The sequence below is a fragment of the Erwinia sp. S43 genome (assembly GCF_016624745.1).
Classification (GTDB): Bacteria; Pseudomonadota; Gammaproteobacteria; order Enterobacterales; family Enterobacteriaceae; genus Erwinia; species Erwinia coffeiphila.
Genome location: NZ_JACVTX010000022.1, coordinates 1 through 89,903, shown reverse-complemented (window position 1 = coordinate 89,903; position 89,903 = coordinate 1). Strand labels below are relative to the sequence as shown.

Below are 89,903 nucleotides of genomic sequence, written 5' to 3'. Positions count from 1 at the left end.
TCGTTCGTCAGCCTCACGGACCACCGCAGACGCGCGTCCTGCGCGGCTGCGCCTTTTGCCCACGTCCGTGTGGGCAAATCCGGGCTTCCTCTCTACGTTCAGCGCTGCGGATAGCCCGTTCGGGATCCCTACCCGTCTGCTTTGACAGTTTTGTGTGGCCTGAAATGTAGGTTTTTAGATCTACAGCGACTCAGTAGTACCGAGGGGACCCGCCTCTGCGGCTGACGGGCAATCCGCAGCGCTGAGGTGAAGGCAGCACGGCCGGAGATGGCAGCAGGGATGCTGACATCAGGCGTGGCGCGGGCAGGACGCCCGCTCCGCGCCGATCCGAAAGGCGTGATGCCGTAACCGAAGGCACCGCATAGCGGCGTGAGGACCGCCCGCCAGCCGCAGAGGCGGGTCCCGACACTCCAGCCACCACAGCCACAAACACAAACACAAACACAGCCATACCCGAAATACGTCGCTCCGAAAGGCACGATGCCGTAACCGAAGGCACCGCATAGCGGCGCGAGGACCGCCCGCCAGCCGCAGAGGCGGGTCCCGACACATCGACCACACCAGCCACAGCTATTGCTATTCCATAATCACCGCCCCCCAAACCAGTCGGCGAACATTAACACTTTTCTTTTTTGCTAAACCAGTTTAGCTTACTGGCAGATTTTTACTTCAGGACAATCACAATGACGCAACGAATCTGGGTATTGGGTGATGCAGTAATCGATTTGCTACCGGAACAGGAGGATCGCCTGTTGAAATGCCCCGGCGGCGCACCGGCTAACGTCGCGGTTGGCATCGCGCGGCTTGGTGGTAATAGCGCCTTTATCGGCTGCGTGGGCGATGACCCGTTCGGCGAATTCCTGCAGCACACACTACGCGACGAAGGCGTTGATATCAGCAATATGCATCGCGAAAAAGGCCATCGCACCTCTACCGTGCTGGTCAGCCTGGACCAGCACGGCGAGCGACAGTTTACCTTTATGGTGCGCCCCGCCGCTGACCTGTTCCTCAGCAGCGAGCGCCTGCCGCGCTTCGCCGCCGGTGAAGGGCTGCACCTCTGCTCGATTGCCCTCAGCGCCGAGCCCAGCCGCAGCGCAGCGCTGGAGGCAATGCATGCCATCAAACAGGCAGGTGGCTGGGTAAGCTTCGATCCCAATCTGCGCGAAGATCTGTGGCCTGACCACCAGCTGCTGACATCCCTGCTGGATACCGCCTTCCAGCTGGCCGATATTATCAAACTGTCTGAAGACGAGTTAGCGACCCTCAGTGACGCCAGCGATCTTGCCGCGCGTATTGCCGATTTCGGCAGCCGCTATCAGCCCGCACTGCTGCTGGTGACCTGCGGTGCCGAAGGCGTCTGGCTGTGGCAGAACGGCACGCAGCGACACTTCCCGGCTCCAACCGTGAACGTCGTCGATACCACCGGCGCGGGCGATGCCTTCGTTGCCGGGCTGCTGGCGGCACTGGCGCAGGAAGACAGCCCGCTGGCACCGCACAAGCTGGAATCAGCCATTCAGCAGGCGCAGCGCAGTGGCGCGGCGGCCACCACCGCTAAAGGCGCAATGACCGCTCTGCCCTACGCCGCAGATCTCGCCGAAATCCACTAATTAAATGGATAAAATGCTAACCCGATCACACTTCCTAAACCGGGTTAGCAATTCAGATTGATCATTTCGTGCCACCTGGCATAACCTCGCGATCGAACCGGTTTAGCAAAATCATAAAACACACACTCTGGAAAACCGAGAAGATGATCAAACCATCAATTCTGACCCTTGCCATCGGTCTGGCGCTTGCAACACCCACACTCAGTTTCGCCGCCCCGACTCTCAGCAGCCTTGAAGCGCGATTAGCCGCGATGGAAGCACGCCTGCAACAGGCTGAAAATCGTGCTGCCAACGCGGAAACCCGCGCCAGCCGGGCAGAGAAAGATGTCGCCAGACTTCAGGCACAGACGGCCCGTCAAAATGAAGCGGCTACGCTTTCAGCCCGATCGGCAGCGGCAGATTCTCCGGCATCTTCATATTCTGCATCCGGTAGCGCCCAGCCGGGCTCAGCGTCTGTAGCCGCTTCTGCCGTCGCGGGCTCTGCCACTGCGGCGAACGCCCAGCCAGCGCAAACGGCCAGCGCCGCCCCGGTGGAAAGCAAACCCTCGTTCGCTGACGGATTTGAATTCCACGGCTATGCCCGTTCCGGCCTGATCATGAACGACTCGGCTGCAGGCACACAGAGCGGTCCTTATCTAACTCCAGCCGGGGAAACCGGCGGTGCGGTGGGTCGACTGGGCAATGAAAACAACACCTACGTTGAACTGAATTTCGAACACAAACAGCAGCTGGCTAACGGCGCCACTACCCGCTTCAAGGCGATGCTGGCCGACGGGCAGAAGGACTATAACGACTGGACCGGCAGCACCAGCGAACTGAATATTCGCCAGGCGTTTGTTGAGCTGGGCAATCTACCGGATTTCAGCGGTCCGTTTAGCCACAGTACCCTGTGGGCCGGTAAGCGCTTTGACCGCGATAACTTTGACATCCACTGGCTGGATTCCGACGTGGTGTTCCTCGCCGGGACCGGCGGCGGTATCTACGACGTACAGTGGAACGAAGGGCTGAAGAGCAGCTTCTCGCTGTATGGCCGTAACTTTGGTGATATCGAAGCGATTGATAACACCATTCAAAACTACATTGTCACCACCAATAACTTTGCCGGTCCGTTCCAGCTGATGCTCAGCGGCCTGCGGGCGAAGGATAACGACGAGCGGGTGAATACCGCCCGCCAGAACGATAACGCGGGCGACACCGGCCTGCACGCCATGCTGGCCCTGCACAACGACAGCTTCTGGGGGCTGCGTGAGGGTCAGGCGAAAACCGCCGTGCTTTACGGGCGCGGGCTGGGTGCCGAAGTTAAAGGCATCGGCTCCGACGGCAACCTGACCCAGCAGGCTGAAACCTGGCGCCTGGCCAGCTACGGCGTCACTCCACTCAGCGATCGCTGGAGCTTTGCCCCGGCGGTGCTGGCACAGAGCAGCAGCGACCGCTATGCAGCGGGCGACCACTACCGCTGGGCGACATTAAATGCGCGTCTGATCCAGGAAATCAACCCGAGTTTTGCGCTGGCTTATGAAGGCAGCTATCAATACATGGATCTCGATCCGCAAGGCTATAAAGATCGGCAGGCGGTCTCCGGCAGTTTCTGGAAGCTGACCTTTGCGCCGACGTTTAAAGTTGCCGATATCGGTGACTTCTTCACGCGCCCTGAAATTCGTCTCTTCGCCACCTGGATGGACTGGAACAACTCACTGGATCGCTACGCCAGCGATGATTCGTTCGGCAGCAGCGGCTTCAGTGCCGGTGGTGAATGGAACTTTGGCGTACAGATGGAAACCTGGTTCTGATAACCGGCCTGAAACATTAAATCACCGACTGAGGGAATGATGGATTTTGACAAAATAGCCCGTGAACTACTGCCGCTGCTGGGCGGCCGGGAAAATATCGCCAGCGCGGCGCACTGTGCCACCCGTCTGCGGCTGGTGATGGTCGATGATGATAAAGTGCAGAAAGAGGCCATTGAAGCGATCGAAGGCGTGAAAGGCTGTTTTCGTAATGCGGGCCAGATGCAGATTATCTTTGGCAGCGGCATCGTCAATAAAGTCCACGCCGCGTTTATTAAAGCAGCGGGTATTAATGAATCCAGCAAAAGTGAAGCGGCTGATATCGCAGCGAAAAAGCTGAATCCGCTACAGCGCATCGCGCGCACGCTGTCGAATATCTTCGTACCGATTATTCCGGCAATTGTCGCCTCCGGCCTGCTGATGGGCCTGCTGGGTATGGTGAAAACCTATGGCTGGGTCGATGCCAGCAGCGCACTGTTTATCATGCTGGATATGTGCAGCTCTGCGGCCTTTATCATCCTGCCGATCCTGATTGGTTTTACCGCCGCGCGCGAGTTTGGCGGCAATCCGTATCTGGGCGCGACGCTGGGCGGCATTCTCACCCATCCGGCGTTAACCAACGCATGGGGCGTTGCCAGCGGTTTCCACACCATGAACTTCTTTGGTCTGGAGATTGCGATGATCGGCTATCAGGGCACGGTGTTCCCGGTACTTCTGGCCGTCTGGTTTATGAGCCACTGCGAAAAAACCTTACGCAAATTTATCCCTAACGCGCTGGATATTATCCTTACGCCGTTCCTGACGGTGGTGATCTCCGGCTTCGTTGCCCTGCTGATTATCGGCCCCGCCGGTCGTGGGCTGGGAGAAGGGATTTCCCTGGTGCTCAGCACGCTGATTGCCCATGCAGGCTGGCTGGCCGGGTTAATTTTCGGTGGTCTGTACTCGGTGATTGTGATTACCGGCGTGCATCACAGCTTCCACGCCATTGAGGCGGGTTTATTGGGTAATCCGTCAATCGGCGTTAACTTCCTGCTGCCGATCTGGTCAATGGCCAACGTCGCCCAGGGCGGTGCCTGTCTGGCCGTGTGGTTCAAAACCCGTGACGTGCGCACCCGCAGTATCGTTCTGCCCTCGGCGTTCTCGGCGATGCTTGGGATTACTGAAGCAGCCATTTTCGGTATCAACCTGCGCTTTATTAAGCCATTTATCGCCGGTCTGATCGGCGGCGCGGTTGGCGGTGCATGGGTGGTAGCTATGCACGTAAATATGGTCGCCGTCGGCCTGACCGCCCTGCCGGGGCTGGCGATCGTGCAGAGCAGCTCAATGATCAACTATCTGATCGGCATGGTGATTGCTTTTGTTACCGCCTTTGTGCTGTCGTTACTGCTGAAAATCAAAGTTGAGGTAAAAGCATGAGTGACGCCCATCTGGTGAAACAGGCGCTGCGTGCGGTACTTAGCGGCCAGCAGCGCGCGGCCGCCGATCGTCATCGCCCGGCCTGGCATCTGGCTCCGCCCGTCGGGCTGATGAACGATCCGAACGGATTTATTCAGTTTAACGGCCGCTACACCCTGTGCTATCAGTGGAACCCGCTGGCCTGTGCGCACGGCGCCAAATTCTGGGGGCAGTGGAGTTCGGCGGACCTGGTGCAGTGGCGGCACGAACCGCTGGCGCTGGCGCCGTCCGAGAGCTATGAAAGCCACGGCTGCTACTCCGGCAGCGCGGTGGATAACCACGGCGAGCTGACGCTAATCTACACCGGTAATGTGAAGTTTGATGGCGGACGCACCGCATGGCAGTGCCTGGCGGTACAGGACGAACATGGCGAGTTTCGCAAGCTGGGCCCGGTACTGCCGCTGCCGGAAGGCTATACCGGCCACGTGCGCGATCCCAAGGTCTGGCAGCATAACGGCAGCTGGTACATGGTGCTGGCGGCGCAGAACCTGCAGCTACAGGGTAAAATTTTGCTGCTGATTTCCCCCGATCTGCACAGCTGGACGCTGCTGGGCGAGATGGCCGGCAGCGGCCTGAACGGGCTGGGTGAATTCGGCTATATGTGGGAATGCCCGGATCTGTTCCGCCTGGACGATCGTGAAATTCTGCTCACCTGTCCGCAGGGTCTGGAGGCCGACGGCTGGCGCTATCGCAACACCTTCCAGAGCGGTTATTTCTGCGGCACCCTGGATTACGACACGGCGCAGTTCAGCCACGGTGAGTTTCATGAGCTCGATCTCGGCTTTGAATTTTATGCGCCACAGAGCTGCCTGAGCGACGATGGCCGACGTCTGCTGATCGGCTGGATGGGACTGCCGGATGCGGATGAGTTTTATCAGCCAACGCTGAGCCATGGCTGGATACACACCATGACCTGCCCCCGCGAACTGACCCTGAGCGGCGATCGCGTAATTCAGCGCCCGGCGCGCGAACTTCAGCAACTTCGTCAGCATGAGACTCAGCTTAAAGGTATTGCCGGTAACCTGCCGGCACTGGATGTGGACAGTGCTGAGCTGCACGTGTCGATTGATGGCAGCTTCAGCGCCAGTTTTGCCGATGCACTCAATCTTCATGTCGATCGTCATGGCCTGACGTTGGGACGTAAAAATCTGCGTACCGGCGAACAGGAAGAGCGCCACTGGGGCGGTGAGGTGCGCACGCTGCAAATCCTCTGCGATCGCTCCAGCGTGGAGATCTTTATTAACGATGGTGAGGCAGTGCTGTCTTCGCGCTATTTCCCGGACGCTCAGCCGCATCTGAGATTTAGCGGCAGCGCGCAGATTAGCCTCAGTCACTGGAGGTTGCGGCAATGCGTGATAGAATGATCGCCTGTTCATTCACGCCTAAGCCACTGTGACTAAAAACAAACGTATCACCATTAACGATATCGCCCGACTGGCCGGTGTATCCAAATCCACCGCCAGTCTGGTGCTTAATGGTCGCGGTAAAGAGCTGCGCGTGGCGGAAGCTACCCGCAGTCGGGTAATGGAAATCGCCCGCCAGCATCACTACCAGCCCAGCATCCACGCCCGTGCGTTAAATTCCAGCCGCAGTAATACTCTTGGCCTGGTGGTGCCGGAAATGACCAACCACGGTTTTGCCCGCTTCTCTCATGAACTTGAGATGCTGTGCCGCGATGCGGGGCTACAGCTGCTGATCGCCTGCACCGCTGAAAATGCCAGCCAGGAAACGCTGGCGGTCGGTAACCTGATCCAGCGTCAGATCGACGGCCTGATTGTTGCCTCCAGCATGCTGAATGACACCGAATATCAGAAGATTAACCAGCAGCTGCCGGTAGTGCTGTTTGACCGCCATCTGGGTGAGTCATCGCTGCCGCTGGTGATCACCGACGCGACAGCCCCGACGGCGACCCTGCTGGAAGCGGTGGCGCGAGAAGGCTATGACGAAATTTACTTCTTCGGCGGGCAGCCGCGTATCTCCCCCACCCGCGATCGTCTGGCCGGTTATCAACAGGGGCTGGAACGTGCTGGCGTGACGGTGCGCCCGGAGTGGATCATGCACGGCCATTACCACTCCAGTTCCGGTTATGAGATGTTTGCCGATCTTTATGCCCGTCTGGGCCGAGTACCGCAGGCGCTGTTCTGCGCCGCCTGTGGGCTACAGGAAGGCGTGCTGCGCTACCTCAGCCAGCACGGACTGCTGGATACCCCGATGCATCTCTGTAGCTTTGACGATCACTATCTGTATGACGCTCTGTCGGTGCGTATTGATACCGTCGAGCAGGACGAACGCCTGCTGGCGTGGAACTGCTTCGAGATGATCACTCAGCTGATTGATGAACAGCCCCCGGAAACGACTCAGCGCTGGCTACCTGCAAGGCTGAAATGGCGTCGGGCGAAGAATCCAGAAATTTAACCGGGTAATACGCCCTTTCGGGCGTAATGCCGTGTCCGCTTGAAAAACAAAAGCTCAACTTGTCCGGGTAAGCGACATTATTCTGGCATCAGCAAAACCTCACTTCGCCTTCGGTAAGCGGGTTGCATTTTGACATCAGCGCGTCTTGTGCCACTTATCATCGTCGCCTTTATGGTACTGGTGCTTCACTGCGGCCCAGGCCACTTTGTGGGCAACCTCCTCGCGTGAATCATCTCCACGGCGATCGTCGCTCTTTTTATACTGTTCCCAGGCGCTGTTAAATGCTTCTTTATAGATCTCCTGGGCATGTGCAGGCAGTACGTGTTTAACGGCATCAGGCAGCGCCTGGCGGGAATCGTAGGGCATTGTTGACCTCCTGAATGGGCATAAATCAATCACCGTTAAGCCTGGCGCACAGCCGTTTTTTTGCCACCGTATTTTTTTACAGGCCTGGATTGAATTTCTCATTACCGGGCACATTATCCGACTACAAAACTCACTACAAGCGGTTAATACCATCCAATCATTAGATTATAAAAAATAAACACCCTGATATTTCATTAGGATAAAAAGTTAATTATTAAAAATAAAGACTTCAGCATTAATTAACCCCAAGTCCGTAAAATCGCGTAAATTTTTGCCGCCGGGTTAAAAAAAAAGATTACACTTTCGCCACTTGTCACTGATACTTCAGTCACGACTTTAAGAGGCCCCCCGATTTCGTCGGTTTTGGGTCAGCGGATTTCGATAAGGAGCGTTAGCCTATGAGTGCCCACGAGAGCAGTAAAACCCGCCACACCGAGTACTCCCTGATCTTCCCCCTGGCCGCACTGCTGGTACTGTGGTTCTGGGGAAATACCACTTCGCTACCTGTCGTTGTCGGCATCAATATACTGGCGCTGGTGGCTATTCTCAGCAGTGCCTTTAGCGTAGTGCGTCATGCCGACGTTCTGGCACACCGTCTGGGTGAACCCTACGGTTCACTTATTCTCAGTCTCTCAGTCGTTATTCTTGAGGTCAGCCTGATCTCCGCACTGATGGCCACCGGCGATGCCGCCCCGGCACTGATGCGCGACACGCTGTTCTCGATCATTATGATCGTTACCTGTGGCCTGGTCGGCTTTGCCCTGCTGCTCGGCGGCCGCAAATTCGCCACTCAGTACGTTAATCTCGTGGGTGTAAAACAGTATCTGATCGCCATCTTCCCGCTGGCAATTATCGTTCTGGTGCTTCCCGTGGCGCTTCCGGGCGGTAATTTCAGCGTTGCACAGGCGCTGCTGGTTTCAGCCATTTCAGCCGCCATGTACTGGGTGTTCCTGTTGATCCAGACCAAAACCCATCAGAACCTGTTTGTTTACGAACATGAAGACGATGACGGCGATCCGCACCACGGCAAGCCTTCCGTACACAGCAGTGCCTGGCATACCGCGTGGCTGATTGTGCATCTGATTGCGGTCATTGCCGTCACGAAAATGAATGCAAATCCGCTGGGTGAGTTGCTGACGGCGATGAATGCCCCGGAACAGTTTACCGGCTTCCTGGTGGCGCTGCTGATCCTGTCGCCGGAAGGACTGGGCGCGATTAAAGCGGTGCTGGCCAACCAGGTACAGCGCGCGATGAACCTGTTCTTTGGTTCGGTGCTGGCGACGATCTCTCTGACCGTGCCTGCGGTAACGATTATTGCCTCGCTGACCGGGCAGGAGCTGATTTTCGGCCTGGAGTCACCGCAGATGGTGGTGATGATCTCCGCTCTGATACTGTGCCAGATATCCTTCTCTACCGGCCGCACCAACGTGCTGAACGGCGCGGCGCATCTGGCGCTGTTTGCCGCCTATTTGATGACGGTTATGCTGTAACGTAAAAAAGGCCGGGTTCACCGGCCTTTTTTTATTCTTTACTGCTCAATTCTTTTCTGCGTTCTGCTCACCCCGATACACCAGCGTATGTCCAGCCCCATTCAACGTCAGAGTTTGCTGCTGTATTGTCACGCTGGCCCCCGCCGTCAGCACCTGACCCAGCAGTTGTTCCCACTGGTTAAGTTCACCATCGTGACACCGCATCCGGGTCGTTGCCAGCTGCGGAACCGTCAGTCGGCCCTGTTCGAGTTGCCCCTGTCCGAAGAAGCGGTTGCACATGACACCGCTGACTCTCAGACCCGGTGCAAAGCTAATGCCCGGACGTATCCCGGCACGTTGCTCAACGGGTTTGCTATCAACCGCACTCAGCACGAAGTACTGATTCAGCAGCTGCTGCTCATTTAAACGGTTGCCGTCACTACTACAGCCGCTGGCGACGAGCGTTGCCAGCATCAGCAGAATAGATTTCTTCATCATGGCTCCTTGAGTCAAACTTTCGGCCCACACTCCGGCGGGTAACGAGAAGAGCAGGAAAGAAAACGGGCCTGAAAATCAGGCCCGGAGAGATTACGCTGTCTTAGTTGCTGGTATCCAGCTCAGGGAAACTTTTGACCAGGTCGTCAATCGCCTTCATCTGCACCAGGAAAGGCTCCAGCTTGTCCAGCGGCAGCGCCGACGGGCCATCGCATTTGGCATTGGCAGGATCCGGGTGTGCTTCAATAAACAGACCGGCAATCCCCACCGCCATACCGGCACGAGCCAGTTCGCTCACCTGCGCGCGACGACCGCTGGAGGCTGCACCCATTGGGTCACGGCACTGCAGGGCATGGGTCACGTCGAAGATCACCGGGCTGCCGTTGGAAACCTGTTTCATCACGTTGAAGCCCAGCATGTCGACCACCAGGTTGTCGTAGCCGAAGTTAGCACCGCGATCGCACAGAATAACTTTATCGTTGCCGCCTTCCGCGAATTTATCCACGATGTTGCCCATCTGGCCCGGGCTGACGAACTGCGGTTTCTTCACGTTGATTACCGCGCCGGTTTTCGCCATCGCTTCCACCAGATCGGTCTGACGGGCAAGGAAGGCCGGAAGCTGGATAACGTCAACCACGTCCGCCACCGGCTGAGCCTGGCTGGCTTCGTGCACATCGGTGATGATTTTCACGCCGAAGGTTTGCTTCAGCTCCTGGAAGATTTTCATCCCTTCTTCCAGTCCCGGACCACGATAGGAGTGAATAGAAGAACGATTGGCCTTATCAAATGACGCTTTGAACACATAAGGAATACCCAGCTTCTGGGTTACGGTGACGTAATGTTCACAAATACGCATGGCCAGATCGCGGGATTCAAGCACGTTCATGCCACCAAACAGGACGAATGGCAGATCGTTTGCTACCGGGATATCACCAATGCTAACCACTTTTTGTTTCATGTCTTCGCCTTATGTCTTAGAGGTATTCACCGCGCACAGTGCATCAGTGCAGGGTTATCTGTTTCTGTTCAATGGAGTGGATCTGCAGCTTAATCATTTCACTCACCGGATCTTCCGGGCAGTGTTCCACAAAGTAAGCCAGATCGCTCAACGCCACGTGTTCGCATTCCAGCTGGGCGAAAATCAGCCCGCGATCGCGAATTTCATAGGGGTCTTCAGGGTCCATCTGTACCAGAACCTGGCTCACCTGTAGCGCCGTTTCCATCTGTTTTTCTTCCATCAGCGCGGCCTTCAACGTATCGAGCATTTTGCGCAGCACGGCCAGCGGCTCGGCTTCCTGCAAATCGTCATCGTACAATTCGGCAATCGGGCCGATATTGCCTTTCAGCCACACCTCAAGGGTATGTTCATCCAGCGTGTCACCGTTAAAGGGATTGATTAACCAGATATCTTCATCAATCCACTCGGCGCGCAGGATCAGCTGCGTGGGGAAAATAACCGGGCACAGCGGCAGCTCAAGCTGGCGGGCAATATGCAGGAATACAATCCCCAGCGACACCGCCGTTCCCTGACGGGTACGCAGTACATTATCCAGCCACAGAGAATCAGAGAGGCGATAGATACCGCCCGCACCGCCGAATCCCCACTGGTGCCAGAAAAGCTCAATCAGCTTCTCCAGCTGTAAATCGGCTTCAAGCTGCGGCGAAATAGTCGCACGCGCTTCGGCTACCAGCGCCGACAACTGCTCTCTGACGTTTTCAGCCGGAAAGTCGCTGCGAATGGCCAGCGATGCCGCGATAACCGCTTCACTCAGCGGGGCGGCAGTAAAATCAAAATCAGCTAAGGACGTCATACAAACCCCAACAGTGGCATTTTAGTTGTGGCTAACCGGACAATCGCATAAACCGCGACCAGGGCCACAATGAACGCTATCCAGCGCACTTTCTGCGCACGCGGACGTCGTCCGAGGGCAATAAAGCCCAGTGCAATATAGATAATAACGCCAAACAGCTTCTCAGTCAGCCAGCTGCCCTGTGGCGAGAACGGGTAAAAGTGGGTAATCGTGACCAGCAGCACACCGGACAGCAGCAGTAGCGTGTCATTGATGTGCGGCACAATACGAACCCAGCGACGCTGCAGCATGGCAGACTGGCGCTGTAACCACCAGAAACGTAAAACAAACATCAGCACGGTAATGCAAACCGTCAGCAGATGGAAATGTTTTAGCGGAAGATACCATGTAGCCATATTGACTCCTTACTCAGCCAGTTTCTGTCCAAAGGTCACGCGATCGTTACCGCCGTAATCCTGACAGGTTTCTACTGCGGTAAAGTTGTTATCGCGCAATATCTGGCGAACCTCCCCCGCCTGCTGCCAGCCATGTTCCAGCAGCAGCCAGCCTTCGGGGTACAGATGCTGCCCGGCGGCGGCAGCAATCAGTTTGATATCGGCCAGACCGCGATCGCCCGCAACCAGCGCGCTGGCCGGTTCGAAACGTACGTCGCCCTGGTTAAGGTGGCCGTCCGCGGCATCAATATAAGGAGGATTACTGACGATGATGGCGAACTGCTGCCCGTCCAGTGCCGAGAACCAGTTGCTTTGCAGGAAACTGGCATTATTCAGCGACAGCTTTGTGGCGTTATACCGGGCGAGTTCGACGGCATCGGCAATGCGATCGACGCCGGTGACCTGACAGTCGGGCCGTTCACTGGCAATCGCCAGCGCAATCGCCCCGGTCCCGGTCCCGAGATCCAGCACCGCACAGGCGCTCTGCGGCAAGCGCGCCAGCGCCTGCTCAACCAGCACTTCACTGTCCGGACGCGGGATCAGCGTATGGGGAGAGACGCGCAGCGGCAGCGACCAGAATTCACGCTCGCCGATGAGATAGGCCACCGGTTCGCCTGCCGCGCGACGCGTCAGCAGGGCATCGAGCTGCGCCAGCTGGTCGGCATCCAGTTCGCTATCGTCGAAGGCGATCAGCCAGCTGCGCGATTTTCCCGTTACCCAGCCGAGCAGAATTTCCGCATCACGCTTTGGGCTGTCGCCGCCTGCCAGGCGGATGATGGCCTCACGCAGCCAGGCTCGGATCTGCATCAGTCCTGCCCGGCGAGGGCTGCCAGCTGATCGGCCTGATATTCCTGCACGATAGGCTCGATCAGCGAATCCAGTTTACCTTCCATCGCCTCATCCAGGCGGTAGATAGTCAGGTTGATTCGATGATCGGTAACGCGCCCCTGCGGGAAGTTATAGGTGCGGTTACGGTCGGAACGATCGCCGCTGCCCAACAGGTTGCGACGCGTGGAGGACTCTTCCTGCTGACGGCGGGCCATTTCAGCGGCGCGGATACGCGAACCCAGCACGCCCAGCGCTTTGGCTTTGTTTTTATGCTGCGAACGTTCGTCCTGGCACTCCACCACAATACCGGTTGGCAGGTGGGTAATACGGATGGCGGAGTCGGTGGTGTTAACGTGCTGGCCGCCCGCGCCGGAAGAACGGAAGGTATCGATTTTCAAGTCTGACGGGTTGATATCCGGCAGTTCGGCTTCCGGCAGCTCCGGCATCACCGCCACGGTGCAGGCGGAGGTATGAATACGGCCCTGGGATTCGGTTTCCGGCACGCGCTGTACGCGATGGCCGCCGGATTCAAACTTCAGGCGACCGTAGGCACCCTCACCGACCACTTTGGCGATCACTTCTTTAAAGCCGCCGTGCTCGCCTTCGTTGGCGCTCATGATTTCTACTTTCCAGCGACGCGCTTCAGCATAGCGGCTGTACATACGGAACAGATCGCCCGCGAAGATCGCCGCTTCGTCACCGCCGGTTCCGGCGCGCACTTCCAGATAGCAGTTGCGCTCATCGTCAGGATCTTTCGGCAGCAGCAGCACCTGCAGCTGCTGTTCCAGCTCCTCGCTGGCTTCGCGCGCTTCTTTTAATTCTTCCTGCGCCATATCGCGCATTTCCGCATCGTCGAGCATCATCTCGGCGGTTTCAATATCTTCCTGGGTCTGCTGCCACCGGCGGAAACACTGACTGACGTCGGTCAGCTGAGCATATTCACGTGACAGCGCACGGAAACGTTCCTGATCGGCAATCACACCGGCATCACCCAGCATCGCCTCGACTTCTTCGTGACGTTCCTGTAATGCTTCCAGTTTGGCAACAATAGAAGGCTTCATTCGTGTAGTTTTACCTTGTTAATAGAGGCTTGAAACGCTATTCCAGCCCGAGGCTGTCGCGTAAAATTTGCAGACGTTCGCCATCGCCATCGCGTGCGGCCTGCTGAAGAGATTTGGTTGGGGCATGGATCAGACGGTTGGTCAGCTTATGTGCGAGGTCGCGAATGACCTCTTCCGCATTCCCGCCGTTTTGCAGCGCGGCCAGCGCGCGCGCCTCCAGCTCACTGCGGACCTGGTCGGCCTGAGAACGATATTCGCGAATGGTTTCCACCGCGCCCTGTGCGCGCAGCCATGACATAAATTCGCTGCTTTCCTGCACCACGATCGTTTCGGCCTGCACCGCCGCCGCTTTGCGCTGTGCGAGGTTGCTTTCGATGATTGCCTGCAGATCGTCCACGCTGTACAGATAGGCGTTAGGTAATTTACCCACTTCCGGCTCAACGTCGCGCGGTACGGCAATATCCACCAGCAGCATCGGCTGGTTACGGCGCTGCTTTAGCGCCCTCTCAACCATGCCTTTACCAATAATCGGCAGCGGGCTGGCGGTGGAGCTGATAATGATGTCGGCTTCGGCCAGGCGAGAATCAATGTCCGGCAGGCTAATCACTTCAGCACCCACCTCATCGGCCAGCACCTGAGCGCGTTCGCGGGTACGGTTGGCAATCATCAGTTTACTGACCTTGTGTTCACGCAGATGGCGGGCCGCCAGTTCAATGGTTTCGCCCGCGCCAACCAGCAGTACGGTGACCGTGGAAAGTGATTCGAAAATCTGCCGCGCCAGGCTACAGGCCGCGAACGCCACTGAAACGGCGCTGGCACCGATTTCGGTTTCGGTACGCACGCGTTTGGCCACCGAAAACGACTTCTGGAACATCCGCTCCAGTTCGCTGGAAAGAGAATGGCCGCGCTGGGAGTCGGCAAAGGCTTTTTTGACCTGCCCGAGGATTTGCGGTTCGCCGAGCACCAGAGAATCCAGCCCGCTGGCCACGCGCATCAGGTGGCTGACTGCGCCATCGTCATGATGCCAGTAGAGGCTTTTATGCAGGTCTTCCGGACTTAACTGGTGGTAATCGCACAGCCATTTGGTCAGCTGCTCTTGCAAATTCTCCTGCTGTTCTACACTGAGATAGATTTCAGTGCGGTTGCAGGTGGAGAGCACCACGCCACCCTGCACCAGCGGCTGCGCCAGCAGGCTGTTTAAAGCCTGGTCAAGCGTATCCGGCGCGAACGTAACACGTTCACGCAGCGCAACAGGAGCGGTTTTGTGATTAATGCCAAGAGCCAGTAACGTCATGGTGCCAGATTGGGTATATCCCACAGTTGATAGGGTTTTCTGAAGCGCATTCTACAAGATGCGCGGGATCAATAAAAGTCATGCGTGGCCTATCCCTGCAACAAGATTTACCTGTTGTAGCGCAAATCAGACAATTTGAGCGTTGACGCCGCCCGGCAAGCTGGTTAGCGTGAGCGGTTGATTGCGGCAAGTATGCCAGAATTACGTCCGAGGAGTTGACCTGATAATGTTATTGTCGAATCGCCGCCTGATGCGGCTTATTCCCCTTGCCAGCGTGCTGCTGGCGGCCTGTAGCATCACGCCAGAGCCACAGACTCCCGGCCAGAGCCCGACCTCACCGCAGTGGCGCGACCATCAGCAGGCGGTGGAAAAAATTACTCAGTACCAAACTCGCGGTGCCTTTGCTTTCCTTTCCGACCAGCAGAAAGTTTATGCCCGCTTTAACTGGCAGCAAACCGCCCCGGACCGCTATCGCCTGCTGCTGACCAATCCGCTGGGCAGTACCGAGCTACAGCTCGACCAGCAGGGCCAGGTGGCGCAAATCGTGGATAACAAAGGTAAGCGCTACGTCAGCCGCGATGCCGCGCAGATGATCTCACAGCTGACCGGCATGACCATTCCGCTGGATAATTTACGTCAGTGGATTCTTGGCCTGCCGGGAGATGCCACCGACTACTCGCTTGACGACCAGTATCGCCTGCGCGAGCTGAACTACAGCCAGGACGGCAAAACATGGCACGTGACCTATCAAGGCTACGACAGCAAACAGAACCCCACGCTGCCGTCAAACCTGGAACTGCAGGAAGGCAGCCAGCGCATCAAGTTGAAAATGGATAGCTGGACCGTTAAATGATCGAACAGTGGCCCTCACCGGCAAAACTAAATTTATTTCTCTATATCACCGGCCGTCGTGAAGACGGCTATCATAATCTGCAAACGCTGTTCCAGTTTCTGGACTATGGTGACACGCTGACCATTACCGCCGACAGCAGCGGTGAGCTAAAACTGTTAACGCCGGTTGTCGGCGTGCCGGATGAACAGAACCTGATTGTTCGCGCCGCCCGGCTGCTGCGCGAGAAGGCAGCAGCGCGCGGCACCCTGCCCGCCAATGCCGGAGCCAGCCTGGCGGTAGATAAACGCCTGCCAATGGGCGGCGGCCTGGGCGGTGGTTCGTCTAACGCGGCTACGGTGCTGGTTGCGCTAAATTATCAGTGGCAGACTGGTTTCAGTTTTGAAGAGCTGGCGGCGCTGGGCCTGAGCCTCGGTGCCGACGTACCGGTGTTCGTACAGGGTTTTGCGGCCTATGCGGAAGACGTGGGTGAAAAGCTCACGCCCGTCTCCCCGGCGGAAAAATGGTATCTGGTCATGCACCCCGGCGTCAGCGTGGCGACCCCGGTAGTGTTCAACGATCCGTTATTGACCAGAGATACACCATATCGGCAAATCAATGAGCTGTTGGAGGCCGATTTCCGCAATGATTGTGAGGCCGTCGTCAGAAAACGTTTCCGCGAGGTTGAACAGCTCGTTTCCTGGCTGCTAGAATATGCGCCGTCGCGCCTGACTGGAACGGGTGCTTGTGTGTTTGCTGAATTTGACACCGAGTCCGCCGCACGCCAGGTGCTTGAGCTGGCCCCGAAAGAATTGCAGGGATTCGTAGCGCGAGGCGCAAACGTTTCGCCGCTTCACCGCATTCTTTCAGAGCATTCGAGCTGAAGTGACAGCGTCACCATGATCCGGACGCTGCACCAGGCTCATTTAACACCCGCATGAAATCGTCAGTGGTCTTGCGCCAACCCTGACTTAATTTCATTCTCTCGACGCAAAGCCTGAGGTTCTTCTCGTGCCTGATATGAAGCTTTTTGCTGGTAACGCCACCCCGGAACTAGCACAACGTATTGCCAACCGCCTTTACACCAGCCTGGGCGACGCCGCCGTCGGTCGTTTCAGCGATGGTGAAGTGAGCGTACAGATTAATGAAAATGTACGCGGTGGTGATATTTTCATCATCCAGTCCACCTGTGCCCCAACCAACGATAACCTGATGGAACTGGTTGTGATGGTTGACGCCCTGCGTCGTGCTTCCGCTGGTCGTATTACAGCGGTCATTCCGTATTTTGGCTATGCCCGTCAGGACCGCCGCGTGCGCTCTGCTCGTGTACCCATTACTGCTAAAGTGGTTGCTGATTTCCTGTCAAGCGTTGGCGTTGACCGCGTTCTGACCGTTGATCTGCACGCCGAACAGATTCAGGGCTTCTTCGACGTTCCGGTTGATAACGTTTTCGGTAGCCCGATTCTGCTGGAAGATATGATGCAGATTGGCCTGGAGAACCCGATTGTGGTTTCCCCGGACATTGGCGGCGTAGTTCGCGCCCGTGCCATTGCCAAGCTGCTGAACGATACCGATATGGCGATTATCGACAAGCGCCGCCCACGTGCCAACGTGTCTCAGGTGATGCATATCATCGGTGACGTTGCTGGCCGTGACTGCGTACTGGTTGACGATATGATCGATACCGGCGGCACCCTGTGCAAAGCGGCGGAAGCGCTGAAAGAGCGTGGCGCCAAGCGTGTATTCGCTTATGCCACTCATCCAATCTTCTCCGGCAACGCGGTTGAAAACCTGCGTCATTCGGTGATTGATGAGGTTGTGGTGTGCGATACGATTCCGCTGCCAGAAGAAATTAAAGCGCTGCCAAACGTGCGCACCCTGACGCTGTCAGGCATGCTGGCGGAAGCGATTCGTCGTATCAGCAACGAAGAATCCATTTCTGCGATGTTTGAGCATTAATTCACTGGCCGGGTTATTCCGGCCGGTTTGTTTTTAGCGTTCAGTTTTATATAGCCGCTGTCTTTCGGGACGGCGGTTTTTTTGTGTCTGGTCTGTCATAGCTGGAGCATGCGTGTTAATGAGCCAGTCTGTGCCACTGCCGGACAGTCATGGCTGCAGCTCACGGGCTTTTGGGCCAGTCTGTGCCACTGTCGGGCGGTCCTCACGCCGCTTCGCGGTTCCTTCGGTTACGGCATCTGGCCTGTCGGACCGGTGAAGATGGTGCATCCATGCACCAGCTTCACCTGACGCCAACGTCCTTGTTGGCGTCTCCTGGCCATCTGCCTCCACCTCAGCGCTGCGGATTACCCGGCAGTGGCACAGACCGGCCCTCTTGACTAAATGGCGTCGCTGTTGATGAGTAACGGATTAAAAACCTCTTGAATTCAACAAGTGTTGATAACTCATTTCGTATTTCGTAGCGCATTTCCATTGATTTTCATTCAATCAAATAGCGTCATTGAATCAATCCATCCCAGATCTTTCTCAATAGCGAAGCTTCGTAACCGAACTCATCCCGATGTTGCTCTGTTATGACAGGTAACATCATATTAAATAAGCAGACTCGTAGAACCTACCGTCAGCATACACACCGAATTTGGAATTTGATCATCAGGTCGGCCAGTCAGCGCAAACACCGAAGTTCGAATCCGAACACTGAATCAACCAGCCCTTATAAATTCCGTTATCTTTCACAATTAACACAGAGTTAAAAGTAAACTAATGAAACCGACCGTCTGCATAAAGACCATTGTTTTGTACAGCCAACACAGAATTTAAAAGCAGACTGGCGGGTCCATCGGCTGGGCAATCCACAGCGCTGAACGGAGTAAGGAAGCCAGAATTCACCCGCAGGACGCGGGGGAAAGTCAGAGCCGGGCCATGGACGGCACGTCTCTGACGGTCCGACCGGCTGACGCACGAAGTGAAGGTACAGCGAAGCGGCGCGAGGACCAGCACAACAGGTGGACCCACCAGTCAGCGCAAACACCGAAGTTCGAATCCGAACACTGAATCAACCAGCCCTTATAAACCCCGTTATCTTTCACAACTAACACAGCGTTAAAAGTAAACTAATGAAACCGACCGTCTGCATAAAGACCATTGTTTTGTACAGCCAACACAGAATTTAAAAGCAGACTGGCGGGTCCATCGGTTGGGCAATCCACAGCGCTGAACGGAGTAAGGAAGCCAGGATTCACCCGCAGGACGCGGGTGAAAGTCAGAGCCGGGCCATGGACGGCCCGTCTCTGACGGTCCGACCGGCTGACGCACGAAGTGAAGGCACCGCGAAGCGGCGCGAGGACCAGCCCAACCGATGGACCCGCCAGTCAGCGCAAACACCGAAGTTGCAGAAAACACCTAAGCAGCAAATCACCGATCCAACCCGATATGCTCCGCAAGATAATCAATAAACACCCGCAACTTCGGTAACAAATGCCGATTCCCCGGCCACAGCAGCGAAAACTGCCCTCCGGCACTGATACAATCATCCAGAGCACAAACCAACTCCCCGCTATCCAGATACTCCTGCACCGAAAAATCCGGCACGTAAATCAACCCAAGCCCACGCCGGGCGGCCGAAATCTGCGCTTCAAGATTATTGAACACCAGCGACCCCTGCAGCGTAAGCTGACGCGCATCAACGCCGTCAAACTGCCAGGGCTGAAGCTGACCGCTGCCGGAAAACCGGTACAGCAGGCATTCATGATCGCTCAGATCGGCAGGCTGCTGCGGCCGGCCACGACGGGAAAAATAATCGGCGGAGGCAACAAGGCAAAAACGAAAGCCCCCCAGCCGCCGCGCCTTCAACCGTGAATCGGCAAAGTCACCGCTGCGCAGCACCGCGTCATAACCCTCACCAATCACATCCACCAGACGATCGTTGAAATCAAGATCCAGCTCAATATCCGGGTACTGCGCGGTGAACCCGGGCAGCAGAGGCAGCAAAAGACGGTAGCCAATCGCCGGAAAACTCAGCCGCAAACGCCCGCGCGGGGCGGACATCAGCCGCGACAGCTCCTGCTCGGCCTCCTCCAGCTCCTGCACAATGCGCTGGCTGCGCTCATAAAACAGCGCCCCCTCTTCCGTCAGGCTCAGGCTGCGCGTACTACGGTTGAACAGGCTCACCCCGAGGCTGCTTTCCAGCCGCGCCACGCTTTTACCCACCGCCGATGCCGACACGCCAAGGCGCTCTGCCGCCGAAGCGAAACTCCCCGCCTGCGCCGCTTTCACAAAGGCCGTCAAACCACTCAGGCTTTCCACGCTGCTCATTCGATACTTTTTGTCCTTTATCTTCGGCCATGCGGCCTGTTTATCACCCACACATGCCAATCTATCCTGCTTTTTTGACTGATGAAAGCGGAGATAAAAAATGAGTTCCCTGACACTTGAAGCCCAAAGCAGCCGCTGGAGCGTGCTGGCCGTTTGCAGCGCGGCGCTGATGCTGCCGCTGAGTTTTTCTGCCGGGGTCATCGCCACGCCCGCCATTGCCGTTGATCCTGGCGGATCGCCGCTGGCACTGAGCTGGATCACCAACGCCTTCCTGCTCAGCTTCGGCAGTCTGTTAATGGCCGCCGGATCGCTCGCCGATCGCTACGGCCGCAAGCGCCTGTTTATCAGCGGCGTCGCGGTGTTTACCCTACTTTCGTTACTGACGCCGTGGCTGCCATCGGTCGTCTGGCTGGACGTTATTCGAGCACTACAGGGTGCCGCCGCTGCCGCCGCGCTGGCAGGGGGAGCCGCCGCGATGGCCAACAGTTTTGATGGCGAAGCCCGTGCAAGAGCCTTCAGCCTGCTGGGTACCAGTTTCGGCGTGGGACTGGCGGCGGGACCGGTGGTGGCGGGAATGTTGATGCAGGCGGCCGGCTGGCACAGCGTTTTCCTCTGCTGTGCCCTGTTTGGTACGGTGGCATTACTTTTTGGCACCCGCTATCTGGCCGAGTCACGCAACCCCGAGCCGCAGCCGCTGGACTGGGCCGGTATCATCACCTTCAGCACCGCGCTGACGCTGTTTACCTGGGGATTATTGCAAATGGCCGACGGTGGCAGTACGCCGCTCACCCGCATTCTGCTGCTGGCTTCCCTGCTAACGGGTGCGCTGTTTGTCTTTATTGAGCGGCGCACTGCCTTCCCGATGCTCGATCTCAGCCTGTTCCGCTACGGCCGCTTCGTTGGTGTACAACTGTTGCCGGTCGCGACCTGCTACTGCTTCGTGGTACTGCTGGTGCTGCTGCCGCTACGATTTATGGGCTTTTACGGCTATGACGCTTTAAGCACGGGTTTGCTGATGTTAGCCATCTCGCTGCCAATGCTGATTATTCCCTCGATCGCGGTCAGTCTGACCCGTCGCTACCATCCCGGCACGGTCAGCGCCGGCGGTCTGCTGCTGGCCGCTGCGGGTATCGGGCTGCTGAGTGTGGTAACGCCGCAAAGCTCGCTGTTGTTAACCCTGCTGGCGATGTTACTGATCGGAACAGGTAGCGGGCTGCCGTGGGGGCTGATGGACAACCTGTCGGTCAGCGTGGTGCCGCCGCAGCGTGCGGGTATGGCGACCGGAATTTTCAGTACAGTCCGCGTAGCCGGGGAAGGCGTGGCGCTGGCGAGCGTCAGCAGTCTGTTTACCTTTTTGCTGGCCCGCCTGGCGAATCTTCACCACGCCTCTGCAGAGTCGCTACCGACATTGAGTGCCGGATCGGCCATCGACTCCGCGCTGTTACCGATGGCAGAGCACGCCTTCCAGCAACTGCTGTGGGTGCTTTTGGTTGTTACCGTGATCTGTGCCGTCGCTATCTGGCTGTGCCTGGTTCCCCGGGGTAAGCAGATTAATTAAGCGGATAGTGATGCCGGACAGTTTTTTTTAGCAATTTGGCATAACCCCCCCTTTTGAGGACCATTTATTAATGCTACTTTGCTCGAATTGACTTAATCGGAATATTCTTATATGGCGCTAGACGTCGCAACCCTGTTCATCTGCGAGCTGTACGTACTGCTGTTTCTTATCGTCATCACCGCCTTCGCCTGGAGCGGTGCGCAGTACGATAAAGTGTTGGGATTTAACTGTATCTCGCTGATCGTCAGTGCTATTGCCGTCTGGTTAAGCAGCCTTCGTAGTGAAGGCCTGCTGTTCTGGTCAGTGGCGGTGGGCAATATCTGCGTGCTGCTGGCCTATGGTCTGTTACTCAGCGCCTTTCGCGCCTTTCGCGGCGCGCGGTGCGGCTACGACTGGACGCTGGGCATGGTGCTCTGGGGCGTGCTGTGCCTGTTCCCGTGGTTCTGGAACTCAATGCATAACCGGATTCTGGTTTCCTGCCTGATGTGTATCATCTACACCGCGGCGATGATCCGCGAACTGCACCGCGCGCGCGCGATGCTGCCGGTGACCTTCTGGCCCGCCCGACTTCTGCTGTGGATACATCTGCTGTTCAGCGTGGTGCGGGCGCTACTGGACGGCGGTATACCCAGCCCGCTCTACGGGGCAATCGGCGGCTCGACCTTCTCGGTTTATGTCATTCTGGAATCGATACTGATTGTGATCGGAATGAGTTTTACCCTGATGGCGATGGTCAATGAACGCACGCAGATCAAGTTCAAGCAGGCTTCACTGCTCGATCCACTGACCGGCGTCTGGAATCGCCGCGCGCTGTTCGAAAAAGCCGATCAGCTGGCAAACCCTGTCAGTACAGTCCGAGAGATCACCGTGATGTTATTCGATCTCGACCATTTTAAAAGCATCAACGACCGCTATGGTCACTATCATGGCGATCAGGTGCTGATCGATTTTTGCCACAAAGTGGTCACTGAGCTACCCTCGGACAGCTTTTTTGCCCGGCTTGGGGGCGAGGAATTTGCCGCCATTGTTTTATGCGATGAAAAAGTGGGGATGGAAACGGCAGAGCGAATTCGTCAGATAATAGAAGCTTCGAGACCGCAGCAGGTGCACTACAGCGTCAGCATTGGCGTTGCCAGCAGCTCTGATGGTCCCCTGCTCGTGGATTCGCTGATTGCTGCGGCGGATGATGCACTGTATCAGGCCAAAGCAGCCGGACGTAATCAGATAAAGGTGTATCGTCCGGACGAACAGCGGTTACAAACCCTGCCGGTAGCCGGTTAAACAATTGACGGATGAGTTTCACCGACTCAAGCTGATTGCTTAAACTACGCCTGATCAAGACATAATGCCCGCGAAGACGGGCATTAATGAATGTCAGCAAAGCTGAATGATTTAACCCTATTGTCCACTGCGGACTTAATTAGTGCTGGCGATTACCCTGACGGCAGCGTTTATCGCCGCAGTGACGCACCCAGTAGTAGCGGTCGGCAATTTTTTCCCGTCCGCTAACGCGGGCACCAACCAGCCACAGCAGCGCGCCGATGAAGATACTGAAAATCGCCCCATGCACCATAAATTGCGGTAACTGCAGCTGCGGCATCTGATTAAGCACCGAGTAACCCACCCCGAAAATCATCACCACTAAACCCAGCACCATCAGGGCATTGCCCATTACATGTGTATGTTTACGTTTCATTACGCACCTCCAGACGGTTTAACAGGGCAAACTCCGTTGCCAGATGTCCATAGTGTAGGAAATCGTCTGCGCGGTCGTTGCGGGCGCGATCACATTTATTGCTAAATCTTTGACAGTTCTTTACATCTAATCGACTGAATTTGTATAGAAAATGTATTATCACGCTGACTAACTATCTGCCATTCGCAGAGAGCGTCCGGTGGCCTTTGAGTTATCCCTTCCGCTTCAGTAAACTACCTGCCTTAATTCGTACGCTTCAGGAAAATACACCGTGAGCAGCATTAAACTGATTGTTGGCCTTGCCAATCCCGGCGCTGAATACGCCGCTACGCGCCATAATGCCGGCGCCTGGTATGTTGATTTGCTGGCTGAACGTCACAATCAGTCGCTAAAGGAAGAAAGTAAATTTTATGGTTACACCGCGCGATTGAATATCGGCGGTGAAGATGTGCGCCTGCTGGTGCCGACCACCTTTATGAACCTCAGCGGTAAAGCCGTGGCGGCGATGGCGACGTTTTATCGCATCGCGCCGGAAGAGATTCTGGTCGCGCACGACGAGTTGGACCTGCCACCGGGCGTGGCAAAATTCAAACAGGGCGGCGGCCACGGCGGGCATAACGGCCTGAAAGATATCATCAGCAAGCTGGGTAATAACCTGAACTTCCACCGCCTGCGCATCGGCATCGGTCATCCGGGCGATCGTAATAAAGTGGTGGGATTCGTTCTGGGTAAACCGATGGCCTCTGAACAGCCGCTGATTGATAACGCCATTGACGAAGCGGCGCGCTGCACCGAAGTGTGGCTGAAGGAAGATAAGCTGAAGGCGATGAACCGCCTGCACAGCTATAAAGCGGGTTAATAGCAGCAGGCCCGGATTCGGGCCTGCTTGCAACGTTCTACGTCAGGCGTCGTTGCTGGCGACCTTATAATCGGGGTCGTCCAGTTCATGCGTACAGTATGGCCCCGCCTTTTTCAGCAGACTGACGCAGTCCTCACTGAGATGGCGCAGGCGCAGGGTTTTTCCTGCTTCCAGATAGCGCGCGGTTAGCTTATCAATCGCCTCCACGCCGCTGGAATCCATCACACGGGTACGCGCAAAATCAATCACCACCCGATCGGGGTCCTGCTGCGGATCGAACAGCTCCTGGAAACTGGTTGTCGAACCAAAGAACAGCGGCCCCTCCAGACGATAGGTTTTCTGCCCTTCTTCACTCTCCTGCGCGACAATAGTGATGCGCGCATGCTGCCAGGCAAAGACCAGCGCGGAGATAATCACCCCGCAAATCACCGCCATCGCCAGATCGGTAAAGATCGTCACCAGCGTCACGGCAATCATGATCACCGCATCGGCTTTTGGCATCCGCTTCAGGCGCTTGATTGAACTCCACTCAAAGGTATTGATGCACACCACAAACATAATCCCGGCCAGCGCCGCCACCGGCAGCAGCGCGATGTACTGTGACAGGCTGACAACAAACAGAATCAGCAGCACGGCACCGACCAGGTTTGAGATGCGCCCGCGACCGCCGGAGGTGAAGTTAATAATCGACTGGCCGATCATCGCGCAGCCCGCAAAACTGCCGAAGAAGCCGCACAGTGTATTGCCGATGCCCTGTGCCACGCACTCCTGATTACCCGCGCCTTTTTTGCTGCCCATTTCATCCAGCACCGCCAGCGTCAGCAGCGACTCAATCAGTCCGACCAGCGCAATCACCACCGAATACGGCAACACGATTTTCAGCGTTTCCCAGCTCACCGGCACCTGCGGCAGGTGGAACATCGGCAGCGTGCCGGAGATATCCGCCAGATCGCCAACGCGTTTAGTATCCAGCCCAAAGCCAATGGCGATCGCGCTAATCACGATCAGCGCCGCCAGCGAACCGGGAATAATTTTGGTCACTTTCGGGAACAGCCAGACAATCAACATCGCCAGCGCGACCAGCGCGTACATCATCGGCCCCTGCCCTTTAATCATCGGGAACTGCGCCAGCATAATGACAATCGCCAGACCGTTAACAAAGCCGTAAATCGCCGGCTGCGGCACCAGACGGATAAACTTGCCCAGCTTGAGCACGCCAATCGCCAGCTGGATCAGCCCGGCGAGGATGCTGGCCACCAGCACATACTCGTAGCCGTGTTGGGTAATCAGGCTAATCAGCACCACCACGATCGACCCGGCCGCACCGGAGATCATCCCCGGCTTTCCGCCGAAGAAGGCGGTGATAATGCCGAGGATAAAGGCGGTATGCAGACCGATAGTCGGCGACAGCCCGGCCAGCAGGGAAAAGGCGGTCGCTTCCGGGATTAGAGCCACCGAAACGACAGCACCGGCCAGCACGTCGTTTTTGACGTCTCTCGCCCTGAAATTGCTCAGGTTAAACATGTTATTTCCAGTTATTTTTTACAGACAGAAGTTCTGCACCGCGCGATTCAGGCTATCAGCGGGTACAGCGGACTCGTTCAAGCGACGAGTGAAGGCAACGGATCTGTTGCGCAGAAGGGAGCATTCTCAGGGTGGCGTAAGCAGGAAGCAATGCATCTGCGCGGTTCTCCGATAAGGGTAAAGATATGTCAGTATGGGAAATTGTGAAGGCGATCTCAAGTTAAACCTGCCCGGGGCGCGACAAATCAACGCCATCGCAGCCGGTTTTACGTGTATAATGCGCGGAAACTTTTAAGACACTGTCTGTGACAACATTGAGGTATTTAACAATACCTTGATTATCAAGCTATTAAGGTGATTCAAACATGGGATTCAAATGCGGTATTGTGGGCCTGCCAAACGTCGGGAAATCCACCCTGTTCAATGCGTTAACCAAAGCGGGCATCGAAGCAGCTAACTTCCCGTTCTGCACCATTGAGCCGAATACCGGCGTAGTGCCAATGCCTGACTCACGTCTGGATCAGCTGGCCGAAATCGTTAAGCCTCAGCGCATTCTGCCAACCACCATGGAATTCGTGGATATCGCGGGCCTGGTTAAAGGCGCATCTAAAGGTGAAGGCCTGGGCAACCAGTTCCTGACCAACATCCGTGAAACCGAAGCGATTGGCCACGTGGTGCGCTGCTTTGAGAACGACAACATTATTCACGTGAATAACAAGGTCGATCCGGCGGACGATATCGAAACCATCAACACCGAGCTGGCGCTTTCCGACCTTGATACCTGCGAACGTGCCCTGCAGCGCGTGCAGAAGAAAGCCAAAGGCGGCGATAAAGACGCGAAAGCCGAACAGGCCGCGCTGGAAAAATGCCTGCCGCAGCTGGAAAAAGCTGGCATGCTGCGCGCGCTGGATCTGAGCGAAGAAGACAAAGCGGCCATCCGCTACCTGAGCTTCCTGACTCTGAAGCCAACCATGTACATCGCGAACGTCAACGAAGACGGCTTCGAGAACAACCCGTACCTGGATAAAGTGCGCGAAATCGCCGCCGCTGAAGGTTCCGTTGTGGTTCCGGTGTGCGCTGCCGTTGAGTCTGATATTGCCGAGCTGGAAGACGGCGATCGCGAAGAGTTTATGGCCGAGCTGGGTATTGAAGAGCCGGGCCTGAACCGTGTGATCCGCGCCGGTTATGCCCTGCTGAACCTGCAAACCTACTTCACCGCTGGCGTGAAGGAAGTGCGTGCCTGGACTATCCCTGTTGGTGCTACCGCGCCACAGGCCGCCGGTAAAATCCACACCGACTTCGAAAAAGGCTTTATCCGCGCGCAGACCATCGGTTTTGACGACTACATCGCCTGCAAGGGTGAGCAGGGTGCGAAAGAAGCCGGTAAAATGCGTTCAGAAGGTAAAGACTACATCGTGAAAGATGGCGATGTGATGAACTTCCTGTTTAACGTGTAACCGGATTCTGTTGTCTCATGCGCTCTCGAAGCATCGCATGAAGACTGACAAACCCTATAAAATCCACGCAACGGCGTGGATTTTTTATTGATGCCATTAAATTACCGAGTTTCTGCGTGACGCAACGCCTGTCAAAAACCTGACACCGCAGCAAACATCCCGCTAACTCAAGCATTCGCCGCTCTTTGAACCGCAAAATACTGCGCCGGCGTGCTGCCCATCGTTTTTCTGAACATGGTGATAAACGCGTTAACCGACTCATAGCCCAGATTCGCCGCCACGTTTTGTACCGATACGCCGCTTGCCAGCTCCCGGAGCGCAATAATCAGATGCAGCTGCTGGCGCCACCGCCCGAAGGTCAGACCGGTTTCACGCAGCATCAAACGGGCTAATGAACGCTCGCTGATTGCCAGCCGCTTTGCCCAGACTTTAAACGTGCTCCGGTCTTCCGGCTGGCTGACCAGCGCATCGGCCATGGCGCGAATTTTAGGGTGCGTCGAAACCGGCAGGCTTAATTTCTGCTGTGGCATGGTTACGAGTTCGTCGAGCGTCACTCTGGTCAGTCTGCCAGCATGACTCTCCGCCGCGTAATCAACGTCCTCATTCGTTAAACGCTCAACTAACTCTTTAATCAGCGGTGAAATCGCCAGCGTGCAGCATTTCTCCGGCAGATCGGCAGCGCCAGGTTCAATAAATAAGTAGTTGAGATGGGCATTCCAGGTAGCTTTGGCACTATGCGGGATGCCTCCTGGAATCCACATTGCGCAATCCGGCGGCACTATCCAGATATCATTTTCGGCACGGCAAATCACCGCGCCATACAGGGCGATGATCAACTGCCCTTTACGGTGCGTGTGAACCGGCACTTCTGCTGCGTAGTCCACGAAGTCGATTTGGCGTGCGACGGCCGGGACGGGCGTGCTGTCGGGATCGAACAGAGTATGGGCAAGTCTGGATGGCATAGCGTTGGCAACATTTAGGTATTTTTTGACAGAATAGAGTATTTAAGGACATGTGCAAACCGTGAATAATCCCGGGCATGAGCAAAATAAACCTTCATTACAGACATTCTCTGCACGCGATAAGTCGCTGGCCGTGGCGCATCACCTCTCCCACGCTGCTTGGCGATGCCCATGCCCTGCTCTATTCCGTCAGGAGTTTTGCGGCCGCGATGCTCGCGTATTATATCGCCCTGTCGATCGGTCTTGATCGCCCCTCCTGGGCCATCATCACCGTCTATGTCGTTTCGCAAACGTCAGTCGGTGCGTCACTGAGCAGGAGCCTTTATCGCCTGGCGGGCACCGTGGCAGGCGCGGCGGCAACGGTGTTGATCGTGCCGACATTTGTGAATATGCCCATCCTGTGCAGCGTGATGCTGACCGGCTGGATAACCTTTTGCCTCTGGTTATCGCTGCTTGAACGCACACCCCGCGCCTATGCCTTTGTGTTGGCCGGTTACACCGCAAGTCTGATTGGTTTTCCCGCCGTCTCCGATCCTGGCTCGGTGTTTACTATCGCTATCGTCCGCGTACAGGAGATAACGATCGGCATCCTTTGCGCGGCACTGATTCACCGATACATTTTGCCCACCCGCATATCCGGGTTGTTTAACAACAAATTAGCGCAAGTGATGCACACCGCGCGACGGCGGATTGCCGACACCCTGGCAGGCAGGTCCGATGCGGTGTCAGAACCGCTGCACCTCGCACTGGCCCTGCAGTTTCTACAGGGCATCAGCCACCACATCCCGTATGATTTTTCCCTTTCGGCTCCCGTCCGTCAGGCAAGGAAAGCACTTCATGACCGGCTGGCACGGTTAGTGATTGTGAACAGTGAATTACACGATCGCTTACGGACAATCGCGAATATGCCAGCCGATATACAGACGCTGCTGGGTGATATTCAGGCCTGGCTTACCAGCGACGATACCGGGAAACACAAAAGCGCGGCGGATGCGCTACAAAAACGCAGCGCGCAGTTGATGGCGTCGCACGCAGCACAGGCACTGACGTTTGAGGACGCGCTGCGGGCGAATTTCGTTGGCTATATCGCTGAGTTGATCGCCCTTATACAACAGTGTGAGCGCCTTTCGGATGCCATCCGTCACGCAAAACCCACCCTCACGCTGGAGGAAGGTAGCGCAGTGAAGGGGTATGTTTTCCATCGCGATCCTTTAAGTGCTGGCCGAACGGCACTGGGGGCGTTCGCTATCATCCTCGGTGGCTGTCTGCTCTGGATTTTCTCAGCCTGGCCAGAGGGCGGCACGGCCGTATCCATTCTTGGGGTTTGCTGCACGCTGTTTGGCAGTTTCGATACGCCAGCCCCGCATATCGTGAAATACATTATCGGCTCCGTGTGGGGCGTACTGATAAGCCTTGTCTACAGCTTCGCCCTGCTGCCACAGGTCAGCGATTTCCCCGTTCTGGTGGCCGTTTTCGCCCCCGCTTTTCTGTTTGCCGGGTCGCTCCAGGCGCGGCCGCCAACAACCTTTATGGCGATGGGGATAACGTTAACGTTGCCTGTGCTATGTGAACTGGGTGCGCACTACACCGGCGACTTCGCCAGTGCGGCCAACACGGCTGTCGCGTTATTTTTCGCGACCGGCTTCGCGGTTATCAGCATGAGCCTGCTGCAAACCGTACAGGCAGACGCAGCGATTAAACGCCTGCTGAAACTTTGCCAGCGCGATATTCGACGCAGCGTGAACGGCGTTTTTAAAGGCAATGAGACGCACTGGACCAATCTGATGATTGACCGGGCTGCCCTGCTATTGCCGCGTTTACAGCGCAGCGGGCCGTCCTCCGCACTGGCACTCGATCATCTGTTGCACTTTCTGCGCATTGGTCTTTGCGTCATGCGCCTGCGCCGCTGCGCCATCCCCGCGGGCTGCGAAATCAACGAGTTGCTGCATTGCCTCACCTGCACCACCCAGATCGACGCTTTACGCGAGCAAATTCGGGCAATGGCAGAATTTTGCCTGCCCGCCGCAGACGAACAATCGCGCCAGTTTGTCGACGGGCTTGTCGATCTGCATTGCGCATTAAGGATGCAGGATAAGGAACCCGCCAATGATAAATGACATCAATATCGGGGGCGTGTTTATCCCCGGCCTGCTGGTGACAGCGCTCGCCGCTCTGGTCTGCATGCTTTCACTTGTACCGCTTTTCTCTTTCAGCCGAGTTTATCGCCGCCTGCCCTTTCGCCCGCTGATAGATTTTTCGGCGTATGTCGTTACCTTTTTCCTGCTCTTACAGGGTCTGACCATTTTGGGGTTATTCGCATGAAATCTTTACTCTCTTTGCTGGCACGTTACGCACTGACATTCACGGCCGTGGCGGTGGCATCAGTTCTGGCATTTATTTTATGGAAGCACTATGCGCAAACACCCTGGACCCGGGATGGGCGAGTTCGCGCAGATGTGGTGCAAATTGCACCGGATGTTTCCGGGCCGGTGAGCAGTGTGGCTGTCCGCGATAATCAGTGGGTTAACCGTGGTGATGTACTTTATGCTGTCGATCCGCACTGGCTGAAGCTGGCCGTGCTCAGCGCACAGGCCGATGTTGAAGCAAAACGCCATGAGATGCTGATGCGCCAGGATGCCGCCAGGCGACGTGCGTTGATCAAAGGCGTCATTTCCGGCGAGGACATCCGGCAAACGGGAAGTGCGGCCAGCATCGCGGCGGCCAATTATCAGGGTGCACTGGCCGCGCTTGAGCTGGCGCAGCTGAATTTATCCCATGCCACCGTTCGCGCACCCGTTACGGGCTACGTCACCCACCTCCGGCTGCGCCCTGGCGACTATGCCACGGCGGGAGAAACAAAAGTTGCGATTATCGATGCAAAAAGTTTTTGGGTGGTGGGCTATTTTGAAGAGACGAAACTGCGTCATATCCGCGTTGGCAGCAGCGCGCAGATTTCGCTGATGGGGTTTGACCCGCTCATTTCGGGTCACGTCGAGAGTATCGGACGTGGGATCGGTGACAGCAACGACGAGACGGGCGCGCTTGGACTGCCGGATGTCAATCCGACGTTTAACTGGGTACGGCTCGCTCAGCGCGTCCCGGTGCGTATCCAGTTAGATACCTTGCCCGCCGGGATAGAGTTAGTGGCCGGACTGTCCGCCAGCATCCTTATTTTGCAATAGGTGAGTTTTGAACGATGCAGGATGCGGGTTGCGCCCGCTCTTTGGCAGGAGCGGGCATATCACACATCCAGTAACGCATCAGGCTAACTGCTGTTTTTCTTAAATCTGGAAACATGGTCATTCATACGAAGGAAACGTTCGGGATTCATCATCATGGATCAGAATGTCAGATAGAATTTGAGCGGAGCCTTGAATGCGTCTTTTCCATTTTAGCGATAATCCAGACATCACTATATTCAAACCCCGCCCGTTAAGGGTTCATGTTGATCGACCTGCGGGACAGGAGTGGCTGAATGGGTCACTGATATGGGCTACCGATGAAGTACACGAGCTGCTTTATCTTTTCCCGCGCGAGTGCCCACGGATTGTGTTCTGGTCATTACCTGAAACAAGCGATGATGATTTTGTAAAATGGTTAGGCAATGAACCTCATGCAACGGCCATCGCCTGCATCGAGCAGGCATGGGTGTCACGTTTTAATAGTGGAAAAATTTACAGATATGAGCTGCCTCTTAATGGTTTCGAACACACAGGAGAAGTAGGGATGTGGGTATCGCGAACTGATGTTATCCCAACCAGCTTGAGTGTGATTTCCAACCTGGCGGCTGAACTTGCATCAAGGAACATAATACTTCGCGTAATGGAGAGGCTTACGCCACTGAAAAGCATATGGCAGACATCACTTCATGCTAGTGGTATCAGATTACGTAACGCACAAGACTGGGGCAAACCAGGTTGGACGCACTCTAAGCCGGGCCGTCAGATTATTGTGAAATAACTATTCGATATATTTGTTACTATTCTTCCTTAACAAGGAAATTCCATGAGTTATGTTTCAGAAATTCGCAGCATTATTGGTCACAAGATGTTATTACTTGCAGGTGCAAATGTCATTCTGGCGCGAGATGATGGCTGTATATTGCTCCAGCAGCGAAAGGACGGGACCTGGGGGCTTCCTGGTGGATTGCTGGAACCCGGCGAATCTTTGGAGGAAACCGCTGTGCGAGAAGTTAAAGAAGAAACTAACCTTGATATTAATACCCTTAATTTTATCAAAGCATTCTCAGGTACAGAATACAGTTTCACTCTTGCCAACAAAGACGAGATCAATGTCATCACCGCTTTATATTTTTCAGACGACTGGTCAGGCGAGTTGCGTAACGACCACACTGAAGGTCTACAGTTGAAATTCTACCCCCCTAACCGATTACCTGTGCCAATGGATGAGGAATACTCAACTTACATCAGATATTACTTAAGTCACAAAAATCATAGTGATGAAGAGAATAGATGATTATGAGTCGTAGCTTCTCCATGGCAAGGCGCTACGATATCGCCATTAATATTAAGTAAAGTCGGGTTTTCTATATTTATCCTTCAGTGCCAAAACAATTGATTCAACGTTACTTTCTATACTCTCGGTTGAATCTAATTCAAGATCGTAAGTTTTATTTAAATGTATATGATGAAAATCTTTTAATGCGCTTCCTAACGGCCTGTCACCACGAGCCAGTTCTCTTTCTGTGAGTATGTCAGGAGGACAGTGGATACCTGTAAAAAAAATATTATGACCTGTCAGAATCTCTTTTAAATGTGTCCACCATTCATCTTTTTCCAGAATATGCTCAACAATAAGATTGTTACCGGCATCAGCGTATGCTTTAAGTGAAGCATGGAACCCTGCAAAAAACTTATCACGTTCATTCGCCCAGTCGAAGTCTCCGTTTCGAAAGCGTTCCATGGGCAGTACCCCACTATCCCGCAAATGGTCAATTGAGATATGCCAATATGGGATCCCCACTTTTGCTTGTAACTGTCTGGCAATCGATGTCTTGCCACTGCTTGATGCACCATGGAGGAAGATAATATGGGACATGTATCACCGCAGATTCGAGTAAATATAGAAATTGTTTTATTTTAACTGAGAAGTGTGACAGTTGTACTCAACTCAAGGAAGGGGAAGTCAAAGACTGAAATACACATTCTGAATGTCCGTTTCTCGCTCAAAACAAACATCCCGGAACACAATCTGCGGGCAGTAATAACCTGATACAGGCCAGCATCTTTCAGACGCTGGCCTGCGATACGAATTTCCCAGCCTTCACCCTCTCCAAAATCCCAACAAGCACACCGCAGCCAGATACATCCCGCAGCCGAAGACCGCATGCGTTGCCAGGCTGCGCAGGCGGTTTTTCATCGGTGTGGGCGTGCGCGACGCGGCAAATCCAGCGCCCATCGCGGGCTGCATAATAAACAGCGGAAATGCAACGGTTGCTACACCAACGGATAAGGCAGGCAATAAGGTCGGGTTCGCCAGCCAGCCGCTGCCGGTGAAAGCCACCAGCAGAGCCGCGAACAGCACGCCGGTGGCATAATGAATCATCCAGCCCATCCAGCGCTCCCCCGCAATCGGCGACGCGCGGCCGATCGCCTCGTGCGCAAACCGTCCGTGTAGCATGTGGCCGACCCAGCGACCGACCAGTGCATAATCCAGAGTGGGGTGCCCCAGCCGTTTCAGGATCGAAGACCAGATGTCCATCACCAGCGTTGCGCCTGTCCCCACCAGAATAATTTTTATCGCCTCATCAAAAATGCCCATCACAGCCTGTTCCTCTTTCTCATTTTAACGGTTGCAGGCATGATAGAAGTTAAAGTTAACTTCAAGTCAAGAGGCTCACGATGGATATCTCCGAGATTGCCCGGCGTTCAGGGGTGCCCGCCTCCACGCTGCGCTACTATCAGAAAATGGGCCTGATCCGCGCAATCAGTCCCGAAGGAGCACGGCGTCACTTTGCCGCAGACGTGCTGGACCAGCTGGCGCTGATTGCCCTGGGCCAGGCAGGGGGACTTTCGCTGGATGAGATCCGCAGCATGCTGTCTCCCGGCGGTGAACCGCAGGTTGACCGGGCGGTGTTACTGACCCGGGCCGATGAGATTGATGCCACCGTCCGTCGCCTGCAGGCAATGAGCAAGGGGCTGCGCCACGTGGCGGAATGCCCGGCCGCCAGCCATGCAGAGTGCCCGACCTTTCAGCGCTGGTTAAAGGCCGCCACCGCAGAGAAATTAAAGTCGCAGTGCTGAAGGCAGGGTCAGGATTCAACGACAGAGTCAGCCATAACCTTCTGGCACTATTCCCATGCGCAATTATTACCCAATGATTCAATTGACACTTTCGCCGGATTGTATTCAGGTATAGCCACAAAAAACCGCCGGAACCACGGCGGTTAACCTTACCGATTCAATCCTCCAGGGAGAACGCAGTGTCAGCCGAAAACCGTATTTTAACCACCCACGTGGGCAGCCTGGCCCGTCCGGTCCAACTGCTGGACGTGATGAAGGCCAACATCCAGGGCGCGGATAACCATGCCGAACTGGAAAGTCATATCCGCGATGCGGTGTTTGAGTCCGTTCAGCAGCAGGTCGCCGACGGTATTGATATCGTGGCCGACGGTGAAATGTCTAAAGTGGGCTTCTTTGCCTACGTTCGCGACCGAATGAGCGGGTTCGATCCGCGCCCGGGCCAGCGCTACACCGCCTTTGATGCCGAAGTGAATGCCTTCCCTGAGTACTATAAACAGTATTTTGGTGAAGCGATGCTCGGCGGTAATCTGGTGCCGTTTGTACCGGTCGCCTGCACCGGGCCGATTGCCTATCACGGCGTGGCACAGCTACAGCGCGACTTGACCAACCTGGCCGATGCAGCGAAATCTGCCGGTGCATTTGGCGCGTTTGTGCCGTCGGTCGCGCCGACCGGCGTGGGCAGTAACGAGTTTTATAAAACGGAAGGCGACTATCTGTCAGCGGTAGCGGAAGCGCTGCGCGTGGAGTACAAGGCGATTATCGACGCCGGTTTTGGCCTGCAAATTGACGACCCGTTCCTGCCGGATCTTTTTGCCGATCCGCAGCTGAACAACGCGCAGATTATCGCCAAAGCCAATGAATACGTGGAGATCCTTAACCACGCGCTGCGCGGCATCCCGGCGGAAAAAATCCGCTACCACACCTGCTACAGCATCAATGAAGGCCCGCGCATTCACGACGTGCCGTTTATTGAATTCGTGCGCTATATGCTGAATATCAACGTGGCGGATTACTCCTTTGAAGCGGGTAACGTGCGCCATGAACACGAATACCATATCTGGGAGCAGGTGAAGCTGCCGCAGGGCAAACGACTGATCCCGGGCGTGATCTGCCACGCCAGCAACACCGTTGAGCACCCGGAGCTGATCGCCGAGCGTCTGGTGCGCTTCGCCGAGCGCGTGGGCCGCGAGAATGTGATCGCCGGTGCCGACTGCGGCTTCTCCTCCCAGGCCACCTACAAACCCGAAGTGCATCCGACGGTGGTGCGCGAGAAATTCCGCGCGCTGCGCGCCGGGGCAGATATCGCCAGCAAAAAACTCTGGCAGCGCTAAGTTAACGTAAGGCACAAAAAAATGGCCCTTGCAAAAGGGCCAGATGAATAAGCTGAGCGATTACTGCGGCAGCGAGGCCTTCAGCCTTCTTGCCGCTTCGGCCAGGTTGGCTTCGGACACGGTCGAATAGGACAGGCGCAGCGTTGAGGTATCTGGGCGGTCACAGTAGAAGAACTCACCGGGAACGTAGACTACGCCGTTATTCAGGGTGGTTTTCAGCCACTCCGTGGTGTTAAACGCCTCGGTAAAGGTGGCCCACAGGAACATCCCGCCCTGCGGACGGTGGAAGCGAATGCGATCGCCCAGCTCGTTTTGCAGCGCCGACACCAGCGCATCACACTTCTGCTGATAGGCCTTGCTGATTAACGCAATCTGCGGACGCAGACGGCCGCTTTCCAGATAGTGGCGGGTCAGCGCCTGCGACAGCGAACTGGTGTGCAGATCGGTAGCCTGCTTGAGGATCACCGCCTGCTGTTTCAACCACGATGGCAGAGTGATCCAGCCCACGCGTGCGCCCGGGGCCAGGATCTTGGAAAACGTTGAGGTGTAGATCACCTGCTCGCCAACGCCAATCGCCTGCGCGTGGGACTTCAGCGTGCGGAACGTTTCGCCGGAGAAGTTGATTTCGCTGTACGGGTCGTCTTCGAAAATCAGGAAGTCATAGCGAGCGGCCAGTGCCACCAGCTGCTGACGACGGGCATCGGTCAGCGTCACGCCGCCCGGGTTGCCGAAGGTCGGCACGATGTAAACGGCTTTAATCGGGGTCTGTTTAACCAGCTCTTCCAGCTCGTCAACAATCATCCCTTCGCCGTCGGTGCCCACCGATTTCAACTCGGCTTCGGCCAGCTGAAACACCTGGAGCGCCGCCAGGTAGGTAGGACGCTCAACCACAATCACATCACCGGGATTGATGATTGCCCGCGCCACAATATCCAGCGACTGCTGCGAACCGGAGGTGATAACCACATCGTCCGGCGTGCACTGAATGCCGCGCTCCGCCGAAATCTGGCAGATCGCTTCACGTAATTTTGGGTCACCCTCGCTCAGACCGTACTGAAACGCATTGTGACCGTCTTCAGTCAGCACGCGGTCCATAGCGATTCTCAGGCCTTCCGTATCGAACAGATCCGGATTCGGTATTCCTCCGCCCAACGAGATCACACCTTCCATCTTGCTGTGCTTTAACAGCTCACGGATTGCCGATGACTGAAGGTCTTTAACTCTGTTGGCCAACTTCTGCGACGACATAACACTTACCTTTTCTTTATTTTAGTGTTGAATTTATACCATAAGTCGCCAAAGAAAATAGCAGGTAAGCGCCTCTCGCACCCACCTGCCGCAAATTATCTCAGCTCGTCCTGCAGTTCGCGCAGATACTGGCTGACCCGGGCCAGGCCTTTTTTCATCACCTCGCCGTTATTGGCAAAGCCGATACGCACATAGCCCTCCATATCCATCGCCTCGCCGGGGGTGAACATCACCCCGTAGCGCTCCAGCAGACCGATACAAAACTGGCGGGAACCCAGCGGCAAATGGTATTTCAGCAGCGCAGTAGTACCGGCCTGCGGCTTGATATAGTCGATCAGCGGCTCGCGGCTCACCCATTCATCCAGCAGCTGCAAATTATTGCGCAGCATCGTCTGGTTACGGCTGAGGATTTTATCGCGATTTTCCAGCGCGATGGTGGCGAAGTAGTCATCCAGCACGCCAACGCTGACCGTGGTGTAATCGCGGTGGATCTCTACCGCCTTCAGCAGCGATTCCGGGCCAGCCATCCAGCCGAGGCGCAGGCCCGCCAGCGAGTAAGTTTTTGACATGCTGGCGGTGCTGATGCCCTTCTCGTACAGATCGGCCACCGCCGCGCTATAGCCGTCGCCGACCTGATTGGTGCCGCGATACACTTCATCACACAGCAGCCAGGCCCCGGCCTCCCGCGCCACCGCCACAATATCCTTCAGCAGCGCTTCATCCATCAGCGCGCCGGTGGGGTTATTCGGGTTATTGATGGCGATCAACCGGGTTTTATCATCAATCAGCGACTTCAGCTCGGCGACATCCGGTAGAAAGCCGTTCTCCTCGCGCAGCGGCAGGATCTTTACTTCCGCGCCGAGGCTGGCGGGGATCGAGTAGTGCTGCTGGTAGGTCGGCAGCACGGAAATCACCGTATCGCCCGGCTCCACCAGCGCCTGATAAATCAGCGCGTTGGCACCGATAGCGCCGTGGGCAATCAGGATATTGTCCGCCGACTGCGCCCGGTACTGCATCGAAATCACCCGGCGCAGCCGCTCGGAGCCGGTGATAGCCCCGTAGGTCATTTTGATGTTCAGCATCTCATCCAGCACCGCAGCGGTATCGCCCGACATCGCCAGCAGCTGCCGCATGGTCAGCGACTCCACGCAGGTTTCCGCCAGGTTGTACTCGCAGTGGTTTTCCCACTCGTTCATCCACTGTTCAACGCCAAAAGGTCTGATTTTCATGTTATTTATCCTGTTGGTTAAGATAAGTCAGCATCGCATCGGCGATAGCGATATCTTCCAGCCCCAGCCCGAGGGAGCGGAAGTAAACGTGCCGTGAGTAATCGGGTTTAGCCGCGGCCTGAGTCACCAGTTCCGGCAGGTCGCCGCGAATATCCGCACTGTTCCAGCCGTGCTCCGCCTCCGCGATCGCCATTTCACCGGCGGAGCCCGGCGTGGTCTGGCGATAATCGCAGTACACGTCCATCGCATTCAGCGCCACCGGCGGGATCTCGTGCGCGCCCGGCGCGTTGGTGCTGATGGAAGTAATCAGGCACGGCCGCGTCAGCAGCGCCGTATCGACCACCGGCGTGGCGGAAGAGGTACACAGCATCAGTACATCGGTATTCTCCATCGCATCTTCCACACGGGTGAAGACTTTCAGCCGCCTATCCGCCATCCCCAGCTCCCGGTTGAGATCTTCCACGCTCGGTGCAGAATTCCTGTAGAAAACGCGAATTTCCTGCCAGTCGCGCAGCGCCAGCACGTGGCGCAGATGGGCGCGGCCAACCGCACCGCTGCCGATCAGCGTAAGGATCCGCGCCTCAGCCGGGGCCAGCAAATCCACCGCCAACGCGGTGGTGGCCGCCGTGCGTTCAACCGTCAGCAGCGAGGCATCGCACAGCAGCAGCGGCATGCCGGTTTCTGTCGACATCAGCAGCGTCCAGGCGGTAATCAGCGGTTTATCGGGCGTCACCAGATACGGGGAGATCTTCACCCCCAGCCGCTGCTGTGGCATATCCACGCCGAAATAATTAATAAAATCCCCTTTGCGATCGGGCAGCAGCACCACTTTCTGCGCAGGCTGTACCGCTTCACCGCGCGCAAGGTGAGTGAATACCCGGCGCAGCGCCGCCATCACATCAATATTTTTCAGCAGCGCGGCCGTCTGTTCAGCCGTCACAATCGGAATCGCCGTCGGTGTCATTTTGCTTCCTTCTTATCCCCTCGGCTCGATAATCGAGAATTAAAGTGAACTAAAAAGTACATCATGCACTTTTTGTTTACAATGAAAATCTGATTGCGTAAAACAGAACGGCAGAAGCGAACAGCGCGCGGCAGAAATCGGCTATGATTGGCGCCCGCAGAACTAAGAGGACAACACAGTGGCAAACGTAACGCTCAGCGAAAAAACGCCCTTCCCGCTGCTAAAATCAATGGCGGACGGCATCGCTGCGCTGTTCTTTCCCAGCGTTGAGGTGGTTATCCACGACGTGGCCGCAGGCAAAGTGGCCTATATCGCCAATAACCTGTCGCAGCGCAATATCGGCGATGATGCCGGGCTGGATGAGTTTGAAGGCCAGACGCTGGCCGCCGTCACCGGGCCTTACGAGAAGCTGAACTGGGACGGCAAAAAGATGCGTTCGGTGACCATCGCCACGGGGAATGAAACCGATCCCGGTTATCTGCTGTGCATTAACTTCAGCACCGCGCCCTTTGAAGAAGCGCGCAACGCCCTGGAGCTGTTTTTGTCCGTCACCCGCCTGCAGCCGCAGCCGGAAGCACTGTTCCGCGACGACTGGCAGGAGAAAATCAACACCTTCCTGCACGACTGGATTCGGCGTGAAAACACCTCGCTGAGCGCGCTGACCCGCGGACAGAAAAAGGATCTGGTGATGGATCTGCATAAGGAAGGGGCGTTCCGGGCAAAAAACTCGGCAGATTACATCGCCAGCGTGCTGTCGCTGGGGCGCACCACCGTTTATAAATATCTGCGCGAACTGAAAAGCTGAAGGTTGAAGGGCTAAGTGGGTGACGGAGCAATGACCTGGTAAAGTCGCCCGCGAGTCCCTGAGGATAAATACTCGCTCCACGCGCCAGTCCGGCGGCAATGACTGCCGCCGGACTGCCTGCTTCAGGCCCGGCGGAGCTTATTGCACCGGCAAAGCCAGAAACTCGCGCGCCTTCTTACAGGCATCTTCCGGGTCATCCGCCAGCGTTTTCGGGAACGGCATAATCTTCTTCAGTTTCGGGAACAGCGTGCTCAGGCTGGCGCGCACCTCCTCGTCGGTGGTCAGATAAACGTAGCCCGCACACCAGTGGCGCAGCTCGGTTTTATACTGTTTCATCCAGCGGGTGGACTGCTTCTCTTCTTCATGCGGCTCGCGCTCGTGTCCGTGCCGCGCGGGTATCCAGACAAACACCACACGCTGCTGCTGTAGCAGAAAGTCGGTCAGGCCGTTCAGCAGACGGTTGGTTCGGTCCGGCATACCCAGCTGCGGAAAGCGGATAAACACAATCGGCCAGTGGCTGATATCAAAAATTTCGGCATCCGGCTGTGCGCCGGTGTAAACGCTCTTGTCATGCATGTTCTGTTTCCTTTTCTTCTACGGAACGGCGCAGTAATGCCACTACGGTCAGCAGCGCCAGTGCGCCGCACAGGTAAAACAGCGGCCAGCTGATCAGCGCGACCATCTGCGCAAAAGCGATGGTGGCCAGCGTACTGACAAAGCGCCCGACGCCGTAAAACGTGGCGTAGTCGGTCGCGGGCTGTTCCCCGCGCGACCAGCCGAGGATGCGGGCGCTGAGCACAACATAAATTCCGCTGACCGCCGCGCCCATGGTGACCGCACCGGCTATCGCCAGCCACGGCAGCGCCAGCAGATAGCCTGCCGCCATTGCCGCCAGGGCGACGATCCCCAGAGCGGTAAACAGCCAGATCGCCCGCGACAAACCGAAACGGTGCATCAGCGGCGCGGCGATCCCGGCGGTCATCAGCATGGTGACCGGCCCCAGCGTGCCCACCACGCCGCCGATGACGTCCATCGATACCTGCATATCGATCAGCATTAAGCGGTTCAGTGCCGACAGCGGGAAGATCACGCAGCAGGTCAGCGTCAGCAGCACCAGCCGCCTGCGCTGGAACGAATTGCGCAGCAGTCGGCGGAAGCTGGCTTTCTGCTGCTGCGGTGCGACGGACGGCGTAGCCACCGGCGACTTTGCTCTGCTGACCAGCAGCATCGGCACAATCAGCAGCAGCAGACTGGCGGCATAGCACAGGAAGATGGTGGCCCAGCCGAAGCGCTGGAACAGGGCAACAAACGCCCCGCCGCCGATCATCGCGCCGATGGAAAGCGCCGCCAGCTTGCAGGCCGCCGCACGTGGTCGCCAGGTCGGATCAATGCGCTCCACCGCCAGCGCGTCCAGTGCAATATCCATCGTCGCCATCGCAAAGGCGACAAACAACCCCATCGCAAACAGCAGGCGCAGATCGGCCCCCTGCATCAGCGCCACGGCGGCCACCACCAGCGCGGAAGCCAGCTGCATTGGCACAATCCACGCCAGCTCCACCGCCAGAAACGGCGGCCGCCAGCGGTCGACCAGCGGCGACCACAGAAACGCCACGCCCAGCGGCAGGTACAGCGCATACAGCCAGCCTACCGCCCCCAGACTCATTCCCTGCGCCCGCATAATGGCCGGGAATCCGCCCTGGATCAGCCCCATGGTCATACCGAAGCCGATATACAGCGCGCTGATGGCCAGCAGCACCGCCAGCTGCCCGCTACCGGTGTGTGCCCGATGCGTATTTTGCTCCATTACGCTCATCGGCCTCACCAGCGATAGTTCACGGACACGTTCACCACACGTTCGTTACCGTAGTTACAGAAGTTGTTGGACAGACAGGTGACATAGCTTTTATCGAAAAGATTGTTGACGCTCACCCGGGTACTTAAGCCATCGAGGTTGCCAAACCGCTTGCCGAAGTCGTAGCCAATTGCCGAATCAAACACCGTATACCCCGGCGCATCCAGGCGAACGGCGCTGGCGCTGTACACATTCGGTGAATAGCCCCCCACCGTTTCCCCCACGTAGCGCCCGCCGCCGCCAACGGTCAACCCCTGCATCAGACCGCTGCGGAAGGTGTAATCGGCCCACAGCGAAGCGGTGTAATCCGGGATGCCGATTGGCCGCTGACCGGCATCAACCGCCAGGCTTTTGGTGACTTCGGCTTTGGTATAGGTGAAGGCACCGGTCACATTGATGCTGTCGGTTACCGCCATTTTGGTTTCAAACTCCACCCCGCGCGAACGCTGCTCCCCGGTCTGATAGGAGGTAAGCGCGTTGGCGTAGGTCACCACGTTTTTCTGGGTAATATCGAACCAGGCCAGGGTAAACAGCGCATCCAGTCCGGTCGGCTGGTACTTGACGCCAACCTCACGCTGCTGCGCAGTATTGGGTTTAAAGGCGTTGCCGTTGCTGCCGGTGCCGGTCACCGGCAGGAATGAGGTGGAATAGCTGGCATACGGCGCAATGCCGTTATCAAAGTTGTAAATCAGACCGATCTTGCCGCTGAACGCTTCATCATCCTGAACGCCGTGCGAGGCGCTGAGATAGTTATCGGTACGGGTACGCGCGGTGTCGTAGCGCCCGCCCGCCACCAGCGTCCAGTTATCCAGCTCAATTTGATCCTGCAAATAATACCCGGCCTGGGTGATGTGCTGTTTCTGATTGGTGATCGGTGCCAGCGCCAGGTTGGTCGCCACGCCGTAAACCGGGTTGAGATAGTCAATCGACGGTGCCGCGCCGTAGTCGCGGATCTGCCGCCATGAAGATTCCTGATAGTCGAACCCGGCCACGGTGGTATGCGAGAAGCGCCCGGTATCAAACTCCGCCTGCAGTTGCAGATCGGACGTTATCCCCCGCAGCGATTCATCGGTGCCCAAGGCATAGCGGGAAATGGTATGCCCGTCGGCGGCCAGCGCGGCGGTCCCGATGCTTTTGGTCACGGTAGTCAGATCGAGGTAGCGCAGATTGTGGCGCACTGTCCAGGTGTCGTTGAAACGGTGTTCGAACTGCCAGCCCACCGCCGTTTGCGTGCGGCTGAACTCGTCGTATGCCGGGTCGCCGTCGTTAAAATTACGCGCGATCGGCCCAGCCGGGCTGGACCACAGGCTGCCCACCGTCGGCAGAACGCCGTAGTAGCCCCCTTCCGGATCGCGCTGATAACTCATATTGAGGGTAAAGGAAGTATCGGCATCGGGTATCCAGGTCAGCGACGGCGCAACGAACAATCGTTCTTCTTTCGTGTTCACCACCTGAGTATTCGATTTACGACCAAGGGCAATGACCCGGTACAGCAGGGAGTTATCGTCGGCCAGCGGCCCGGTGGAATCCAGCCCCAGCTGCATACGCTTGTGGCTGCCGTACAGCATTTCCACCGAGTTCTGCGCTTCGCTGGAGGGCACTTTAGAGACTGCATTAATCAGTCCGCCGGGATTCACGCCACCGTACAGCGTCGATGAAGGCCCCTTGAGGAACTCAATGCGCTCAATGCCGAAGGTTTCAATCTGCGGGATCACATAGCCGCCGCCGCGCAGCAGGCGCAGACCGTCCAGATACTGGTTACCGTCGGTTGGCGATCCAAAGCCGCGGATATAGGGCAGATCGTAGCGTGATGCCGACCCGCGCACTTCCGCCGATACCCCCGCCGAATAGCGCAGCGCCTGTGTCAGGCTCTGTGCGCCCTGCACATCCACCTGATCGCGGGTAATCACGCTGACCGACTGCGGATTTTTCATCAGCGGGGTGTTGGTTTTGGTCCCGGCGGTGCTGTTGCTGGCGACATAGCCGGTCACCGGCCCGAGCCTGCCGTTATCCGAGGCTCTGACCACCATCGTACTGGCGTTAGCGGCCGTGTCCGGCGGCAACCGGTAAATCTGCACGGTGCTGTCGTTGCTGAAGCGGTAGCCCAGTCCCGTACCGTTCAGCAGAGTGGTCAGCGCCTGCTCGACGCTCATCCGGCCCTGTACCGGTCGGCCCGTCACCTCAATCGCCGTATCTTCACGGAATACCACGGAAAGACCGGCAATCCGGCCAATCTCATTGACGGCCTGGGTGACCGGTTTTGCCGGAATCGTAAAACTGAACTGTTGAACCTGAGGTTGCTGTACGGCGGCCACCGCCATACCCGTTGCGCCTGCGCCTGCCAGCAGTGCCGAGGCTAATGCATAGCCTGCGCGACGAACTTTCTTGTTGTTCATTAACGTGCCCCATATCTGATAAGACGATCGTAATTAAACGAAAATAACATTTATTATCATTTTCACTATCACTACGATCACGCATCAGCAGGCGCACCACTGAACCTGAAAAAGACACTTTTTTATAAAAAACTCATAACCAGCTGAAAATAAGACGCTTTTATTGCGTAATAATGACCAGATAATCAGTCACCTTGCGCATACGGAAGCCGACGCTGGCCTGTAACGAATCCAGCGCTTTGTCGGTGTCGGCCAGGGAGAAACTGCCGGTCACCCGCTGATCCGCCAGCGCAGAAGAAGGCATCAGCACGCGACCAGGCCGATAGCGTTCCACCTCGCGCATCACATCGCCCAGACGCGCGCGATAGAAAATATAGCGACCGCCGTGCCACGCCATCGCATCCTGAACGTTGACGCTGGCCGGGGCTGCCACCCCCTGCGGACTAAACGCAACCTGCTGACCGGGTTTAATCATCGTCGGCTGCGACTGCCCCTCGCTGCTGACCGCCACGCTGCCGCGCGCCAGCGTCACCACGCCGCCGCTCTCCTGCAGGCGCACGTCAAACTGCGTCCCCAGAACGCGGACGCTGCCCGCAGGAGTATCCACAATGAACGGCGTTTTTGAAGACACCACGTCGAAAAACGCGCCGCCGCGCAGCAGATGAATGCGGCGCACGTCCGGGGTGAAATCGACGCTGAAGGCGCTGTCGGCATCCAGCAGCACCTTCGAGCCGTCGGCCAGCAGCACCTCGCGCCGCTCGCCTTTTGCCGCCACCCGATCGGCAGACAAATTCTGCACCCACGACGGATTTTGCAGCCACAGACCGGCCAGCATCACCAGCGTGACGCACAGCGCAGCGGCAGAACCCGCGCGGCGATGCGTCGCCTTTCGCGCACGGTTTTTAGCCATCGCTGCCAGATAGCCGGACAGCACGTCGGCCTCTTTTTCCGCCAGCTGCTGGCTCGGTGCGGCGGTATCCTGCCAGACGGACTCAATCGCCAGCCAGGCTTCTTCGTGCGCCGGATGCGCCCGCCGCCACTTATCGCAGGCGGCCAGCTGACGGCGCGACGGGCCGTCTTGCATCGCCAGAAACCAGCGGCGAGCTTCGGCACGCACTGCTGCGTGTGATTCAGGTTTAATCGACATTGTTCACTCCCGTCGCGGATAGCTCTAAGGCGGCAACCGCGCGTGCCATATGCTTTGCCACCGCGCGCGATGATATCCCCATCACCCCGGCAATCTCAGAAAAACTGCGTCCGTGTACCCGGTTTAGCAGAAAAATATGGCGTGTTTTTTCCGGCAGCGAGGCCAGCACCTCATCGATATGGCGAATGTTCTGTTGGGCGGCCAGGATCTCGTGCGGCGACAGCGGCGGCTCGGAAAACGGCTCCGGCAGCTCGCCCTGCAAATACGCTTCGCGGGTTTTCTCAGCGCGCAGATGATCGATGGCGGCATTGCGCGCGCAGCGGCTCAGATAGGCAGCGGAATCGCCTTTCCACTCGACGGCCTTTTCCCACAGCCGCAGAAAAATATCCTGCACCAGATCGCTGGCCGTGCTGCGACAGCCCACTTTGCGGTCTATCTGGCGCTCCAGACGTTTACGTTCGGAAAGATACAGCGCTGCGAGATCCTTGCCTTTATCGGCCATAAGATCGAGTCCCGGAAGGTAAAGAAAAATACTGAAATACACAACGATCCTGTGCCATCAGTCTGCGCTGCTGGTCAGTTGGTCGGGGATTATTACGCAGGTTTTAGGATATTTCTAGTGCGGGGTTGAAAAGATCCTGCGTTAAAACATCCACATAAACGAGGTTGGTTTATTGGCAGACCAAAGGCGACATTGCAGGCCGCCAGCCGCAGCGAACTTTTCATTACCTGCCAAAAGCAACGATGTTTCGCGATAACTCTTTTATCAGCAAACTCATGCCATTTTGCCAATCGATGCAGATGCCTTGAGGGTAACTCAGCCCGGTGGGATGGGAATGATAATAAAAAGTACCGTAGTGTTACTACCAGCCATAACTGCGCTTTTATTCAGATTTGATGTCAACGCATGCACTGGACGAAACGGATGATTCATTTATTAATCAGAAGGCTTGATTAATTGTCGACCCTGAGCAAATCCCTTTATTTAATAAATCTGTAATATTATTTATCAAACAAAATTCAAACTTAGAACAAACGTCACCAATCAATTAGAAATTTCATTTTAGCACCCATTATCCCACTGAAAAATAATAGTAAATTTAAGATCTACGTCGCGTAACCCCCGTTGCCTTTCATCCTTTTCAGGTGTAGATTCCTGCCGTAAACCCCATCGAAAAGATGGTTAAAAATAATACGCCATCTGAGCGTAGACGATCTTGCGTTAATACACCGGATTTAATTAGCGCGATTTATCACTATCAGACTCTTCTTTTTATAAAAGACAAAAAGTCCAACTCCAACCAGGGTATTTATTATGGCAAAGATAACAGCAGCAATTTTACTCACCGTTATTCCCCTGCTCTCCACCGGCTGTATTTCGCTTAGCCCAAGCGAGAAACCGTCCGCTACGCCGCCACAGCTCCAGGCTTCAGGAAAAACACAGTTATGGAACGACGCCACGCTGTTCGGCAAAGTGCCATCAAATCTGCAGCATGAAGGCGATGTGAAATGTGCGGCACAGCATAAAGGCGCGGCGATTGGCTATCATCCGCATGCGAAAAAAGCGGACGGCAGCTATTTCCAGGGCAATGCCTATCTTTGCTCGATTATTTAAACCACCACTCGGCGATCATACGGTTCCGGGTTTATTAATCGGGGCCGTATTCAAACAATAGCGATACAGCAAGTCGATCAACCACGCAGTAACCTCCGGTCGCCAACTATACCGAAAATAAAATATTCGATAACGGCGCTTTCCCCAACCCAGAGCTTATCTGGTTCCACCTCTCTCTTTGTGTATCCACCGCGCTCATAATTTTTTTGCAAAAAGGTCAAGAAAATGTAAGATTTACTTACCAATAAAACCACAAACAAAATGGATTGCACGCATGACCACTGAGGTCTCTGGTACCGATAAACCCCAAAACAGCCATCGTATAGTCAGGTTTCTTTTAACAATAGCGGGTCAAACAGTTCGCGGCAGCGTTTTTTATATCGTCTTAAGTTTTTTACTTCAGCTGGGTATCAGGTTTAATAATGACGGGCTGATGAATAAAAAATTTTTCAGCGTATTCTTTGAGAACTTTGCGCCCGACACAATAATGATTCTAGCGACAGCTGGCGGAATGCTGACTGTGTTCAGAATGATGGCAACGGGTCCGAATGGCGGAATCCCCCTGATTAAAAATTGGTTCTTTCACTATGTTATCTTTCCTATCATTAATACAGGCAAGGTGTTTACGATTACAGGGCTGGGAATGTTGGTTGGCCTGTTCGCCGCCACCCTTACTCCCATTTTCCCTCCAGGCTACACCATCTGTACCGCCAAACTGATTGGCATCTTTATTTTCTGTCTTGCCGGCTTTGGCGTGATGGAATACTTTGGCAAATACGGTTACACGGCAATTATTAGTGAATGCGTTACGCAGTTTATACTGGCAGTCCTGCTGGTTATCATTCCCTGCCTTTATGTGTGGGCTAACTAATTATCGTTAACGATCCGGCACGTTATCATTGGACAACGCGCCGGATTGATTAAAACGACAGCTCGCGTATCAATACCGCATGTACCCGCTGCCACAGTTTGACCGCCAGACTTTGTGATTCCCCCTTCAGCGATACCGTGCCGCTCAGTACCTGTTGTGGTGCCGGGCTGTCGGCAGGCAGTTTCAGGACCACGCGATACACCGCCTGTTCCGGCATCAGCCTGCGCTGCGCGTCGCTCAGCGTCGCCACCGGGCCGCCGTAGACCGAAGCCAGTTCCGCCAGCGGCTTCATGTCCACCAGCGCCGCATGTTCTATATCCACCACGGTAATCTCACTGGCCGCGCGGGAGGCATCGCGTGGATAGAAGGTGCCGCTGTCGCCCACCTTCAGCCGCCGCCAGTCCTGTTCGGACACTAACGCTTCCACCACGCCGCCCTGAGGACCGATCAGCGTACCAAGCCATTCTCCCGCAGGCAGCCATTCGCCCGGCGTGAGCGGCAGCATCTGATCCACCATCACACCTTCGGCCGGGGCGCGCACGGTCAGCGCCTGCTGCTGCTGTTCCAGTACCTGGAGCCGCTGATTTGCGGCTTCACGCTCCTGCCGCACACGCTGATGGTTCTGCGCTGCACGGCGATTCATTAACTGATACTGCTGCTGCCAGTTGAGGGTGGCCACCTGCTTTTCCAGCTGCTGGCGCTGGTGCGACTCACCGTCGGCCTGCAGGATAAACAGCGGCTCCCCGATCTTCACCTGCTGTCCGGGTTTCACTAGGATCTCCCCAACCCGTCCGGCCAGCGGCATGTAAAAACTGTGCTGCTCGGCGGCACGCAGCAGCGCCGGAGCGGTAACGGTGCGCTGCCACGGCACGATCAGCGCCAGCAAAGCCAGTGTGACCCCCGCCAGGGTCACCCCAAGATGACGATTCATTCGATAATCCTTACGTCGTTTGGTCCATTCACGCAGCTCCTGCCAGATCGGCAGCAGGATAAACCAGCCAATTTCCACCGCGAACAGCGCCATGCCAAGCAGCTTAAACGCCATGTGATAAACCAGCAGCGCAATACCGGTAAACAGAAACAGGCGATACACCCAGGTGGCGAAGGCGTAGCTCAGCAGCGTGCGCCGCAGCCAGTCCGGCCACTGCTCGGGCGGGGCATCGCCGAGCCCGAACAGCCATTCGCGCAGCCGCCAGCGGGCCAGCGCAAAGCCGCGCGCCTGCAAATTCGGCACACCCAGCGCATCGGAGAGCAGGAAGTAGCCGTCAAAGCGCATCAGCGGGCTGAGGTTGATCAGCAGGGTCATTATCCAGGTGGTGGTCGCCAGCATAAACGCCGCGCTGCGCCACATGCCGTCCGGCAGGAAGCTCCACGCCAGCGTCGCCCAGGCCGCCAGCGCCAGCTCCACCAGCATGCCGGAAGCCCCTATCGCCAGCCGCTGGCGGCGCTTCGGCAGTTTCCACGACGCCGAAGTATCGGTGTACAGCACCGGCATCAGCACCAGCAGTGCCACCCCCAGCGTAGAGACGCGCGCGCCGTAGCGGGTGCAGGTAAAGGCATGCCCCAGCTCGTGCAGGCACTTGGTCGCCACCAGCGTCCCCCCGGCCAGCAGCGCCCCCTCGAGGGTGAAGAAGTGCAGGAAGGTATGCAGAAAGGTTTGCCACTGGCGGCTGGCGAACAGCAGCCCGCAGGCCCCGGCGGCCAGGGTCGCCAGCCAGAACGGTCGCCGATAGAACAGCTCTACGTGCGGCAGCAGCCGTTGCAGCATACGGTGCGGATGCAGTAACGGAATGCGCATAAACAGATAGTTATGCAGCAGCCAGCGCCACCAGACGCTGCGGCTCTGCTGCTGCTGATTGAGGAACTGCTTCAGCGCGGCTTCGCCCTCGGGCCGGGTCAGGGAATGAAACTGCAGGAAGCGGCTGAAGTTCTCCACGTCCTCGTCGCCGATCTCCAGCGGCAGCCGCTGATTCACTTCGGCAATCAGCCTCTGACGATCGCCCAGCGACCAGCGCGACAGCAGCGCCATCTCCAGCCAGCCGAGGCGGAAAAAGCGCCCGCGCTGCGGATCTTCCAGCGTCCAGCTGGGGGAACCGTCCCAGTTCGCCGGGCCGCGATGCAGAATTAACTCTTCGCGCAGCGGCGGTAAAGGTGCTGAATTCACGGCAGAACGTGCCGCCGAAGCCCCGCCGGAATGCAGCAGCGACTCAACGCCGGAAGCCGTCACGCCCCGGGCAGCCAGAGCAGCCTCAGAATCCTGGTGGGAACCCGGCGCAGTGCCGTTTACAGAAGCCCCCACGGTTATACTCCCAGCCAGACGCGCATCGCCGACCACGGCTTACGCAGCAGCCAGGCAATCAGTACCGTGCGTTCGCCGTAGATTTTCGCACTGCCCTTCAGCCCAACGCGCAGCAGCGGATCCGGTTGGCTGAATCCGGCGCGCAGCCGGTAGGCCATAATATTTTCCGCCGTCAGCGCCGCCCGGTAGCCGGTCTGCTGTAGCGTTGCGGCCACCGATTTATCCGGCGCGACGTTGAGGAACAGCCGCACGTCGGCACCCGGTGCCAGCGCGATGGCGTCGGCGGCGGGCAGCTGGATCTCCAGTTCGCTGTCCGCCGGATCGGCCACCAGCATTATTTTCTCACCGACCGCCACCGGACGGCCGGTAAGATCGCTGACATCATCAAAAATCGCCACGCCGTCGCGCGGGGCGACCAGCTCGGTACGCGCCAGCTGCGCCTGCAGGAAGGCCATTTCAGTGCGCCCCTGCTCGCGGCGGCTGGCCAGCACTGCCAGCTGTGCTTTAGCATCGGTATCGCTCAGTGCCTGCTGCTGGGCCTGGCGATATTCACCGTCGCTGGCGGCAAACTGCTGTCTGGCACTTTCCAGCTGATTTTGCAATTCGCGGGAGTCCAGCCGCACCAGCGCCTGGCCCTGCTTCACCGCCTGATTGGGCCGCACCAGGATCTCATCAATCACCCCGGCCAGCGGCGCACGCAGCAGCGCCGGGCGATGCGCCACTACCTCCGCCGGTGCAATCACCGACTGGCGCACCGGGATTAGCATCAGCGCCAGCAGCACGGCGCAGGCGGCAATCACTTTACCGCGCTTCGGCTTCTGCCGCTTAGCGCCGCGCCGGTTATTCAGGCCGTACCAGGCGTGACCAAAGGCACCGCCCAGCTCTTTCAGCAATAGCAAGTCGCCGTCCTGCCACGGCGTTTCACGCAGCAGCAGCAGCGCCAGTGCGGTTTCGCCCTGGGCGGCAGGCAGCGGCAGCCACAGCCCGTACGCGGGCAGGTACTCCTGCCACACCGCACGGTCGGCGGGGTCCAGCACGCTGGCATCCAGTCGCGACGGCTGACTGTAACTCTGCTGCCAGCGCGAACACAGCCGGGCCATCTCCTGGCTGAACGGCGCGTGGCCGTCCGGCGCAGCGATGCCGGAAACGGCACGCAGCCTGCCGCTGGCACCGTCCCACAGCAGCGCCTGGCGGTAGGGCGTCAGCCGATGGGTTTCATTGACCATAAAGAAGGCCAGTTCGTCACTGCTGGCCAGCTCACGCACCCGTCCCTGCAGGCGCAGCAGCTCGCTCAGCGCCCGCAGATGCCCTTCCGCTGCCGCAGCGGGGTTCATCTCACTCATTGCGCCGCCGTGTCGGAGGTGGCAGGCAGGCTGAACTGCGCCGCGCCGCTCATGCCGGGCAGCAGCAGACCGTCGCCCTTCTCTTCAATACGGCCAAACACCTTCACCGACTGGCTGACCGGATCGACCGCCGAGGAGAGGCGGACAATTTTCGCCGGATAGCTTTCCCCGGTTTCATCCAGCGCCACGGTAAACGGCGTGCCGGCTTTCAGCCAGCGCAGCCAGCGCGACGGCACAATCATTTCCAGCTCAAAGGCGCTGTCGTCATATAGCGTCAGCAGCGGCTTGCCTTCCGGCACCGTTTCCCAGTTGCGCACCAGCGTTTCGGTCACGCGGCCGGAGAACGGCGCTTTCAGCACGCAGCGGTCAAGCATCGCCCGGTTTACGCCGCTCTCCGCCTGCGCCATGCTCACCGCCGAACGCGCCTGCTCAACGTCCGAGACGCTAATCGAGTTCAGGCGATCCAGCCGGTTCGCCACCGCCAGCTTTTTCCGCGCCGCCTGTTCGTTGGCGCTGGCATAGTTCAGCTTCTCTTTCAGCATGGTGCAGTCGAAGCTCAGCAGGGTGGCACCCTGCTTCACCCGATCGCCCTCTTTCACCGTCAGCGTATTGATCCGCGCCGCAATGCCGCTGGAAAGCGTGGTCTGCTGTACCGCGCTGAGCTGGACGCGCACCGGCTCCGGCGGCGCGTCCTCCGCCAGCGCGCGGTCGGCACACACCATCATCAGCGCCAGCAGCAGCGGATACGCCCGTTTTTTGCTCATCACTGCGCACCGCCGGACAGGGAGCTGTAGCTGTCCCACATATTGCCTGAGCTCACCGCGTACGGCTGGCTGCTCACTGCCTGCTGTGCCGGCGTCGGGGCCGGTGCCGGACGGCTGGCGGCCAGCAGCGCGGCAGAAGGCGTGGCGGTGGTCACGTTACCGGTCGGTGCGCCCAGCGCAGGCACGGCAATCGCGCCGTTTTCAATCTGCTTGCTGGTGCTGTTAATGCTGCTGCTCAGCGCGGCCAGGCTGGTGTCGTTAACGCGGTCCGGCAGAATATCCAGACCGGCGGCCTGCCAGATGCTACCCAGCGCGTTCTGCATCACCGCAAAGCTGCGGTCGCGGGCGCGGGTAGTCAGAATGGTTTCGGTGCTGACGCGGATCTGCTCCATCTGGGTGGCGGCCTGGTTGCGGTAGCTAAGATCGGTCTGCTGGTAGATACCCTGCTGAACGCGCGCCAGTTCCTGATAACGGTTAAACATCTGCACGCTGCTCAGGTACTCCTGCCAGGAGACGTTAACCTGCGCCATGACCGCCATGCGCATCGCCTGGCGACGGGCTTCCGCCACCTGTTCGGCCGACTCACCCGCACGCTTCACCGACGACCACGCCAGCACGTTCAGCAGATTGCCGCTGACCTGCACCCCGGCAGAGGCCCAGCCGTGGTTCACCAGGTAGCTGTTGCTGTCGCCGTTCACTCCGGCAAACAGCGTCGCACCCGGCATCAGGCGCAGCAGCGAGCGGCGGGTTTCCAGCACCGCATTGCGCGCTTCGTAGCTCTCCTCGCGGATTTCCGGGCGGCGAACCATGGAAATATTTTCCAGATCGCCCAGCGTGTAGCTCATCTTCGGTGCGACCATGCTGCTTTCAGCAGGCACCACCAGACTGAAGTCGCTGGCCGGCGGCAGGTTCATCAGTGACGACAGGCGGGCTTTCGCCAGCGCCAGGTCGCTGTCCACCACTTCCAGCTGGCGTACCATTTCCAGCATATTTTTCTGGAACCGCAGGGATTCTACCGGCGGCAGCAGGCGCTCACGTTCGGTAGCGCGGGCGTACTCCAGCGAGCGTTTCGCCTCGCCCAGCGCACGGGTCACTTCCGGCTTCAGGCGCTGTGCGGTCGCCGCTTCCCACCAGGCGGTACGCACCTGACGGGTAATATCCGCCACGACTTTGCGGCGGCGCTCCTCGGCGGCGAGGGTTTTATTCGCCTGCATATGGGCGTTAACGTAGCTGATACCGAAGTCCAGCACGTTCCAGCTCATGGTCAGGTCGGCGGTGCGGGTGGTCTGATCCTGGCTGGTGGACGATTCCAGCGACTGCTGGCCGGTGGTCACCGACTGGCTACTGGAACCGGCTACGTTGTCGCGGGTTTGCAGCCCGGCACGGGCCGCCAGCTTCGGCAGCATATCCAGGCTGGCCACGCTGCGCAGATCGTCCTGCATCGCCTGCTCCATCAGCGCCACGCGCTGCTGCAGGTTGTACTTCAGCGCGCGGGCAATCGCTTCATCCAGGGTAATGTTGCCGCGCACCGGTTCCTGATCGCTGAACATCTGGGTGCGGTCGGTCATCGCCTGGGTCACCTGCTCGGCGGGGGTCATTGCCTCGGGGGTGACGGCGCATCCGGCCAGCAGAGAGCAGGCCAGCGCGACGGTCAGACTTAAACGACGCGGCGCGCTGAACGGCGCCTGTACTGGTGCAGAAACAGAGGTAAAGTGAGTCACTGAAAGCGTTCCCATCGTATTGAAATTATTCATTTATAAAGTTAAATCCCTGTTAGTCACGCGCCAGCGCATTCAGCGCCTGGAGCAAATCGTCGCCGTCGCCGCGCAGGGCATTCAGCGAGTGTGATACACCCTGATTAAAGGCCACATCCGGCTGCGTCTGAGCGCGTACCCCGGTAGTCGGTATCAGGAACCGTTCGCTGGTTTCCGCTGCCGCACGCGCAGACTCACTGCCGTGCAGCGTTAACAGCAGCGCCGGTGCGCCACCTGCCCGCTCAAGGCGCAGCTGAACCTGACCAACGCGGCCGGCATCGGCGGCGTTAATCTGCAGTTCGCTGCGTGCAGCGTCATAGCGTATCCACTCCGGCAGCGGGCGACCGTTGGCCAGCTGGACCGACACAATGCCGCCGCGCCCCGCCAGGCCAGGCGGCAGCGCATAGACCTGCTGACCGTTGCCGCCGTCGTGCCATTCACCGCGCCATGTTGTGGCGCGCGCCAGCGCCGGGTTATCCGCAGTGCGGGACGTGAAGTTAACTTTTTCCAGCGTCGGCATCAGCGCAGGCATCAGCGGATCGAGCTGCCACGGCGTGGCCTGGTAGTCCAGCTGGCCGCTGGCCAGCACCGGGGTATCGCTCAGCACCAGCGGATCGCGCGGTGCCTCGGCGCTGACCGGGATAAATTCCGGCTCGCGCTCCTGCCAGATAAAGCGTTCAGCATCGCCGTCCGCCTGCGGGAACAGCGTGACCGGGGTCATCACTACCGGTGAGACTCCCGCGCCCGCAGGCTGGATAGTCAGCGTAAAGGTGCGGCTGGCCACGCCGCCGTAAGGATCGGTGACGCTAACGGTAATCAGGTAGCTGCCGTCTGTGGCGGCGCGGCCGCTGAGGGTGCGGCTGTCGGCGTCAAAGCTCAGCCCGTCCGGCAGTCCGCTGACGCTCCAGGTGAGGTCATCGCCATCGGCATCGTTGAACAGATCCGCGGGCAGCGTCTGCTGCCAGTTGATGCCGGCAATCGGCTGGTCTGGGGTAAAGGTTGCGTCGGTGACCTGCGGCGCGCGGTTAGCCAGCAGCACCAGCGTGCGGCTGACGCTGGCACCCCAGGCATCGGTCGCAGTCAGCGTCAGGGTGTAGCGCCCGGACGGCAGCGTGCCGCTCAGCGTGTGGGTTTCGGCATCAAAGCTGAGTCCCGCAGGCAGGTTATCCGCCTGCCAGGTCAGTGCATCGCCGTCGGCGTCGGTAAACAGCGTATCGGCCAGCGCCACGCTAATGGCCGTACCGGACGAGACGCTGAAGCTGGTTTCGCCCGTGCCCAACTCCGGCGTGGTATTCACCCGCAGTTCAAGCTGGCGGGTCGCGCTGGCACCGTCGCCGTCGGTCACGGTGATGGTCAGGGAATAGACCCCTGCCGAGGTGGCGGTGCCGCTCAGCGTGCGGGTGGCCGCATCAAAGGTGATCCCGTCCGGCAGGCCGCTGATGCTCCAGCTCAACGTGTCGTTATCAGCATCGGTAAACATCCCCTGCGGCAGCGTGGCGGTGTACGCCGTACCAAGGGTGATCACCGCAGGCTGATAGCTGACGTCGGTGCTCTGCGGCGCGTGGTTAATGGTGACAGCCTGCTGCCAGGCACCGCTGGTCAGCTCACCGTCGCTGACAATAAGTGACAGTGTCACCGTGCGTCCAGTGCTGTTGTCCGCATTGCTGTAGGCCAGGCTGCTAATCACCCGCCCGGCGGTGGCGCTGCTGACGCCGTCGGCGAAGGTCACAACCAGCACGCCATCGTGCTGGCTGAAGCTGCCAATCACCGTACCGTTATCCACAACCTGGCCGTCGGCGTTCAGCGTCAGGCCGCTGTCAGCGGTGAAGGCAAAGCTGCCCAGCCCGCTGCTGTCTGTGACGGTCACGCTCGCCCCGCCGTAGTTGCCGCTGCCGTCGTTAAGCAGATCCAGCGCTTTATCCTTCAGCGTCACGTCGCTGCTGAAGTTCAGCTCCGCGCCGCTGCCGACGGTGTAGCGCACTTCTTCCACCACGGTAATCAGGCTGGCGAGCTGGCTGCCGCTGACGATCACCCCACCGTCGCGGGTGGTGATAATTTTGGTTGCGCCATTCAGCGCCGCGTACTCGCTGCTGCTCCAGCTGGAGGTCAGGGTCAGCTTGCCGCTGTTGCCGATGCTGTAAACCTGCAACGTGCCGTCGCTCAGGGTGACGTACAGGCTGTCGCTGCTGGTCGCCAGCGCGGTCACGCCGCTGATATCGCTCATCACGCCGGTCTGCACGATCTGGCCGCTCTTCTGGTTCAGGCTGAAGATTTGCAGGCCGCTGCTGGTGGCGACATAGATCAGGCTACCGTCTTCGCTGGCGGTAATCGCCGACGGTGAGTCGATGGACAGCTTGCTGCCGCTGGCGTCGGTGTCCTGATCGAAGACCGCGCCGAGCAGCGCCAGCGTACCATCCGCCTGACGCTGGTAGACGATAATGGCGTTGGGGAACTGGCTGGAAACCGGATCGGTGACGATAAACAGATAATCGCCGCTGATTGCCTGCGCCACCGGCTGCCACAGATGCGGCGGATCGAAGGCATTGGCTTCGACATCCCCGAGATTGGTCATCTTGCCGGTTTCGGCATCGATGGCGATTGCGCTGAGACCGCTCTGGTTATAAACGTAGATCGTCAGCCCGTCGTCGGAGACCAGCACCGAGCTGATATCCCACATTTCCATCCTGTCGTCCTGCGTCAGCGTGCCGTCCGCGCCGATGCTGAAGGTATTAATGCTGTAGTTATAGTCATCGTCAGATCCGCCCTCGGGCACACCGCTGGTGCTGATCACCAGCTTGCTGCCGTTATCAATCAGAGCGATTTTGTCAATTTTACCCAGCCCGCTGTCCATGTTGCCGAGCCAGGTCAGCGCACCGGTGGCGGTATCGCGGCTGAACAGCGCAATCTTGCCGCTGCCGTCGATAACGTACAGGCTGGTGCCGTCATCCGACAGCACGCTTTGGGTAATCGTGCCGAGGCCGCTGACTTCGCTGAGGCTTCCGGCCCAGCTGAGTTTATCGCTATCCGGTGAGCTGAGCTGCGGACCGGCGTCCTGCGCCTGTAGCGTAATCACCGAATGGATATCCAGATCGGTGCTGTCGCTGCCGCCGAGCGCGGTGCCGCCGTTGTCTTTGATGCCGGTCAGCACGATTTCGCGGCTACCGAGATAGGCATCCGGGTTGCCGTAGCTAAGGGTGTTGATTAGCGTCTGGGCCTTTTCGGCGCTGATGCCCGCGTCGCTGACGATAGTAACCGAGGCCACGCCGTCGGTGACGCTGACGGTGACCACGATATTGCTGTCGGTCAGCACGCGAACGCCGTCGGCCAGCAGGACATTTTTACCGTCAATCACCAGATAATCGCTCTCGCCGCTTACCAGTCCGCTGACGCTGAGGGTGATTTGTACGATGCTCTGGCCGTCTTCGATGGTATCCACCACCGTGTTGCTGAACACCAGCGTGCTGCCGCTGGTGTCGCGATAGGTCGGGTCGGTCGCCTGGCTGCTGGCTTCCGGCGCGTCGTTAATTTGGGTGATGTTGACCTTCACCGACTGGCTGGCGGTCGTCCAGGGATCGCTGATGCTGACCACCATCGTCAGGGTACTGCCCGGTGCTTTACTGGTGCTCTGCCAGCTGATTTGATGCAGAACCTGGTTGGCGACGGCGGTCGTGACGTCGGCAGTAAAGGTGACGGTCAGCGTACCTTCGCTGACGGTAAAACTGGCAATGGCGGTGCCGTTGAGCAGGATATTGCCGTTCTCCAGCGTCAGCCCGTTCCCCTCTTTCAGGCTATAGCTGTCGTCGGCGTTGGCCCAACCCTCGCGTTCCATCGTAATGGTGGCGCCGTTGTAGTTGCCCGCACCGCCGTTGGCCGCATCATAGTCGACGTCGCCGAGCACCAGCTGGCTGGCGATCTCGCTGCTGCCGCGTTCGGTCCACGCCACGGAGACCAGATCCGTTGAACTGTCGAATGAGCGCAGGCCGCTCTTGTAGTAGCGCGAACCGCCGTAAATCGATTTTCCGTCGGCGGAGACCGCCACCGCAATCATCGCCCCGTCGCCCTGAATGGTATTGCGGAAAGTCAGGCTGCCATCTTCACCGATGGTGTACACGGCCAGGCTGGCCGCATTGGTGCCAACGTACAGCGCCGTACCGTCGGTGGAAACCGTCACCGACATCGGGAAACCGCCGACCTCGGAGCTGACAGATTTTGACGAGATCAGGCTCATGCTGCCGTTCGCCGCATCGTAATGCAGCACGGTGAGATAGCCGTTAGTGCCGGTCACCACATAGACATAACCGTCATCGGAAACCGACATCTGGGTAAAGGTGCCGTTCAGTCCGCTGCTGGAGCCCAGCGTGCCCGCGCTGCTGGCGTTGCCGTCTTTATCGGTCCAGGTCAGCGCAGTGCCATCGCGGGTCAGCTTCCCGGCATAGCTCAATACGCCGCTGCTGTCGGTGCTATAGAGGCTCATGTTGCCGGTGCTGCTGATGACGTACAGCGTACCGTTGGCGTCCAGGCTCATGCTCAGTGCGCTACTCAGCCCGGTAAAACTTTCCTGTGCGGTCAGTTTGCCCTGGGCATCCACACTGTAGCGGTACAGCCCGCTGGCGCTCACCGCGTAAACGCTGCTGCCATCATCGGACACCACCAGCTTCACTGCCGTGGCACCGATTTCCGCGCCAGAAATCAGCGTCAGCGAACCGTCGTCGCCGAGAGTAAATGCCTGGAGCACCGCTTTGCCGCTGCTGTTAGTGCCGGACAGATACAGGGTGTTGCCATCGGCGGAGAAGGCCGACTGGGTGGTGCCCTGAATACCGTCGATTTCAATACCGTTGGCGTCGTTACCGTCATTGACGCTGCCCTGGGTATAGGTTTTTTGCAGTGTCAGCTCGCCGGTACTGGTATCGCGGCTGTACACACTAACGTAAATGGTGCCGCCCCAGTTGGTGCTGGTGCCGCCGATCACCACCAGGCTGGTGCCATCGTCGGAAAGATTGATCGCATCGACATAATAACCATAGCCCGACAGGCCGCCTTCGCTGGTGTAGATCAGCGAACTGGACTGCGGGCCGAGCGTCGGTGTGGTGTTGGCGGCTTCATCGGCGGTAATCACCCGCAGGGTCATATCGCGGCTGGCGCTGTCGCCGGACTTATCGGTGACGGTAATGGTCAGGTAGTTATCGCTAAGCGAGGTCGCCGTACCGCTAATGGTCAGGGTTTCTGCATCGAAGGTCAGCCCTTCCGGCAGGCCCTCCACCGTCCACGTCAGCGTATCGCCGTAAATGGCATCGGCATCGTTAAACAGCGTGGTGTCCAGCTTCAGGGTGAACGACTCGTTGACCACCGCCGAGCTGAGCTGGCTGCTGGCGTCCCAGTTGGTTTGCGGCGCGCGGTTATCAATCTGCGCGACCGCCAGCGACAGAGTCAGGCTGGCTGAGGCACCAGTGCTATCCTTCGCGCTGATGGTGATGCTGAACGTACCGACTGCCGTAGTGGAGCCGGAAATCGTGTGGGTCTCGGCATTAAAGGTCAGACCGTCCGGCAGGCCGGTGACGCTCCAGATCAGGTTTTCGCCGTCGGCATCGCTAAACAGCGCAGGCAGCTCCAGCCAGTAGTCCGTCTCGGTAGTGGCCTGCGGCAGGGTATAACCGGCGACAACCTCCTGGTTGAGCAGCGGACTGGTGTTGACACGCAGCAGCACGGTGCCGGTGTTACTGTTCAGCTGGCCGTCGTTAACCACCATACTGAGCGTCACCAGCGCGCTGCTGGTCCCGGTGGTCGCCCACATCACCTGCTGTAGCACCTGGTTGGCGGTGGCGGTGGTCACGTCGGCGGTGAAGGTAATTTTCACCGTATTACCGCTGGCAGCCACGGTGCCAATCACGCTGCCGTTCAGCAGCAGCTGGCTGCCCTGCCGGGTCAGGCCGCCGTCGCTGGCGAAGCTGTACTGGCTGTCGCTGCTGCCGGAGGCGGTCAGGGTGATCGAGGCGCCTTTATAGTTGCCCGCGCCGTTGTTCAGCACGTCGAAGTTGCTGTCGGAAACGTTCATGCCGGTGGTCACCGCCACCGGGCTGCCGCCGACGGTGTAGGTGATCAGCGAGGTATACACCTCCACGCTGCTGCCGCCGACCACCGCCAGCGAGGTGCCGTTGCTGGCCAGCGCGGTGCTGCCGCCGGTGGTCTGGCTGCTGACCAGGGTGAGCGCGCCGGTGCTGGCAATGGCATAGACCGACAACTCGCCGCTGCTGGTGCTAACGTACAGCAAAGTGTTGTCGCTGCTGATGACCACGTCTTTCGCCGAGGAAATGGTGCGGCTTTCAATCTGCGTCAAAACGCTGCCGTTGAAGCTCCAGGCAATCAGTTTGCCGTTGTTGGTATTCAGGGTATAAATCACGCTGCCGTCGCTGCTGGCGGTCACCTGATACTGATAGGTGAAATCACGCGTCGAGGTGACCGTGGTATTGGTCACTTCTTCCAGCGTATTCACGCCATCTTTGGTCACGCGTTTCAGCACGGTTAGCGTTTCAAACTCGCCGCCGGGGTTCATCACAAACACATAGTCGCCCACCGAGGTCAATCCCGCGTGGCGGTCAACGTTGGTGGTAAGACGAGAGGTAAAGGTCAGTGCGCCCTGGGCATTGATATCGTAGATATAAATCCCGTTCACATCCGAACTGATATACAGCTGTTTACCATCCTCGCTGATGGCCATATTGGTCGGCGTATCGCCGATGGCTTCTTTACTGGCGAAGGTCAGCGTACCGTCCGCGGCGCGGGTCAGGGTGATGATTGCGCTGGTCGAGCCGTATCCTCCTTCATTCGGCACAACGTTCAGCAGATAAACCGCCTTATCGCCCACCGCCATGCCGCTGGTCACGGTAAAATTCGCCGTGTCGCTAAAGGTTTGCAGTTTGGTCAGCACGCCGCTGTCGGAAACGCTGTAAACCACCACGCTGCCTTTGCTGCTGGCGACGTAGGCGAAGTCACCGTCCGGCGAATAGCTCACGGCATTCGCGCCGTCGGCGAGGTCGGACACGGTGAGATCGTCCAGCAGCGTCAGGTCGCCGGTGCTGTCCACTTCGGGCGCGAGGTTTTTATCGTTATCAATGGTCACCGTGCTGCTGATATCCAGATCGGTGGTATCGCCGTCAAAGTCGCTGAGGTTACCCAGCCGCACGGTGACGGTGCCGTTGCCCACGTCGCCGTCCAGCGCGCGATAGCTGATACCGTTAATCAGGCTCTCAACTGAAGCGGGCGTTACGGTATCGGCGTTGGTCAGGAACAGCGTTATCGTGGTGGTGTTATCGGCAATCGCCACGCTGTAGGAGTAGTGGCTGTTGGCCGTTTCACCAAAGCCGCTGGTGGTGGTCAGCGTAATCGCCGTACCGTCAATCACCAGTGCCTGGTTGCTGCCGCTGGTATTGACGCTGATGGTCAGCTTGCTGATTTCGTGGCCGGTGCTGTCCGCCGATACGCTGGCGTTGCTGAACAGGTGCACGTCGGCACCCGGCGTGCCGGAAGCGTCAATGCTAAACACCGCATCGCTGGCCGGCGTAGCGGTGGCGACCGGTGCGGTGGTGGCAACGGCGGTAGCGTCGGCCACGTCGGCGGCGGTGGTGACCGCAGCGGCATCAAACATCATGCGCGGCTCAAGCGCCAGTGTCAGGCTCCAGGCCGGGCGTGTGGATGATTTTTTCATGAGTTCACCTAATAATTAACGCGTTCTGCCGGATGAATTACTCGATCAGGCGTACGGAACTACTCTGTTTATCGATACTCGCCAGAATGTCATCCAGCTTGTTGCTGATTTGACCTTCTGCCCCGGAGAAGCTGGAACTGTCGGCAAACTCCACCGAACCGCCATTGTTATTGGTACACACCTGCAATCCGGGCAGCGCAATGCGGTCAAACAGCCCGCGTCCAAAATCTTCCGGATCGCCCGGCCGCACGCCGATGAAATAGAACTTGATATCGCGATTGCGGAAGCTTTCGCACAGCGAACGGAAGCGCGCGGTGGCGGCCGTGGTGGCCTGGCCGGTTTCTTCGCCGCCGTCGATCGCCTCGCCGACCCAGGCGTTGTAGGAGTCGGTGTCGAACCAGTCGCCGGTGGTGTTGGCCATCATCACAATCACTTTCAGGTTGCCGCTGCCACCGTCGTTAAAGTCCAGCGGGTATTCACTGTCGCCCCAGCCGTCACCGCCGCGGAATGCCGGGGACAGCGCCATTGCGCCCCAGCCCATGGCAATGGCGTAGTTAACGTTGAACTGCGATTCCATCTGGTCAAGGCGGTCGGAGATCTTGCCGAGATCGTCGGTCAGCGGCAGCAGCGCCGCCGTCGGGCAGCCCTTATCGCCGACGATAAAGCGCGTGTCGTTCACTCCGGTGGCCTGCCCGAAGTCCGGGTTCGGCCCCACCCACTGAATAAACGGCATCCAGGTGGCGTTAATCGGCAGATCGTGGCGATAATGTATCCAGAAACTTTTGGCCGGTGCCTCTTCCCAGAAGTAGTTATCCCCCTGATCCAGCCCGCGATAGAGGCACATCCGCTTCGACTGCAAATCGGGCATCATGCGGCTGGCCATGCTGGCAATACCGTAGTCGTTGTTCCGAAACAGCGACGTCAGTTCGACCGGCGTCAGCGCCTGAGTCAGCGACCAGCTGCGAATGCGGGTGCTCCAGTTATCGGCGTCCCAGACGCTGACGGACTGGCTGTAGGGCACCAGCGCCATCCGCCGATCGGGGAAGTCGGTGAGAAAATCATCGGCAAAGGTATTGGTCAGGCGGCGCAGCACAGCCAGGTCGCCAGCCTGCTCGCTGGAGGTGTTCGGCAGAATCATCGCCAGTTCTGCCGGGCGATAAATCACCTCGGCGGTGGAATAGATCTCCTGCTCCTGCGAGCCGACATCCAGCAGTTCGGGATCGCTGGCGTAGCTGACGCTAACGGTAAAGGTGCGATGGGCTTTATCCGTCCGCCCTTCGCTGACCGCAATATCGGAAATGCGCAGCTGTTCCGCCAGACGGTTGTTGAGGCCGAGGTTGGTCCGCACGTATTCCCAGGCCAGCTGCTGCTTTTCGCCGTCGCCAAAGCTGCTGTTATTTTTAATCAACGACTCGCGCCCTACCGCCAGCGCCGCCGCATCCGCCGCGCGCTTGATCTGCGCCGCGTCGCCTGTGGTCTGTACGCTGTCGAGGATAAAGGCCCCGCTGACCAGCAGCGCCATCATGCCCAGCACGTAAAAAGCGGTTCCTGCGCCTTTTTCCTGGCGGCAGAAACGGCGAACCGCGCGGTTCAGTACGCTGAGGGAGTTATTCATCGGCGTCTTCCTCCAGCCCGGCTTCCGCCGCCAGCGTGGCGTCCAGCGTCAGGGTATTGCGGGTAACACGGTTAATGGCTGAAACCTTCAGCTGGTTTTTCACCGTCAGGCCACCCAGCATGGTGATATCGCTGCCGTTGCGGCACAGTTCCACCACAATCATCGACACATTCTCTTTACCCGACTCTTCATTCACTTCCGGCAGTTCACCGGGCCAGGTGCTACCTGTCGGCACCACGTTATCGGTGCAGATACCGGTGTTATTGCCGCGCAACAGCTGCCAGTAGACCTGGCCGTTCTGCCGCACATTGGCGATATTCAGCTGGTAGCTGCCGGTGTTTTCATCGGGGATACTCGCGGCAAGCAGCCCGCTCAGACCCTGGCGGCTCAGTTCACTTTGCATCGCCAGCACTGAGGCAATCGCCCCGGCGCGCTGCTCCATATGCTCGCGCTCCAGCTCAACGGTAATCAGGTCGGTGAGTACCGCCCCTGCCGCCAGCACAATCGGCAGCGCCAGCGCGGTTTCCACCGCCAGCGAGCCGTGCTGTTGCCGCCACAGGCGACGCAGAAGGTTATTCATCGTTCAGTTCCGTGCCGAAAACGTGTTTGTACTGGTAGCGGAAGGTGTTCCCCAGCGACAGCACTTCCGGCAGCGGCGAGAGAAACTCCTTTTTGATCTGCACGGTTACCGACCAGACCGGCAGCGTCTGGCGGTTTTCGCCCTGCTCGTCGTCGGATACCGTCAGGCCTCCCAGCTCGCTCAGGCTGTCAAAGTGCAGCACGCTGACCGACAGATCGTCGGCGGAGATATAGCCGTAGCCCGCCTTAACCATGCGGCTACGCAGCGAATCGGCCATATCGCTGGCGCTTTCGCTTTCCAGCGTATCCAGGCGAAACGACTGCACGGCGTTATCCAGCGCCACGCTGCCGATGCCGATCACCAGACCGATGCGCGCCAGCTCAAACAGCATCATCACGCCTACCAGCACCACCGGCGCAAGGAACGCCAGCTCGGTGGCAATCACCCCGCGTTCGCAGCGGGCGGCGGCGGAGAGGCGGCGCAGTTTTCCGCCTGTCATTGGGCGTTTTCGCTTAGCGGCAGCATCTGGGTGCTGGCCAGCAGCAGCGGATTGCCGTTACCGCCTTTCTGTTTCAGCTCGTCGGCGCGGGTGCTCAGCGTGGCGATCAGCCCGTCGATGCGGTCGGACGCGGCCAGATGGGACAGCGTGTCGCGCGCGGCGGCCTCATCCCCTTTATAGAGATACGCCAGCGCCAGGTTCAGGCGCAGCGACGGGTTATTCATATCGGCGGTGCGCAGCTGGCCGATGGCGCGATCCGGCTGACCGCTGGAGAGCCAGGAGAGCGCGAGGTTGTTCATCACTGCAATGTTACCCGGCTCGCTTTGCAGCGCCTGCTCGAAGCGGCGGCGGGCCTCGTCGTGGCGGCCCTGCGCATCCAGCAGCACGCCCATGCCGTTGAGTGCGGTGGCGTTGCTGCCATCGAGACGCAGCGCACACTCGAAGTCTTTTCCGGCGGTGGTCATGCGGCCCAGCGCCAGCTCGGCGCGGCCCATGCCGAGGCACAGTGCCAGCGCTTCGGTATCGGCCATTTTGTCGATGTTGCCGCCCAGCGCGTTGCGGGCACGGCCATACAGCGCCAGCGCCTGTGCAGGCTGCTGCACCGGTGCGCTGACGGTGGCGTATTCCAGCATCTCGGCCCCGCTCAGCTTGCCGCGTGCGTCCAGGCGGGCATACACCTCGCTGGCTGCTTCCAGCCGACCCTGATCGCGCAGCAGGCGCGCCAGCTTCAGCCCTTCATCTTTGCTGCCCTTCAGGGCCAGGCCGGAACTGCACCCGGCCAGCATCAGGCCGCAGATCAGCGCCAGCAGCAGGCGCGGGGTAAACAGTGACGGAGCGTTTTTCATCAGCATTTCAGGATCTCTCGTTATTGGGCCAGCAGGCGGATCACACGCAGCAGCGCGGGAGCGGCCATAATGGCGATAATCGGCGGCAGAATAAGGGCCATCAGCGGTACGCTGAGCTGCGCGGGCAGCTTCCCGGCCTTCTCTTCCAGGGTCAGCAACAGGGTTTTACGGCTTTCATCGGCAATAGTGCGCAGCGCCTGAGACAGCGGCGTGCCGTAGCGCTCCGCCTGCAGCAGGGTGGCGACCATGCTTTCGATTTCCGCCACCCGGGTGCGCTCGGCCAGGTGATACAGCGCGGTGTTACGGTCGGCAAGAATTTGCAGTTCGGCGGCGGTATAGCGCAGCTCGTCGGCCATTTCCGGGGCGGACAGGCCCAGCTCTTTCGAGACCACCTGCAAAACGCGGCCAATCGGCAGGCCCGCTTCGGCGCAGACCACCATCAGATCCAGCGCATCGGGCACCGCACGGGCCAGCTTTTCACCGCGACCGGCGGCGCGCATCTTCAGCCAGAACTCCGGCAGCAGCCCGCCAACGAAGAAGCCAATCAGCATCGCCGCCAGCCCGGTCAGGCTGAAGCGATCCCCGGCGGGCAGTGCGCCGATGTTAAGCAGTAATCCCAGCGCCACGCCGAACGCCAGCTTGCCGCTCAGCAGCCAGCCAAGCGTTTCCACGCGGCGGAATCCGGCCAGGTCCAGCAGACGGCGCAGCTGCTGGCGATCGCGATCCGATCCCGCCATTCGCTCGCCGAAACTCGCCACCGGCAGCAGCACTTTCTCCAGCTGCGGCGACAGTGCGGCCCCCTGATTACGCAGAATGCTCAGTTCATCCGCCGTGCCGCCCTGCTCTGCGTCACCGCCACCGATATGCGGTGCCAGCCGCGCCTGCAGGCGCTGCAACGCGCCGCTGCGGCGGCTTCTCAGCAGCAGCCACAGGCCAGCAACAATCAGCAGCAGCGCCAGCCACAGCACAGAATCCGGGTTATGACTCATGGTTTACGGCTCCTTACGCGATGCGTTTAACCATCAGATGGGTGATCAACATGCCCAGCGTGATGCTGCACAGCGCGTAAATCAGAATGGTGCTGCCCACCGGATCGCTGAACAGGAAGGTGATATCCTCCGGCGATTTGAGGTACATGTAGCCCAGGCAGCAGGGGAACAGCGCGGCGACGATCTTGGCCGACGCGCGGGCCTCTGAGGTTTTCGACTGCACCTTCATTGCCAGCTCGCGGCGCTGGCGTAGCGTGGTGGCAAGCCGCTCCAGGGTTTCCCCCAGACGACCACCCGCTTCCTGGTTGATAATCAGGATCACCGCGAAGAAGCGGTATTCGGCCATCGGCACTCGTCCGGCGGAGGTCTGAATCACCTGGCGCAGTGGAATACCGAGCTTCAGCCAGTGATCGATGGTGCGGAACTCGGTCGCCAGCGGGCCGCTGAGGTGCGAGGCGACCTGACCAAAGGTATTGGCAACCGGCACCCCGGCGCGCACGCTGCGGGTGATGGCATCAATGGCATCCGGCAGCCCTTCGCGCAGCTGATGCAGGTGTTTTTGCAGGCTGCTGCGGAACAGCAGCACGGCGACCGCCAGCGTGACCAACACGGAGAACAGCAGGCCAAAGGTCAGCGGCATCGGCGTGCGCTGGCCGAGGGTCATGCCGACCAGCAGCCCGACGGCGGAAAGGATCAGCAGGCGCTTGCGCAGGGTTGGCTGCCAGCCGATAAACGCCAGCTGCTGCCACAGTTTCGCCAGCATCGGCCCGAGCAGCGGCACCGAGGCCAGCGGCGTCTGCGCCTGGCTGCGCAGAATCGACACATCCTCTTCACCGGCGGCTTCCGCCCCCTCACCGAGAATTTGTGCGAAGCGCAGGCGGCGCTGTTCGTCCAGCTGGCGCTGACGCCGCCAGTGGCTGACGGCCAGCACCACAATCAGCACGCTGAGAAATACCAGCCCGGTGATCAGATTCAGCTTAAACGCGTTCATCAGGCTCCCTTAATGCGCATCGAACAGGTGCGCTTTGTCCGCGTAGAACTGCGGGCGCTGGATGGTCTGCACGTATTCGCCGGTGATGCGTCCCTGGCCATCTGAACCGGTGACGCGGAAGTTGAACAGGTCCTGCATTTGCAGCACCTCGTTTTCCATGCCGCACAGTTCGCTGACCGCCACCACGCGGCGCATACCGTCGCGCATACGCTCAATCTGTACGATCAGATGTACCGCGCTGGAGATCTGGCGGCGGATAGCCATCAGCGGCAGCTGCATGTTGGCCATCATCACCATGTTTTCCAGGCGCTGAACCGCATCGCGGGTGGTGTTAGCGTGCACGGTACACAGCGAACCGTCGTGGCCGGTGTTCATCGCCTGCAGCATGTCGAAGCACTCGCCGCCGCGCACCTCACCCAAAATAATGCGGTCCGGACGCATACGCAGGGCGTTACGCATCAGGTCACGCTGGTCGACTTTGCCGCTGCCCTCGGCGCTGACCGGGCGCGTTTCCAGGCGTACCACGTGCTCCTGCTGCAATTGCAGCTCGGCGGCATCTTCGATGGTGATAATGCGGTCGGTGCTGTCGATTTTCTGCGACAGCGCGTTCAGCAGCGTGGTTTTACCGGCACCGGTTCCGCCGGAAACAATCACGTTCAGCCGCGCCTGCATCGCTTTGTTCAGCACGTCCGCCATCGCCGGAGACATACAGCCCTGCGAGGCCAGGTGCTCCAGCGACAGGTTGCGTCGCATAAATTTACGGATCGAGATGGTGGTGCCGTCGATCGCCAGCGGATAGGTAATGACGTTGACGCGGCTGCCGTCCGGCAGACGGGCATCGACCATCGGGCTGGATTCATCAATGCGGCGACCCACACCGGCGGCAATGCGCTGGGCGGTGTTAAAGACGTGCTCTTCGTCGATAAAGGTGATCGGCGACAGCTCCAGCTTGCCGAAGCGCTCGACAAACACCTGTCCGGCACCGTTAACCAGAATGTCGTTGACCGTGTCGTCAGACAGCAGCGGCTGGATCGGACCGATACCGGTCATCTCGTCCAGCATTTCACCGGCAATCAGCTCTTCTTCCTGCCGCGACAGCTGCAGGCGCTGATCATCACACAGCTGGCGAATGGCCGACTGGATTTGCAGCAGCAGCTTGTCGCGGGACATCGCCGCTGCACGACCGGCATCGATCAGGTCGTAAAGCTGCGAACGGATCAGTCGACGGTTGCCGTTGCGGCTTTCCACCTGCGGGCGCGGCGCGGCAGAAACCTGGCGCGGCTCCGGCACTTCGGCAACGCTGGCCGCCTGCGGTGCGGCGTCCGGTTTTCTGACCGGCTCTTCGCGGCGCGGGGGCGCGGGTTTACGCATCAGCATGGGATTTTTCCTCACGTTAGTTCGCTCAGGCGCGCTTAAGCAGGCCGTTCAGCCAGTTCTTTTTCACCGGCTGCAGACGCTGCCCGCAGGCGAGATCCACCAGCTGGCGCATCGCCTGGCGGAATGGACCGCTGGCGGCCAGATCCAGCGCCCCCAGGCTCAGGCTCTGCCCGAGTCCAACACCGGCATGCGGCAGCACAAGGTCCAGCGGACGGCCAACCAGCGCTTCAAACTGCGCGCGGGTCAGCGGTGCGGCGGCGGCATAGTGGCTCTGGTTATGCACCAGCATCAGCCGCTGCCCTTCGCTCTCGTCGCCGATGGCCTGGATGATGCGCTTAACGTTGCGCGCGTCCTGCACCGTCAGTTCGGTGACGATAATGCGCAGGTCAGCACAGCAGATCACATCCAGCGCGCCGTTCGGGAACGAGCCGGGCAGATCCCACACCACCTGATTGAACATGCGGCACAGGCTGCCGCCGAGGTGCAGCACCGCGTCGGCATCCGGTTCGCTCAGCGGGCCTAAATCCGGTTTTTGCGCCAGCAGGTGCAGACGGGTGTCCACCTGCAACATCGCGCGCTGGAGAAGACGGGTATCCAGCTGGCTGCTTTCCAGCACCGCCGACAGGCCACCGCTCTCGCTTACGCCCTGTAGCAGCAGCTGATCGCCGTGGCGGCGGTCGAAGTCCACCAGCGCCACCGGCAGATGCCGTTCGCCGGACATCAGCTGTGCCAGCCCGGCAGCAACAGTGCTGGTGCCCACGCCGCCGCTGGCACCGACAACCGCCACGGTGCGCCCGGTGCGGGCATATTCCGGGCCGGACTGCTGGCCGTCGCATTTCGCCAGCGTGGCGGAGAGCAGATCGAGGGTGCAGGGTTTCACCAGATACTCGGTCACACCCAGCTGCAACAGCGCGCGGTACAGACCAATATCCTGCCCCTGTCCGAGCGCGATAATCCGCGTCTGCGGGCCGCACATCGCCATCAGGCTTTCCAGCGCTGGCAGCGGCCAGGCTTCGCCGTCCAGATCCACCAGCAGCACCTGCGGCGGCAGATTCACTTCGCACCACTGCGCGGCGGCGCTCAGGCCACCGGCCAGCACCTGCGCATCGCTGCGCTTCAGCCGCGCCAGATCTTCACGCAGCTGGCTCTGCGGCCCGCTGCCCTGGATAAACGCCACCAGTCCGGTGCCCCACTCTTCGCCTTCCTGCTGGGCGGAATTCGTTGCCTCGCTCATACGCTTAACCTTCCGTTAATCTTCGTCGAAGTTAATGTCGATGAGGTCTTTCACCTCGTTCTGCTGGTAGCGTTCGATGCTGTTGACGATCACCACGCCGTCGGCATCATCCAGGCTGCGCGCCTGGATCAGATCGCGCGGGTCCGCCACCATCTGCGCCAGGTTGCTCTGGTTGGCACAGCCGAGGTAGCCCACGGCCTCATACGGCTTGACCATCAGCAGGTTGGGATCGTTGATCTGACAGCGGGTGTTGGTCACCGCCAGCGCCTGCGACTGCAGTTGCAGATCGCCACCGCGCCCGGCGGACGGCACGCGGCCCATCACCCGTATGTGGCGCTTGTCGGCACCGGCATTCTGTAAGGCGTTCGCCAGACGATTCGCCAGCTGTTCGCCGCGTGGGGTCCACGGGGTCAGCGTCAGGGTCTGTTTTTCCAGCCTGCCCTGCTGTTTCAGCAGCTGATTAACCGCCGCCAGCGATTCCGGGGTCAGCCCCTGGCCGTTACGATCGACCTGAAGATTGACCGCCAGCGAGGACGGCTTCACCTTCACCGCCGCCAGATCCGGCTGATTGAAACGCTCCATGCGTTCGGCGCTGATATCGCGGTCGCTGCACGCGGCCAGCGTGGTCATCAGCAGCGCAATACCGCTCAGGCGCAGGGTAAATAAAGAATAATTTTTCATGTTTATCGCCTGTCAGTAGAGGTAGCCAGCGGCACCGAATTCAGGAGTTACGGCATCGATCATCTTCACGCCGCTGCCCGGGGTTTGCAGCTGACCGGCGCTTACCGGGGCAACCACGTAGGCGGTGGCGATGATCACCAGTTCGGTTTCTTCGCTGCTGGTTGACTCTTTCTCAAACATGCGGCCCACCACCGGAATAGATGACAGACCCGGCACGCCGTCTACCGTCTGGCTGTTGCTGCTGCGCAACATGCCTGCCAGGGCAAAACTCTGTCCGCTGGCCAGCTCGACGGTGGTGTCGGCACGGCGCACGGTCAGTGCAGGAATGGTGGACCCCCCTTCCAGCTGAACCGAACCGACCGAAGTCAGCTCGCTGACTTCCGGTGCAATATGCAGACTGATGCGGTTGCCCGACAGCAGGGTTGGCGTCATGCGCAGGATCACGCCGTAGGATTTGTAGTCGATGCTGATGCTGTTGCCGGTGACCAGAACAATCGGCACCTCACCACCGGCGGCAAACGCGGCGGTTTCACCGGACATCGCCGTCAGGTTCGGCTCGGCAAGCACCGAGGCCAGGCCCTGCGAGTTCATCGCCGAGAGCAGCGTGCTCAGCGAACCGTCGCTGCCGGTGCTGCTGTAGCCCAGCATGCCGCTGCCGCCTTCACGGGTGAAGGTGTTGCTGGTGGCGCTGAAGAAGTCGGTCAACGCACCGCTGCCGAAGCCGAAGCTGTTGCCGCCGCGATTCAGCGAGGCATCCCAGTTAAAGCCCAGTTCGTGGGTCAGCTTGCGGGAGACTTCCACCACGCGAACGCGAATGTTGATCTGTGAAGGGGTACGCACCTTCAGCTGGTTCACTACGTTGGGTGACGTGGTGCTGGAGCCAGGCTGAGCGTTGCCTGAACCGCCACCGCCGCCAGAACCACCACCGGCTCCGCCGCCTTGTCCGCCACCGCTACCGCCACCCGATCCACCCGCGCCGCCGGAAGAACCGATCCATGCCTGCACGCTGTCGATAACTTTCTTGGCATCCTGCGGAGTTTCCACGCTGCCGCGCACGATCACGCCGCTCGGCACCGAGGCTTCCAGCTGGATCTGTGCATCCGGGAACTCACGGCGCAGACGCTCTTTCAGCGCCGCCAGGTCGTGCTCGGCTACCAGGCGAATCGCGCTGATCACCTGGCCGTCGGCATCCATCGCATACAGCGTGGTGGTGCCGACGGTTTTGGCATAGACAAACACATTGCCCGGGGATGGCAGCTCAAAGCTGGCGATTTCCGGGTCGGCAACCAGCACGCTGTCCGGGACTTCATCCAGCTGCAGCATGCGCCCCTGGTGAACGTTCAGGTGGATCTCGCTGGTGGCGTCAATCTGGGTGACCGCAGCCGCTGGCAGTACCAGGGTGGCTAACACCCAGCTGACGGCCGTCAGCAATCGTTTGCCAGCCGGGCGGCGGCAAAAGTCGGTAGGTTTCATCTTCATTTAGGAATATCCGTGACTGGGATTATCTCATCCGTGCTGCCGCAACCTGCGGCAGCACGCTGTCATCTTGCCGGGAACTGCTGCACGTCCTGCTTATCGGCCCGGAACGTTTTCACCTTCACATTGCCCTGTGAACCGCCGTAAATGCTGGTGGTATCGGCCAGGCGAGTAACGGGCGTCAATCCTTCATCCGCATCATCCACGACCTCAACCGGACTGCGCAGCGCCAGCTGTAGCAAACCGACCTCTTTGGCTACGGCAAGCACCTCCGCCTGCTGCGGCGTGGCTTCCACGGTCACGGTTTGATAGACCGGATTGCGCGGGCGCGCCGGGGCATTTTTACCCGTCGCGTCGCCGTCAACGTCCTGGCGCGGACGCACGTCGGTGTCGGTCTGGCTGTTCATCGCCAGTACCCGCAGATTGCGCGCCACGGTCTGGGCGGCCAGCATGGGTACGACAACGGGTTTATCGGCGGTGGGAGCCAGTTCTGGCTGTTCGTCGCGGCGCAGGCTGAGGATCACATCCACGCGGTCACCGGCGGAAACCAGACCGGAGTTGCTGGCGACGGCGCTGGTCGGGATAGAGATGGCACGCATACCCGGATGCAGCACGGCGGCGACAAATCCAGGTTCGTTTGGACGAACCAGCATATTGCTGCTGAGGCGGGTGCCTGCCGGAATACGTTCGCGCAGCGTGGCGCCGAACAGTTTATTTTCTGAGTCTTTACCGCTGACGAAATAAAACGAGCGGGAAACGGACTCCGCCGTTTCTTCCCAGCGTAGGGCAGAGGGATCGATAAAATCACCCGGAGAGAGATCGCGCGCGGCGACTAATACTGCGGTTTTTTCCACTGGAGCCTTTGCCGCCTGTTTAGCAACCGGTGCAGAGAGCTGGCTGCGGACGACCAACGCGACCACACCGGCAGCAATTAGCGCCCCGGCTAATAATACCGTTGAATTAATTTTCATTTTTTTATATTTACCGGTTCAGATTCTTTTATTCAGAACTGAGGCCAAATAAGGATATAAGCCGCACCAAATGCAATGGCAATTCCGTAGGGAATACCCCGTGATAATTCATCGGGTAATACCGGCGGCGGTGTAATATTTATCCGTAAGTTGCTGTTCAACCGTTCAATAAACAACGCAATACCGGTGGTTAAGGTATTCAGCAGCGGCAGCGCCAGCGCCAGTACCCCACCTGCAATCGCGGTGATCATCACAAACCGGGTTTGATGCCCATAGCCAACCCAGAGGCAGAGCACGCTCATCAGTTTCACATCTCCGGCACCCAGACGGCCGGTCAAAAACATCGCGAAACCAATGACAAACACCAGACCGGCACCGGGTAACGCCTGAAGCAGGGTCCCGGAAATGCGCGGTAGCGGACCGGCTATTCCTTCAGCCGCCAGCGCGCAAAGCGCCAGAAAGCCCAGTAACAGCAGCAGCACGGCGCGGTTGGGAATGCGCCGCTGCAGCAGGTCGCTAAACACACACCACAGCAAACCAACAACCAGCAGGACATACCAGGCAATCTGTACGCCTGACTGTATCGCCATTATTTAGTGGTGGTGCCGGAGCCGGTGATCTGATCGGCAATCTGAGTAAACTTGTCGTTCAGCGCCTTCACAAAGATACCGTCATCGCCGAAGATGGCCGCAATCGCTGCCGCCATCGCCGCTGCCAGAATGCCGTATTCAATGGCTGTTACGCCGCTTTCGTCATGGAAAAAGGCACGCAGTTTTGCACTTAACTGTTTCATTATTCCGCTACTCTCTTTCAGGTTATTGCGTTGCCTTCCGCGCACGGCAGAAGCACAACCAGAGGCGTCAATAATGAGACTTATTCTCACGAACAACAAGATGCCGAAGATTAAGATACGTTAATTTTCGCTATTTTCTTGTCTGAATAACCGTAATTTTCGCGGTGAGAAACGTTGCTCGGAAAAATAAAACCGGACTACGTGAAGGGATTATATTTTGCAGGGGATTCGCGCAGGGAATAATTCCCTGCGCGTAGAGGGAGAATTAATAATTCTTAATGGTAAATAATATTACACAAAGAACAAATGGCATAAATATAGCCAGATTAATACTAAGACTTTCCTGGAGATATCCTTCACTAGCTGCGATTAAGACACAAATAGACCACCAGCCCAGGATCGGCAGATCCAAAATAGAGTTTACCATGATGTAATTCGGCAATCGCTTTTACCAGCGAAAGTCCGAGCCCAAAACCACTGTGCGTTCCGTCCTGCCCCAGTCGTTCAAAGCGCTCCGTCGCCCGCGGATACAGGTCCGGTGCAATACCCGGGCCCAGATCCGCCACCACCAGCGCCAGCCAGCCGCGATGCAGCTGTACGCTGAGAGTGATCCGTCCGCGTTCGGCGGCGTACTTCAGCGAGTTCTCAATCAGATTCGCCATCGCCTGGAACACCAGCGCCCGATCGCCAAACAGCGGCATCGAGGCTTTCAGTTCAACCGCCAGCAGGCACTGCTTCTCTTCTGCCAGCGGCTGATAATACTCGGCTAAATCGTTCAGCAGATCCTGCGCGCTGAACTGTTCAAACTGGTGCACGCAGCGGCCGCTTTCGATTTCACCAATACGCATCACGTTGCGGAACAGCGCCAGCACATCCTGCACTTCGGTGGTCGCCGCGTCGATCTCTCGCCGCACGCTGCCGCTGAGATCGTCGCGCTCGCCCAGGCTGAACAGACGATTCTGCAAATGCGTCAACGGCGTCCGCAGCTCGTGCGCCACATGCCCGGCGGTGCTACGCACCTGATTCATCAGCCGATCGATACGCTCCAGATTCTGGTTAATATCGGTGCACAGTCCGTCGAAATCGTTGCCCCACGGTGAGACAGGCATCCTCACGTGCTGCTCGCCGGTGCTGTAGCGGCGCAGCGCCTCGCGGATTTGCCGCACGCTGTTGAGGTTACGCTGACTGAAGCGGCTGCTGACCAGCAGGCAGCACATCAGCAGAATAAACACCCCGGCCCCCGCTACCAGCGGGATGGTCCTCAGCCGCTCCATCATCGGCACGATATTATACGCGCGGAAGAAGGTGGCACCATCGTCCAGTCTTACCGCCAGTGCGATAACCTGGTTGCTGCCCGCCACGCCGAGCAGACCTTTCAGACATTCAATATCCATGCCACAGTGGCCGCGCGCGGGCGTCACCGGGGCGTTGTGATAAATCAGCGCCCCGTCGGCGGCCAGAACCATTACCATCGGCAGCTCGCCGCTCTGCTCGTCGCGCTCCTGGCGCAAAAAATCCACCAGGCTTTCGCTGGTTTTCAAGCGTGATTTAGCGGAATAGCTGTAGATATCGTTGGTGATAATATCATGCACGTGGGTACGTAACAGTGATTCACTTAGCACACTCACACCAACGATACAGCCAAGCATCATCATCATAAACAGATAGGCGATGGTAATGGCCTGACGAAAGTTGGAGGTCGACAGAAACGCCGGATCGTAGTTGGCAAGAATGGCCTGCCACTGATGCAGCTTCATCAGCGCCCGGCGTCGGAAAAGACGCAGGCGCAGGCCGTGCTCGCGCAGATTGTTAACGGACGACACCCCTACCTCTTCTCAACTTCACCAAGGCAATACCCCACCGAACGCAGAGTACGGATCAGCGGCAGCGAGAAGCCCTTATCGATCTTGGCACGCAGCTTGGACAGGTGTACGTCAATCAGGTTGGTTTGCGGATCGAACTGATAGCCCCAGACCCGCTCAAGCAGCAGCGTGCGGCTGAGCACTTTGCCGGGATGCTCCATCAGCAGCATCAGCAGCTTGATCTCTTTATCGGTCAGTTCAATGCGCTTGCCGCCGCGCCAGGCCGATCGCTGCAGGCAGTCGACTTTCAGATCGGCAAACGTCAGCACCTGGCTGTGCTCGCTGCGGCGCTTGTCACGGCCAACGATAATATCCAGCCGCAGGCGCAGTTCGTTCATATTGAACGGCTTGCCCATATAATCTTCGGCCCCCAGTTCCAGGCCCATCACCCGATCGATATCGCGATCGAGCGCCGACAGCAGCATTACCGGCGGATGCTGGCGGCCCTGAAGCGCACGCAGGACGCTGAAGCCGTCCATTCCGGGCAGCATTCGGTCCAGCAGAACCACGTCATAGACTTCCTGTTCGATAGCTTCCAGCGCTAACGCGCCGTCGTGAACCAGACGACAGGAGTGTCCGTGGGCGTGTAATTTCTCACTCAGCCACTGGCAAAGCGTGGAATCATCATCAACCACTAAAACGCGCATAAAATTCCCCTGAACTGCACTTTCTTTCAGCCCGCCCGCTGAATGCAGGTACTTGTTATTAATATAAATCAGTTATTACTTTGCTACACAGGAAGGGAGGCGGCCGGTAACAACCGACTAAATACTCTAACAGATAATAACAATCATTATCATTTGATTACAAGATATTTGCAATGTTTGTGTAAGCGTTTGCACAAAGAAGGATTCAGGGTGTAAGCCCCGGCGGGCAAGGGTTACAGGCGAACGGCGTGATGAGGCACGCCGGAACCTTAACGAAATTTAATGCTGGCGCGTTGGAATTATGGCTGGCCCCCGGCAGCCGCTGCGCTGAGGGCAAAAGCGCGGTTCACCGTCGCCCGGCTTTAACTCACCGTGAGGGCGGCGCGTTCGCTCTGGTTTTCAGCGCAGGACTTATTCGCGCTGCCGCCGAGGGCGATATCGCCCCGGTACATTTTCACCACCTCGCCGACGATTAACAGTGCAGGCGTTTTAACCTTTTCACGGGCGATGATGTGCGCCAGGGAATCCAGCGTGGCGGTCAGTACCCGCTGTTCCGGCTGAGTGCCGCGTTCGATCACCGCCACCGGCGTACTCGCAGGCAGTCCGTGCGCCACCAGCTGCTGGCTGATGTGGTCGCTGTGGGTAATGCCCATGTAAAACACCAGCGTCTGCCGTGCCGAGGCCAGCGCCGCCCAGTCAACGTCCGGCTCGCCCTGCGCGCCGTGCCCGGTGACAAAGCGCACCGACTGCGCCAGATCGCGGTGGGTTAAGGGAATGCCGCTGGCGGCCGCGCAGCCCATCGCCGCCGTAATACCGGGCACGATATGGCACGGCACGCCGTGCCGCTGGCAGTGCGCCATTTCCTCGCCGCCGCGACCAAACACAAAGGGATCGCCGCCTTTCAGCCGCACCACGCGGTGACCTCTCAGCGCCAGATCAACCAGCAGCTGGTTAATCTCATCCTGGCCGAGAGTGTGATCGCGCATCGATTTACCGACGTCAATGCGCAGCGCTTCATCGGGGATCAGCGCCATCACCGGTGGGGAGACCAGCCGGTCAAACACCACCACGTCCGCCTGCTGGATCGCCCGCAGCGCCTTGAGAGTCAGCAGCTCAGCGTCGCCCGGCCCCGCGCCAACCAGCCAGACTTCGCCAGCGCGCACCGGCTGCTGCCGATCGCCCACCGCCAGAATCGTTGCCATCTGCTGCATCCGTAACGCCTGTTGAAGTGTGTTCATTTGACCTCTCCCGCCGTCAGCGTACTGAGCTGAGCGGCAATGATTTTTTTGAGTTCGGGAATGCAGGAGCCGCAGTTGGTGCCACATTTGAGTGCGTCACCCAGCTGCTGCACGCTGCGGCAGCCCTGGCGTACGGCATCCGCAATCGGGATTTCACCGACGGAAAAGCAGCTACAGATGATGGCACCGGTCGGCGCTTTATCGCCTCCGGCGCGCCCGGCCAGCAGCGCCAGCCGCTGCGGTGCGGTTTTCGGCGGTGCACTGAAGGCCGCCACTACCGCCTGACGGTCCACGGCCGGTGCCCTGCGGCGGGCGTAAAACGCCAGCTGTAGTTCCCCCTCGCACCAGGCCAGCAGGCTGAAACCGTCGTCGCCCAGATCGGCGGTCTGGTAAATCAGGCCAGCGGAGGGGTACTGCTCGTTCACCCACGCCAGCCAGTCCGTCGGCCGTGACGAATCCGCGAGGGTAAAGTGGCTAACCTCCGGCTGGGTAATCCGGCTCCAGTACGGCGTCAGCGGCGGCACGTTATTTTCGCCGCGTACAAACAGTTCCGCCTGCCACGCGGCGCGCCAGCGGCGCAGGCTGACCGGCATATGTTTGCTTTCCGGCTGCCCGGAGAGCGGATCGACGTGCGCCTCAATCAGCGCATCCACCCGCGCCTGCTGGCTGAAGTTACTGTTCCAGTGCATCGGCACAAATACGCTGCCGCGCGGTTGCAGCGGGTCCGGCTGCGCGCGCAGCAGCAGCCAGCCGTGCGACGAGGACACGCGCAGCAGATCGCCGGTGCGGATCTGCTGCGCATCATCGGGATGAAACTGGCAAAACGGTTCGCTGAGGTGCTGCATCAGCCGCGCCGACTTGCCGGTGCGGGTCATCGTATGCCACTGGTCGCGCACCCGTCCGGTATTCATCACCAGCGGATATGCTCCGCTCGGTGCGTTGAGCGGCAGGCGCGGCGTCACGGCGATCATTCGGGCTTTACCGTCGGGATGGTAAAAACGTTTGTCGGTAAACAGCCGCGCCGTGCCCTGCGGATTAGACGCGTTGACCGGCCACTGTATCGGCTGCAACCCGTCCCACTCCGCATTCGACAACTGCGCCAGGCCGCTGATATCAAACGCCCGCGAACCCTGATTCTCAAAGCCGGAGAGCGCCGCGTGTTCACGAAAGATCTCCGCCGGATGCTGATACGCGAAGGCGTCGGTAAACCCCAGCCGCTGCGCCACCTGACTGAGGATCCACCAGTCCGGTTTTGCCTCACCGGGAGCAGGCAAAAAAGCCCGCTGGCGCGAAATACAGCGCTCGGAGTTGGTCACCGTGCCGTTTTTTTCACCCCAGCCCAGCGCGGGCAGGCAGATATGGGCAGCGCGGGTGGTATCGGTGTCGCGCATAATATCGGAAACAATCACCAGCGGGCAGCGCGCCAGCCCGGCCCGCACCCGGTCTGCATCCGGCAGCGATACCAGCGGATTGGTGCCCATAATCCAGACCGCTTTGATCCGCCCTTCTTCCACCGCCCGGAACAGATCTACCGCGTTCAGTCCGGCGGATTGGCTGACGCTATCGCTGCCCCAGAAGCGCCCTACCCGGCTGATATCCTCCGGCGTAAACCCCATATGGCAGGCCAGCTGATTCGCCAGTCCGCCGACTTCGCGCCCGCCCATCGCATTTGGCTGACCGGTTATCGAAAACGGCCCGCAGCCCTCGCGCCCGATCTGCCCGGTGGCCAGATGCAGATTAATGATGGCGTTGCATTTGTCCACCCCGGAGCTGGACTGGTTGATGCCCATCGAATAGAGCGTCACCAGTCGTTCACTGCCGCCGATCAGCCGGTAAAAGGTCCGCAGCTGTTCCTCCGCCAGGCCGCAGAATTCTGCCGTGCGCGCCAGCGTCCATTCACTCGCCGCCCGCAGCGTTTCTGCTGCCCCCAGCGTGTGCAGCTGGAGAAAATCACTATCCAGCCTGCCGCACTCCGCCATTGCATTTAATACGCCGCAGAACAGCGCGGCGTCGCTGCCGGGGCGCAGCGCCAGATGCATATCGGCGATGTCACAGGTGGCGGTCTGGCGCGGATCGATCACGATAATCCGCATCTCCGGTCGATCTTTTTTGGCCTGCGCCAGCCGCTGGTAGACCACCGGATGCGCCCACGCGGTGTTCGAACCGGTTAACAGCACGCAGTCGGCCTGTTCCAGGTCCTGATAGCGGCACGGCACCGCATCGGCACCGAACGCACGCTTATAGCCCACCACGGCGGAGGCCATGCACAGCCGCGAATTGGTATCCATATTTCCCGCGCCGATAAAGCCCTTCATCAGCTCATTGGCAACGTAGTAATCCTCGGTCAGCAGCTGGCCGGAGCCGTAAAACGCTACCGACTGCGGACCGTATTCACTGATAATCGCCCGCAGCCGCTCCGCTACCGCGCCCAGCGCCTGCGCCCAGCTGACCGGCTGGCGATCGATCTCCGGCTGTAGCAGCCGCCCCTGCAAGCCCAGCGTTTCCCCCAGCGCGCTGCCCTTCACGCACAGCCGCCCGAGGTTGGCCGGATGGGTTTTTATCCCGCTGGCGCTGAACGCATCGCCCTGCGGCTGCATGCTGACGCCGCACCCAACGCCGCAGTAGGCGCAGGTGGTTAGCGTCGGTGCTGCTGGCGTCGATTTCATAAGCTGACCGTCGCTATGATTTCCGCCGTTTTCACCGCCGCCGCGACCGGCTGTTCCTGCACCCAGACGCGGCCGTTTTCCACCTTAACCGGCCAGACGCTGAGCGCCAGCTGGCCGTCATCCACGCTGCGACCGTCCTGCAGGCGGAAACGCTGCTTGTAGAGCGGTGAAATCACCACCGGCTCCCCTTTCACATCGCCCAGCAGCCCGCGCGACAGCACATTGGCATCGCTGTCCGGCTCGTGATTGCTCAGGGCAAAAACCTGCTGCGGATGCGTCGGCAGGTGGAACAGCGCAATCTGCCGGTTGGCCAGCCGCGCTGCCATCCCCGCATTGGCCGGGATCGCCTGCACATCGCAAAGATCCACCCAGCCCTGTACTGCACTCACCGTCGGAGCCACCACGCTTGCAGGATGCTCTGCGCGCTCCTGCGAGGTTGCCGGACGGATCTGCTGGCGTTCGGTAACCATCACCACCGCTTCATCCGGTTCGGCGCTGTTAACAAACGGACGGAACAGCGCCAGCCGATCCGGCTCGGCCAGCGTGGTTTGCCACTCGCACTGGTAGGTGCCGACCACCGCATCCATCTCGCTTTCCAGCTCTGCCCCGATGTGCAGGCTGTCTTCCAGCACCACCTGGCGCAGGTAGTCCAGACCGCCCTCCAGATTGTCCATCCAGGTGCTGGTGCGCTGCAGCCGGTCGGCGGTCCGCACGTAGAACATCAGGAAGCGATCCACGGTGCGGATCAGATCGTCAGTGCTCATATCCTGCGCCAGCAAATCGGCGTGACGCGGCTTCATGCCGCCGTTGCCGCAGACGTACAGGTTCCAGCCCTTTTCGGTGGCGATCACCCCGACATCCTTGCTCTGCGCTTCGGCACATTCGCGGGTGCAGCCGGAAACGGCCATTTTGATTTTGTGCGGTGAACGCAGCCCCTTGTAGCGGTTCTCCAGCCGCAGGGCCAGACCGGTAGAGTCCTGCACGCCGTAGCGGCACCAGTTGGAGCCCACGCAGGATTTCACCGTGCGCAGCGATTTGCCGTAGGCATGGCCGGTTTCAAACCCGGCGTCCACCAGCTGCTGCCAGATTTCCGGCAGCTGTTCCAGCCGCGCGCCGAACAGATCCAACCGCTGCCCGCCGGTGATTTTGGTGTAAAGGTTGTAGCGTTTAGCCACCTGACCGATGGCAATCAGCCCGTCCGGGGTGATTTCACCGGCCGGAATACGCGGCACCACCGAATAGGTGCCGTCCTTCTGGATGTTGGCAAAGTAGCGGTCGTTAGTGTCCTGCAATGGCAGATGCTGCGGCTTGAGCAGGTAGTCGTTCCAGCAGGAGGCGAGGATCGATCCGGCCAGCGGCTTGCAGATTTCGCAGCCGCTGCCCTGTCCGTGCTTGTGGATCAGCTCTTCAAAGCTGCGAATATTGCCCGCACGCACCAGGTGATAGATTTCCTGCCGCGAAAAAGCAAAGTGCTCGCAGATGTCCTTTTTCACCTCCACGCCCATTTCGGTCAGCGCAAACTCCATCACCTGTTTGGTCAGCGCCGCGCAGCCGCCGCAGCCGGTTGCCGCTTTGGTGCAGGCTTTAACCGCCGCCATATCACCGCAGCCGCCCTTCACCGCGTCACAGATATCCGATTTGCTGACGTTGTGGCAGGAACAGATTTGCGCACCGTCGGGCAGCGCCGCCACGCCCAGCGACTGCGGTGCCGCGCCGGAACTGGCAGGCAGAATCAGCATTTCCGGGCTGGCGGGCAGCGGCATGTCGTTGAGCATCATTTGCAGCAGCGTGCTGTATTCACTGCTGTCGCCGACCAGCACCGCGCCAAGCAGACGCTTTTTGTCCTCTGACACCACGATTTTTTTATACACTTCACCTGGGCCGTCTACCCAGCTGTAGCTCTGACTGCCCGGCGTGCGACCATGGGCGTCGCCCACCGAGGCCACTTCTACGCCCAGCAGCTTGAGTTTGGTACTCATATCCGCGCCCTTAAAGGCAACTTCACTCCCGGCCAGCGTATCGGCCAGGGTACGCGCCATCTGGTAGCCGGGTGCGACCAGGCCGAAAATCTGCCCGTTCCACAGCGCGCATTCGCCGATGGCAAAAATCGCCGGATCGGAGGTGCGACAGCTATCGTTAATCACAATCCCGCCGCGTGGCCCGACCTCCAGACCGCACTCTCTTGCCAGCTGATCCCGCGGGCGGATACCGGCGGAGAACAGCACCAGATCGGTATCCAGATGGCCGCCGTCGGCGAACTCCATGCGATAGCCACCGGTTTCCCCTGCGACGATGGCGCGGGTTTCTTTCCCGGTATGCACCTGCACGTCCAGCGCTTCAATTTTGCGCCGCAGCATCGCCGCCCCGCCTTCGTCCAGCTGCACGCCCATCAGCCGGGGCGCGAACTCTACCACGTGGGTTTGCAGGCCGAGGTGCTTCAGCGCATTGGCCGCTTCCAGCCCCAGCAGGCCGCCGCCGACCACCACGCCGGTTTTCCCCTTGGCGGCACAGGCCTGGATCGCTGCCAGATCGTCCAGCGTGCGGTACACCAGGCAGCCCGGCGCATCGTTCCCGGGGATCGGCGGTACAAACGGATAGGAACCGGTGGCCAGCACCAGCACATCGTATGCGGTCTGCCGGCCCTGATGATCAACAACAAAACGGTGGCGGGTGTCGATATGGCCGATGCAGTGGCCCAGCCGCAGCTCAATCCCGCTCGACTCAAAGAAGCCATCTTCCACCATTGACAGCGATTCCGCGCTGCGGCCGGAGAAATACTCGGAGAGATGTACCCTGTCATAGGCCGGGGCTTTCTCTTCCGCAAACACAATCACCTGATAGTGCAGATGCAGCTCGCGCTCCACCAGCTGCTGCAGGAAATGGTGGCCGACCATGCCGTGTCCGGCCATCACTAATACGGGTTTCGACATTGCTTTGCTCCTCGTTGCCTCAACGGGCAACTGTTCTGATTTAACGGGCGACGGGCCGGAATCGGCAGGCGCATCGCCGGGGCTGAAGACGCTCGGTAGCGTCTGCGGAAAAGAGGTCTGGTTGATGCGGGACAGATAGTCCGGGCCGTCGCTGATGTCACCCCACAGCACCACGCCGGCCAGCCGGTTATCGCGCAGCAGCAGGCGGCGGTAATGGCCGTCGAACGGATCGGACGCGGTGTGGATCTGTGCGTTCTCGCCACCGTGCAGCTCACCGGCGCAGAACAGATCGATGCCGGTCACCTTCAGGCGCACCGCCAGCGTCGGGCTGACGGCGTCGGGAATGGGGTCGGCGATGGGGTCAGCGATGGGGGCTGCGATAGAGTCGGCGCTGGGATCAGCCAGTAAACGGGCGGCCAGCGCGTCGGCCTGCTGCCAGCACGGCGCAACCAGCCCGACGGTCAGCTGCCCCTGCTGGCAGCATTCGCCGATGGCAGAAATATCGGGGTCGGAGGTGTACAGCCGATCGTTGACCAGAATGCCGCGATCGCAGGCCAGCCCGGCAGACCGCGCCAGGGCGAGCTCGGGAAGTACCCCGGCGGCCACCACCACGCGCCGCGCCGGGATTTCACGACCGTCACGCAGCGCCACCGCCTTTACGCAGCCGGAGTGGTCAGCGAGATAAGCCGCGGTCTGCGCCTGTAACACGGAGGTGATGCCGCGTTGCGCCAGGTTGAGGCGCAGCAGCTCAGCGGTATGTGCATCCAGCTGGGCATCCATCAGATGCGGGCCACGGTGCAGCAGGCTGACCTGCATTCCGCGCAGCGCCAGCGCGGCGGCGGCCTCCACGCCCAGCACGCCGCCGCCAATCACCACCGCAGGCTGCCCGACAACCCCATTGCTGAGAATGTTTTCCACATCCCGCATATCGCGAAAGCCGTGGATGCCGGGCAGATCGTCGCCCGGCAGCGGCGGCATAAACGCCCGCGAGCCGGTAGCCAGCACCAGATGGTCATAGTCCAGCGTCCGGTCGCCGATGCTGACCTGCCGCGCATCGCGGTCGATTGCCGTGACCGGCGCACCGGCGATAAGCGTCACGCCGTGCGCCGCATACCACGGCGCGTCGTGGGTGATGATGTCGTCAAAGCATTTCTCACCGGACAGCACCGGGGTCAGCTGGATGCGGTTATAGGCGGGCTGCTGCTCCTCGCCAACGATCAGGATGCGGAAGCGCCCCGGTGCGCGTTCGCACAGCCGCTCCACCAGCCGCGCGCCCGCCATACCGTTACCGACTACGATCAGGGTGAGTTTCTTCATTGCGCGTATCCCGCCTGATAAATCAGGCCACCGCCCGGTGTTTTTCATACAGGAACTGCAGCACCTGCTGACGGTACTGATGGAACAGCGGATCGTTTGCCAGCGCCAGCCGCGAGCGTGGCCGCGCCAGCTCAACCTGCAGCACTTCACCCACTTTTGCCGCCGGTCCGTTGGTCATCATCATCACCCGGTCGGAAAGCAGTACGGCTTCATCAACATCGTGGGTGATGAGCACGATGGTGGTGTTCAGCCGTGCCTGGATCTCCATTACCGCATCCTGCAGGTGAGCGCGGGTCAGCGCATCGAGCGCGCCGAAAGGCTCATCCATCAGCAGCACTTTCGGCTTCATCGCCAGCGCGCGGGCGATGCCCACCCGCTGCTTCATACCGCCGGAAATCTCACCCGGACGTTTGTCAGCGGCGTGCGCCATATGCACCAGTTCGAGGTTGTGGTTAATCCAGTCGTGCATTTCGCTTTTGCTCATCGAGCCGCTGAACACCTGATTGACCGCCAGCGCCACGTTGTCAAAACTGGTCAGCCACGGCAGCAGCGAATGGTTCTGGAACACCACCCCGCGCTCCGGTCCGGGGCCGGTAATTTCCTGGTTATCGCACAGCAGCACCCCTTCGGTCGGGCGGCTCAGCCCGGCGATCAGATTCAGCAGCGTGGATTTACCGCAGCCGGAGTGGCCGATCAGGCTGACCGTTTCGCCCTGCGCGATATCGAAGCTGACGTTGTCCAGCGCCAGGAACGGACCTTTGGCCGTTGGGAAGCTCTGGCTGACGTTCTGCACGCGGATAATGGCTTTGTCGTTTTTCATCTCAGGCTCCTAACGGTTGTCGTAACTGAAGCGGCGAGCAATGGCCATCAGCCCCTGCTCAAGCACCATGCCCACCGCCCCAATCAGCAGGATGGCGATGATGATGTTTTCCACGTTGAGGTTGTTCCACTCGTTCCAGATCCAGAAGCCGATGCCGACGCCGCCGGTCAGCATTTCGGCGGCGACGATCACCAGCCACGCAATGCCAATCGACAGGCGCACGCCGGTAAGGATGTAGGGCAGCACGGCGGGGAACAGGATTTTGCGCATCACGGTGAATTCGCTAAGCTTGAGCACCCGCGCCACGTTGAGGTAGTCCTGCGGAATACGCGTTACCCCTTCGGCGGTGTTGAGGATCATCGGCCAGATCGAGCAGATAAAGATGGTCCACGCCGAGGCCGGTTCGGCACGCTGGAACAGCAGCAGGCCAATCGGCAGCCACGCCAGCGGGCTGACCGGACGCAGCAGCGAAATAATCGGGTTAAGCATGCTGGCGATAAAGCTGAAACGGCCGATCAGGAAACCGGCGGGAATGCCGATCAGCGCCGCCAGCCCGAAGCCCATCGCCACACGCTTCAACGAGGCCAACACGTTCCAGCCGATGCCCATGTCGTTAGGCCCGGCGACGTAAAACGGATCGGCGAAAATCACCTTCGCCGCTTCCCAGGTTTTCAACGGGGTGGGAAATCCTTTGCTGCCGATGGCGGCAATCTGCCAGATCGCAATCAGCACTATCGCCCCCAGCACTGCCGGAAGGGCTTTTTGCAGTGCTCCGCGCAGCATCACTCGCAGCGATATGGCGGACGGCGCTTTCACCGCAGTTACCGGTGGTGCCGCATGCAGCGCGGCCGGATTTATGGAAACAATTTCTGCGCTCGTCGCTTCGAGCGGCTCGACGGTTTTGGTTTTAACATTGGCGGACATCGGCGACCTCTCTTAGCGTTTCATAGCAAAACTGTTGGCGTAGTCGGCAGGGTTACTGCCGTCCCAGACTTTCCCGTCGATCAGCGTGCTGCTGCGCATCTCACTGGACGGCAGGTTGATGCCGCCGACCGCGCTGGCCGCCTGTTTGTAGATATCGGTGCGGTTAATTTTTTTCGCCACCGCCAGATAGTCCGGGTCATGGTCTAGCAGCCCCCAGCGCCTGTGCTGAGTGAGGAACCACATGCCGTCGGAGAGGTACGGGTAGTTGACCGCGCCGTCGTTGAAGAAGCGCATGGCGTGGGCGTCCTGCCACGTTTTGCCCAGCCCGTTCTGATAGTCGCCAAGCATCCGCCCCTGGATGGTTTCCACCGGGGTGTTGATGTACGCGCGAGCCGCTACTACCTGGGCGGTTTCAATGCGATTGGCGTCCGAGGTGTCAATCCAGCGCGAGGCGTCCAGCACCGCAGCGGTCAGCGCGCGGGCGGCATTCGGATTGGCATCAACCCAGGATGCGGTGGTGCCGAGAATTTTTTCCGGGTGATCCGGCCAGATCTCCTGCGTGGTGACGGCGGTGAAGCCGATATCGTCCTGAATGGCGCGCTGATTCCACGGTTCGCCCACGCAAAAGCCGCTCATGTTGCCGATTTTCATGTTCACCACCATCTGCGGCGGCGGCACCACCACGTTGCGCACGTCGTTAAACGGGTGGATACCGGCATTCGCCAGCCAGTAATAGAGCCACATGGCGTGGGTGCCGGTCGGGAAGGTTTGCGCAAAGGTGTAGGTGCCTTTGGCGCTGGCATCGACCACCTTCTTCAGCGAGGCGGCATCGCTGACGCCCGCCTGCTTCAACTGATTCGACAGGGTGATCGCCTGGCCGTTATTGTTCAGCGTCATCAGCATCGCCATATCATGCTGCGGGCCGGAGACGCCCAGCTGCAGGCCGTACACCAGCCCGTACAGCACGTGCGCGGCGTCCAGTTCGCCGGAAACCAGCTTGTCGCGCACCGATGCCCAGCTCGACTCCTTGCTGGGAATGATTTTGATGCCGTACTTCTCGTCAAACTTCTTCACCGCCGCCATCACCACCGAGGAACAGTCGGTCAGCGGGATAAAGCCGACGCGGATCGCTTTCTTCTCAGGCGCATCGGAACCGGCCGCCCAGACGCTGTTCATCAGGCCCGGCACCAGCAGGCTGCCGCCCAGCGCCGCACTCCCGGCGATAAAGCGGCGGCGGGAGAACTGCGCGGGCATTTTTTTGTCGTCTTGCGTCATTGCGGCTTCCTGTAATGTTGAAAAATGAGCAAAAAAAAGCGTCCTGTCAGCGCTCAGTTTCCTGAACGCTGACGGACGCCTTTATCCGTAACTCTGACTAAACCGCCGTTGGCTTAGTCGTTATGGTTAATAACAATGCAGCTTGTATGCCAACTTCATGGCTCATCGAAAAATCAGTCGGTTAGCTCATTATCTGTCCACACCTGGGGTTTCACTGCACCGCAGCGGCACGCGTTGCACAGCGCAATGGCACACCAATAGTGCAACTACTCCTTTAGTATTAGTTGCTCTTTTTACCCAACACCGCCGACATGGCGAGCATCGCTTCGGCGACGTCCGACAGCTTACGGTTCTGGTTCATCGCCATATCGCGCAGGATTTTATGTGCCTGCGGTTCGGTCATGCCGTGATGCTGCATCAGCAACCCTTTGGCTCGCTCCACCAGTTTGCGTTCGGCCAGCGTGGCGCGTAACCCGGCCAGCTCGGTATCCATCGCCTGTAGCTGGCGGGACTGCTGCTCAACCAGTTCCAGCACCGAACGGCTGAGCTGCGGCGGGATCAGCGCCGAATAGTGCGGTTCATGCGGAGGGATCTCGCCGATGTCCTGCTGCTGCATCGCCAGCGACGCCTGCGCGTCATCGATCCGCTGACGGCAGCAGGCCATCAACACATCTTCCAGAAGATCCTCCACCCCTTTCATGCCGTCGATGCGCGCCGTGGTGACCTCAAACCAGCGCAGCGCGGTGTCACCGCCGTTATCTGCCGGTGTTGCACGGGTGCAGGCAATACGGCGAAGGCGTTCAAACTCGCTGCTGTCGGCGTTAAGCTGCTGCTGCCACAGCGCCAGGCAGCGGGCGTCGGCGAATTCGCTGAAGGTTTGCAAACAGCGTTCCTGGCCTTCAATCAGATCCAACGAGTGCTGCTGTGCCGCTTCGTCGAAGCGCCGTGCGGCGAATCCCGCAGCGCCCGTCGCGCGCTCCTGCCCCGCCAGCTCTTTCCCCTGCATAAAGCTGAACATCGCCAGCAGCGCCCGCGAGATGGGCGGATCGCCGGAGATATCGGCCGCTTCGAATATCAGTGCCAGATGGGTACGGATCACGTCGTTAAACTGGCGCATGGCCTCCGGCTGGCCGATCTCCTGTGCCTGAATCTGGCGGCGCAGTAGCGGTAGCGTGCTGAGGCTGTGGAGTACGGCGGCAATGCGGCTGAACAGGCGCGGCGCATTCGTCATGCTTTGCCCGCTGAGATCGAGCGTTTGTAGTCGATCGTCCACCGCCCGTTCCGCCAGCTGCACCTGTAGCGCCCGTTCGCTGAGCTGTTCTGCCCAGAGTTCGCCGTGGGAGCATAAAAAGATGTTGGCCGTGCCGCGTTCGCGTTGCAGGACGTGGATCAGCTGGCTGACCGCGCCGACCAGTCTGCCCATTTCCAGTAGCTGCTGTAGGCAGGTGATTTCGCTTTTTTTTGATGCAAGGACGAAGCTGAGTGCGGAGAGTGGCATAGGCGGGCCTGACAGGTCATGGTGATGCAGGTGATTAAGCAAGAAGCGTGCCGGGGAAGGATACGTGGGTTTCCTGAAATGCTGGTTAGACTGCTCGATAGACACTCGGTGTTTCAGCCGACTGGTTGCTCCCCCGTTCGAGTTGCTCAATAGAAATTCTGTGTTTCAGCTGACTGGTTGCTCCTCCGGTCGGGCGGTCCTCGCGCCGCTGCGCGGTGCCTTCACTACGGTCGTCAGCCTGTCGGACCGCCAGAGCCGGGCCGTCCATGGCCCGGCTCTGACTTTCCCCCGCGTCCATGCGGGTGAATCCTGGCTTCCTCGCTTCGTTCAGCGCTGTGGATTGCCCGACCGGAGGAGCAACCAGTCTGCTTTTGGCTTAAGCGTTGTCTGCGGGCAAAATCTGATGCAGTTATTTGTTCTGTCTTACAGAAGTTCGGTGTTTTTGTGAACATGTAGCTCAATAGAAGTTCTGTGTTCCAGCCGACTGGTTGCAGCCCCGCTCGGGCGGTCCTCACGCCGCTGCGCGGGACCCTCACTACGTTCGTCAGCCGGCCGGGCCGCCAGAGACGGGCCGTCCATGGCCCGGCTCTGACTTTCACCCGTGTCCAGCGGGTGAATCCTGGCTTCCTCGCTCCGTTCAGCGCTGCGGATTGCCCGATCGGGGCTGCAACCAGTCTGATTTTTACTTAAGCGTTGTCTATAAGGAAAACCGGGTGTAGTTCTTCCTATTGCCTTATAGAAGTTCGGTGTTTTTGTGGGCGTGTAGCTATATAGAAACTCAGTGTTTCAGCGGTCTGGCAGTTTCTAACAGCCCGCACAATGCAAGAAAGAGGGGCTGCCTCGGGGGCTGGCGGGTAATCCGCAGCGCCGAGGTGGAGGCATTACGCCAGGAGAAGGCAGCAGGGACGCTGCC

72 protein-coding genes are annotated in these 89,903 nt (G+C 58.9%); 23 read left to right on the top strand and 49 right to left on the bottom strand.

The genetic code is table 11. The features are described 5' to 3' along the window. The first annotated feature begins 683 nt into the window (after positions 1-683). The 5 genes from IBT47_RS20640 to IBT47_RS20620 all read left to right on the top strand — a co-directional run bounded on the left by IBT47_RS20640 (position 684) and on the right by IBT47_RS20620 (position 7,264). Positions 684-1,607, top strand: a complete 924-nt coding sequence (locus tag IBT47_RS20640) for an aminoimidazole riboside kinase (RefSeq protein WP_200562675.1) — start codon at positions 684-686, stop codon at positions 1,605-1,607. Positions 1,608-1,750: 143 nt separating this feature from the next. Continuing rightward, entirely contained in the window at positions 1,751-3,397 is a 1,647-nt protein-coding gene (locus tag IBT47_RS20635) for a carbohydrate porin (protein WP_200562672.1), read from the top strand. A gap of 39 nt (positions 3,398-3,436) precedes the next feature. Next, positions 3,437-4,810, top strand: coding sequence for a sucrose-specific PTS transporter subunit IIBC (locus IBT47_RS20630; RefSeq protein ID WP_200562683.1), 1,374 nt, complete (start codon positions 3,437-3,439; stop codon positions 4,808-4,810). Next, a complete protein-coding gene (locus IBT47_RS20625) occupies positions 4,807-6,213 on the top strand; it encodes a sucrose-6-phosphate hydrolase (protein ID WP_200562670.1) in 1,407 nt (468 codons plus the stop codon). The genes IBT47_RS20630 and IBT47_RS20625 overlap by 4 nt, the downstream gene beginning before the upstream one ends. A gap of 28 nt (positions 6,214-6,241) precedes the next feature. After that, entirely contained in the window at positions 6,242-7,264 is a 1,023-nt protein-coding gene (locus IBT47_RS20620) for a LacI family DNA-binding transcriptional regulator (protein ID WP_200562668.1), read from the top strand. Between the two features lie 135 nt (positions 7,265-7,399). On the opposite strand, the gene chaB is transcribed toward IBT47_RS20620, so the two are convergent. Further along, on the bottom strand, positions 7,400-7,630 hold the full coding sequence (chaB, locus tag IBT47_RS20615) for a putative cation transport regulator ChaB (RefSeq protein ID WP_200562666.1): 231 nt from the start codon (positions 7,628-7,630) through the stop codon (positions 7,400-7,402). Between the two features lie 398 nt (positions 7,631-8,028). Between chaB and chaA the strand changes: the two genes are divergently transcribed. Further along, positions 8,029-9,120 (top strand): sodium-potassium/proton antiporter ChaA, encoded by a 1,092-nt coding sequence (gene chaA / locus IBT47_RS20610; RefSeq protein ID WP_105594359.1) that lies wholly within the window; start codon positions 8,029-8,031, stop codon positions 9,118-9,120. A gap of 45 nt (positions 9,121-9,165) precedes the next feature. Here the strand turns inward: chaA and IBT47_RS20605 are convergent, their stop codons facing one another. The 7 genes from IBT47_RS20605 to hemA form a co-directional block, all read right to left on the bottom strand. After that, a complete protein-coding gene (locus IBT47_RS20605; protein WP_200562664.1) occupies positions 9,166-9,594 on the bottom strand; it encodes an META domain-containing protein in 429 nt (142 codons plus the stop codon). Between the two features lie 103 nt (positions 9,595-9,697). After that, on the bottom strand, positions 9,698-10,552 hold the full coding sequence (gene kdsA / locus IBT47_RS20600) for a 3-deoxy-8-phosphooctulonate synthase (RefSeq protein WP_105594357.1): 855 nt from the start codon (positions 10,550-10,552) through the stop codon (positions 9,698-9,700). A 43-nt stretch (positions 10,553-10,595) separates the two neighbouring features. Continuing rightward, on the bottom strand, positions 10,596-11,405 hold the full coding sequence (gene sirB1 / locus IBT47_RS20595; RefSeq protein ID WP_200562662.1) for an invasion regulator SirB1: 810 nt from the start codon (positions 11,403-11,405) through the stop codon (positions 10,596-10,598). Then, positions 11,402-11,800, bottom strand: a complete 399-nt coding sequence (locus IBT47_RS20590; RefSeq protein ID WP_105594355.1) for a SirB2 family protein — start codon at positions 11,798-11,800, stop codon at positions 11,402-11,404. The genes sirB1 and IBT47_RS20590 overlap by 4 nt, the downstream gene beginning before the upstream one ends. Before the next feature lie 9 nt (positions 11,801-11,809). Continuing rightward, the gene (prmC, locus tag IBT47_RS20585; RefSeq protein ID WP_200562660.1) at positions 11,810-12,646 is read right to left on the bottom strand and encodes a peptide chain release factor N(5)-glutamine methyltransferase; all 837 of its coding nucleotides are present in this window, start codon (positions 12,644-12,646) and stop codon (positions 11,810-11,812) included. Then, positions 12,646-13,728, bottom strand: coding sequence for a peptide chain release factor 1 (gene prfA / locus IBT47_RS20580; RefSeq protein ID WP_105594353.1), 1,083 nt, complete (start codon positions 13,726-13,728; stop codon positions 12,646-12,648). The genes prmC and prfA overlap by 1 nt, the downstream gene beginning before the upstream one ends. 37 nt (positions 13,729-13,765) lie before the next feature. Further along, positions 13,766-15,022 carry a glutamyl-tRNA reductase gene (gene hemA, locus IBT47_RS20575; protein ID WP_105594352.1) on the bottom strand — a complete coding sequence of 419 codons (1,257 nt, stop codon included), beginning with the start codon at positions 15,020-15,022 and terminating at the stop codon, positions 13,766-13,768. A 226-nt stretch (positions 15,023-15,248) separates the two neighbouring features. On the opposite strand from hemA, the gene lolB reads away from it, so the two are divergent. From lolB to prs, 3 genes are all read left to right on the top strand, one after another. Continuing rightward, a complete protein-coding gene (lolB, locus tag IBT47_RS20570; protein ID WP_105594351.1) occupies positions 15,249-15,875 on the top strand; it encodes a lipoprotein insertase outer membrane protein LolB in 627 nt (208 codons plus the stop codon). Beyond that, positions 15,872-16,735 (top strand): 4-(cytidine 5'-diphospho)-2-C-methyl-D-erythritol kinase, encoded by an 864-nt coding sequence (gene ispE / locus IBT47_RS20565; protein ID WP_200562658.1) that lies wholly within the window; start codon positions 15,872-15,874, stop codon positions 16,733-16,735. The genes lolB and ispE overlap by 4 nt, the downstream gene beginning before the upstream one ends. A 127-nt stretch (positions 16,736-16,862) precedes the next feature. Further along, the gene (gene prs, locus IBT47_RS20560; protein WP_105594349.1) at positions 16,863-17,810 is read left to right on the top strand and encodes a ribose-phosphate diphosphokinase; all 948 of its coding nucleotides are present in this window, start codon (positions 16,863-16,865) and stop codon (positions 17,808-17,810) included. Positions 17,811-19,223: 1,413 nt separating this feature from the next. Here prs and IBT47_RS20555 read toward each other — a convergent pair. Further along, positions 19,224-20,114, bottom strand: coding sequence for a LysR family transcriptional regulator (locus IBT47_RS20555; protein ID WP_200562681.1), 891 nt, complete (start codon positions 20,112-20,114; stop codon positions 19,224-19,226). Between the two features lie 109 nt (positions 20,115-20,223). Between IBT47_RS20555 and IBT47_RS20550 the strand changes: the two genes are divergently transcribed. Together IBT47_RS20550 and IBT47_RS20545 are read left to right on the top strand one after the other, a co-directional pair. After that, positions 20,224-21,681 carry an MFS transporter gene (locus tag IBT47_RS20550; RefSeq protein ID WP_200562656.1) on the top strand — a complete coding sequence of 486 codons (1,458 nt, stop codon included), beginning with the start codon at positions 20,224-20,226 and terminating at the stop codon, positions 21,679-21,681. A 111-nt stretch (positions 21,682-21,792) separates the two neighbouring features. Further along, positions 21,793-22,962 (top strand): diguanylate cyclase, encoded by a 1,170-nt coding sequence (locus IBT47_RS20545; protein ID WP_200562654.1) that lies wholly within the window; start codon positions 21,793-21,795, stop codon positions 22,960-22,962. A 139-nt stretch (positions 22,963-23,101) separates the two neighbouring features. Here the strand turns inward: IBT47_RS20545 and ychH are convergent, their stop codons facing one another. Next, positions 23,102-23,377, bottom strand: coding sequence for a stress-induced protein YchH (gene ychH / locus IBT47_RS20540; RefSeq protein ID WP_105594345.1), 276 nt, complete (start codon positions 23,375-23,377; stop codon positions 23,102-23,104). A gap of 271 nt (positions 23,378-23,648) precedes the next feature. Here ychH and pth point away from each other — a divergent pair, with 271 nt between their 5' ends. After that, positions 23,649-24,236: an aminoacyl-tRNA hydrolase gene (pth, locus tag IBT47_RS20535; RefSeq protein ID WP_105594344.1), complete on the top strand. Its 588-nt coding sequence runs from the start codon at positions 23,649-23,651 to the stop codon at positions 24,234-24,236. 42 nt (positions 24,237-24,278) lie between these two features. Here pth and IBT47_RS20530 read toward each other — a convergent pair whose 3' ends face one another. Next, positions 24,279-25,760 (bottom strand): SulP family inorganic anion transporter, encoded by a 1,482-nt coding sequence (locus IBT47_RS20530; RefSeq protein WP_200562652.1) that lies wholly within the window; start codon positions 25,758-25,760, stop codon positions 24,279-24,281. 365 nt (positions 25,761-26,125) lie between these two features. Here IBT47_RS20530 and ychF point away from each other — a divergent pair, with 365 nt between their 5' ends. After that, positions 26,126-27,217, top strand: coding sequence for a redox-regulated ATPase YchF (ychF, locus tag IBT47_RS20525; protein WP_105594342.1), 1,092 nt, complete (start codon positions 26,126-26,128; stop codon positions 27,215-27,217). Between the two features lie 167 nt (positions 27,218-27,384). Here the strand turns inward: ychF and IBT47_RS20520 are convergent, their stop codons facing one another. Further along, entirely contained in the window at positions 27,385-28,179 is a 795-nt protein-coding gene (locus IBT47_RS20520; protein WP_200562650.1) for a helix-turn-helix transcriptional regulator, read from the bottom strand. A gap of 77 nt (positions 28,180-28,256) precedes the next feature. Between IBT47_RS20520 and IBT47_RS20515 the strand changes: the two genes are divergently transcribed. From IBT47_RS20515 to IBT47_RS20495, 5 genes are all read left to right on the top strand, one after another. Then, positions 28,257-30,296, top strand: coding sequence for an FUSC family protein (locus tag IBT47_RS20515; RefSeq protein ID WP_200562648.1), 2,040 nt, complete (start codon positions 28,257-28,259; stop codon positions 30,294-30,296). Further along, positions 30,286-30,501: a DUF1656 domain-containing protein gene (locus IBT47_RS20510; protein ID WP_200562646.1), complete on the top strand. Its 216-nt coding sequence runs from the start codon at positions 30,286-30,288 to the stop codon at positions 30,499-30,501. Before IBT47_RS20515 ends, IBT47_RS20510 begins: the two co-directional genes overlap by 11 nt. Beyond that, positions 30,498-31,361, top strand: coding sequence for an HlyD family secretion protein (locus tag IBT47_RS20505; protein WP_200562644.1), 864 nt, complete (start codon positions 30,498-30,500; stop codon positions 31,359-31,361). The genes IBT47_RS20510 and IBT47_RS20505 overlap by 4 nt, the downstream gene beginning before the upstream one ends. A gap of 193 nt (positions 31,362-31,554) precedes the next feature. After that, complete coding sequence (locus IBT47_RS20500) at positions 31,555-32,139, top strand: DUF6886 family protein (protein WP_200544513.1); 585 nt, start codon at positions 31,555-31,557, stop codon at positions 32,137-32,139. A 45-nt stretch (positions 32,140-32,184) separates the two neighbouring features. After that, entirely contained in the window at positions 32,185-32,655 is a 471-nt protein-coding gene (locus IBT47_RS20495) for an NUDIX hydrolase (protein ID WP_200562642.1), read from the top strand. Between the two features lie 51 nt (positions 32,656-32,706). On the opposite strand, the gene IBT47_RS20490 is transcribed toward IBT47_RS20495, so the two are convergent. Both IBT47_RS20490 and IBT47_RS20485 read right to left on the bottom strand, forming a co-directional pair. Further along, complete coding sequence (locus IBT47_RS20490) at positions 32,707-33,237, bottom strand: chloramphenicol phosphotransferase CPT family protein (protein WP_200562640.1); 531 nt, start codon at positions 33,235-33,237, stop codon at positions 32,707-32,709. Positions 33,238-33,462: 225 nt separating this feature from the next. Beyond that, positions 33,463-33,960, bottom strand: coding sequence for a DUF2938 domain-containing protein (locus IBT47_RS20485; protein ID WP_200562679.1), 498 nt, complete (start codon positions 33,958-33,960; stop codon positions 33,463-33,465). Positions 33,961-34,040: 80 nt separating this feature from the next. Between IBT47_RS20485 and IBT47_RS20480 the strand changes: the two genes are divergently transcribed. Together IBT47_RS20480 and IBT47_RS20475 are read left to right on the top strand one after the other, a co-directional pair. Beyond that, positions 34,041-34,442, top strand: coding sequence for a helix-turn-helix domain-containing protein (locus IBT47_RS20480; protein WP_200562638.1), 402 nt, complete (start codon positions 34,041-34,043; stop codon positions 34,440-34,442). A gap of 179 nt (positions 34,443-34,621) precedes the next feature. Next, a complete protein-coding gene (locus IBT47_RS20475) occupies positions 34,622-35,773 on the top strand; it encodes a methionine synthase (protein WP_200562636.1) in 1,152 nt (383 codons plus the stop codon). Positions 35,774-35,833: 60 nt separating this feature from the next. Here the strand turns inward: IBT47_RS20475 and IBT47_RS20470 are convergent, their stop codons facing one another. The 3 genes from IBT47_RS20470 to IBT47_RS20460 all read right to left on the bottom strand — a co-directional run bounded on the left by IBT47_RS20470 (position 35,834) and on the right by IBT47_RS20460 (position 39,214). Further along, positions 35,834-37,021 carry a PLP-dependent aminotransferase family protein gene (locus IBT47_RS20470; protein ID WP_105594333.1) on the bottom strand — a complete coding sequence of 396 codons (1,188 nt, stop codon included), beginning with the start codon at positions 37,019-37,021 and terminating at the stop codon, positions 35,834-35,836. A gap of 95 nt (positions 37,022-37,116) precedes the next feature. Further along, positions 37,117-38,250 (bottom strand): aminotransferase, encoded by a 1,134-nt coding sequence (locus tag IBT47_RS20465; RefSeq protein ID WP_200562634.1) that lies wholly within the window; start codon positions 38,248-38,250, stop codon positions 37,117-37,119. A 1-nt stretch (position 38,251) separates the two neighbouring features. Beyond that, positions 38,252-39,214: an ornithine cyclodeaminase family protein gene (locus tag IBT47_RS20460; RefSeq protein WP_200562632.1), complete on the bottom strand. Its 963-nt coding sequence runs from the start codon at positions 39,212-39,214 to the stop codon at positions 38,252-38,254. A 229-nt stretch (positions 39,215-39,443) separates the two neighbouring features. Here IBT47_RS20460 and IBT47_RS20455 point away from each other — a divergent pair, with 229 nt between their 5' ends. Beyond that, a complete protein-coding gene (locus IBT47_RS20455; protein ID WP_200544802.1) occupies positions 39,444-40,019 on the top strand; it encodes a transcriptional regulator in 576 nt (191 codons plus the stop codon). 138 nt (positions 40,020-40,157) lie between these two features. Here the strand turns inward: IBT47_RS20455 and IBT47_RS20450 are convergent, their stop codons facing one another. The 5 genes from IBT47_RS20450 to IBT47_RS20430 form a co-directional block, all read right to left on the bottom strand. Beyond that, complete coding sequence (locus tag IBT47_RS20450) at positions 40,158-40,595, bottom strand: hypothetical protein (protein WP_200562630.1); 438 nt, start codon at positions 40,593-40,595, stop codon at positions 40,158-40,160. Continuing rightward, on the bottom strand, positions 40,588-41,832 hold the full coding sequence (locus IBT47_RS20445; protein ID WP_200562628.1) for an MFS transporter: 1,245 nt from the start codon (positions 41,830-41,832) through the stop codon (positions 40,588-40,590). The genes IBT47_RS20450 and IBT47_RS20445 overlap by 8 nt, the downstream gene beginning before the upstream one ends. Before the next feature lie 5 nt (positions 41,833-41,837). After that, a complete protein-coding gene (locus tag IBT47_RS20440; protein ID WP_200562626.1) occupies positions 41,838-44,267 on the bottom strand; it encodes a TonB-dependent siderophore receptor in 2,430 nt (809 codons plus the stop codon). A gap of 160 nt (positions 44,268-44,427) precedes the next feature. Further along, a complete protein-coding gene (locus tag IBT47_RS20435; RefSeq protein ID WP_200562624.1) occupies positions 44,428-45,414 on the bottom strand; it encodes a FecR family protein in 987 nt (328 codons plus the stop codon). Further along, on the bottom strand, positions 45,404-45,916 hold the full coding sequence (locus tag IBT47_RS20430; protein WP_200562621.1) for an RNA polymerase sigma factor: 513 nt from the start codon (positions 45,914-45,916) through the stop codon (positions 45,404-45,406). The genes IBT47_RS20435 and IBT47_RS20430 overlap by 11 nt, the downstream gene beginning before the upstream one ends. 813 nt (positions 45,917-46,729) lie before the next feature. On the opposite strand from IBT47_RS20430, the gene IBT47_RS20425 reads away from it, so the two are divergent. Both IBT47_RS20425 and IBT47_RS20420 read left to right on the top strand, forming a co-directional pair. Further along, entirely contained in the window at positions 46,730-47,029 is a 300-nt protein-coding gene (locus tag IBT47_RS20425; RefSeq protein ID WP_200562619.1) for a hypothetical protein, read from the top strand. Positions 47,030-47,303: 274 nt separating this feature from the next. Further along, on the top strand, positions 47,304-47,900 hold the full coding sequence (locus IBT47_RS20420; RefSeq protein WP_200562617.1) for a hypothetical protein: 597 nt from the start codon (positions 47,304-47,306) through the stop codon (positions 47,898-47,900). A gap of 49 nt (positions 47,901-47,949) precedes the next feature. Here the strand turns inward: IBT47_RS20420 and IBT47_RS20415 are convergent, their stop codons facing one another. The 27 genes from IBT47_RS20415 to IBT47_RS20285 form a co-directional block, all read right to left on the bottom strand. Next, on the bottom strand, positions 47,950-50,064 hold the full coding sequence (locus IBT47_RS20415) for an HlyD family efflux transporter periplasmic adaptor subunit (protein WP_200562677.1): 2,115 nt from the start codon (positions 50,062-50,064) through the stop codon (positions 47,950-47,952). A gap of 137 nt (positions 50,065-50,201) precedes the next feature. Further along, on the bottom strand, positions 50,202-51,542 hold the full coding sequence (locus IBT47_RS20410; protein ID WP_200562615.1) for an efflux RND transporter periplasmic adaptor subunit: 1,341 nt from the start codon (positions 51,540-51,542) through the stop codon (positions 50,202-50,204). After that, positions 51,539-52,267 carry an efflux RND transporter periplasmic adaptor subunit gene (locus IBT47_RS20405; protein ID WP_234472018.1) on the bottom strand — a complete coding sequence of 243 codons (729 nt, stop codon included), beginning with the start codon at positions 52,265-52,267 and terminating at the stop codon, positions 51,539-51,541. Before IBT47_RS20405 ends, IBT47_RS20410 begins: the two co-directional genes overlap by 4 nt. 38 nt (positions 52,268-52,305) lie before the next feature. Next, entirely contained in the window at positions 52,306-54,060 is a 1,755-nt protein-coding gene (locus IBT47_RS20400; RefSeq protein WP_200562613.1) for a TolC family protein, read from the bottom strand. 19 nt (positions 54,061-54,079) lie between these two features. Further along, the gene (locus IBT47_RS20395; protein WP_200562611.1) at positions 54,080-61,762 is read right to left on the bottom strand and encodes a putative Ig domain-containing protein; all 7,683 of its coding nucleotides are present in this window, start codon (positions 61,760-61,762) and stop codon (positions 54,080-54,082) included. A 37-nt stretch (positions 61,763-61,799) separates the two neighbouring features. After that, entirely contained in the window at positions 61,800-63,377 is a 1,578-nt protein-coding gene (locus IBT47_RS20390; protein ID WP_200562609.1) for a hypothetical protein, read from the bottom strand. After that, positions 63,370-63,957 (bottom strand): TadE/TadG family type IV pilus assembly protein, encoded by a 588-nt coding sequence (locus IBT47_RS20385; RefSeq protein WP_200562607.1) that lies wholly within the window; start codon positions 63,955-63,957, stop codon positions 63,370-63,372. The genes IBT47_RS20390 and IBT47_RS20385 overlap by 8 nt, the downstream gene beginning before the upstream one ends. Next, positions 63,950-64,456, bottom strand: coding sequence for a TadE/TadG family type IV pilus assembly protein (locus tag IBT47_RS20380; RefSeq protein ID WP_200562605.1), 507 nt, complete (start codon positions 64,454-64,456; stop codon positions 63,950-63,952). Before IBT47_RS20380 ends, IBT47_RS20385 begins: the two co-directional genes overlap by 8 nt. Beyond that, positions 64,453-65,307, bottom strand: coding sequence for a tetratricopeptide repeat protein (locus IBT47_RS20375; RefSeq protein WP_200562603.1), 855 nt, complete (start codon positions 65,305-65,307; stop codon positions 64,453-64,455). The genes IBT47_RS20380 and IBT47_RS20375 overlap by 4 nt, the downstream gene beginning before the upstream one ends. Positions 65,308-65,321: 14 nt before the next feature. Next, the gene (locus IBT47_RS20370; protein ID WP_200562601.1) at positions 65,322-66,290 is read right to left on the bottom strand and encodes a type II secretion system F family protein; all 969 of its coding nucleotides are present in this window, start codon (positions 66,288-66,290) and stop codon (positions 65,322-65,324) included. Positions 66,291-66,303: 13 nt separating this feature from the next. Continuing rightward, positions 66,304-67,281 carry a type II secretion system F family protein gene (locus IBT47_RS20365; protein WP_200562599.1) on the bottom strand — a complete coding sequence of 326 codons (978 nt, stop codon included), beginning with the start codon at positions 67,279-67,281 and terminating at the stop codon, positions 66,304-66,306. A 9-nt stretch (positions 67,282-67,290) separates the two neighbouring features. Further along, positions 67,291-68,658, bottom strand: coding sequence for a CpaF family protein (locus IBT47_RS20360; protein ID WP_200562597.1), 1,368 nt, complete (start codon positions 68,656-68,658; stop codon positions 67,291-67,293). 25 nt (positions 68,659-68,683) lie between these two features. Continuing rightward, positions 68,684-69,892 carry a hypothetical protein gene (locus IBT47_RS20355; RefSeq protein WP_105594313.1) on the bottom strand — a complete coding sequence of 403 codons (1,209 nt, stop codon included), beginning with the start codon at positions 69,890-69,892 and terminating at the stop codon, positions 68,684-68,686. 15 nt (positions 69,893-69,907) lie between these two features. Next, positions 69,908-70,573, bottom strand: a complete 666-nt coding sequence (locus IBT47_RS20350; protein ID WP_200562595.1) for a CpaD family pilus assembly lipoprotein — start codon at positions 70,571-70,573, stop codon at positions 69,908-69,910. 12 nt (positions 70,574-70,585) lie between these two features. Continuing rightward, positions 70,586-72,052 carry a type II and III secretion system protein family protein gene (locus tag IBT47_RS20345; protein ID WP_200562593.1) on the bottom strand — a complete coding sequence of 489 codons (1,467 nt, stop codon included), beginning with the start codon at positions 72,050-72,052 and terminating at the stop codon, positions 70,586-70,588. Between the two features lie 62 nt (positions 72,053-72,114). Next, complete coding sequence (gene cpaB, locus IBT47_RS20340; RefSeq protein ID WP_200562591.1) at positions 72,115-73,020, bottom strand: Flp pilus assembly protein CpaB; 906 nt, start codon at positions 73,018-73,020, stop codon at positions 72,115-72,117. A 32-nt stretch (positions 73,021-73,052) separates the two neighbouring features. Next, positions 73,053-73,610, bottom strand: a complete 558-nt coding sequence (locus IBT47_RS20335; protein ID WP_105594309.1) for a prepilin peptidase — start codon at positions 73,608-73,610, stop codon at positions 73,053-73,055. Next, positions 73,610-73,813, bottom strand: coding sequence for a Flp family type IVb pilin (locus IBT47_RS20330; RefSeq protein ID WP_105594308.1), 204 nt, complete (start codon positions 73,811-73,813; stop codon positions 73,610-73,612). Before IBT47_RS20330 ends, IBT47_RS20335 begins: the two co-directional genes overlap by 1 nt. A 359-nt stretch (positions 73,814-74,172) precedes the next feature. Beyond that, the gene (locus IBT47_RS20325) at positions 74,173-75,636 is read right to left on the bottom strand and encodes a HAMP domain-containing sensor histidine kinase (RefSeq protein ID WP_347710566.1); all 1,464 of its coding nucleotides are present in this window, start codon (positions 75,634-75,636) and stop codon (positions 74,173-74,175) included. Positions 75,637-75,638: 2 nt separating this feature from the next. After that, entirely contained in the window at positions 75,639-76,322 is a 684-nt protein-coding gene (locus tag IBT47_RS20320) for a response regulator transcription factor (protein ID WP_105594307.1), read from the bottom strand. 362 nt (positions 76,323-76,684) lie between these two features. Next, positions 76,685-77,533, bottom strand: a complete 849-nt coding sequence (gene cobA, locus IBT47_RS20315) for a uroporphyrinogen-III C-methyltransferase (protein WP_370569928.1) — start codon at positions 77,531-77,533, stop codon at positions 76,685-76,687. Positions 77,534-77,556: 23 nt separating this feature from the next. Continuing rightward, positions 77,557-80,226 carry a nitrate reductase gene (locus IBT47_RS20310; RefSeq protein WP_200562587.1) on the bottom strand — a complete coding sequence of 890 codons (2,670 nt, stop codon included), beginning with the start codon at positions 80,224-80,226 and terminating at the stop codon, positions 77,557-77,559. Beyond that, the gene (nirB, locus tag IBT47_RS20305; protein ID WP_200562583.1) at positions 80,223-84,473 is read right to left on the bottom strand and encodes a nitrite reductase large subunit NirB; all 4,251 of its coding nucleotides are present in this window, start codon (positions 84,471-84,473) and stop codon (positions 80,223-80,225) included. The genes IBT47_RS20310 and nirB overlap by 4 nt, the downstream gene beginning before the upstream one ends. A gap of 22 nt (positions 84,474-84,495) precedes the next feature. Beyond that, entirely contained in the window at positions 84,496-85,293 is a 798-nt protein-coding gene (locus tag IBT47_RS20300) for an ABC transporter ATP-binding protein (RefSeq protein ID WP_200562581.1), read from the bottom strand. Positions 85,294-85,302: 9 nt separating this feature from the next. Further along, the gene (ntrB, locus tag IBT47_RS20295; RefSeq protein WP_200562579.1) at positions 85,303-86,217 is read right to left on the bottom strand and encodes a nitrate ABC transporter permease; all 915 of its coding nucleotides are present in this window, start codon (positions 86,215-86,217) and stop codon (positions 85,303-85,305) included. 12 nt (positions 86,218-86,229) lie between these two features. Further along, positions 86,230-87,492 carry a CmpA/NrtA family ABC transporter substrate-binding protein gene (locus IBT47_RS20290; protein ID WP_200562577.1) on the bottom strand — a complete coding sequence of 421 codons (1,263 nt, stop codon included), beginning with the start codon at positions 87,490-87,492 and terminating at the stop codon, positions 86,230-86,232. A 280-nt stretch (positions 87,493-87,772) separates the two neighbouring features. Further along, positions 87,773-88,990, bottom strand: coding sequence for a nitrate regulatory protein (locus IBT47_RS20285; protein WP_200562574.1), 1,218 nt, complete (start codon positions 88,988-88,990; stop codon positions 87,773-87,775). Between the last annotated feature and the right edge of the window lie 913 nt (positions 88,991-89,903).

Coding starts and splice junctions, on each gene's coding strand:
- IBT47_RS20385 (WP_200562607.1), bottom strand. CDS start 63,957: ATGAATAACCTTCTGCGTCGCCTGTGGCGGCAACAGCACGGCTCGCTG.
- IBT47_RS20625 (WP_200562670.1), top strand. CDS start 4,807: ATGAGTGACGCCCATCTGGTGAAACAGGCGCTGCGTGCGGTACTTAGC.
- nirB (WP_200562583.1), bottom strand. CDS start 84,473: ATGAAGAAACTCACCCTGATCGTAGTCGGTAACGGTATGGCGGGCGCG.
- chaB (WP_200562666.1), bottom strand. CDS start 7,630: ATGCCCTACGATTCCCGCCAGGCGCTGCCTGATGCCGTTAAACACGTA.
- IBT47_RS20445 (WP_200562628.1), bottom strand. CDS start 41,832: ATGAGCGTAATGGAGCAAAATACGCATCGGGCACACACCGGTAGCGGG.
- IBT47_RS20345 (WP_200562593.1), bottom strand. CDS start 72,052: ATGAAGATGAAACCTACCGACTTTTGCCGCCGCCCGGCTGGCAAACGA.
- prfA (WP_105594353.1), bottom strand. CDS start 13,728: ATGAAGCCTTCTATTGTTGCCAAACTGGAAGCATTACAGGAACGTCAC.
- IBT47_RS20350 (WP_200562595.1), bottom strand. CDS start 70,573: ATGAAAAATTATTCTTTATTTACCCTGCGCCTGAGCGGTATTGCGCTG.
- IBT47_RS20290 (WP_200562577.1), bottom strand. CDS start 87,492: ATGACGCAAGACGACAAAAAAATGCCCGCGCAGTTCTCCCGCCGCCGC.
- IBT47_RS20605 (WP_200562664.1), bottom strand. CDS start 9,594: ATGAAGAAATCTATTCTGCTGATGCTGGCAACGCTCGTCGCCAGCGGC.
- IBT47_RS20375 (WP_200562603.1), bottom strand. CDS start 65,307: ATGCTGATGAAAAACGCTCCGTCACTGTTTACCCCGCGCCTGCTGCTG.
- IBT47_RS20450 (WP_200562630.1), bottom strand. CDS start 40,595: ATGCATGACAAGAGCGTTTACACCGGCGCACAGCCGGATGCCGAAATT.
- IBT47_RS20425 (WP_200562619.1), top strand. CDS start 46,730: ATGGCAAAGATAACAGCAGCAATTTTACTCACCGTTATTCCCCTGCTC.
- IBT47_RS20310 (WP_200562587.1), bottom strand. CDS start 80,226: ATGAAATCGACGCCAGCAGCACCGACGCTAACCACCTGCGCCTACTGC.
- IBT47_RS20465 (WP_200562634.1), bottom strand. CDS start 38,250: ATGAAAATCAGACCTTTTGGCGTTGAACAGTGGATGAACGAGTGGGAA.
- IBT47_RS20470 (WP_105594333.1), bottom strand. CDS start 37,021: ATGTCGTCGCAGAAGTTGGCCAACAGAGTTAAAGACCTTCAGTCATCG.
- IBT47_RS20400 (WP_200562613.1), bottom strand. CDS start 54,060: ATGAATAATTTCAATACGATGGGAACGCTTTCAGTGACTCACTTTACC.
- IBT47_RS20360 (WP_200562597.1), bottom strand. CDS start 68,658: ATGCTGATGCGTAAACCCGCGCCCCCGCGCCGCGAAGAGCCGGTCAGA.
- IBT47_RS20395 (WP_200562611.1), bottom strand. CDS start 61,762: ATGAAAAAATCATCCACACGCCCGGCCTGGAGCCTGACACTGGCGCTT.
- IBT47_RS20365 (WP_200562599.1), bottom strand. CDS start 67,281: ATGAACGCGTTTAAGCTGAATCTGATCACCGGGCTGGTATTTCTCAGC.
- ychF (WP_105594342.1), top strand. CDS start 26,126: ATGGGATTCAAATGCGGTATTGTGGGCCTGCCAAACGTCGGGAAATCC.
- IBT47_RS20590 (WP_105594355.1), bottom strand. CDS start 11,800: ATGGCTACATGGTATCTTCCGCTAAAACATTTCCATCTGCTGACGGTT.
- IBT47_RS20630 (WP_200562683.1), top strand. CDS start 3,437: ATGGATTTTGACAAAATAGCCCGTGAACTACTGCCGCTGCTGGGCGGC.
- ispE (WP_200562658.1), top strand. CDS start 15,872: ATGATCGAACAGTGGCCCTCACCGGCAAAACTAAATTTATTTCTCTAT.
- sirB1 (WP_200562662.1), bottom strand. CDS start 11,405: ATGACGTCCTTAGCTGATTTTGATTTTACTGCCGCCCCGCTGAGTGAA.
- ntrB (WP_200562579.1), bottom strand. CDS start 86,217: ATGTCCGCCAATGTTAAAACCAAAACCGTCGAGCCGCTCGAAGCGACG.
- IBT47_RS20520 (WP_200562650.1), bottom strand. CDS start 28,179: ATGCCATCCAGACTTGCCCATACTCTGTTCGATCCCGACAGCACGCCC.
- IBT47_RS20335 (WP_105594309.1), bottom strand. CDS start 73,610: ATGGCGATACAGTCAGGCGTACAGATTGCCTGGTATGTCCTGCTGGTT.
- cobA (WP_370569928.1), bottom strand. CDS start 77,533: ATGCAGCAGATGGCAACGATTCTGGCGGTGGGCGATCGGCAGCAGCCG.
- IBT47_RS20435 (WP_200562624.1), bottom strand. CDS start 45,414: ATGTCGATTAAACCTGAATCACACGCAGCAGTGCGTGCCGAAGCTCGC.
- IBT47_RS20640 (WP_200562675.1), top strand. CDS start 684: ATGACGCAACGAATCTGGGTATTGGGTGATGCAGTAATCGATTTGCTA.
- IBT47_RS20495 (WP_200562642.1), top strand. CDS start 32,185: ATGAGTTATGTTTCAGAAATTCGCAGCATTATTGGTCACAAGATGTTA.
- IBT47_RS20410 (WP_200562615.1), bottom strand. CDS start 51,542: ATGAGTGAGATGAACCCCGCTGCGGCAGCGGAAGGGCATCTGCGGGCG.
- IBT47_RS20300 (WP_200562581.1), bottom strand. CDS start 85,293: ATGAAAAACGACAAAGCCATTATCCGCGTGCAGAACGTCAGCCAGAGC.
- IBT47_RS20405 (WP_234472018.1), bottom strand. CDS start 52,267: ATGATGGTGTGTGCCGACCGCGCGCTGGCGGAGGACGCGCCGCCGGAG.
- prmC (WP_200562660.1), bottom strand. CDS start 12,646: ATGCAGATCCGAGCCTGGCTGCGTGAGGCCATCATCCGCCTGGCAGGC.
- IBT47_RS20430 (WP_200562621.1), bottom strand. CDS start 45,916: ATGGCCGATAAAGGCAAGGATCTCGCAGCGCTGTATCTTTCCGAACGT.
- IBT47_RS20480 (WP_200562638.1), top strand. CDS start 34,041: ATGGATATCTCCGAGATTGCCCGGCGTTCAGGGGTGCCCGCCTCCACG.
- hemA (WP_105594352.1), bottom strand. CDS start 15,022: ATGACGTTACTGGCTCTTGGCATTAATCACAAAACCGCTCCTGTTGCG.
- IBT47_RS20500 (WP_200544513.1), top strand. CDS start 31,555: ATGCGTCTTTTCCATTTTAGCGATAATCCAGACATCACTATATTCAAA.
- IBT47_RS20505 (WP_200562644.1), top strand. CDS start 30,498: ATGAAATCTTTACTCTCTTTGCTGGCACGTTACGCACTGACATTCACG.
- lolB (WP_105594351.1), top strand. CDS start 15,249: ATGTTATTGTCGAATCGCCGCCTGATGCGGCTTATTCCCCTTGCCAGC.
- cpaB (WP_200562591.1), bottom strand. CDS start 73,020: ATGAAAATTAATTCAACGGTATTATTAGCCGGGGCGCTAATTGCTGCC.
- IBT47_RS20330 (WP_105594308.1), bottom strand. CDS start 73,813: ATGAAACAGTTAAGTGCAAAACTGCGTGCCTTTTTCCATGACGAAAGC.
- IBT47_RS20355 (WP_105594313.1), bottom strand. CDS start 69,892: ATGAGCGAGGCAACGAATTCCGCCCAGCAGGAAGGCGAAGAGTGGGGC.
- IBT47_RS20390 (WP_200562609.1), bottom strand. CDS start 63,377: ATGAATAACTCCCTCAGCGTACTGAACCGCGCGGTTCGCCGTTTCTGC.
- IBT47_RS20460 (WP_200562632.1), bottom strand. CDS start 39,214: ATGACACCGACGGCGATTCCGATTGTGACGGCTGAACAGACGGCCGCG.
- kdsA (WP_105594357.1), bottom strand. CDS start 10,552: ATGAAACAAAAAGTGGTTAGCATTGGTGATATCCCGGTAGCAAACGAT.
- IBT47_RS20455 (WP_200544802.1), top strand. CDS start 39,444: ATGGCGGACGGCATCGCTGCGCTGTTCTTTCCCAGCGTTGAGGTGGTT.
- ychH (WP_105594345.1), bottom strand. CDS start 23,377: ATGAAACGTAAACATACACATGTAATGGGCAATGCCCTGATGGTGCTG.
- IBT47_RS20510 (WP_200562646.1), top strand. CDS start 30,286: ATGATAAATGACATCAATATCGGGGGCGTGTTTATCCCCGGCCTGCTG.
- IBT47_RS20530 (WP_200562652.1), bottom strand. CDS start 25,760: ATGTTTAACCTGAGCAATTTCAGGGCGAGAGACGTCAAAAACGACGTG.
- IBT47_RS20420 (WP_200562617.1), top strand. CDS start 47,304: ATGACCACTGAGGTCTCTGGTACCGATAAACCCCAAAACAGCCATCGT.
- IBT47_RS20320 (WP_105594307.1), bottom strand. CDS start 76,322: ATGCGCGTTTTAGTGGTTGATGATGATTCCACGCTTTGCCAGTGGCTG.
- IBT47_RS20285 (WP_200562574.1), bottom strand. CDS start 88,990: ATGCCACTCTCCGCACTCAGCTTCGTCCTTGCATCAAAAAAAAGCGAA.
- IBT47_RS20550 (WP_200562656.1), top strand. CDS start 20,224: ATGAGTTCCCTGACACTTGAAGCCCAAAGCAGCCGCTGGAGCGTGCTG.
- IBT47_RS20515 (WP_200562648.1), top strand. CDS start 28,257: ATGAGCAAAATAAACCTTCATTACAGACATTCTCTGCACGCGATAAGT.
- IBT47_RS20485 (WP_200562679.1), bottom strand. CDS start 33,960: ATGGGCATTTTTGATGAGGCGATAAAAATTATTCTGGTGGGGACAGGC.
- IBT47_RS20370 (WP_200562601.1), bottom strand. CDS start 66,290: ATGAGTCATAACCCGGATTCTGTGCTGTGGCTGGCGCTGCTGCTGATT.
- chaA (WP_105594359.1), top strand. CDS start 8,029: ATGAGTGCCCACGAGAGCAGTAAAACCCGCCACACCGAGTACTCCCTG.
- IBT47_RS20380 (WP_200562605.1), bottom strand. CDS start 64,456: ATGACAGGCGGAAAACTGCGCCGCCTCTCCGCCGCCGCCCGCTGCGAA.
- IBT47_RS20545 (WP_200562654.1), top strand. CDS start 21,793: ATGGCGCTAGACGTCGCAACCCTGTTCATCTGCGAGCTGTACGTACTG.
- IBT47_RS20440 (WP_200562626.1), bottom strand. CDS start 44,267: ATGAACAACAAGAAAGTTCGTCGCGCAGGCTATGCATTAGCCTCGGCA.
- IBT47_RS20635 (WP_200562672.1), top strand. CDS start 1,751: ATGATCAAACCATCAATTCTGACCCTTGCCATCGGTCTGGCGCTTGCA.
- IBT47_RS20490 (WP_200562640.1), bottom strand. CDS start 33,237: ATGTCCCATATTATCTTCCTCCATGGTGCATCAAGCAGTGGCAAGACA.